This is a genomic window from Rhizobium sp. BK049, from assembly GCF_014193135.1.
In the GTDB taxonomy this organism is placed as follows: domain Bacteria; phylum Pseudomonadota; class Alphaproteobacteria; order Rhizobiales; family Rhizobiaceae; genus Rhizobium.
Genome location: NZ_JACHYV010000012.1, coordinates 1 through 111396, shown reverse-complemented (window position 1 = coordinate 111396; position 111396 = coordinate 1). Strand labels below are relative to the sequence as shown.

The following is a 111396-nucleotide window of genomic DNA, read 5'->3' as shown; positions in this document are numbered from 1 at the left end:
TCGCTGCCTGCATCCTGATATCGGTGCTGCTTGCTGCCGCCACCGTCTGGCGGTCGACCGGATGGCTGACGGTCGTGAACAGTGTGGCGGCCCTCCTCGCCTTCGCGGCAGTCAGTGCCGCCGGCATCCGGCTCACCCATGTTTTCGTTTCACCGCTCGGCCCGACCGTCGCCTATATCTCTGTCGTCTTCGGCCAGGCCGCCTTCGATTTCGCCGAGGAGCGCCGCAACAAGCGCCAGATCACTCGCGCCTTCGCCCAATACATCTCGCCTGATCTTGTCAAGCGCCTGTCGAGTGACCCGTCGCAGCTGAGGCTCGGCGGCGAGCGGCGCACGCTTTCGGTGCTGTTCTCGGACGTGCGCGGCTTCACCACGATCGCCGAGACGCTGAAGGACGATCCGGAGCAGCTAACCGGCCTAATCAACCGTCTGCTGACGCCGCTTTCAGACGTGGTGATGGATCACGGCGGCACGATCGACAAATATATGGGCGACTGCATCATGGCCTTCTGGAATGCGCCGCTCGACGACCCCGACCATGCGCTTCACGCCGTGCGCGCCTCGCTCGCCATGCAGGCGGCGATTTCGCGTCTGAACGGTCAGCTGGAGCGGGAGGCGGCCGCACTCGGCCGCAAGCCGCATGTCTTGAAGATGGGCGTCGGCATCAACACCGGCGAGTGCATCGTCGGCAACATGGGCTCGACCCGCCGCTTCGATTATTCCTGCCTTGGCGACAGCGTCAACCTCGCCTCCCGCCTCGAAGGCGCCTCGAAGAATTACGGCGTGGCGCTGCTGCTCGGCGAGGAAACCGCAAGGCTGGTCGCTGACACCTATATCGTCGTCGAACTCGACCGCATCATCGTCAAGGGCCGCACCGCCCCCTCACCCGTCTTCACCGTCGTGCACAAGGCCGACGCCAAAGCGCTGGCCGCCCACCAGGCATTCATCGACGCCAAATATGCCGCCACGCTCGCCCCGTCGGACCCGGTCTTCGACAAGCTGGCTGCCGATATTCCCGAGCTTGCCGGCTATTACGCAATCGTGCGGGATGGGCTGGCCGCCGATGGCAAAGAATGACCTGAGGGACTAGATTTCACCAGCAGGCGGTTTCGGACTAGGGGTTAATCCTAGCGATCCGCTGACCGCAGCCTCGCAAACTCAGGGGCAACGACTGCGATGAACACCCCGGCATTGCCGAAAGCCCTCGCCGACAGCATCGCCCCATGGACCGATGCCATCAGCATTTGCGCCTGCTCCTCCGGCCGCTTGTCCAGCTGAAACAGGCCTTGCTCGACCCCAGCCTCCAGCACCGAGGTTAGCCAGCCCGCGAGATTCTGGAAATGCGCGCGGACGCGGGATGCGACCTCGTCCGGCAGCATTTGCATTTCACTCGCCAGCATTGCGCAGACGCAGAACGGCTGCGAGGCATCCCGAATGCATGTGTGCCAATAGTCGATATAGAACTGCAGCTGATCGGCCGGGCTTGCGGCCTGCTCGCGCAGAGACTGCAGACCCGCCTGCGCCTGCTTGATGTAGCGATCCACCAGCGCCGAGACGAGATCGGCCTTCGTGGGAAAATGATGGTGGATGCTCGCTTTCCTGATGCCGATGGCAGCCGAGATATCGGCATAGCTGAAGCCGTTATAGCCTCCCGCAACAATGAGAGACTGTGCGATGTCGAGGATTTTATCGGAAGTCGAAGCCATTGATTTCATAGCGTCGCCTACCTTTTGGTAGGCATATTGTCAAGCCTGTTGCTATCCTCATCCCCTCACAAGAAGGTGTCCGGCCATGGCGTTGACTCGATATAATAGACTTCCTACTAGTAGGTAGGCAAACAATAAGGAACCCGCCGATGCAAAGCTTTTCCTCAAGCCAGTCCAACTGGCTGCCATCCTATTATTTCACACGTGCCGCATTCTCCGTCACTTGGATTGCCACCGCCATTCTGTTGGGGCGTCAGTCTGGCCCCGCCGCCTTTCTGCTGGTGATCTACCCTCTATGGGATGCGCTGGCCAATCTGGTCGACGCCCGGGTCAACGGCGGCCTGAAGGCCAACCCGTCCCAGGCGCTGAATGTCGTGGTCAGCACGATCATGACGCTCACCGTCATCATCGCCGTCAGCAGCAGCACCTATGCGGTTCTTGCCGCGTTCGGCGTTTGGGCGATCTTCTCCGGCCTGTTGCAACTCTATACTGGCGTCAGGCGCTGGCGCCTCTACGGCGCCCAATGGGTGATGATCCTGAGCGGCGCCCAATCGGCCCTTGCCGGCGGCTTCATGATCAGCCAGTCCCTCGGCACCACGGCGCCGACGATCGTGGATATCGTCCCCTATGCGGCATTCGGAGCATTCTACTTCCTGCTTTCGGCAATCTGGCTCGTCGTCGCATCCTATCGCAAGGCGCAAGCATAGACGCTGTCGGTCCTGCGGCGGCAAGCACGAAGCCGCTTGCCGCCGTTGAAAGGCCGACCGCCAGTGTGGCCTGCGATTTGCGGAAGACGATCAAGCTCTTTCGCGCTATGAAGAGTGACCGCATATCCCGCCCACAGACCCTGAGGTCACTCCATGGCTTTGAAAGTCCTCTTCATTGGCGGCACCGGCCAGATCTCCCATCCATGCGTCGAACGCTCCGTTGCCGAAGGCCATCATGTCAGCGTCTTCAATCGCGGCCTGAGAAGCGCCGCCTTGCCTGAGGGGGTAACTTTGATCGTCGGCGAACTTGGATCGGCCGCCTATGTCGATCTCGCCAGGGCGAACTACGACGTCGTCTGCCAGTTCATCGCCTTCACGCCGGATCAAGTGGCACGTGACATCGAGGTCTTCGCCGGAAATTGCGGCCAATACATCTTCATCTCATCGGCCTCGGTCTACGAAAAACCGCCGCGTCATTACGTGATCTCCGAGAAGACACCGGCGATCAATCCTTACTGGCCCTACAGCCAGGCCAAGATCGCCTGCGAGGAACTGCTCAGGAAATCCGGCGATCTTGCATGGACGATCGTCCGCCCCAGCCACACCGTCCGCACCGGCCTGCCGATCATGATGGGCGACAGCGATATCATGGCGAGGCGCATGCTCGACGGCGACCCCATCATCGTGGCCGGGGACGGCCACACGCCCTGGACGCTCACCCGCTCAGTCGACTTCGCCGTGCCCTTCGTCGGGCTTTTCGGTAAAAAGGCCGCGCTGAATGAGATTTTCCACATCACCTCGGACAGAGCCCACATCTGGGACGATATTCAAAAGACGATCGCAAGATTGCTCGGCGTGGAGGCGAAGATCGTCCATGTGCCGACGGACACGTTGATCAAGTACAATCCGGAATGGATCGGCTCCCTCCTCGGCGACAAGGCATGGACGGCCATTTTCGACAATTCCAAGGTCAAGCGTGTGGCGGGCGACTTCACCTGTGCCGAGAGCCTCGATGAAATCCTCGCCGAACCGATCATGCACCTCAAGCAGCGGCTGGCCAAAAGCCGCCCGCCGAGAGGTGAACTCGATGCACTGATCGACAGGATTTGCGCGGAGCAAGGGGCTCTTGGTTAGTTTGGTCCTTTGCGGGGGCGCGGTGTCCGCGGCTGGTACAAAATTGCCGTGACGCGTTGACCACTATCGGCCCTTTGCTGCCGATCGAGGTCGGTCCGAGCAAGGTGCGGTATGTGCTAGAATGCTGCCCTTAGGCGGAATGCGACAGACGCACTGCGAGGAGCGATGTGATCGAGGGAATTCGCGCAATGGAGAGCCGACGTTGTGCTCTTGGAAGGGGAGACGAGGACGATGCCGACACCACAGCAACCCAGTCTGATAGTTCGACAGAAGTCCCCACCAAACATCGAGTTTCCGTTTGCGTCGCTCTCCGATGGGCTAATCCCAACCGAGCTGTTCTTCGTGCGAAACCATTTTCCGTCACCGGAGCTCGATGCGCGAGACTGGAGATTGCGTATTGACGGGGCGGTGGAGCGGCCGATCGAACTTGACCTCGACAGCATCAAGGCGATGCGGAGCACGACATTCACCGCGGTCGTCGAATGCGCGGGGAACGGGCGCGTCTACTATGTGCCGCCGAGGGAGGGGCTGCAGTGGCAGAACGGCGCCGTCGGCAATGCCGCGTGGACAGGTGTTCTTCTGCGCGAGATTTTGGAACTGGCCGGTATTAAGCGAACCGCACGTGAGGTTCTGCTCATTGGCGCCGACAGCGGCGTCGTCGACACGAACAAGAAAACGGCTTCTCCCGGCCCCATCGCTTTTGCACGCAGTTTACCGCTTGAGAAAGCCATCGCTGACAGCACGATCCTTGCCTATTCGATGAACGAGGAGCCGTTGACGCGCGATCACGGCCATCCGCTACGCGCGGTCGTGGGTGGCTGGTTCGGCATGGCTTGGGTCAAGTGGATCACGCATATCTCGGTCGTGGAGCAACCCTTCCTTGGCTATTGGCAAGCGCGCGACTATTTCCGTTGGGAGCGCAGCCTCGGGGAACCCACGCTGGTCCCCCTTGCGGAGGCAAGGCTCCTCGAAACAGAACGCCCCTTTGCATGGCGCTTGTGGGAGTACATGTGGACCCCTGAAGAAGTGGGGCGATATACGCTACGATGTCGCGCGGTCGATGCGGCGGGGTGCGTGCAGCCCGACCTCCAGCGTTCCGACTGCGAGAGCTACGTGGCCAATTGGATCATTCCGGTGGAGGTTACGGTCGTCCCTGAGCCACAGGCGTACCAAGAGGAATTCGTGATCTAATCACGCGCATGAGGCGGAACGGCGGCTTACGGCGCGAAGCGGCCGAGGCTCGTCGGCGATCGGTCCCAAGCGCCTAGTGATCGGGAAATGCTGCGTTTTCATCGTAGCCGGCCCGCAGACGCTGAACGTCGTCCTCGCGCAACAGGAGAAGTGCCGCCGCCTTCATCTGTGCAGCCCCCCGGGAATTGTGGCATAACTGGGCCATGGTGATACATGTCTTGGCGGTCCATCGCGACACGGTCGAGACGGAACAGGCGGCGAGCGGTTCGCCTGCAGGCGCCTATTCCGTGGGGGTTTTCTGCTGGCTGCTGTCGGTCGGCGTCTATATCGCCGCCGCCAACGACCAGAGTCGAGGCGACCAAGGGCTGAGGACGAGCGAAATGGCTTTCATAGTGACCGCTTCTGGTGCCAAGCAGAGATCGTCCTGGGCCTGCGCACTGTTACTGTGGGCGTCTGGACGACCTCGCGAACATGTACATGTTGGTGGGCGCGCCGTGCAGGATCACCTCGCGCTCGAAACAGAAGCCGCATTTCTCAAGAATGCGTCTCGAAGCGGCATTGGCGGTTCGAACCAATCCGATCACCTTCTCCGCCTGCAGATCGTCGAAGGCAAAGGTCAGCGTTTCCCTGACCAATTCCGTGGCATATCCGCGTCCCCAGCTATCAGGTTGCAGATGATAGGAAAGATTGACGCCCTCGAATTCCTTGGAAACGGTTACGCCGCCAAATCCTATAAGGGCATTGTCTGACTCGACCGCCCAACGCCCGAACCCATGATCTTTCCAATGGCCGATGTCACGCGCAAGCCGTGCTGCACTTTCCTCCGGCGTATCGGGCCGTGGCACGGGTCGATGCGCGACCACTTCCGGCCGCGAAAAAAGTCGAGTGAGGAAATCGAGATCCCGTTGCGTGGGAATTCTGAGCAGCAATCTGGCGGTACGCCTCACTCGCGGCTGAGAGGCATTCTTGAATTCGGTCGCAAACATCTTCCATTCAATCTCGAACAGTCGCCAATGTTACAGATACTCTTCCGACCGCCGCGCCGCCACCGGAGCCTCCTGCTTGAAGCCATTGAAACAGCGCCCGCCGTGTAAGTCGAGCTCCCTGTCGGCCAAGGCGAGGAACCGGGTGCTGTTACCCTGCACCGCAAGCCTGAACGCCGTATCGAATTCGGCCGCCAATTGCGGCTCGAGCTTCCTGATGAGGCGCGGCGCCCACTTGCCGCGGCCGGTCCATGCGCCGCGCCCGAGCAGGATAAGGTCGGCTAGCTTCTGGTAGAGAAGTGCTGAGATAGCGGCGATCTCTTCGGGCGGGCGGGCGCCGCGCAGATCGTCGGCGAGATCCGTGACCTGATAGCGCAGCATATCGTAGCTTGGGCCGTCGAGAGGTTTCGGCCCTGCCGCCAGCACTTTCGCCGCCTTTGCCTGGATAGCGCGGGCGCGCTCGATATTCGGCCCTACGATGCTGCCCGTCGCAACCATATTGACCATGATCGGACAGCCGCTCTCTGCATCTGCATGGAGATAATGCGCCAGCGTCTGCGGATCATGGACGAAGGCCTCGACCGGAAAACCGTCTTCGGTGAACGATTCCCGCCAGGCTGTTTGGAGCGACGGAAACACCACGACGAGATCGATGTCCGAAAACGTGGTCCCCTCACCGCGCATGATGGAGCCGGCGACATATGCAAAGGCAGCCCCCGCATAGCGGCTGGCGAGACAACAGCCGGCAGCGGCAAGCGCCCGCTCGGCAAGACTCTGTTTCTGGAGTTCGTCCACGATCTCGTCCTCGAATGCGGGAGACGAGCGGCAACAAAAAAACCCGCTCGTTTCCGGCAGGTTGGTGTCTTCTGCAATGAACGGATCAGTTCACGCGTCTGCCACCCACCGCCAAACGGTGGTCGTAGACGTCGTGGAGACTGCGAAAATCCGGCTCATGGCAGAAACGATATCGCCCTGCGGCGGCAGCGTCAATCTGCCGGGAACGCTTCCCCGCCGTGCGGTTTTCCGTCTAAGATGAGCTAAAGACTCGATAAGCACTGGAAAGGCCCGCTATGCCCCATCCCGCCACCGTCATCCCGCGTCCCGCACCGGTTCTACTGCCGGTTGAAGGCAGCGACGAGCGCTTTCCGGTGCGCCGCGTCTATTGCGTCGGGCGCAATTATGCCGACCATGCGATCGAGATGGGTCACGATCCCTCTCGCGAGCCGCCCTTCTTCTTCCAAAAGAACCCCGACAACCTGCTGCCGGCTGGCAATGCTTTCCCTTACCCGCCGCTTTCGAACGACGTGCATTACGAGGTCGAATGTGTGCTGGCGCTGAAATTGGGCGGGGCGAACATTCAGGCCGCCGATGCGCTCGGCTGCATCTATGGCTATGCCGTCGGCATTGATTTCACCCGCCGCGACCTGCAGGGCGAGGCCAAGAAGCTCGGCCGTCCCTGGGAGCTTGCCAAGGCCTTCGAGCAATCCGCCCCGGTCTCCGCAATCGTCCCGGCAAGCCGCCTCGGCCATCCCACTGAAGGCCGGATCTGGCTGGAGCAGAACGGCCGACGTGTCCAGGACGGCAACCTCAACCAGATGATCTGGAAGGTGCCGGAAATCATCGCCGAACTCTCGAAGCTCTTCGTGCTGGCGCCCGGCGACGTGATCATGACCGGCACGCCGGCCGGTGTCGGCGCGGTTGCGAGGGGCGACCGCATCACCTGCGGCATCGACGGTGTTGCGACGCTCTCGGTCGACATTATCTAAGGAGAGACCGATGCCCGTCTATGCGCTTGGCGGATTGACCCCCAAACTGCCGCCCTCCGGCCTCCACTGGATCGCGCCGGATGCGCATGTGATCGGCGATATCGAACTCGGCGAAAATGTCGGCATCTGGTTCGGCTCGGTGCTGCGCGGCGACAATGAGAGGATCACCATCGGCGCCGGCACCAACATCCAGGAAGGCGTCATGGCCCATACCGACATGGGCTTTCCGCTGACGACGGGAAAGGGCTGTACCATCGGCCACCACGCCATTCTCCATGGCTGCACGCTCGGCGACAACGTGCTGATCGGCATGGGAGCGACCATTCTCAACAGCGCAAAGATCGGCAACAACTGCCTCGTCGGCGCCAATGCGCTGGTGACGGAGGGCAAGGAATTCCCTGACAACTCGTTAATCGTCGGCGCACCCGCCCGTGTGGTGCGGGTGCTTGACGAAGCGGCTGTCGAGGGTATTCGCCGCTCGGCGGAAAATTATGTGGCGAATTGGCAGCGGTTTGCGCGGGATCTCAGGGTGATTGGGTGATTGAGAGGACGCCTCTTCCAGGAAAATATGCCTCATTTGCCTTTCGCTTACGCTCAAGGCGTGCGTCGCTTCCGCTCCTCACCCCCTCATCTGCCTGACGGGCATCCCCAACGGGGAGAAGATGCCGGCAGGCAGATGAGGGGGTGAACGACGACAGGAGCGATTGCACGGAGCGCAAGTGAAGGGCAAGTAATCGGATTTTACGGTCCCCTCACCAAACACCCGGGATCCAGCGCCAGCGTACCCGTTCCACATACTCCGCATATCCTTCAAGCCCCTTGCGCAACTCCGCCTCCTCTCCGAGCGTCCGGCCAAAGAGCACCACGACGAGCAGCCCCACGGGGATCAACGCATAGAGCGACCCGAGTGACAGCGCCGCTCCGGCGGCGAGCAAAATGGCGGTTGCATAGCCGGGGTGGCGGATCACGGCGTAGGGCCCGCTGTCGATCACCTTGTGGTCGCGATCGGTTTGAATGCGCACCGTCGGCTCGAAATGCCGGTTGACCGATTGCGCCCAGGTGAGGCCGAGATAGCCCGCGCTCATCAGGAGATAGCCGAGGACAACGACCCACCAGGGTTGCGGCGACCAGTGGAAACGGCCGTCGTCGAACGCGCCGACCGGAAGAATGGCAGCAAAGAGAATGATCGTCAGCGTCGCGACCACGGCGTCCCAGCGCTTGGTTCCCTTCTGATATCGGCTACGCGCCGCAAACAATTCCGGATTCGTCCGCCAGATCCAGACGAGCGCGATTGCAGTCAGCGCCAGGAAAAGGCCGAGAAAGATCCAGCCGCGTGGCCAGGCGAACGTGCCGGCGGGCCAGAACAGTGCGACAACCATCACTGCGACGGTTATCGCGAGCGATCTGGCCGATGGCGCCGCCGCAAACGAGCGACGCGGCTGGCTGTGGTCCTGCGTCATGACGGTTTTTCCGTTCCACCGGGGCGAGCGCCTTCTGCTGTCGGCAGCGGCCGCAAAAGTCTGACAGTCTTATGCCTGACTTAGGAGGTGATACGCCCGCAACAACCCGTGGCAAGACGCAAACGGACCCGCCCCCTGATAACAGACGTCATTGTTTCCGAAGTTGCGTGGCCGCAGACTGTCGTTGCGGCAATATTGGATATTGTTGAAAAACGCCTATTCGGCCGCTTCCAGAAACTGGTTCTCTCCCGACGAAGCGGCAAGCGCCCGAACTTTGGCTTCCGTCTTGGCGATCAGCTGATAGAATTCGTCCTGCGCTTCGACATCCAGCTGAATGACGGCATTGACGTCATCGGGGGTATCGCAAACACAGGCGACCGCCGAAATGGGACAGATACCGCCGGGATAACGCTTACCGCTCCCGGTATAGGCACGACGACCCCAGCGCTCGGAATACACCGTTTCCTCCCGATCGAGATGGAGGATCGTGCCTTTACAGGCGGTCACGATGGCCGCCTTGCCGTAAGCGAACCAATGATAATTCAGCTTCCGGAGAATATATTTGCCAGTGATGTCTTCGCCAGCCAGTTCGGCAGGGTCTTCTATCATTCGGATCATGAGAGCGTCCTCAACATGTGAGCAATATCCGTCATCTCTACTTGCCCCGCAAGTCGAAAAGCGCAGCTTTTGTAGTAGCTTAGTCACAAAGTGTTTCTGATTCTTACATCTTGCACGCACCAGGCAGCTTGCCGGCCATGCAATCCATCGTCGAATTTCCCGCCTTTGCACCTGATTCCGCCCTTTCCCGGAGTAGCCATGCCGTCTTGCGTTTTCCCGCTGAGGCCCAATATTGAATCCCGGATCGGCCAATCAGCGGTCGGATGACGGCTCAACTGGTCCGCCGGTTCACACCCGCAGGAGTGCCCCATGGTCGAAGCCGTCAACCGCATCTCCTCCACCGCCGAGACCGAGCCCACCAAGGTCGGCATCAGCACCTCGATCGGCTCGGAACCCGACAATGCCTGGGTTGCCGCCCGCCAGTCGCGTATCACCGCCGACCAGCAGGCATCGAAGGGAGTTGCGGACACGAATGGTGCGGGCAATCTTGTTCCGCATGCGGATCTGCTCGTCGACAAAGACGAACATCCAGGAAAGCGGCGTGGGCACGCCCCATCCGGCGAAGGGGAAGAAAGCGGCGAAGACGCGACGGAACAGCGGCTATTGTCCGGTGAAAGCGATCGGATCGGCACCGGCAATTTCGACGCGGACACGCCCTTCGGCGAGCGCGTCGCCATCATCTGACGAAGTCCCGCTCCGCTCGGTCAAAGCCCGTCCCCAAGTTGGGCCTCGATCGTCGGCTTGTCGATGACCGACCAAACCTCGATGATCTTCCCACCGCGAAACTCGTAGATCACGTTCTCGGCGAAGGAAAGGCGCCTCCCGTTCACATCAAGCCCGAGAAACTTTCCTTTCGGCGAACAGTCGAAGGCCAGCCGGCAAGCAACGTAAGGCGGATCGCTAAGAAGCATCCGCACGCTGAAAGAAAGATCGGGAATCTCATCGAAATCCCGCTCCAACATGGCGATGTAGCCCGCAAGTCCAAGCCGCCGGCCGTTATGAACCGCACTGTCATCGACAAACTGGCCGAGATTGAGCCAGTCCTGCCGGTTAAGGCAGGCGATGTAGCCGCGATAGAGATCGGCAAGTTCTGTTTTGGTCACGGGCCTGCTCCTGGCTCGGCTGAGCTTTCGGCAAAGATAGCGCGCGCGCCGCCTTGCGGCTTGCAGATCACGAGAACTCGCCGGCGCGCGGACCGGCAAGCGTCACGCGCCAGCCGGTGCGCGACTGGAAATCCTGGGTGGCCAGAAACGTATAACCCGTCGTGCGCCAAGGCTTAACGGCGCTGGAGAGATTGTCGAGCACATAATCGCCCTGAGCCGTGCGGGCAATCAGAACGACATGGTTTTGATCGTGTGGTCCAATCACCACGGAAAGTGCCAGCCTGTTCGATGGAAAACCGGCGTCGACCAGGTCCTTCATTTTCTGAAGGGCGTAGTCCTCACAGTCGCCACGGCCGGCCACCGGCAGAGACCAAACATCCCCGTTTCCGGAGGGAGAGCGATCTTCTGCCGAAACGATACGCCGATTTACGGCACGATTGATCTTTTGAAGAAGCCCAATCCCAGCCTGCTCGTCGAACTGTTGTGACGCCATCCTGCCGCAAAGCCACCTGTACTTGGCACAGGCGGCAGCGAATCCCACCGGCGCGCCGATGCTTCGCGTCACAGGCAGTGACGATCCGGCAACTGCATGAAAATGCGATAAAATCACCCAAAAGAAGGCAAGAGAAAGGAGACGCTTCATAGCCGATTCCCTCAGTTCGTCTTCAGAAAATAGCACAGCCAGTATAAAAATTTATTAAAATTTTATACTTGCGAATTTAACCGTATTATATGAAAGGAACAGATTAATCCTGGTTTGTTCTTCATATTAATTCCTTGTTAGTATAAATATTCTCCCAATTAACGGTTAGTTAACCTTGGGAGACCAGTGAAATGATCAGCAGAGCAGCAAAATTCAGCCTCGCTGTGGCGTCCCTTCTGGCAAGCAGCAGCTTGGCAACGGCAGCCCCCACAGTCGTTAATTGCAAAGCCGCAGTCCGCGGCACCCTCGAATACAGGCTGTGCATGCCCACGCGGGCAATACAGACCGACAGCAAGTTCGGTCCGAACGATAAGGATCGCAGCAGCCGTGACGTCGGTGGCAAGAAGACATCCAACACCAACTCGCACGTCAGCAATGGCAACGGTGGCGATGACGGTGACAGCAAAGACGTCGGCCAAAGTGGCGGCAGCGGCGACCAAGGCGGTAGCGGTGATCAGGGCGGCAGTGGTGACCAGGGCGGCAGCGGCGACCAGGGCGGCGGCGGCGACGAGGGCGGCAGCGGCGACCAGGGCGGCAGTGGCGACCAGGGCGGCAGTGGCGACCAGGGCGGCAGCGGTGACCAGGGCGGCAGCGGCGACGAGGGCGGCAGCGGCGACCAGGGCGGCAGCGGCGACCAGGGCGGCAGTGGCGACCAGGGCGGCAGTGGCGACCAGGGCGGCAGTGGCGACCAGGGCGGCAGCGGTGACCAGGGCGACAAGGGCGATAAGGGCGATAAGGGCGACAAGGGCGGCAAGGGCGACAAGGGCGGCAAGGACGGCAAGGGCGGCAAGGGCGACAAGGGCGGCAAGGGCGACAAGGGCGGCAAGGGCGGCAAGGGCGACAAGGGCGACAAGGGCGGCAAGGGCGACAAGGGCGACAAGGGCGGCAAGGGCGACAAGGGCGACAAGGGCGACAAGGGCGACAAGGGCGGCAAGGGCGGCAAGGACCACGATCATCACGGCCGCGACAAAGGCGGAAAGGATCACGACCACGCCAAGGATGAACCCGGTAAGGGTGGAAAAGACCATCACAGCGGCAGCAAGGACGGGGGAGATCACGGCCATGGCAAGGGCGGCAACGGCAGTTCCGACAAAGGCGGCAACGACGGCGCGGGCAGCGGAGGCAACGGTGATGCCGGCAAGGGCGGCAATGACGGTGCAGGCAGCGGCGGTAACGGCGGTGCCGGCAAGGGCGGCAATGACGGCGCGGGCAGCGGCGGCAATAGCGATGCCGGCAAGAGCGGCAACGACGGCACGGGCAGCGGCGGCAACGGCGGTGCCGGCAAGGGCGGCAACGACGGCGCGGGCAGCGGAGGCAATGACGGTGCCGGCAAGAGCGGCAACGACAGCGCAGGCAGCGCAGGCAATGACGGTGCTGGCAAAGGCGGTCAGGACGGCGCGGACAGCGGAGGCAACAACGGTGCCGGCAGCGGCAGCAACGGCGATGCCGGCAGGGGCGGCAACAACGGCGCGGGCAACGCAGGCAGCGATGGGGCCGGAAAGGGCGGCAATGACGGTGCCGGCAAGGGTGATTCCGGCAAAAACTGATCGGAACGGTTAAGGCGGCTTGGCCCCGCCACTCAGCTGGCGGGCAGAGCGGGCGCCCCCCCTTTCCTGATGCTCGCGATTGTCGCGAGCATCTCCGTAGGGTCGACACGAAGCAGATCCTCCAAGCCAGCGCGAGGATGACCCGGACGGAAAAGGTTGTTAATAAACGGAGGGCCGGTTTGCGGCCCTATGTTATTGAATGCCGTGTCCTTTGTAGCGGGACGGAGCTCCCCGCCTCACGCAGCGCACGCCTCGCACAATCCGCGGATCTCGATCGTGGTCTTCTCGGGCTTGAACTTCTGCCCGCGCACCCAGCCCATCAGCCGGTGGTCGACTTCGTGGTCGTGGAATTCCATCACCTGGCCGCAGCTTTCGCAGATGGCGAAAGCGACGATACCGTGGCTATGGCAATTGTCGCCGGGATGGGCGCAGGCGACGAAGGAATTGATGCTTTCGAGCCGGTGCACGACGCCGTATTCGAGCAGCTTTTCCAGCGCCCGGTAGACCTGTAGCGGCGCGCGAAAACCATGGTCGCGCAACTTGTCGAGGATGGTATAGGCGCTGAGCGGCCCCTCGGCCTTCTCGAGCACTTCGAAAACCAGCGCCTGGTTCTTGGTGAGTTGCGGTGTTGTCATGAGCCTTGTCCTTGCGCGAGCGCGCGGCGCCTGACGGGAAGCAGGCTGAGAATGAAGAGGATCAGCGCCGCGACCACGATCGAGGGGCCGGACGGCGTGTCGTAGGTCAGTGAGCCGAACAGCCCGCCGACGACGGCGGCCGCCCCGATCAGCGCGGCGAGCACTGCCATGATCTCCGGCGTGACCGAGAAGCGGCGCGCTGCAGCCGCCGGAATGATCAGCAGTGAGGTGATCAGCATGATGCCGACGATCTTCATGGCTATTGCGATGACGACGGCCATCAGCAGCATGAAGAAGAGCCGCGCCCGCTCGGGCCGCAGCCCCTCGGCCTCGGCAAGCTCGGCATTGACGGTGGCCGCGAGCAGCGGCCGCCAGAGCCAGGCGATCGCCGCCAGCACGAAGAGCCCGCCACCCCAGATCAGCGCGATGTCCGATGTGGAGACGGCAAGGATATCGCCGAACAGGAAGGCGATGAGATCGATCCGGACCCAGCTCATGAAGGCGACCATGACGAGGCCGATCGCCAGCGTGGCATGAGAGAGGATGCCGAGCAGCGCATCGGCCGAGAGCGCCTGGCGCTTCTGCAGGAAGAGCAGCAACACCGATACGAGCGCGGCGACGGCGAAGACGGCCAGCGTCAGGTTGAGTTCGAACAACAGCGACAGCGCGACGCCGAGAAGCGCCGAATGGGCGATTGTATCGCCGAAATAGGCCATGCGACGCCAGATGATGAAGCAGCCGAGCGGCCCCGTCGTCAGCGCCAACCCGACGCCGGCAAGGATGGCGCGCACGAAGAAATCGTCAAGCATGGCGGCCCTCCCCGCTGCGGGAATGGGCGTGTTCATGCGCGTGATCGTGCCCACGATGATCTTCGTGAGCGTGGTCATGCCCGTGCTCATGGGAGCCATGTGCGTGCTCATGCCCGTGGTCATGCGCGTGTTCATGGCCCCCATGAGCATGATGCCCATCCTCGGGATAGCAATGATCCGTCACAGTGCCGTCGGCATGACGCACTCGGCCATCCGGCAGGTGGGTATGATCGTGGTGATGGCTGTAGACCGCAAGCGTCTGGGCTGCCCGGCTGCCGAACAGGCGCACATATTCCGGGCTGCGGCTGACGGTCTCGGGCGTTCCGCGGCAGCAGACATGGCCGTTGAGGCAGATCACCGTATCGGTCTCGGCCATCACGACGTGGAGATCGTGGGAAATCAGCAGGATGCCGCAGCCGCTGGCGTTGCGGATCGATTTGATGAGGTCGTAAAGCGCTATCTCACCGGAGAAATCCACTCCCTGCACCGGCTCGTCGAGCACCAGCAGGTCGGGCTTGCGGGCAATCGCCCGGGCCATCAGCGCCCGCTGGAACTCGCCGCCGGAGAGATGCTGAACCTCGGCGCCTATCATATGGGCGACGCCGGCGGCTTCGAGCGCTGCCTGGATGTCGCGCTCCGGCAGTGGCCCCGTCAGCGTCATCAGCCGGCGCACCGTCAGCGGCAGCGTCCAGTCGATCGAAAGCTTCTGCGGGACATAGCCGACCTTGAGGCCCGGGCGTCGCTCCACCCTGCCCTCGTCGGGCTTCAGCACGCCGATGGCGGCCTTGGCGCTCGTCGACTTGCCCGAGCCGTTCGGCCCGATCAACGTGACAATCTCGCCGCGCGAAACGGAAAATTCGACGCCGCGCACCAGCCAGCGGCCGCCGCGCAGAACGCCGACATTTTCGAGCGAAACCAGCCGTTCGCCCTTGGTATTTGCGGGAGAGAGCATCAAATTTTCCGACAGCGCTGTTGCATCCTGCTATTGCACACGTTATAGCATAACGCAATTGATGTAATAACATAACATTTGCAATTCAACGGAGCATATGATGAAACGCGCCTTGGGGCCTGCCCTGGACAGCCTGGCCCTCAGAATACCGGCTGTCCTCGCCATCCCGGCCCTTGCGATCCCCGCCCTGCTCTTTGCCGGCACGATGCGGGCCGCCGATGCTCCCGTCGTCGTCACCTCGATCAAGCCGATTCATTCGCTCGTTGCGGCGATCATGGAGGGCGTGGGTGAGCCGGAGCTGATCGTCGATGGCGCCTCCTCCCCGCACACCTACAGCATGAAGCCTTCGAACGCGCGCTCGCTACAGGAGGCCAAGGTCATCTTCTGGGTCGGCCCGAACCTGGAGGCTTTCCTGGAAAAGCCGCTCGACGCGCTGGGCTCGAACGCCAGTGTCGTCGAACTCGACAATGCGCCTGGTTTGACCAAGCTGCCCTTCCGCGAAGGCGGCGCCTTCGAGGCGCATGACGACGGGAACCATGAAAGCGCTCCCGAGCATGCGGATGCCGCCGGAAATGACCATGGTCACGACCATGCGGCTGAGCCCGGACATGACGATGGCCAAGCGCATCATGATGATCATGAAGAGCATGAGCACGGGCACGGCGCCTTCGATACGCATCTCTGGCTCGATCCGATGAATGCGAAGGCGATGGCCACTGTCATCACCACCACGCTGGTCGCCGCCGACCCCGCCAATGCACTGACCTATCAGGCCAATGCCAAGGCGCTTGATGACAAGCTGACGGCGCTGGACACGGAGATCGCCGCCACCGTCGCCCCCGTCAAGGACAAGCCCTTCGTCGTCTTCCACGACGCCTACCAGTATTTCGAGCACCGTTACGGCATCCGCGTCGCCGGCTCGATCACAGTCAGCCCGGAAACCATTCCCGGCGCCGAGCGCGTTTCGGAAATCCACCGTAAGGTCGGCGAACTCGGCGCAACCTGCGTCTTTGCCGAACCGCAATTCGAGCCACGCCTGGTCAAGGTCGTCATCGAGGGCACGAGCGCCAAATCGGGTGTGCTCGACCCGGAAGCAGCGACGCTCAAGGCCGGCCCCGATCTCTACTTCACCCTCATACGCGGCATCGCCGACAGCATGAAGGCTTGCCTCTCCAGCGCATGATCCTTTGGAATCTGAGTGATCTCGGAGAGTCATGTGCCATTCCAGAAGTGCGGAGCATCCTCGTCCCGGCGGAGGGCGCTATGGGGAGAGCTGAGACGGAAAGAGGCGGATGACCCCGATCCGCCTTTTTTCGTCGGCATACAACGAGGTCCCCATGGACAATAGACTTCCGATTGCAACGCTCTCCGGCTTTCTCGGTGCCGGCAAGACGAATCATATTTAGTTTCATCTTATACACTCCAGTGAACTGCCGCTTTTCCCGATGATACGCATCGCCGCACAGGCACGAAGATCGGATTCGATTTTCTGCGGAATTGGGCGCAGATTCAAATGACGGAGCGTTGCTCCGCGCCTTCGCTCGAGCGCGGGCGCCGTTGGACCCGCCGCATGGGATCGCTCGACTTAAGAGATGATGGAGGAAATCATGCCTGGCATCAGCATGCGTTATATCGTTGACGACGTCGACGCCGCGTTGGAATTCTACACTCGGCATCTCGGCTTCTCGGTCGCGCTTCACCCGGCCCCAGGCTTCGCCATTCTGACGAGGGACGGTTTTCGTCTGCTCGTCAGCGGCACGACCGGACCGGGCGGCGCCTCCCAGGCAATGCCCGACGGACGAAAACCGGAGCCCGGCGGATGGAACCGCATCCAGATCGAAGTCGCCGACCTCCAAGCCGAAGTCACCAAGCTGCGCCAGGCGGGCGCGCATTTTCGCAACGACATAGTCCAGGGCATCGGCGGCAAGCAGATCCTGCTGGAAGACCCGGCCGGAAACCCTGTCGAGCTCTTCGAAGCGCCGAAGCGATAAGCGCCGCGGCATCGCAAGAATGGCGGCCGCGCCTTGCCAGCTCTGTGCGAGCGTGTAGTTTCGGACTCGCATCAATTCAGGGGTAAGCAAAATATGTCCGAATCCGCGGGCGGGCTCTTCGACTTTGTCGGGATACTAGCCGTGTTCTTTCTCGTCGCTGCCAATGGCTTCTTCGTCGCCGCCGAATTCGCACTGGTTTCGATGAGGCGCAGCCGTGTTGCCGAGCTCGTCGCGGCCGGTCGCATGAATGCCTCCGCTCTCCAGCGCGCCATCGACAATCTCGACGCCAATCTCGCCGCCACCCAGCTCGGCATCACCATCTCGTCGCTGGCTCTGGGCTGGGTCGGCGAGCCGGCACTCGCCCACCTGATCGAACCGCTGCTCTCCTGGCTGCCTGAGCCATGGGTAACGACCGGCGCCCATACCGTCGCCATCGTCATCGCTTTCGTCATCATCACGGCGCTGCATATCGTGCTCGGCGAGCTCGCGCCCAAAAGTCTGGCGCTGCAGCGCAGCGAGGCCACCTCGCTTGCGGTCGTGCGGCCCCTCGGCCTCTTCCTGCTATTGTTCAAGCCGGCGATCTTCACCTTGAACGGCATGGGCAACCTTGTGCTGCGAGCCGTCGGCCTTCGCGCCGGAACCGGAGAATCCTCGTTCCACTCACCGCAGGAGTTGAAGCTGTTGGTCGCCGAGAGCCAGGAGGCGGGTCTTCTGAACCAGGTGCAGCAGCAACTCGTCGAGCGGGTATTCAACATCGGCGACCGGCCGATCTCCGACATCATGACACCGCGTCTCGACATCGAATGGTTCGATGCCGACGACAGCGAGGCGGAGATTCTGAAGACGATCCGAGAGTGCAGCCATGAGCAGTTGCTGGTCGCCCGCGGCTCGATCGACGAACCGATCGGCATGGTATTGAAGAAGGATCTTCTCGATCAGGTCCTCGACGGCGGCAAGGTCAGGCCGCTGGAGGTGATCAAGCAGCCACTGGTGCTGCATGAGGGTACCAAGGTCGTACGCGTCATCGACAGCTTCAAGGCATCGCCCGTACGCCTCGCCATCGTCGTCGACGAATACGGCAGTCTCGAGGGTATCGTCACCCAGACCGACCTGCTCGAGGCCATCGCCGGCGATCTGCCGGGCGCCGACGAGGAGCCCGACATCGTCGTGCGGGAAGACGGTTCGCTGCTGATCGACGCAATGATGCCGGCCTTCGATGCCTTCGAACGGCTCGGCCTCAAGGATCGCCCCGACGCCGATTTCCATACGCTGGCGGGCTTCGCGCTGCATCAGCTTCAACATATCCCGGAAGCCGGCGAAACCTTCCTCTTCGAAGACTGGCGCTTCGAGGTACTCGACATGGACGGCATGCGCATCGACAAGATGCTCGCGACCCGCATTCCCGTCGAGGGAGCAGAGGCCTGATCAATTCATCGCCAGTGTCCATAGCATGCCGGCGATCGCACAGCCGAAGAGCGTCGTGATAACCGAGGTCTTGAAGCGGAAGAGCGCGATGGCGGCGGCGGCGGAAAGCGCGATTGCCGCCGGTACGGCAGATTGCAGCTCTGGAATATCGAGCCGCAGGTTGCCGAAACTGACCTGCGCGACTTCGGCAAACAGCGTATGCAGCCCGAACCAGATGGCGAGGTTGAGAATGACTCCGACCACCGCTGCCGTGATCGCCGACATTGCCCCGGCAAGCGCCACATTGCCGCGCAGCTTTTCGATGAAGGGCGCGCCGAGGAATATCCAGAGGAAACAGGGCACGAAGGTCACCCATGTCGTCAGTATCGCGGCAAGGGTGGCGGCAAGCATCGGATCGAGCGAGCCGGGATTGCGAAAGGCGGCCATGAAGCCGACGAACTGGAGCACCATGATCAGCGGCCCCGGCGTGGTCTCGGCCATTCCGAGACCGTCCAGCATCTCGCCGGGTTTCAGCCAGCCGAAATGCTGCACGGCCTGCTGCGCGACATAGGCGAGCGCGGCATAGGCGCCGCCGAAGGTGACGACCGCCATCTTGCTGAAGAACAGGCCGATCTGGCTGAAGACGTCACCTTGTCCGAAGAACGCGTAAAGGGCGGCGACCGGCACCAGCCAGAGGGCGAGCAGTATGGCCGATATGCGCAGCGACCAGGCGAGGTTGGCGCGCGCATGCGCGGGAATACCCTCGCCCAGCGCCGATTCGGCATCCGACAGCACCGCGTCGCTTGCGGCCTTGTGGCCGCCGCCCGGACTAAAGGCAGCAAGCCCGAACTGGCCGCCGAGGAAACCCCCGATGCCGGCGGCCAGCACGATCAGCGGGAACGGCACGTGGAAGAAGAAGATGGCGACGAAGGCCACGGCCGCGATGGCAAGCATGACGCGGTTCCTCAGCGCGCGGCTGCCGATGCGGATGACTGCCTGCACGACGACGGCAAGGACGGCCGCCTTCAGGCCGAAGAACAGGCCGGCGACGATGCCGATGCTGCCGTAAGCCGCGTAGATATAGCTGAGGCCAAGGATCGACAGGAAGCCCGGCAGCACGAAGAGCGCGCCGGCGACGAGCCCCCCCAATGTGCGGTGCATCAGCCAGCCGATATAGACGGCGAGCTGCTGGGCCTCCGGCCCAGGAAGCAGCATGCAATAATTCAGGGCATGCAGGAAGCGGTGCTCGCCGATCCATCGCTTTTCGTCGACGATGATCCGGTGCATGACGGCGATCTGGCCGGCCGGGCCGCCGAAGCTCAAGGCGGCGACGCGCAGCCACACCCGGAAGGCCTCCCCGAACGAAACGCCGTGGTGATGCCCCTCGCCCGCATCCTTCTTGCCCGCCTGTCCGGCGGGCGCGTTCTCCGTCATATCGACCATCTCATGCCCTCTTTTTCGGCGCGGGCCAGTTGTGGGTCTCGTCGGTCGCATCACGGCACCAGCGGAAGAAGGCATCGTAGAGAAGCATTCCGGCCTCGAGTTGCTCCAGATCGTCGGAATACATTCTGGAGAGGCCGAGCGAGGCGGCAAGCAGACCGGACGCCTCGGGTGCCAGATCGAGCCTGGCCGTATCCGCCGCCCTGACGATCCGTGCCAGGCGCAAGAGCGGTTCGGACGCCAACCCGAATTCCTCGACCATCACGTCGAATGTGCAGAGCTCGCCGCGATGGCTCCAGAACACGTCCTCGATATCGAAGGGCGCAGCTCCGAAGCGCTCGCCGACGGCGACAACCTCAGGGGCCGGCACGAACAGGAAGACAGCGCTCGGATCGACGAAGCGCCGGATCAGCCAAGGACAGGCGATGCGGTCGATTTTCGGCCGCGCCCTGGTCACCCACACGGTGCGCCCCAGCCCGTCGCGGCGCGGCAGCTTCGCCTCGGGTACCGCTGGTCCGGCCGCGGCCCAGGCTTCGAAACCGCCTTCGAGGCTTTCCGCCTCAATCCCCGCATGCCTGAGATAGGCGGCGACGCCATGGCTGAGTTTGGCTCCCCTGTGGCAGACCACGACGACGGCATCGGCATCGATGCCATCAGCCCACGACGCAACCTCGGCGTGGTCGCGCCGGATCGAGCCCGGCACCAGGCGCGGATCGAGCGCGAAATCCTCGTCCGTGCGGACGTCGATGATGCAGGGCGCACCGGGTGTTCCGATGAGGCGGCTGAGCTTGTCGGGAGATATCTCGAGAAATGACGGCATCACGCGTCCCTCCGTTGATCGGTTGTACCGGACGCGATTCTTCAGCATGTCGCCTCGTGGGGTGATCGCAACCCCAGAACCAAAGCATTGGCAAAGACACCCCGTCCTGTCAAGGACGACGCTTCCGCTGCGGTTAGGTCCGTCTATACGGCGGCTGTGCCGTACATATGACAGCCAGCGATCTCCTCAGGTGTCATCCCCCGCAATTGCCTTTCGCTGCCGCTCGAGAAGCCGCTCCAACCCCAAAAACCCCGGCAATACAAACGCTTCGCCCCCAGAATGGAACAAAAGTCCCGCTCGTCCATTTCTCACACACCGAAAGAGGAGAAAGTACCATGACGTACGACCCCAATAATGCCAACGATCCGAACCGCCCGCTGAACCCGAACCTGGACCTGCGCACGACGCCGCCGGCGCGCAGCAGCAATACGTGGGTTGTTTGGGTTGCTGCATTGGCCGTGATCGCTGTTGCTGCATTCGCCTATTCGCAGTGGAGCAGCACATCTCCCGGCACTTCGCCGGATACGACAGCCTCCACGACCCAGTCCGAGCCGGCCCCGGCTAAGCCGATCGCTCCGACCGATAACAGCGCAACGCCTGCTCCGGCACCTGCACCGGCCACCCCGCCGGCCGCTCCTGCCCAGCAGTAATCGCTGCCCGGTCGTAAGGAGTCGCGCTAGATGCCTCCTTGGCGTATCCGGCAGGACACGCCAAGGAGGATCTATGCAATGGTCCCGGGGAACTGGTGACGCGCCGGCACGGCTTCTTATCTACGGCCGGCCCTTGAATAACCGCAAATCGGCACTTATTTAGAGATTATTAAATTTGTCTCTGACGGCTGACCACGGATGTACTGGCAGCCGTCATTGAGACAGATCGAGGAAGGTCGGTGCGAGTTTCGCCCGGCCTTTTTTCTTGGCCTGTCGGGGAAGACCGGGCGATTTCACGCTCGCCGCGTGAAGCGCCCCTGCAGCCCGATGTTAGTTGGGAATCCTGTTGTAGAAGGATTGCGGATCGTACACGCACTCGTAGTCGAGAACGCACATCTTCCCGTCTCTATCCCTCACCGTTGCAGTGTCGTACTTGTCACCCAGATTGCATCGGGCCGGCGGATAACGGAAGCTGCGACCGCCGATGCCCATGCGCACGAAAACGGCTTTGTCCTTACGGATGATTTGCGCAAGCTCCTTGCAGCTGTGATCCCTGGCATTGACCTCTACCGCCTCGGCGGCGAGGGCTGCGGACGGAAACAACAGGGCGAAGGCCAAAAAGAGGCTTTTCATGGGAACTCCTGGAGGCGAGAGCGTGATGAACGACAAAAAACGTGAGCGGTTTTGGATGATATCCCACGCAACTGAGAACGAATTCTTCAGGGGAAATTATAGGGCGACGCCGGGTCGAACACGCAGGCATAGTCCAGAACGCAAGTCCTCCCTTCGGCATCGCCAACGCTTGTCGTGCTGCGCTTGTCGCCCATGTCGCACTGCGCCGGCGGGTAGCGGAAGCTGCGGCCGCCGAGGCCGACACGGACAAAGACCTTCTTGTTCTGCCGGATGATCTGCGCAAGCTCGCTGCAGCTGTGGTCCCCCGCTTTGACCTCCACTGCGCTCGCTGCAAAGGCCGGCAGCGGCAAGGATAAAGCCACGATGAATATGACGGTTCTCATGACCCCTCCCGTTAATAGGGGAGAGATAGGGTGCGCAGGTCGACACGGCCAGTCATGCCGAAACATGCGGTCGGCCTAGAAACAAGACCATGCGCTGACGCTATTCAATCAATCTTATCAAGAGATTTGGTGGGTGATGTAGGGCTCGAACCTACGACCCGCTGATTAAGAGTCAGCTGCTCTACCAACTGAGCTAATCACCCGTTCGCGCTTGGCTGCGCGGTGTGACGGGGCGTATAAACAGGATCGGCAGGCTTGTCCAGCGCATCAGCGAAAATTCTTTGGTTAATCTCAAAGATTTTTCCGCAGCGCCGAAATGCGGCACACACTCCTAGAACTCGGAATCGATCTTCGAGAAGGATGATGCGCCAATTCAAGGTGATAGAGCGTCCCGGCTGACGGAGCGCGGCGCTCTCGCAAACTCAAAGCTCAAGTGTGCCGCTCGCCAGCCGCACCGCCTGGCCGCCGATCCGCGCGTTGGAAATCGTCCCGCCTTCGACATCGATATGCAGGTGGATGAAGGACGGACGACCCATCTCGACGCCCTGCTCAATCATGATCGGGTGGTGCCCGTCCGTTAGCCGGTCAAAATGGCGGATTGCTCCGGAGAGCGCCGCCGCCGCCGCGCCGGTGGCCGGATCCTCGACGATGCCCATGCCGCTGGCGAACATGCGCGCATGGAACTTCGCAACGTGGTTGACGCCGCCGCGGCAATAGACATAGGCCGAGGCAAGCGCGCCATCGGCGAAGGGCACGATCTTCTCCCAAAGCTGCGGATCGAATTCCACCCGCTGAGCCGTGCCGACATCGTGCACCGGAATGAGCAGAAACGGAACGCCGGCGCTCCAGACCGAGGGGACGTGATTTTCAAAGCCGATATCGGTGACCTTCAGCGACAGCGCATCGGCGATGCCGAGCTTGTCGAGCGGCATGACGGCCTGCTGCGATTTGCGCGGCAGGTCAAATTCGGCAAAGCTCGCCTCACCCTGCCTCAGCCGCACGGCGCAACGCACCGGCCCGACGTTTTCCTCGAGCACCATGACGAGATCGAGCGCCGCTGCGCCATGAGCCCGCTCGGCCAGCGCCACCGCAGTGCCGACCGTGGGATGGCCGGCAAAGGGCAGCTCCCGGCCCGGCGTGAAGATTCTGAGCTTCGCCGCGTAGGCGGGATTGGTCGAAGGCTGCACGAAAACCGTTTCGGAGAGATTAATCTCCCGGGTGATCGCCTGCATCGCCTCGTCGCTGAGATTGTCGCCGTCGAAAACCACTGCGAGTGGGTTGCCCGCAAGCTTTCGATCGGTGAACACGTCATAGACGCTGTAGCTTCGCGCCACATCGGCCTCCTTGAATCGATCGTCGGGCCGTCAACCTGCCCGACCGTGCGACCGAGCGCAAGGCGCTAACTCGGGTAAGAACAACCCGTCGCCGGCCGGAGACGTCTGCACTCGGCAATTTGCGCGGGATCGTTAATGAAAATCGATTTTTCTCGGAAGCGCTTGACGAGTGTGGTACCCCCCGAAAGGGGTCTCGAAGGACGAGGTCGGCCTCTGATTGCCGCGCCCTATGCGCCCCTCTTCCCGAAATACCAGTCAATCACCGGCAGCATCGCGATGTTATACGGATAAGCGTTCCGATCAGCCGAACGGATCGCCACCGCACCCGCGATCTCCTTGTCTTCGGCGACCAGCATGTGGGCCTCGATCCGCTCGACCATCTCGTCGGCCGTCAGGTCGAAACGGAAGAGCCTCAGCAACGTCACCGTACGCCTGGCGTGGCTGGCAAAGAGCCCCTGCCCCGCCACCGAATCGGAAAGATTGAGGCCGGTTTCCTCGAGCACCTCGCGGCGCATGTTGGCCTCGATGTCGCAGCGCCCGTCGAAGATATCCTCGGGTTCCAGAGAGCCGGCGGCGAAATAGACCTGGCCGGGATTGGCGGTGTGCGCACCCATGCGGATCGCAACCAGCGCGCCGTCGGAGCTTTCGAGCACGGGATAGGCGAAGATGTGCAGCCCGCCTTGGCGCTGCGGCTGGCGGCGCCAGTACATGAAGGCGGAAAAAGGCGTGACGTAGCCCTCACCCGAAATTCCCTCCTCGCCGAGCGACAGCCGCTGCTGGAAGATCAGGCGCCCGTCGAAGAGCGCCGGGTTGGCGGCGATCTCCCTCAGCCAATTCTCGCGGATCGCCGTTTCCTCGGCGGCGACGAAAGGATGAGTGCCGGGCAGGACGCGGAGATCGACGGCTGCGATGGGGAAGACCGTAGCTTCCGGCGGCCAGCCGGCGAAATCATCAGGAAAATCAGTGTTTGCAAAATTTATCTTCAAATTCGTTTTCATGGGAGATCCAGTGTCATGACGACGGGGCAATGGTCGGAGGCCTTCGGCCGGTCCCAGCCGGTACGAGGATAACGCTCCACCTCCTGCCCCGGCGGGAAGATGGTGCGGTAGGGTTGGCCGCTGCGGATGATCTCAGGCAGGAGTCCTGCATTAAGGGCGGCAAGTGCGGGCGAAAGCCAGATATAATCGAGCTGGCAGAGGTGCTGCTCCTGCGGCCCGCGCGCATGATAAAGCGTCCAGCGGTCGAGGGGCTGACGACGGCGGACGACATTTTCAGCAAAGCTGTCATGGCTGAAGACGTCGAGCGCGCTTTCGGTCTCCACCTGATGCTCGAAACGATAGCCGGCGCCACGCCGCCCAATGACGTCGACGCGCTCCTGATAGTCATTCATGTCGCCGCATATGGCAAAGCTCTTCGAGGCTGTGTGGCCGGCGCCGAAGCGGTCCTCGATGACGCGGCGCACGGCGCGCGCCTCGGCGCGACGGAGCGGCAGTGTCGATTGCCGCCCGTCCAGGCCGTCGCGCGCACTGCCCATCGACTTGAAATGCACGACATAGAGCGAGAAAGGCCTGCCGCCGATCAGGAGGTCGAGTTCCAGGCAGTCGCGCTTGAATATCTTGTCGTCGATACGATTGGTAAGCGCCAGTTCCTCGTCGAAGAGATCGAAGTCGCGATAGGTCGTCATCGCATGGCTTCTGATATCTCTAAGCTCGATCTTCTGGCCATCGCGCGTTTCCTCGCGCATCAGCACGGCGACATCGATGCCGCGGCTGTCATTGCCCTCGACCAGGAATTTCTGCCGATACCCATTTCCGACCATGCGGAAGAGATAACCGTATTCGAACGCCTGAAGGGCGGCCATATTGTCGATTTCCTGCAGGCAGAGAATATCGGCGTCGGCATCCGCGATCGCCAGCGCCGTCATCTGCCTCGTATCATCGGTGGCGGCGATCACGCGCGCTTGCTCGAGCTGCTGGTAGACGCCCTCGCTGTTCACCTCGAAAAGCTTGATGACGCGATCCTGGCGCAGCTGGTTGCGAAAACCCGTGAAATCGAAACGGGTCAGCAGGTTTTCGACGTTGAAGGTGGCGAGGCGGAGCGACATGAGAAAGGTCCGGTTGCGCGCAGTACCTTATCCGGCAATCGCCGCAGGAAAAGATGGCAGAGCCAAGAAAATTGCGGATAAGCTTGGCTTCCAGGACCGAAACAAGCCGCGTCGGCATCCGGTTCCGCACGGCTGCGGGTCTGGTAGGCTACAAGCCCCGACAGCCCGCAAATATCCGAACTAAAATAATGCATGCCCGGCGAACAGATCGCCTCAACGCGTTTTTCCACGGCGCTTAAATACCGCTGGTGGGCTTGAGGTGGCGTTATCGTGAGGTTGGCTGTGTCCGCCGTCAGGACTGCTGGACGAGCTGCTGTTGCTCGACCCTTCGCGATTCGGAACGAGGCACCGGCGACTTTCAACATTATCGTCAAGCTTCAACGACCGTGAGGTCACTCGCCTCCGTCAAAGCCGCCACCCGGAGCGGATGACGACGCGTATCGTCTCGCCGGCCCCGACAACGGCGCGGCTGAAGGCGCGCAACGTCTGGCCGTTTCCGAGCGTCAGTTTGACGGCGTAACGCTCGCCTTCGAAAAGTGACGAGTCGACGGTCGCGGGAGCCCCCTCTCCTCCGATGATCACATCCTCCGGCCGCACCAGAATATCGGCGCCATCGGTATTGGCCGCCTGCAGCGCATCCTTCAGCTCGTCCCATTCCAGATGGCGTTCGCCGCCCATGACAGACAAGGTCAGGATAGCGCCGCGCCCGATCAGCCCGCCGACGATTCGTCCTTCCGGGCGGGCATAGATCTCGGCTGGCGGCGCGACCTGCAGCAGGCGCCCTTCGGACATGACGGCGACGTCGGTCGCCAGCGCCATCGCCTCGCTCTGGTCATGGGTAACGTAGATCATCGTCGCGCCCGAGCGCTGATGGAATTCGCGAAAAGTCTCTTCCATCTCCTGCTTGAGGTGCCGGTCGAGATTGGCGAGCGGCTCGTCGAGTAGCACGACGTTGGGCGACGTCACCAGGCAGCGGGCGAGCGCCACACGCTGGCGCTGGCCGCCGGAGAGATCGGCCGGCCGGCGCCCGGCATGATCGGCAAGCCGCACGGTGGAAAGCGCCTCGCCGACCTTCGCCCGGTATGCCTCGCCCGAGACGCCGCGCACCTTCAGGGGATAGCCGACATTGTCGGCGACGCTCATATGCGGCCAGAGCGCATAGGACTGGAAGACCATCGCCATGTTGCGCTTCTCAGGCGGCAGCGACTGGGCGGCATCTGCCAGCAGCCGCTCACCGAGATGAATCGAGCCGTCGGAGGGGGTCTCGAAACCAGCGATCATCCGCAGCACCGTCGTCTTGCCGCAGCCGGAAGGCCCGAGCAGCGCCAGGAAGCCGCCATCGCGCACATCGAGCGAAAAGCCGCTGACGGCCGCCCGCCCGGTGCCGAAATCCTTGGCCACCTGGTTGAGGATCAGTTGCGCCACGGGACCACCCCTTTCGGCAGGCGTTTGGCCAGGAGTTCCAAGAGCAGCATCAGGACGATCACCATCAGCACGACGAGTACTGACAGTGCCGAGGCAAGGTCGGAACTGCCGCTGTCGTCGAGATTGTAGATCGCGACGCCAAGCGTCTGGGTGCCGGCCGACCAGAGCAGCGCCGAGATCGTCAGCTCGTTGCAGGCGATGAGAAAGACGAGGATGACGGAAGCGCCGGCGGCCGGCGCGATCAGCGGCACGATGATATCGGAAAGCCTGCGGAAGAAGCCGGCGCCGGAAAGCCGTGCGGCCTCCTCCAGCGCCGGATCGAGCTGATGGAAGGCGCTGACGACGGGCTTTAGGCTGATGGCGAAGAAGGAGGAAAAATAGGCAATAAGGATGATCCAGATCGTGCCGTACAGCGAGACGTGCAGGACGGGGATCGGTGCCGCGAAGACGAGAATGAAGGAGACCGCCATGACGATGCCTGGCAGCGAATAGGGTATCTCGATCAGGCTGGAAACGATCCGCGACGCCATGTCTCTGCGTCGCGTCAGTGCATAGGCCGCAAGCACTGTCACCACAAGCAGACCAAGTGCGGTCGCGCCGGCAAGCGACAGCGAATTGATAAAGGCCGTGCGTGTCACCGCCTGCCGGAATAGGATCTCCTGAAAGGCATGCAGCGACATAGTCTTGAAGGTGAGTGGTACGCCATAAGCCGGCACCAGCGCACAGGCAAGAAGCGCGAAGAAGGGGGCGGCCAGCATGAAGAACAGGATCGCCCAGAGGAGCGGCGGGAAGGCGAAGCGCCAGGGGCCGAACTCGAAGACGGCACTTGCCCCCGACAGGCCGATGACGCGATAGTCGCGGCCTCTGAGCGCCCGGTCCTGGATCATCAAGCCTGCGACCGAGATCATGGCGATGATGCCGGAGAGCACGGCGACATCGCCGAAGGTGCGGCTGGTGAAGGCAGAGAATTTGGTGAAGATGAGCGTCGGCAGCGTGTAGATCGAGGCCGGGATGCCGAGAATGGCGGGAATGCCGAAATTGCCGGTGCAGGAGACGAAGGAGATCGCCGCGCCGGCGATGATGCCGGGCAGAGACAGCGGCAGGATGATGTCGCGGAACACCCTGAGGCTTGAGGCGCCGGAAAGCCGCGCGGCCTCGACGCCGTCGCGCGGCAGCGTCATCAGCCCGGCGCGCAGCGCCAGATAGACCAGCGGCGCATGCTGCACGCCATAGAGCAGCGCAATGCCGCCCACCGAATAGAGCGGCTGCGGCGAACCCAGCGGCGGCGCAAGCGAGAGCGCCTTCAACAGCGGGCTCGACGGTCCCGACATCTGCACCCAGGCAAGTGCCGTCACCTGCGGCGGGATCATCATCGGCAGCACGAAGAAGAAGCTGAGCAACCCCTTGCCGCTGATATCGGTCAGCGTCAGCACGAAGGCGAAGAGGCAGCCGATGGCAAGGGAAATGATCGTGCCCAGAACCGCAGTGACGATGGTGTAATAGGTGGCCTGCCAGAGTGACGGTTCGCTCAGCACATCGATGACGCCGCCGCTGGCGAAGGCCATGATCCCGACCATGGCGAGGCGGGCGAGCGGCAGCACGCTGAAGATCAGGACTGATATGACGATAAAAGGAAACAGCCAGGCGGGCTGGCTGTTTCCCGGTCTCACATATCCTTGCATGGCTGGATCAGTTCGAGCCGTAAATACCGGAGAAGGTCTTCAGATCCTGATCGGTATTTTTCAACGCTTCCGCTGCCTTGATCGGCAGGACCTTAATGGTATCGCGCGCCGGGAAACCTTCCGGCAGCTTCATGCCGTTGCGGGCCGGGATATAGCCGAGCTTCAGGAAGCCTTCCTGGCCCTTTTCCGAGAGCACGTAATCGACGAACTTCTTGGCAGCCTCTGCATTCTTGGTGCTGGCAAGGATGCCGACCGGCTCGGTGACGGCCGAAACGCCTTCGCTCGGGAAGACAAATTCGACGGGTGCGCCCTTGGCCTTCTCGCGGATCGGCAGATAGTCGACGACCATGCCGTAGGCCTTCTCGCCGGAGGCGACCGACTTCAGGACGGCGCCGTTGCCGCCGGCAGCGATCGCGCCGTTTTCGGCGAGCGCCTTGTAATAATCCCAGCCGAGGCCGGGAACTGCGGCCAGCGTCTGGGCGTGGATCAGCGCAGCACCCGAAGCGAGCGGGCTCGGCATGGTGACGAAGCCCTTGGCCTCAGGCTTCGTCAGGTCCTTCCAGCTCGTCGGCTTCATCGCGGCCGAGGTGTTGTACATGATGCCTGTCGTGATCAGCTTGGTCGAGTAATAATAGCCGTCGGCGTCATAGAGGCTGGCGTCGTATCCTGCGGCTTCCGGCGACTTGTAAGCGAGCAGCTTGCCGTCTTCCTTGAGGCGCTCCAGCGTCACCATGTCGGCGATGAGGAGGACGTCGGCGACCGGATTGCCGGCCTGAATCTCGGCCTGAAGCTTGGCGATGATCTTCGGCGTGCCGTCGCGCACCCAGTCGACCTTGATGTCGGGATTGGCGGCCATGAAGCCGTCGACCGTCGCCTGCGCGTCTTCGTTCGGCTGGCTGGTGTAGAGAACGAGGTCTGCGGCTGAAGCCGGCACGGCAAGGAGGCTCGCGGCGAGCAGTGCTGCGGCGGAAACGATCATTTTCATGGGAGGGGTCCTCGGGAATTGCGTCACCCCTCCCTTATTAGGGGTCGTTGACAGAGATGTGACAGGACGCAGCGGCTGCGCTGCGCCCTGAAACCACTGCGTTGCCGTCGCCTCTCCGATAGACGCTACTTCGCGGCCTCTTCGACGAGTTCCGCCACCTTCTGCGGCTGCGAAACCATAACGACGTGGGACGCGCCCTCGACCACGACGGTCCGCTTGGACCCCGCCCTCTCGGCCATGAAGGCAAGGGCTGCGGCCGGGATATTCTTGTCGCCGGTGCCGTAGACAAACCATGACGGCAGCTTCTTCCAGGCAGGCTCACCGGATTTTTCGGTCAGGGCCGCTTCGGTGATTGGCCGCTGGGCCGCCGCCATCAGGGCCACCTGTTCGGCCGGCACGTCGCTGGCGAACTGATCATGGAATTTGGCCTGGTCGATAGAGAGGTCGACGCCACCTGCGCTGAGCTTCACCGGGGCCGCCAGCGCTCCGCTCAGCGTGCCGCCGGGAAACTTGCCGGCGAGATCCGCAACCGATTCCCCGGCATCCGGCGCGAAGGCGGCGACATAGACCAGGGACTTGACGTTGTCATGGCCGTTTGCGGCGGTCGAGATTACCTGCCCGCCATAGGAATGGCCGACGAGGACGACAGGGCCGGCAATGCTGCCGACGACATCGGACACATAGGCGGCGTCGCCCGATACGCTGCGCAGCGGATTAGCGGCAGCCACGACCGGGAAGCCGTCCTTGCGCAGGATCTCGATCACGCCGTTCCAGCTGGATGAATCGGCAAAGGCGCCGTGAACGAGGACGACGGTCGGCTTGGCCGGCTGAGCGACGGCAGCACCGGAAAGAAGAGCGCCCGCCAGGGCGACGGCTGCAGCAAACTTGAACATGGGTCATATCCTTTCGTCGTTGAGTTTCAATGGGAGCCGAACCGGGAGCCACAAGCTGCACTCCCTTCGGCTTGTTATTTGCAAGCGATTTATTTGTACACAATCTAAATAGAGGACGGCATGCCGGACGTCAATAGCTTGCAAATAGATCGTGCACAAATTACATTGAAATCAGAGGAGAGCGTGATGAAAAACACCCGAACGAATGATCTCGCCGACGTGCCGAAAATCGATGAAATGCTTTGCTTTTCAATCTATTCGGCAGGCCATGCCTTCAACCAGCTTTACCGCCCGCTGCTCGATGAGCTGGACCTGACCTATCCACAATTCCTTGTCATGACCGCCCTGTGGGCGCGTGATGACCGCACGGTGAAGGATCTCGGCGAGACACTTTTCCTTGACTCCAGCACCCTCACCCCGCTCTTGAAGCGGCTGGAAAATGTCGGCCTCGTCACCCGCAATCGCAACCCCGCCGACGAGCGCCAGGTGCTTCTCCGCCTGACGCAGAAGGGACAGGCCCTCAAGAGCCGCGCCACCCATGTGTTCGACTGCATCGCCAAAGCCGTCGGTCTCGACGTCGAAACCGTCGGCAGGATTCGCGATACGATCGCTTCGCTTCGCGACAACATTCAGAGGAAAAACAAGGACGAGACCTGACGCGGGCCTGGACCCGCCGCCTGATCGCTCCGTTCAGGATGATTCCCGTCGACAAGCCGATCACATATTGTACGATCTGTCGCGCGGCTCACGCCCCCACGAACGATCGCAGTCTCTGGGCGGCAATCTCGCCGGCCCCCACCAGGCGTGAACGTGCCGCCATTGCCATTCTACCGCGTTGAAGTACGTCAATCGCGTTTGATGAAGGAGGAGTTTCGATGGAATATCGTCTGCTCGGCCGTTCCGGCCTGAAGGTTTCGACTTTGACTATGGGCACCATGACCTTCGGCGGCGTCGGCTGGGCGAAGATGGTCGGCGATCTCGGCGTCTCCGAGGCGAAAAAGATGATCTATATGTGCATCGATGCCGGCATCAATCTGATCGATACCGCCAACGTCTATTCGTCAGGCGAATGCGAAAACATCATCGGCGAGGCGCTCGCCGGCAAGCGGCCGCAGGGCGTACTGCTCGCTACCAAGGCGCGCTTCGGCATGGGCGACGGTCCGAACGACCGCGGCCTGTCGCGCTACCACCTGATCCGCGAATGCGAGGCGAGCCTCAAGCGCCTGAAGACCGACGTCATCGACCTCTACCAGGTGCATGAATGGGACGGCCAGACGCCGCTCGAAGAGACGATGGAAGCGCTCCACACGCTGATCAAGCAGGGAAAGGTGCGCTATGTCGGCTGCTCGAACTACTCCGGCTGGCACATTATGAAGGCGCTGGGCATCGCCAATGAGCATCGCTATCAGCGCTTCGTCAGCCAGCAGATCCATTACACGCTCGAAGCGCGCGATGCCGAATACGAGCTGCTGCCGATTTCGATCGACCAGGGCCTCGGCGTGCTGGTCTGGAGCCCGCTTGCCGGCGGCCTGCTTTCCGGCAAACACCGCCGCAACCAGGCCGCTCCCGAGGGAACGCGCCAGTTCGCCGGCTGGACCGAGCCGCCGATCCGCGACGAAAACCGCCTCTGGAACATCGTCGAGACGCTGGTGGCAATCGGCGAAGAGCGCGGCGTCTCGGCGGCCCAGGTGGCTCTTGCCTGGTTGATCGGCCGCAAGGCGGTCACCTCGGTCATCATCGGCGGGCGCACCGAAGCCCAGTTCCGTGACAACATCGCCGCTGCCGAGCTGAAACTCACGGATGAGGAGCGCAAGCGTCTCGACGCCGTCAGCCTGCCGCCGGTGATCTATCCCTATTGGCACCAGCTGAATACGGCGAGCGACCGGCTCGGCGAAGCCGACCTCGAGCTTTTCGGCCCGCACTTGCAGTAATAGCGAGAGAAGATCAGGCATGACACGGTGAAAGACAGGTCCTTTCCTCAGAGAAGAAGGCGGAAGCAGTTCCCTCCCCTCCCTCATTCCTGTGCTCGTCACGGGAGTCCAGCGTGCCCAAGTCCTTGGGCACGAGAGAGTCTTTCACGAATAGGAGTTCAATCACGGCGCGGACGCGCCGTGGCTGGATTCCTGTGACGAGCACAGGAATGAGGGATGAGAGGGCGTGCCATGCAGCCCCTCATCTGCCTTCCGGCATCTTCTCCCCGACGGGGAGAAGCGGAATCGTCTCGTTTCCTAGAAGCGTCTGCAGTGGAAAGAGAAGCGAGCGGCTTGCTCCATCTTCTCCCCAGCGGGGGTCCGAAGGACGGGTTGAGACCCGTGGCTCAACCCCGGTCGATGGCCCGAGGGGTCGGATAGGGCCATACGGCACAACAGTTTTGTTGCACCCCACTCCCAACACTCACCCACCAATCTCCGCTGAAATCAGCTTCCCCAGCCGGCTGATCCCATCCTCGATCATCTGCTCATTCGCGCAGGAGAAGCTGACGCGGAAGGTGTTGGCGCCGGAGCCGTCGGCGAAGAAGGCTTTGCCGGGCACGAAGGCGACCTTGGCGGTCTCGAGCGATTTCGCCAGCAGCTTGGCGCCGTCCATGCCTTCCGGCAGCGTGATCCAGATGAACATGCCGCCTTCCGGCTTCGTCCAGCTCGTGCCCTTGGGCATGTACTTCTCGAGCGCCGCCAGCATGCAGTCGCGGCGATGGCTGTAGGCCGCTTTAATCTTGGCAACCTGCTTGTCGAAACCGCGCACGGCGACATCGGATATCGCTATCTGATTGATCGTTGAGGAATGCAGGTCGGCCGCCTGCTTCATCAGCACCAGCTTGCGGATGACAGGCGCATTGGCGACGATGAAGCCGACGCGAAGGCCGGGCGCCAGCGTCTTGGAAAAGCTGCCGCAATAGATCGTTCGCGTGTCGTTGATATGGCCCTTCTCGGCGATCTCCAGCGCCAGGATCGGCGGGATCGGCTCACCGTCGTAACGCAGCGACTGGTAGGCGGCATCCTCGATGACGGCAATGTCGAGCTCTTCGGCGAGCGCCAGCACCCGCTTGCGGCCGGCGAGATCGACGGTTTCGCCGGTCGGATTGGAGAAATCTGCGGAGAGATAGGCGAATTTCACCTTGCCGCCGGCAGCCGCAGCCGCCACGCGGTAGGACTCGGGCGTCCGGTTGCCGCTCGGCGTCAGTTGGTCATAGGCCGGCTCATAGGCATTGAAGGCCTGCAGCGCGCCAAGATAGGTCGGCCAGGTCACGAGCGCGGTATCATTGGGCGAAAGAAAGAGCTTGCCGAGATAATCGAGCCCCTGCTGTGAGCCGGAGACAATGAAGACATTGTCGAGCTCGCAGGGAATGCCGAGGGCGGCCATCTGCTTGACCAGCCATTCGCGCAGCGGCTTGTAGCCTTCGCTGACCGAATATTGCAGCGCCGAATTGACGGCGGCACCTGCGAAGATATCGGCATAGGCCCGCTGGAATTCGTCGGCCGGAAACAGCGCCGGATCCGGAATGCCGCCGGCAAAGGAAATAATGTCGGGCTGGTCGAGAAGCTTCAGGAGCTCGCGGATTTCGGATGCGCGCATGCGCGATGAGCGCGACGCAAACATGGTGTCCCAGTTCAGCATGGAGGTTTCCTCGTATTTTCTGTACCGCCGACAAATCATGCGGCGGAAATTATGTCAATAATGCTGACCTATTTTCTTGTCATAGCGATAAGTTGGAGATCACATATTCCAAAGCCTGGGTATGAAATTCGCGAACGTCATTCCCGATAAGAATGAAGTTCCCGAATCGACCGATGGTGACGCCATCCTCGATCGCAGGCGCTCGATTCCGAATTTGTTGCTCGACGTCAGCCACCTCAAGCGATTATTCCTCTCATCAAGCCGAAACCGGCTGCTTCAGACCTTTCCAAAACCGGCTCGGCGGCGGTAGTGTCGCCGCCACTATTCAATTTACTATCAAGGTGCCAGCAATGACCGTGATGTCGGCCTCTCCTGAAATCAAAATCGAACTCCACAAGACCCCCGTCTCGGACGCCGACCGCATCCATGCACTGGAGACGCCCGGCTTCGGCAAGATCTTCACGGATCACATGGTCCTGGCGCGATGGACGGCCGACAAGGGCTGGCATGATACGAAGGTTACGCCCAGGCGACCCCTGGAGCTCGATCCTGCGAGCGCCGTGCTGCATTACGCTCAGGAAATCTTCGAAGGCATGAAAGCCTACAAGGCAGACGATGGCCGGATTCTGCTCTTTCGGCCTGAAGAGAACGCACGCCGCTTCGCGCAATCGGCAACCCGCATGGCGATGCCTCCCGTGCCCGAAGAGCTCTTTTTGAAGGCGGTCGAAGCACTGGTCCGCGTCGACAAGGCCTGGATTCCGGCTGGCGACGCCAGCCTCTACCTTCGCCCCTTCATGTTCGCCAACGAGGCGTTTCTCGGCGTTCGTCCGGCTCAGGAATATATCTTCTGCATCATCGCCTCACCGGTCGGCGCATACTTCAAGGGCGGCGCGAAGGCCGTCTCTCTTTGGGTCGAAACCGAATACACCCGTGCAGCCAGCGGCGGCACCGGCGCTGCAAAATGCGGCGGAAACTACGCAGCCAGCCTCGTGGCGCAAGCGGAAGCCGCGAAGAGGGGTTGCGATCAGGTCGTCTTCCTGGATGCCGCGGAGCATCGCTGGGTCGAAGAACTCGGCGGCATGAACGTCTTCTTCGTGATGAATGATGGATCGATGGTGACCCCGCCCCTTGGCGGCACGATCCTGCCGGGCATCACTCGGGCTTCCGTCATCGTGCTCGCAGAAGAAAGGGGCTTGCGCGTGGAGCAGCGTCCCTATTCCTTCGCGGAATGGCAGGAGGATGCCGCCAGCGGCAGGCTTGTCGAAGCGTTCGCTTGCGGCACTGCCGCAGTCCTGGCGGGCATCGGCCTCGTTCGACATGCCGGCGGCGAGTTTCTGGTCGGAGACGGACAGACTGGCAAGCTGACCAGCGAACTGCGACAGCAGCTCGTCAGTCTGCAGAAGGGCGTAACGAACGATGAGCACGGCTGGACGCGCCTGATCCCGGCCTGACCTTCAGACCTTTCACGCGAACGGCGGCGCCAGCACTGACATGGTGGGCGCCGCTCTCGGCCTCGCCTTCAAAGCAGCCGGGCTGACGACAGTTCTCGAACTCGCCGACGCGATGCAATCATTAAAGAAGACTGACCCTCATGTGACCCAAGCGCTCGACGGCGGGCGGCAACGCTTCTATCACGGGGTGGGGAATCGTAACAGGCATCAGGGACAGCTGAACCGGCACGCACGGACGGCAGGAAATTCAATGGCGAAAATGACGATCTCGCTTCCGGATAATCTGGCGGATTACATCTCGCGCCGTGTCGCAAGCGGCAGATACGACAGCGCCGACGCATTCCTGGCGGAGCTGATCGCGAAGGACCAGGACCATCGTAAGCTTGAGGACGACGAACTGCGCGAGATCCTGAGGCAGGCCGAGGAGAGCGGTATCAGCGACCGGCGCATTCCCGACATTTTGTTGGAAACGAAGGTGAAGCTGCGTGACATCAACCTATAGGCTGACCCGAACGGCCGACGCCGTACTGTCAGGCATCGACGAATATGCCAATCTACATTTCGGCGAGGCGCAGGCAGATGCCTATCTTCTTGACTGGGATCGGATTTTAATACTTCTCTCGCGCGTGCCCTCCATGGGCGATGAGTGCGACGCACTTGGCGCCGGCCTGCGCCGCCTCCTCCACATGCGTCATGTCGCCTTCTACCGGCAAATACCCGACGGCATCCTCGTCATCGACATCATCGGCGCCGACCGGCTTGCCGAAAGGCATCTCCAATCCAACCGACGATCCGGACCGGCCGCTCCCCATGCCCCATGACAGCACCTCCGCCTTCTACGACAATAACGCAGCGATATACGCCAATCGCGCGCGCAGCCTGCCGAAACAGAAGCTCGACACTTTTCTTGCCCGACTTGCGCCGGGGGCCGCGATCCTCGAACTTGGCTGCGGCGGCGGACAGGACAGTGCCTACATGCTCTCTCAAGGCTTCGACGTGACGCCGACCGACGGTTCACCCGAACTCGCGGCACAAGCCGAGGCGCGAATCGGCAGGGAGGTCAGGGTCATGCTCTTTGAGGATCTCAACGCCGAGGCCGCGTTCGACGGCATCTGGGCCGAAGCGAGCCTCCTTCATGTCCCGAGAACGACCCTGGCCGACGTCTTCGCCCACATTCACCGCGCGCTCAGAACCGGCGGCATCCTCCACGCAAGCTTCAAGTCGGGAGAAGCCGAAGGGCATGATGGCTTCGGGCGCTATTACAACTATCCATCCGCCCATTGGCTGTCGGCGCTTCTGACGGCAGGCGGCTGGCGCAACCTCGCCGTCGAGGAAAGCGATGGCGGCGGATATGACGGCATGCCGACCCGCTGGCTCATCGTGAGTGCGCAACGATAAAGGTCGGAGCTTCGCCCCGTGTTTGGCGGCAGTCTTGGCGCCCGCCGCGCGTTCAGGCGACAACATCGTACTCCTCCCGCGCATGTCACGGGAATGACGGACGGAATTTAACTGCCTCCCTGCATTGTCACTCCGGCGGTACGCGCGAAAGGCAGCAGCCGCTATTGGTCGAGGAGGCGGTTCGTAAGCCAGTGCCGCTGCAACGGAACCATCCGCTGCCTCCACGGTTGAATCGTATATCTGCGCACTTGCCTCTCGGAGCATGCCATGGCTGTACTTTCACCCGACGATAGAGACGCGGCCGCCTATCCGATACAGTCACTCTTCGTCCCGTTCCCTTTCGTCTGCTTCACGCTTGCGCTCGCGACCGATATCGCCTTCTGGCAGAGCAACAACCTCATGTGGCAAAACTTCTCCGCCTGGCTGTTGTGCGCCGGCCTCGTGTTCGGTGTGATTGCGATCGTGGCTGGTTTGATTGACCTCGCGCGGCCCCGGACCCGTCCGTTGCGGTCGGCTTTCCCGTCTGTGCTTCTCTACCTGATCATCCTCGCCCTTGCCTTCCTGAACAGCCTTGTCCATGCCGGCGACGGATGGACTGCCGTCGTGCCTTATGGACTGGCGCTCTCGGCCGTTACTTCAGCGCTTTGCCTGGTGGCAGCCGCTGTTTCCGCCCGCAAATATGCCAGATTGGCCTGGAGGGTATGATGATGAGATCCCTCATTCTCGCCACCTCGGTTCTATCGCTTTTCCTCGGATTCGGTACGTCGGCGCGGGAGGCCGAATTCGATCTGTCGCAGCAGATCGGCCCGGATCCGGTTCTGCCTGAGCCATCTTCCTCCCTGATATCTGATGTGAAGGTCGCGGAAGTGGTCGGCTGGAAGGAAGGAGAGACTCCTGCCGTTCCCGACGGCTTGAAGATCAGTGCCTATGCGAAGGGCCTTGCCAATCCACGCACGGTCCATACCCTGCCAAACGGCGACGTGCTCGTCGTCCAGTCCCGCGGCCCGACCGGCGAACCGACCTCGCGGCCGAAGGATCTCATCCGCGGCTGGATCATGTCGATCGCCCACGGTGGCAGCGGTGAACAGAAAGAGAGCAATATCATTACGCTGCTGCGTGACACCAATCGCGACGGCACCGTCGATGAACGCCATGACCTGCTGAAGAAGCTCGATTCTCCCTTCGGCCTTGCCTGGATAGACAATACGCTTTACGTCGCCACGACGAGCGCCATCCTGGCCTACCCTTACGAACTCGGACGGAACGAGGTCGCCGCGCAGCCGAAAATCCTGACGCCGCTTCCCGGCGGCCCGATTAATCATCATTGGACAAAGGATCTGGCCCTCAGCCCCGACGGCCGGACGCTCTATGTCTCGGTCGGATCGAATTCCAATATCGTTGAGAACGGGCTCGAAGCAGAAAAAGGTCGTGCAGCGGTCTGGCAGGTCGACCGGCAGACCGGCGCGGCCCGCGTTTTCGCCTCCGGTCTGCGCAACCCGAACGGCCTTGCCTTCAACCCCGAAACGGGTGCGCTCTGGGTTGTCGTCAATGAGCGTGACGAGCTCGGCCCAAACCTCGTTCCCGACTATATGACCTCTGTGGAGGACGGCGGCTTCTACGGCTGGCCTTGGAGCTACTACGGCAACCACGTCGACGCTCGCGTTCATCCGCCACGAACCGACATGGTCGAAAAGGCAATCCGACCGGACTACGCCCTGTCCAGCCATGTTGCCGCGCTCGGATTGACCTTCTCGATGAATTCCGCGCTTCCAGCCGCATACGCCAACGGCGCCTTCATCGGCGAGCACGGCAGCTGGAACCGGAATAGCTTCAATGGTTACAAAGTTGTCTTCGTACCGTTCCAGAATGGCAAGCCATCTGGCAAGGCGCAGGACGTCGTCACAGGCTTTATCCAGGGCGATCAGGCAAAAGGGCGACCGGTCGGAGTGGGGATCGATGGGACGGGAGCGTTGCTTGTTGCCGATGATGCCGGCAATACCGTTTGGCGCGTCGCTTCATCCGACGGCAAAGTTACGCCGCAGCCAATTGGCACCGACCAGCTTTCCGGGAATCCGCAAAGCTCGACGAATTCGAACACGGCGCGGACTTTCGATTCGAACCCCGGCATCGGAACGGAAACGACGAATTCCACCACCCAAACCCAGGGACATCGAGCCTCGGCCGACGAGCGCTTGACGGGCCAGAAACCACTTTCCGGACTGCCGGACAAGTTTCAGCCTGTGCAGATGCAGATTGCCCCTGCGGCCGGCCCCTAAGGACTTGGTGGAGGCCCAATTCGGAAGAAGGACTGAAATGACATCCGGATAAACGCCAACGGAGGTTTGGCATGCCGACCACATCCCGGAAGTTCAAACGACTCCTAAGCGCGCTATCGCTCACCGTGGCGATCCTCCCCCTATCGCTCCAGGCGAACGCACAGGCGCCGCCTGACAAATGCGTCGCCCCGTCACAGTCAAACCAGGATCGCGATTCAGCGGATGACCATCAAGATCTCTCCAAGAAACTGGATGACTGCAACGGCGAACTCAGGCCTCCTCCCATCGGCGACACCGAAATGGTGGAACCGGCGCCCGACACCGGTAATTCGCGCATCATCCGTCCGGGAGATATGCCGCCCAACACCAATCCGTCGCACAATTCTGATGACTAAATTCACCGTCCAGAGATCTGTGTGTCGGCCGAGAAGGGCCATCTCGCACACAATTGGCGGGTTTTTCTTCTTCAGCGGGAACCGAAAACCATCAAGAGGGTTCGACCACATCTGACGAAGCCGGCTCAAGCTGAACATGCCGCAGGTATCTCAAAAGCGGACGAAGACTGGAGGGGGAGATACCGAAGATCCCTTATTGACCACCTGTCTCCCTGGATGGATCGCCCGTTCGCTCGCCAGAAGCGGAATTCACCGAATGAGCCAATTGGCAGATATGAAGAATGCCGAACTCCTCAAGCTCGCAGGGATCGGCCCCCGGTCCGTCGAGCAGATACGGTCGGCGATCAGAAAATTCAAACGTAACCGGACACACGTCTCGGCGGCGCGGTCGAAGCAATGATTGACGCTGCGGATCGGAGTACGGAATGAACGAGAAGGCTCGACTGGAAAGGGACATCGCAGCCCTGAGGCCATGGTTTCACAACCTGCGAATTAGCGGCGTACAGACCGCGCCTGATCATTTTCTTGGTGACTACCCGTCATTCAAATGGGCCCACTTTCAGCAGGTTGTGCCTGAAGATCTCCGGGGGTGCAGCGTTCTCGACATCGGCTGCAACGCCGGATTCTATTCACTTGAAATGAAAAGAAGAAATGCCGGACGGGTCGTCGGAATCGACTCCGACCCGCATTATCTCAGGCAAGCCGAGTTCGTAGCCAGACAGACAGGTGAGGATATCGAGTTCAAGCTGATGTCGGTGTACGAGGTGGAAAAACTGAAGGAGAGATTTGACCTGGTCCTTTTCATGGGTGTCCTTTATCACCTGCGGCATCCGCTGCTGGCACTCGACCTTCTGCATGAGCATGTCGTCGGCGGCCAGATGCTGTTTCAATGCATGCAGCGGGGGGAAGAGGAAGTCGCGGCACTCAGCGAAAATTACGACTTCTTCAACACGACAATATTTGAGCAGCGCGGCTTTCCCAAAGTGTATTTCTTGGAAGAACGTTACGCTGGCGACCCCACAAATTGGTTCATTCCGAACAAGGCGGCGGTCGAAGCGATGCTGAGAAGCGCCGGGTTTGTCATTCGTGCCAATCCGGAACGGGAGGTTTATCTGGTGGAACATGGAAGCCGCCACCCGATGGCGGAACCGCCTCCGTCACTTTGCTGAAAAACTTCGGATCCAGACCGCTTCCGCAGTCAGGCTCCGATCAACTGCGGCAGGCGGTCCAGGTAGCGTTTGATGGTGCTTTCAATCCGCTCCCTCTCGGCGCCATCGACGCTCGCCCTCGCCTGCGACCACAAACCTATCTGGAAACCGAGATAACATGCCTCGAAAAGCTTGAGCACATCATAGCGCAAATCGCAGTCCGCTTCCTGAGCGACGAGATCGGCAAGACGATCACGCTCCTTACTCGAGAGTTCGAATTCCACGCAGGCGCCCACGACGTCCCAGGCAATGTCCTGACACCCGATCAGATCGTGGGCCGCGTTGTGATCGAGCGCATCCGTCTTCACGATGCGCCCGTTGGTGGTCGTCAGCCATTCCCATGGGTGAAGCCGGTTGTCCGTATCGACCCGTCGCAATCGTCCGGCTAGCCGCTCGGGCGTGCTTATCACGCATCCCAATTTTTCTGCCGTGTCCGATCCTGCCGCTTTCGCAATATTGAAAATCGCCATCTCACACAGTTTCTGAATCGACGCGCCGCCGTTTCGCGCCGGGAGGTGACGGGCACGAAAACCGAGATAACGTCCGAGGTGATCCGCGATGTCGCGCCTGCTGACAGCGCTATGGTCGAAGGGCGTTCCATCCAGCCATTCTTCGATGATAAATCCGTAACAGGTGCCGGCGATCCTAGGGATAAAGCCGGCTTCGCTCAGCAAAGAGCCTCTTCTGGCCTTGTCCACGTCGCTCCCACCAAGCCCGGCAAACTTGACAAGCCACGCCCCTCCTTCGGCTTCCATCAGGAATTTGCGTTTTTCCATTTGCATATAGCTCGGCGGCCAATGTGAAGGATCGCGATACCGAACCGCGCGCCATGCGCCACCGGACAGGTCCCGCCACGACGAACGCGCACCGCCGACAACATCGGCCGCCCATGTCTGCAGACGATGTTTCGGATCTTGGGCCTTGAGGGCGAGATCGTCGACGCTGACGACATGGCGTGGCCGATCTCGCCACCGGGTCCGATGCTGCTCGCTAGCCTGCGGGCCTAGTTCACCCGTGTGGCTCGGGAAAAAATGAAGCCGATCAGACGCCACGCCGTTCTCCTGCAACCAGTCCGCAACGCAGCCGAACGAGCTCCCCGATAGCCCTGGCCCTTCATCGACGATGGCGAAATCGGTTTCAGGGTCGGCAAGAATGCGCTTGGAAAGAGCCGGTGTGACGCGTACGTACCGCTCGAAGGGGTGGCCAGTCGGGCGCAGCGAACAGGCCGGCTCGGCATCCAAGGCTGCGGAAACCAGAGCCGCGAGTCCGGTCCCGATGCTTCGGATCCCGATGACGACTGTTTTAGATGTCAAGTTTGAGATCGAAGCCGCCTCGATATAGCTCTCGGGATACAAAGCATAGAAGGCGTAGCCCTCTGCGCGCTTCATCCGCACCGGATCGGCGCTAGCGAGAAATTCGAGTTTGGCTGTCCAATCCTCTGGAAAGGACAAACTGCCGGAAAACCTGTTTCGCCACGATTGCATGATCTCCCGCGCCTGCATGCGCAGAAGTTTCGCGCCTGCATCCTGCAGCTCGGAGATATCGTCCGCGCCTTTTCTCCCGAATTCCTGATCGGCCAGTCCCTGAACCAGTTCTCCAGTCAGGATGAATGCTCGAACCAGGGTTTCGTGGCGCTGCCGGCTCGGCTGCATTTCGATGCTCGCCATCATCATTCTTGAAATCGATGCGCGTACTGCTGCTGCGTTCTCGATGTGCTCGACATCGCCATAGACCAGCATCCGGTCCTCCTTCCTTGCAGCAATGCCTGCCCGAGCTGGTTGGATCATCGTCAGACGCGATCGAAAAAAACGGGAAGGTCGGGAACCGGCGCAGTTCCCGCTTGTTAGCTTTGTAGATGCCTCAGCAAGCAGCCCTTGGAGGGAACCATGCGTTCGAAATCCATTCGCGTTGGATTGGTGGGAGTTGGCAATTGCGCCTCGTCATTGGTTCAAGGACTTACCTACTATGATAACGCCCGGGAAAACGAGCCGGTTCCAGGTCTCATGCACATTGATCTCGGCGGATATCATGTGCACGATATTGAGATATCTGCGGCCTTCGACGTCGCCGCTTCAAAAGTAGGGCGCGATGTCGCGGAGGCGATATACGCCGAACCAAACAACACGCAGCGTTTCGCAGATGTCGCTCCGCTTGGCGTCGAGGTGAAACGCGGCAGGACGATGGATGGGATAGGGAAGTATCTCCAGGATCGGATCGAGGAATCGGCGGAGCCGCCGGCGGACGTGGCGGAAATCCTCAGGCAAACCGGGACGGAGGTGCTAGTTTCCTATCTTCCCGTTGGCTCGGAAGAAGCAACCAAGTGGTATGCCGAACAGGCGCTGGCGGCAGGTTGCGCTTTTATCAATTGCATTCCGGTCTTCATAGCCTCCAAACCGGAATGGCAGCAGAAGTTCGCAGCCCGGAAGCTGCCGATCATCGGCGACGATATCAAGAGCCAGGTGGGGGCAACGATCGTCCACCGAATGCTCGTCAATCTCTTCCGCGAACGGGGCGTCCGTGTGGATCGCACCTATCAGCTCAATTTCGGCGGAAACACTGATTTTCTCAATATGTTGGAGCGCGAGCGGCTGGAATCAAAGAAGATCTCAAAGACCCAGTCGGTCACCAGCCAATTGGATATTCCGCTTCCTGCCGACGATGTACATGTCGGACCAAGTGACCACGTCCCCTGGCTCACCGATCGTAAATGGGCTTATATCAGGCTCGAGGGCACCACTTTCGGGGGCGTGCCGCTCAATGCGGAGCTCAAGCTTGAAGTGTGGGACTCGCCCAATTCAGCCGGCGTTGTCATCGATGCAGTACGCTGCGCGAAACTCGCCCTCGACCGAGGCCTGGGCGGAGCTCTGACAGGGCCGTCGAGCTATTTCATGAAATCGCCGCCGCAGCAGTTCACCGATTACGAGGCCCGCCGCCGGACGCAGAATTTCATCGACGATGAGGAGGATGTTCTGCGCGGAGCCGCGGAATGACGGCAACTTTCTTCCTGGTTCGTCACGCAGCGCACGACAATGTCGGGAATTTCCTGGCGGGCCGTACAGCCGGTATTTCGCTTGGCGAATCCGGACGCTCGCAAGTTCAGCGTCTCGGGGAGAGGCTGCGCCGAGAGGACATCAATGAGATCTACACCAGCCCGCGCGAACGAACACGGGAGACTGCAGTAGGTATCGCATCAACCTGTGGCCTGTCTCTGCCGCAAACAGACGATGCTTTGGACGAAGTGAATTTTGGCAACTGGTCCGGAAAAACCTTCGAAGTTCTCAATGATGATCCCCTTTGGCGCCGATGGAATACCACACGCAGCCTCGTCCGCACGCCAGGAGGCGAGACGATGCTGGACGTCCAAACTCGGATTTTCGGGCTCATAGAGACATTGGCCCGTCGCGGCAACGATAGGCGCTTAGCGCTGGTGTCTCATGCCGATGTCATCAAGGCGGCTGTCAGCCATGTTCTGGGACTGCCAATCGACGCTTGGCCCAGATTTGATATTGCACCGGCCTCCGTCACCACCGTTGTGGTCGGCGACTGGGGTGCAAAAGTGATGACGCTCAACGAAGTGACCTTATAACCCGTTCGTTAAATCCTGCCCGGGGAAGTCAAATGATCGAAGCCACGATGATCTGGAACGAGCCGAACAACAAATCGCACTGGGATCCGGAGATCGATCCTGAATGGAGCCTGTTTGCGCAAATGGCAATCCTGGCGGCCGATGCAATCGCAGCCAAGAATCCGGAACTGACGAAGGTGCTCGGCGGAATATCTCCAATCGACCCCTTCTTCATTAGCCGCATGAAGAATTACGGCGTGCTCGATCACCTCGATGCCGTCGCGCTGCATGGTTTTCCCCTCGACTGGAATCTCTGGCAAATTCATGAGTGGCCGGAGAAAATCAACGAAATACGCGCTGTCACCGATCTGCCGATCTGGGTCAGCGAAGTGGGCGTCTCGACCTTCGGTGCGGAGGAAGTGCAATTGTGGGGCCTGCAACGAACTGCCGAGTTGCTCAAGGGCAAAGTCGAGCGCTGCCAATGGTACAGCCTCTACGACCTCCCTCGATCATGGGAGGCAACAACGCGTCATCGCGAAGCCGAAGGCTCCTCCTACTATCGGCACTACTATATGGGCATTCTGCGCGAAGACGGAACGCCCAAACCGGCGCTTGAGGAGTTTGCCAAACACACGCCTGATTTAGGGCTGGTGCAATGGTTCCACTTCGAAGACCCGCGGCTGGATGAGGCTGCTGCCTGGATGAGGCGGTTAGGCGTGAAATCTGTGCGCACCGGACTTTCCTGGGCGGACCGATTCCGGCCCAACGCCCTCGATTGGTTCGACCGGCAGATGCAGGCCCTCGAAGATTTCGACGTAACGGTGACGTTCTGCTTCACGCCGGAGCATAGAGGTATCGCGCCGCACCATACCAGTGCGCCCCTGGTGCCCGAAGAATTCGCCGGCTTCTGCGAAGAAATGGTCGAACGTTACGCACCACACAGAGATAGCGGATATGTGTCGCGCGTTGCCAAGTCAGCAGCCCGACTGCTGGGGGCTTGAATCACGTGCGTCCTTCGGAGCCGGCTAAACCCAGGCTCTGGGCTATCCTGCCGATCGGTCCTCGGGAATAGGCGACCCCCTGATAGCATGCCAAGGCAGCACGAGCCCACAGAATGTAAAGTCTGGGGCTTTGCAAAAAAACGGCGATCGAAAAGACGCGATGACTCCAGAAGCTGATCCAATAGCGCATGATGTAAACCGCCATGCGCTGTCGGGATAAGCCATGTCTGCCGGGACGGACGCGTTTTCGCGGGCGCATGCCCAAACGAGGCCAGGTCAGCCGGAATGCGAGACCCTCGCGACGCTGGCGGAATCCGGCGGCCTGGGTGGCTACGACAAAGTCGGAATCGACGTAAGACAGTGCGATCCTCTTCTCAGCAATCCCCGCATGGATCACATCTAGAAGTGCTGTTGAGCGGACGATCACCACGTTGGTTCCTCTTCCATCAGAGGAGTAGGGCTCCTTCCAGGCATCCCCGAAAGCGATGTCGGCCGTTTCTGCCACGACGTCGTCGCAGAAATTGCAGGCGGAGTTCTGAAAGAAACCCGCACCCCAGTCCCCATCGACCAGATGCCACCAGTCCTGGGCGCACGTCTCGCCGTTTTCGAGTGTCAGCTGAGCCCGATACCAATTCGCAGGCCGATCCTGGGTTTTCTTCCTGTAGTCGAGCCGTTTAACCTTCCCGATGTCCTGCCCCATCTGCCATGCGAAGCTCTCGGCCATTCGCGCGCTTTTCATGTGGCCGCAAAACAGCCCAAGCGTGAAGGCAATTCGCTCCTTCAATACTGGGTCATCGTCACAGGCCAGTCGCACCGCCTTGATGAAACAAGGAATCCCAACCACGGCATACCGGCCCGGCGCCTCGCGAATGGACTGAAGTACTCCGGAAAGCTCGACTGGATAATATCGAGATTTAGCGCCCGCCTGAAGTTCCTGCAGATCACGTGACAGCGAATAATGAAACAGGCGCCGTTCCGATTGCGGATCATCGCTCTCCTTGACGTGAGCAACACCGTCAACAAGCCCCAGGCGCAGCAATTCCGCTGCCACCCAGGTGACCATGCCGCCGGAGCTGCCGTTCGAACGGTATTCCCCTTCCTCGACATGGCCGACAAAGGCAGCCTCGTAACGACCCAGCAGAGCGTCTCGGTTTTTCGCACCGGCAAAACATTCGGCCGCCAATTCATCCTCGTCCCGGGCCACCGGTGAAAACGGGCAAATTCGCGCAAAATCTTCATCACGGGCCTGCAACCACGTCTTCGGGCCTGCCGGCTTCATCTGCCCGTACCGGTCGAGTTCCATGTGAACATCAGGTCGCGCTGAACTTGCGACACAGGAGCCGCAGCCGATGCAGCAGCCGGAGCCTGCAATATCCTTGGGAGCCATGCCTGGCGCGAGCCGATTCTTTTGACCGGAGCTATTGCAAGGCATGGCTGAGATAGGCGTTGGATGTGTCGCGCAGCGAAGATATCCGCTGCGAAATGCCCATAGGAAGGGGATTACCGAGGATGCCATCCAGATGCGTGGAAGTCGTATCTTCGGTCAGAACATGATCATCAGCTCGGACGAGCCGCGTTAGATCGCGAATCTTGTTGGAACGGTAATCGGAGAGGACGCATGCAAACGGCTTCTCGTTGACAAGCGAGAACACGCATCCATGAAAGAAGTTCGTCACGACAGCCTTTGCTTCGGAAATAAAGCTGGCGAAGTCCTCCGGGCCGGCGTCAATCCATTGCTCATCGGCCCAATCGTTCCGATAGCCGATGCTGACGAGCGGATATTCCCGGTCTCCTGCCCACCGGCGCACGGTATCCTGAAACCATGTGGGAAAACTGTGGCCGTAGACGGCTATATAGCCTGCCGCCTCCCCGTCATGCCGGCTCGCCTTCATCGTCTGCGGAAATTGCAGGCAGGGGTCGAGAACGAGTTCGGGCTCTATTCCCAATGTCTCGCGGATGATCCGCTCCGAATGGAGGTCCCGGACAGAAATATGAGAGAACTTTCGCAGCTTTTCCGCCCACCCCTCCAGTCGCTCCGACGATGTCAGACTTCCAAACGTCGCGGCATAGGAGACAAGACGCCCGCATCGCAGGCCTTCTCCATAAAACACCGGATACCCACCATACCAGGGATGGCGAAGGTTCCACACCTCGTCGCTGCCGACGACGATGAGCGAATAGTCGTCCATCGCGGCTGGGTTCTCCAAGGGAAACGGCGATGAAAGAGGCAAGCTGGCAAACGATTGAAAGAATTTCCGGATCTTCGCTTTGTAGAGCGGGTAGTCTTCCTTCGGCGTTGCGGCAGGAAGCAGCGGTTGCAGCGCGCATTGCCATTCCGCGCGGTTCACGCGATCAGACATGTGTTCCAGAAGAACGGCTTCTACTCCCATGGACGCGAGGCCCTCGGCCAGACAGCGTGCCTGCCAGTAGGAGCCATAATTTATGCAGCGATGAAAGGTAAGAATTCCGGCCTTAGACATCTGGTCCCTGAAGCAGATCGAATAGATTCCACTAACCGACCAACTCCAGTTCCGTTCCCAACAAACCGCAGCTCGCCTCTTGGTTCGGGAGCAGCTTTCTTCAGTATGTCGCAATGAATCAGATAACCCCCAGCTCAGCCGGGGGTTATCTGCAGTCTGGAGGCTGGAGCTTTTACTCCGGCCTTTCCGTTTTGCTTCGCTGAACCAGCTTAGTTGACCGATTTGTCGACCAGCTTGTTCTTGCCGATCCAGGGCATCATGCCGCGCAGCTTGGCGCCGACTTCCTCGATCTGATGGCTGTCGTTGTTGCGGCGGATGCCCTTGAAGCGGGCCGCACCCGACCGGTATTCCTGCATCCATTCGGAGGTGAACTTGCCGGTCTGGATGTCCTTGAGCACGCGCTTCATCTCAGCCTTGGTTTCTTCGGTGATGATGCGCGGGCCGGTGACGTATTCGCCCCACTCGGCCGTGTTGGAGATCGAGTAGTTCATGTTGGCGATGCCGCCTTCATAGATCAAGTCGACGATCAGCTTCACTTCGTGCAGGCACTCGAAATAGGCCATTTCAGGCGCATAGCCAGCCTCAACCAGCGTTTCGAAACCGGCGCGGATGAGCTCGACGAGACCGCCGCAGAGAACGACCTGTTCGCCGAAAAGGTCGGTTTCGCATTCTTCGCGGAAGTTAGTTTCGATGATGCCGGAACGGCCGCCGCCAACGCCGCAGGCGTAGGAGAGAGCGAGTTCAAGGGCGTTGCCGGAGGCGTTCTGATGAACGGCAACGAGGCAGGGAACGCCGCCGCCCTTTTGGTATTCGCCGCGAACCGTGTGGCCCGGGCCCTTCGGGGCGATCATGACGACGTCGACGGAAGCTTTCGGCTCGATCAGGCCGAAATGGACGTTGAGACCGTGGGCGAAAGCGATGGCAGCGCCGTCGCGGATGTTCGGAGCGATGTCCGACTTGTAGATGTCGGCCTGGAGTTCGTCCGGCGTCGCCATCATCATCAGGTCGGCCCATCCGGCGGCTTCGGCGACGGTCATGACCTTGAAGCCATCGGCCTCGGCCTTCTTGATCGTGGGCGAACCGGCCTTGAGCGCGATGGCGACGTTCTGGGCGCCGCTGTCCTTCAGGTTCAGCGCATGGGCGCGGCCCTGCGAGCCGTAGCCGATGACGGCGACCTTCTTGGCCTTGATGAGGTTGAGATCGGCATCACGATCGTAATAGACGCGCATTTGAAGTTCCTTCCCTTGTGCTTGTCCTGTTGACTGTCATTAAGGCGAAATCAGCCGAGAGCCGGCATCTCCGCCAGAACCTTCTCCGTGCCGTAAAGCCGGAGGAAGGCGGTCACCGCCCTCTCCGCCTGGCGTGCGGTATCCTTGAGGCCCGGTTCGCCGAGCAGCATGCGCACATGCAGGTCGGAAACAACAAGGCCGTAAAGCGTGTGATAGGCTTCGTCGGCATCGGCAAAGCGCAGAAGCCCTGCCCTCTTGCCGGCATCGATCAGCGCCATGGCGCGCCGGTCAATCTGGCGGCGGCCGCGTTCGAGCAGGAGCTTGCCGAGCTTCGAGCCGTCGCGGTGGGATTGGCCGATCGCCAGCCGGTTCAGCGCCAGCGAGACGTCGCCGGCAAGCACTTCCAGCAGGTCGCGGGCGAAGATGACGACATGGTCGTGCAGGCTCGTCGCCGTAAGCCGTTCGCCATTGCGCTCGAAGGTGCGCACCTTGCTCGCCTGATAGGCGATCATCGCCGACAATAAGCCGTCGCGATCGCCGAACCACTTGTAGAGGCTTTCCTTCGAGCAATTGGCGGCGCGCGCAACACCGGAGGTCGTCAGCGCCTTCTCGCCGCCATCAACGAGCAGCCGCAGCGCCTGCTCCAGAACGGCGTTCTGGCGCGACGAAAATTCGCTCGGCTCAGCAATATCGACGGACACGGTCAGGGCTCCCATATACGTACCGTACGGTACGGTTCGCGACCTTTATGCGGCAATCCGATGAGGCCGTCAAGCAGGCCCGGCAGATTTTTATACGGGAAAGGCCGGTGGCTCACCAGAATTGGATAGGCGGACAGCGGATTGAGATTCCATAATGCTTCATAATGTCATTTGCCGGGAGCTTTCTATGTCGCGTCTACCTGCTGCCCTTCTCCTAGCCGGAGCGATGCTCCTGGCAACGACGCCCTTCACCGATCGCGCCGCCGCGCAGTCGGATAGTGAAGTCTATAACCGCATCGAGGAATTGCACGGTGATGCCGCCGGCTTCGACCGGCCGCTGCGCCAGCTCGTCCAGGCGATGCGCAGCGGCGATGCCGAGACCATCGCAGGCCTTGCCGAATATCCCCTGAGCGTAAAGGCAGATGGCGAAACCTATGATGTCGAAAACGCCGAGGATTTCATCCAGAATTTCGACGATCTGGTGACGCCGGAGACCCGTCGCGCTGTCGGCGGCCAGCAATATGAGGATCTCTTCGTCAGCAGCGAAGGAGTCATGCTTGCAAATGGCGCTGTCTGGATGGGTGCAGTCTGCGACGACAACGCCTGCGAGGAAAGCCATTGGGCGATCATCGCCATCAATAACTAGTTCGCGGCATTTGTCGCGCAGCGCTGTCAGCCATCGCTGCGAAGCTTGCGCGCCAAAGTCTGAAGCTCCTTGAACGCTTCGTAACGCCTGCGGTGAAGATCTGAAATCTCGCCTTCTGACGGCTGAAAACGCTTTTCCACCTTGGTGAGATCGCTCATTGCCTCGCCAACATCGGCAAATTGCCGGCCGGCGACAGCGCCGAGAATGGCCGCTCCCAGCAATACCGGCTCCTCGGCCTTCGTCGCCACCACTGGCTTGCCGCTCGCATCGGCGAGCACCTGGCGGACGAGATCGTGCTGACCGGCCCCGCCGCTGATGACGATGTTATCGACGGTCACGCCCGCCTCGGCCTGCGTGTCGATGATCTGCCTGAGGCCGTAGCCGATGCCGCAAAGCCCGGCGATGTAGAGCGCGACCATGTTGTCGACGTCCCGTTCCATGCCGAGACCGGCAATGACCGCGCGGGCGTGCGGATCGGCAAAGGGTGCACGGTTGCCGAGGAATTCGGGAACGACATGCAGCCCGGCCACCAGCCTGACGGCGTCGGAAGAACGGCCCGTCTTGCGGGTGGCCATGTCGGCAAGCAGGACCGGCAGCGCAACGCCGGCGCTCTTCGCAAGCTCCCTCGCCTCGCCGGCCGCTGGATGGAAGGAGAGAAGGTAATCGATCGCCGCGCCGGCGGCGCTCTGGCCGCCCTCGTTCAGCCAGAGGCCCGGCACCATCGCCGAATAATAGGGCCCCCAGACTCCGGGCACGAAAGACGGTTCTGTCGTCGATGTCATCGTGCAGGAAGAGGTCCCGAAGACATAGGCAAGGTTGGCTCGCGGATCGGCGCCGACGGTTCCGACACCGCCCGCATGAGCATCGATCAGCCCGGCTGCCACGGCAGTTCCGGGCGTCAGCCCGAGTTCCTCCGCCGCAGCCGCGCTCAGCCCCTGGCCGAGCGCCGAACCGGGCTCGACAATGACTTTGCCGATGCGGGCAAACCCTTCCTCCGCCAGCACGCCGAGACCGATCTGATGGAAATAACCGCTGTCCCACCGCTTCTCATGAGCGAGATAGGTCCATTTGCAGGTGACCGTGCAGGTCGAGCGCGAGAGGTCGCCGGTCGCTCGCCAGGTGAGGAAATCCGCAAGATCGAAGAATTGCCAGGCGGCATCGAATACCTCGGGGCGGTTTTCCCTGAGCCAGAGAAGCTTGGGCGTCTCCATCTCGGGCGAGATGCGGCCGCCGACATAGCGCAGCACGTCATGCCCGACGGCGTTGATGCGCTCCGCCTGCGGGACGGCGCGGTGGTCCATCCAGACGATGATGTCCCGGTCCGGATCTTCCGAAGGCCCGACTGGAAGCGGCTTGCCCCCTTCGCCGAGGACGACGAGCGAGCAGGTGGCGTCAAAACCGAGCCCGACCACTGAAGCCGGATCGACGCCGGCAGCGGCGACGGCCTCTCGCACAGCCGCGCAAACGGCGCTCCAGATTTCGCTGCTCGATTGTTCAACGATGGAACCGGCTTCATGAAACAGGCTGATATTCCGCTTGGCGGAGGCAAGCATGCTGCCGGCCATATCGAACAGGCCGGCCCGGGCGCTGCCGGTGCCGACATCGACGCCGATGACATATTTGGCGCCGGCTTCTGCGGTGTGAGATGTGTCGCTCATGATCTCTCGTTTCGGATCGGCAAGGATCGGGTTGATTAGCAGCTGCAGTCGATCTTCAATGTCTGTTGTCTGGAAAAATCCCCGCCTCCAGGGACATTACGCGGTCACGGCGACATGGCAAGGAGGCTGGCGCTGAATGCGCCCTCCGCCCGGGGCGCCATCACAGCCTCCCTCCGACTTTTTCCAGAATGGCGGGGAGCTCCCCCGCCCCAGTCGCAACGGCGGCGGCTCCGGCGGCATCAAGCACGGCGCGGCGGCCCGGCCTCGGATCGGCCGGATCGACGAATCCGATGGCCGCCATGCCTGCGGCGATTGCTGCCGCCACACCATGAACGCTGTCGTCGATCATGATGCATCTGGCCGGCCGGGCCCGGAAACGCTCGGCGCAATGCAGCAGCAGATCGGGGGCCGGCTTCGGCCGGGAGACGAATTCGGCGCTGAAGACGCCTTCCCCGAAGGCGCTCCAGAGATCGAGTTTGCCCAAGCTGTTGCGCAGCCGCCGCATCGTGCTGTTCGATGCGACGCATTTAGGGCGGTCGAGACTGTTGACGACCTCGGCAATGCCGGCAATGGGCGTCAGCGAGCGCGCGAATTCCTCGAATAGATGAAGATGCCACTTTTCGAACAACGTAGCGATATCGATGATCCCGTATTCGTGCCGGCACATCTCGGCGATGATGCTTTCCGAATTGCCGGTGAACTTGACATGAGCCTGCGCTGCGGTGATCGCAATGCCTGCGCCTTGGAGCGTTTCCGCCAGGGTACGGCTGGCAATCGGTTCGCTGTCGATCAGCACGCCGTCGCAATCGAAGATCACGAGATCGACGCTGTCCATGGTGCCTGACATGCCGGGATAATCGATGCGGCTATTGAGCATGCCTCACCCCCGCGCCTGCAAGGCGAGGTCCGGACGGTCCGTGGTTATCTGTCTGATCGGTTTGGCAAGCCAATATTCGAGATCGCTCATTTCGTTCGGAACCCAGGCCCCGAGCCGGTCGAGCGGCACGATCCTGGTGATCTCCTCCCACTTCGCCTGAAGCAGCGACTTTTCGACGGCGACGATATCCGAATATTGCATCATCAGGCTGAGGCCGCTCGCAAGGCCGAGACGCTCGGCAGACTTGGCGTCGAAGGACGACAAGGTGCGAATTCCAGGGGCGGCCTTGCGAATATCGGCAAGCACGTCGGGATGAAAACTCGTCAGGATCGAGCGCTCCATAAGACCAAGCCGCTCGACGGCGGCAAATGCCTCGGCGGCGAGCCCCTCGTAAGGCGTCCCATCGGCGTGGGTCTTCAGTTCGATATGAAGCTCGAGGGGCGTATTCTTGAAGACGGCGAGGACCTCTTCCAGGGTGGGGATTGCTTCCCCGTCACTGTCCTTGAGGCTGATTTCACGATGTTTTCCCGAGCCGAGATCGGCGACCGGCCCACGCGCATCCGTTGTGCGCTCCAGCGTCGGGTCGTGAATGGCGAGCATTTCGCCCGAACGCGTCAGGTGGATGTCGAACTCCACGCCGTCGACAGGCATCTGCGCGAGTTTGCGGAATCCCGAGAGACTGTTCTCGGGCCAGAGATTGCGGCCGCCACGGTGGCCGATGATATGCACCATCGTCTGAATATCCTTGAGATGTCGCGTGTTACTTTCCGGAGTCCACCATTCCCTTTGTGAACCAGCGTTGCATGAAGAGAATGACAGCCGCCGGCGGCAGCATGACGAGCAGCGCAGCGCTCATCGCAATGTTCCAGGCGGGCGCGGAGTCGGAGACCGGGACGAGCTGCTTCAGCCCGAGGACGGCCGTTCCCATCTCCTTGTCGGTGGTGAAGAGCAGCGGCCACAAATACTGGTTCCAGCCATAGAGAAACAGGATGATCGATAGCGCAGCGATATTGGCGCTCGACAGCGGCAGCAGGATATCCTTGAAGAACTTTAGAGGGCCGGCGCCGTCGAGCTTGGCCGCCTCGCAAAGTTCGTCGGGAACGGTCAGGAAAAACTGCCGGAACAGGAAGGTCGCCGAGGCGGAGGCGATCAGCGGCAGGATGAGGCCAGCATAGCTGTTGACCATGTTCCATTTCAACGAGGCTTCGATGCTGTATCCGGTCAGGTTTTCGACGATACCTGACAGGCCGATCGTGCCAGCCAGCCAGCGGATCGGCCCGGCCGCATCTGCGACCGCTTCATAGGTCGGAATGATGCGGACCTCGACCGGAAGCATCAGCGACACGAAGATCAGCCAGAACGCCGTCATGCGGAACGGGAAGCGGAAATAGGTGACGCCGAACGCGGCGATCAGCGAGATCGCCAGCTTGCCGACGACGATGCCGGCGGTGACGATGATCGAATTCAGGAACAGCTGGGAGAACTCGCCCTGTTGCCAGGCGGCGGCCAGGTTTTCGAAGAAATGCGAGCCCGGCACCACCGGGAACGGCGCCTGCTGAACCTCCGGCAAGGTCAGCGAGCCGGCGACGAAGGCGAAGTAGAGCGGCAGGCAGACAAAAACCGCGCCGATCAGCAATATGGCGTGGCAGAAGATCGAAAGACCGAGATGGCGTTCGGGCATGGCTACACCTGGTAATTGACCTTGCGCTCGAGCGCGCGGAATTGAACGATGGTGAAGAGGATGGCGATCAGCATCAAAAGCACGGATTGCGCGGCCGACGAGCCAAGGTCTAGCTGCACGAAACCATCCTGATACACCTTGTAGACCAGGCTGTTCGTCGCCCCGGCCGGGCCGCCGCGGGTGACCGCGTCGATAATGCCGAAGGTTTCAAACAGGCCGTAGACGAAGTTCATCACCACGAGGAAGAAGATCGTCGGCGAGATCAGCGGAAGTGAAATCGTGAAGAAGCGCCGGACGGGTCTTGCGCCGTCGAGCTTTGCCGCTTCCAGAAGCGAGACAGGCACGGCAAGCAATGCGGCGACGAGAAAGATGTAGTCGTAGCAGACATTCTTCCAGACAGAAGCGATAGTCACCAGCAGCTGCGCATCGAAAGGCCGCCGGTTCGGATCCCATTCGAAGCCGAACCCGTGCAGAAGCTGCGCGATCGGCCCAATCGCCGGATTGAACAGGAAGGCCCAGATCACGCCCGATATGACAGGCGCGATCGCATATGGAAGGAGGATGATGCTCTTGTAGATCCCCCTGCCCCTGATCACAAAATCGGTCGCGAAGGCAAACAGCCCGGCAAGCAGAAGCGTCGCGCAGTTCTGTGCAACGGTGAACCAGAGCGTGAACAGCGCGCTGCCGCGATATTCTGGGCTGGCGAAGAGATTGTAGAAATTTGTCAGTCCGACGAAAATCTCGGTGCCGCCGAAGGGATCGACCTGAACGAAGGCCAGCGATAGCGCCTTGTAAGAGGGAATGAAAAAGAAGAACAGCAGGATCAGCAGCTGCGGCGCGACAAGGCCGAAGGCAAGCCACGGTCTGTTGAAGTGGGCGGACTTCAACCCGGCCTCCGACGGCTGCGCGACCGAGCGGCCCGTCGACAGAAGATCGGGGATGCGAAGGCGCCGCGCGGCGCCTTCCATCCTTCCCAAGGTTCTACTTTGCTGCATGAAGCTGCTCATACTGGCGAAGGATCTGGTTTCCGCGGGTCGCCGCCGCATCCAGCGCCTGTTGCGGGGTCTTCTGGCCGGTCCAGACACCCTGGATCTCTTCCACCAGAAGCGCCATCGACTGGTTATGATTGCCGAAGCGGAAGCCGCGCGAATTGTCTGTCGGGGTACCGCGCGTGAGCTGGAGAATGGCGATCTCGCGGGTCGGGTGGTCCTTGAAGTAGCCCTCGGACTTGGCCTGCTCATAGGCTGTGTTCGTCACCGGGACATAGCCTGTCTGCTTGCTCCACCAGACCTGCGTCTTCGGTGAGGCGACGAAGTTCAGGAAGGCCGCCGCGCCGGCATATTCTTCTTCGGACTTGCCTTTGAGAACCCAGAGGGCCCCGCCGCCAATGGTGCTGTTTTTCGGCTCGATGCCTTCCTCATGCGACAGAAACGTTGCGCTCCAATTGAATTTCGCTCCGCTCTCGACGGCGGCGTGCGCCGCGGTGGAGGCCACATAAGTCGAGCAGGTTCCAGAGGTGAACAGCTGGTCTGGCGAGAGCCCCTGCCCGGCGATCTGCAGTATGCCGGCGTCCATCCACGTCTTGAGGCGTGTCACCTGACCGACCACCAATGGGCTCTTGTTGAAGATGAATTCGGTGTCGAGGCCGCCGAAGCCATTCGCCTTGGTGCCGTAAGGCTGGTCCTGGATCGCCGCGTAGTTCTCGATCAGGCTCCAGTAGAAGTCGTTCGCAAGCGCCATCTGGCACTTCGAGACACCTTTCTCCTTGATAGCGCGCAGTTGCTTGTCGAGCTCCTGCCAGGTCTCGCCCGGCTTGTCGAAGCCGGCTGCCTTGAAGTGATCGGCATTGTACCAGAAGATCGGCGTTGAGCTGTTGAAGGGCATCGCCGCCGGCTTGCCGTCGACCAGATAGAAGCCGGCGACCGGCGCGACGAAATCATTCCAGTCGACCTTGTAGCCTTCCTTCTCCATCAGCTGCGGCACTGGAATGATGGCGCCGGAATTGTACATGGTGAGGAACCCGCGCTCGGCGGCCTGGATCAGCACCGGCTGCTGATGGACGCGGTAGGCGGCCACCATCGCCGCCATGGTTTCCTCGTAATTGCCTTTGCCGATGCCGACGACCTCGTATTTGTCCTGCGAGGCGTTGAAGTCCTTAATCAGCTGGGTGGTAATTTCGGCCAGGCGGCCGCCTGCCGCATTCCACCATTCGATCTTGACGCGATCGGCGGCGCTGGCGTGGCCTGCATTCGTCAACCCGAGCGCCACCAATGCAGCGCCCGCCGCGATTGACCGGATTGTCCGTCCGAAACGGGATCCTATCAAAGACATTGCCGTCATTTCGTTTTCCTCTCCATTGCCTTTGTTCGCCGACCGGTGCGTGGAGCGCCGGTCAACCCCTCCCAGAGCGGCGATAAAACAAGGTTGGGGTCACTTGTTACAAATGTCAATAGCGTGTTACAAATGTATGACGACCTCGGAGGAAGGATGCCATGGCGGCTATCGAACTGATCGACCTGAAGAAGAACTACGGACCGGTTCCCGCGGTGAAAGGCATCAATCTGACTGTCGCGGACGGCGAAATGATTGTGCTGGTCGGCCCATCAGGATGCGGAAAATCGACCTTGCTGCGGATGATTGCGGGCCTCGAAGCCATAAGCTCCGGGCACCTTAGGATATCAGGCAACGACGTTGGCCATGTCGATCCGGCCGACCGCAACATCGCGATGGTCTTCCAGAACTACGCGCTCTATCCTCACATGACCGTTCGGCAGAATCTCGAATACGGACTCAAGAACCGCCGCGTTCCTCGCCACGAGATCGACCGGCGGATCGCTGACGCCGCCGACATTCTGGAAATTGGCGAATTTCTCGAGCGACGCCCCCGTCAGCTCTCAGGCGGACAGCGCCAACGCGTCGCCATGGGCCGCGCTATCGTCCGCGATCCCGCCGCCTTCCTCTTCGACGAACCCTTGTCCAATCTGGATGCGAAGCTTCGCGTGCAAATGCGCGTCGAAATTCGGAGGTTGCAGCGGCAGCTCAAGACGACCAGCCTCTATGTGACGCACGACCAGCTCGAGGCGATGACGCTCGCCGACAGGCTTGTCGTCATGAACGGCGGCCGAATTGAGCAGATCGGGACACCGATCGAGGTGTATCGCCGTCCCGAAACCGTCTTCGTCGCCGGCTTCATCGGTTCTCCGCCGATGAACCTGATCGAACTGGATGAACTCGGCCCCAGCGACCTCGCGCTTCCGAGAGATACGGATCTCGTCGGCATCAGACCCGGTTCGATCAACCTCGGCGCCGGATCGGCGCATGAGCTCCGGTTCGATGCCCATGTCGAATTGATCGAAACCGTCGGCGATGAGAACAACGTGCATCTGCGCATCGACGACAGCCGGACGCGCATCGTCGCGAGCGTGCCTACCGATCGACATCTGCGGGAAAACGACCGCATTTCGTGTCATGTAGGCATGAAAGGTTTGCATCCATTCAACAAGTCGACCGGCCGGAGAACCGACTAACGGGTGAAGCGGCTGACGACGGGCGCCTGTGATTGACAAGCTCCCGGGATTTGAGATCCATGGCGTCGAAGCGGAGGCGCAGATTATCGCATGTCACAGAACCGAAGTGCTTCTTCCGCGCCCGTAGCGCTCTCGGACGAGCAGATGCAGGTGCGCGTGGTCTGGCTCTATTACATGGAGGGACGCACGCAGGGCGAAATCGCAGAAGCGCTTTCGACCAACAGGCTTCGCGTCAACAAGATCATCGCCGAGGCACGCCGATCCGGCCTTGTGACGATCACCCTCAATTCCCGGCTGACCTCCTGCGTCGCCCTGGAGCAGCAGCTGGCGGCGGAATTCTCTCTAAATCGCGCGATCATCGTACCGACACCGGAGGACGAGGAGCTCATTCCCGTCCTGCTCGGCCAAGCGGCCGCCGATTATCTCGTCCAGTTGCTGAACGCCGGCAATATCCGCGGCGTTGGCGTCGGGTGGGGAGCGACCCTCCGCGAAATGGTGCGGCATATGCCTTCGCTCAGACGGCCTGATATCTGCGTCAATTCGGTCATGGGCGGGCTGACGCACGGCATCGAAATCAATACCTTTGACATTGCAAGCGACCTTGCCCGCCAGCTCAATGCGGAATGCTCCTATCTTGCTGCACCGATCTATGCCGGCAGCCCGGAATCGCGGACGGCAATCATCCGGCAGGATGTTTTTGAATCGGCCTTTCGACAGATCGAGACCAATGACGTCATCGTGCTCAGCATCGGCGACATGACCGAGCGTTCGCTGCTGATGCGCTACGGCTTGCCACGCAACATCAACATTGAGGAATTGCTCGCAGCCGGTGCCTGTGGTGACGTGCTCGGCCAGTTCGTCGATAAGAATGGGCAGCCGATCGACCATGCGATCAACAGGTGCGCGATCGCTCCCGAGCTGGAAGCCCTGCGCGCCATTCCCAATGTCGTCTTCGCGTCAGGCGGCCTGAACAAGGCGCAGGCGATCGCGGCCGTATTGCTGTCCGGCCTCGGCAACGTGCTGATCTGCGACGAAGACACGGCCAGGCAAGCGCGAGAGCTTGCGCTCGATCTCAGGGGAGGCAGCGGGTCATAGAGCCGCCGCGCAGCCGTCGGGAATCGAAAGCAGTTCTGCCGGCGCCGCCTTGTCGATCGCGTAGAGCTTGGCGAAACCGGCATCCTCAATCAGCGTCAGACCAGCCGGCATCTCGGTGCCGACATAGCGGTCTGGAATATCGGCATTGGCGACGAGGATGAAATCGAAACGTCCGCGCCAGTCCGACAGATAGGGTGTGAAGTTTTCATAGACCTGCATCATCGCCGGGCACGAAAGCACGCCGATCGACAGCAGATTGCCTTCGGGGACCGCGATCTCAGACCATGGTGTCAGAACCGATAGCGGCTGCTTGCCGTTCGCGGTGAAGAGCGTCGGCACGAACGCATGCGCGAAAGGCGTGGCAAGCGTCGGCAGGTGCCAGAAAGTCTCCTCTCTGAAGAAAAAATACCGGCTGGAGTGCGCAAGGCCGCTCACCATCCTGGGGTCATGCCCCAGGGGCAGAACGGCCGCGCCGACCGGCACCTTTTTGAGTACGGTCTCTACGGCAGCGACGTCCTTTTGTGCAAGCCACCAGTTCCAACCGATCCAGCCCGACCGGCCGAAAACCGCGAGATTGACGACAAGCGCCAGCAACAGCGCCTTGCGGCGCGTCAGACTGGCGAAAGGACACACCATCGCCATGGCGACGAGCGCCGTCATGATCGGAAAGCGCCAACTGATCCATCCGGTTCCGAGCATATGGCGAGGCGAAACACAAGAGAGCAGCAGCAGTCCGCTGGCGGCCACGGCAAGCCCCGCATGCACGCGGATATCGCCCGCGCGTGAAGCACGTGTGCAGATGAGGATCAATGGCAGAACCATCACCACGTCTACCACCGGAATGTATGTGGTGATCGCGGAGAGCACATTCATGACAATCAGGACGACGCTGTCATTCCAGGCAAGGGCAAGGCCGTTATCACCGGCGTTGGGCAAAGCTGGCGAACGGAGATAGAGTGCGATCGGCGGCAAAACGCAGGCGCCCAGCGCCTGTGTTAACCGACTGGCGAGCCTCACCAGGCGGGACTTCGATCGCAAGATGTCGAAACGCCAGGAAAATTCGAGGCCGCAGATGATCGCCATATAGAAGCCGAGCGAGAAGATGTGCATCACCGTCAGCAGCAGCGCGGCGGCAAGCCGCCAGGCAAACAGCAGGGCGAAGTTGCGGCGCTGCAGCCGAAGATCGGCGCATGCGAAGAACAAGGCCATGCCGAGACCGATCTGGAAATTGATGAAGCCACCAATCACGGTGGCGCACCAACCAAGCGACAGCATGGCGATCTGCCAGTAGGACCGGCTGCCGAAAAGCGTTCGGTGCAGCGCGATCGCGCCAAGCGGCGGCAGCACGATCGCCAGGAAAAGCAAGGCGCGCGCCAGCCTGTCCGCGCCGACAAGAGGCCCTATCCAGATCGCCAGAAGATCGATGCCGACATTGGTGAAGGTGCGGTTCCAATCGACCGCATAGATCTCGGGAAACGGCTGCTCGCCGATGCCTCCGGATAGAAGCCAGATACGGGCATAGTGATTGGCGTAATCAAGAACTGGCGGAAAGCGGAACAACACGACCAGGATGGCGACAAACGCTACGAAAACGGCGATCGCAATGGTGGAATCCTGCCGGGCTGCCAATTCATCAAAACCGGCTGCGGCTACAGCAGGTGTGGAAATCTGGTCCATTATCCGATCCGATTACTCTTTTGCGACGATGCCAACTCTTCGAATCCGAAGGCCGCATCCAGGGCGGCGCGCTTGTCGCCGGCTCCCATCTCCGAAAAGACCGTCGGCAGCTCGGCGTGTTCGCTGCCCCGCAGGATCGTTTCGATCATGAACATCGGCCGCTTCTTGCTCTCCTGCACGAGACGGCCGAGATATTCGCCGATGATGCCGATGCAGATCAGCTGGATGGCGCTGAACGCGCTCACGGCGGCCATGATGGACGACCAGCCGGTGACCGTCTCGCCCTGCAGCCAGCGAACGAAAGTATAGACGAGCAGTGCCATCGCGATGCCGGCGCTGATCATGCCGAGCCATGTGGCGATGCGTAGCGGCGTCGTCGAAAAGCTGGTGATCGCATCCAGCGCGAAATTGATCATCTTGCGCAGCGGATATTTCGTCGAGCCGGCAAAGCGCGCGTCCCGCTCATAAGGCAGAGCCACCTGCCGGCCGCCGATCCAGCTCACCATGCCGCGAATAAAGCGATCGCGCTCCGGCATCGCCAGCAGGATATCGATGACGCGCCGGCGCATCAGCCGGAAATCACCGGTGTCGCGCGGAATGGTCACGGAAGCGAGCCTGGCAAGCGCGCGATAGAACAGCGAAGCAGTCGCGAGCTTGAACCAGGTTTCGCCTTCGCGGCGCGTGCGCTGGCCGTAGACGACGTCGGCGCCGCGCTCCATGATCGGCATCATCATCAAAAGCAGCTCGGGCGGATCCTGAAGATCGGCGTCGATCAGGAGAACGCGCTCGCCCCGCGAAGCGGAGAGGCCCGCCGTCGACGCCAGCTGGTGGCCGTGGTTGCGCAGGAGGCGAACGCCGAGCACCTGCGGAACTTTTGCCGCGAGATCCGAAATGATCTCCCAGGTGCCGTCGGACGAGCCGTCATCGACGAGGATAATCTCGAATGCATCGCCGGCGACGCTCCGAGCAGCAGCGGCCGCACGGCGGCAGAATTCACGCAGGCCCTCTTCCTCGTTGTGACAAGGCGCGACGATGGAAAGAAACGGTGCTTGCGTCATGCGAACGGCGGTGCCTGCTTGATTGATGGCGCCAGCCTAGCCGGGAAACGTCAAGCATCCTTTAATACCGCGCTTTGCAGCCACCGGCGTCTATTCCGCTGCCACCATTTCGCGCACGCCGTCGATATCGCGGGCCGGCGAAGCGCCGTAGAGGCGGCTGTATTCGCGGCTGAATTGCGAGGGACTTTGATAGCCGACGCGATGGCCGGCCGTGCCAGCGTCGAGCCGCTCGATAAGCATTAGCCGGCGCGCCTCGTGCAGGCGAAGTTGCTTTTGATACTGCACCGGTGTCATCGCCGTCACCGACTTGAAGTGGTGATGGAAGGACGACACGCTCATATTGACGCGTTCGGCCAGATCCTCGATGCGCAGCGGCCGCGCGAAATTCTCCTTCAGCCATGCGACGGCGCGCGCAATCCGGTTGCTGTGGCTGTCTGCCGTGGCGATGTTGATCAGCCGGGCTCCATGCGGCCCGGTCAGCACCCGGTAGAGAATTTCCTGCTCGATCAGCGGCGCCATGGCGGGAATGTCGCCTGGACGATCGAGCAAGCGCAGCAGGCGGACGGCGGCATCCATGAGTTCCGGCGGCGCGACGCTCACCACCATTCCGCGCTGCCCGTCGGTATGGGAGGCCGGGCGCGGAACATCGATGCGGCTGAGCAGCTCCAGCAGCTTTTCGGAATCAATCGCCATCCCGAGGCAGAGATGCGGCACCTCGGGACTTGCCTCCGTAACCCGCCAGGCGACCGGCAGATCGAGCGAGGTCAAGAGATAATCGCCGGTGCCGTAGCTGATCATTTCCGTGCCGAGCTGCAGGCTTTTGGCCCCCTGCAGCACGAAGGCGAAGCAGGGTCGGTAGCTGCTGTGCAAGGGATCGCTGGGCTTCGACCTGCGGCTGATATGAAGATTGCCGATAGCGGTCGAGAACTCGCCGTCGCTGGGCGCAAATCGCATCGCGAGGTCGACGATCTCCTGATAGGGGCTGAAAGGCAAGGTCATGCGGCAACTCTTTCTGTCAACTATTCGACGCCGTCGTTACTGCCGTCATTTAGAGTGTCTGGAACATTTCTCAAACAGGCAGGCACCCCACTTTTGCAGGATCGTGCAAAAAGCTGAGAGGATCACTCTAACGCCCTCGCAGCGTTCCGGGCAATAGTGCGCCATCCCGCTCAACCCCGCCCCACAACCGAAAAAGGATGGTTCCCATGCCTATTGCAAGAGGCTATGCCGCGACCGATGCTTCCAAACCGCTGACCCCTTTTACCTTCGAACGCCGCGACCCCAGGCCGGACGATGTCGTCATCGACATCAAGTTTGCCGGCATCTGCCATTCTGATATCCACACCGTCCGCAACGAGTGGAAGAACGCAGTCTATCCGATCGTACCGGGCCATGAGATCGCCGGCATTGTCTCGGCCGTCGGCTCCGCCGTCACCAAGTTCAAGGTCGGCGACCGTGTCGGCGTCGGCTGCTTCGTCGATTCCTGCGTCGGCTGCGCCGAGCGCGATCTCGACCGCGAACAATATATGGCGGGCCTCTGCGGCACCTACAACGACTTCGAAGCCGACGGCAAGACGCGCACCCAGGGCGGCTATTCCGACTCGATCGTCGTCAAGGAAGGCTACGTCATGTCCATCCCGGACAACCTTCCGCTCGACGCCTCCGCACCGCTGCTCTGCGCCGGCATCACACTCTATTCGCCGCTGCGCCACTGGAACGCCGGCCCCGGCAAGAAGGTCGCGATCGTCGGCATGGGCGGACTTGGGCACATGGGCGTCAAGCTGGGTTCGGCGATGGGCGCCGACATCACCGTTCTCTCCCAGACCCTTTCCAAGAAGGAAGACGGTCTGAAGCTCGGCGCCAAGGAATATTACGCCACCAACGACCCGGAAACCTTCACCAAGCTCGCCGGTACCTTCGACCTGATCATCTGCACTGTCAGCGCCGAGATCGACTGGAACGCCTATCTCGGCCTTCTGAAGGTGGACGGCTCCTTCGTCGTCGTCGGCGCGCCGGAGAACCCGATCCCGGTGCATGCCTTCTCGATCATTCCCGGCCGCAAGAGCATTTCCGGCTCGATGATCGGCTCGATCAAGGAAACCCAGGAAATGCTCGATTTCTGCGGCAAGCACAACATCGTCTCCGAAATCGAGAAGATCGACATCGACCAGGTCAACGAAGCCTATGAACGCGTCCTGAAGAGCGACGTCCGCTACCGCTTCGTCATCGACATCGCCTCGCTGGCGGCGTGAGGAAATGGAAGGCGGCTCCTTCGGGGGCCGCCTGTCTAACCGGCGCGGACCACCTGTGACCGGCCGTCTCGAAGTGTAACATCAAGTCTGGACGGCTAGATAGGCCTCCAACGAAGCCACAATTTTCGGCCTGGGGACTGTATCGAGATGGCGATCAAGTGCGCCATCAGTAATGACAGCGGCAAAAGGAATACGACCAAGGAAACTGCGTCTCGGTGGCATTCGCCGCCCCAGGAGGTATTTCCGAGCCCCAGATAATTGCGCAAAGCATAACAATCGCCCACCCCGTAAGTTGCGAGAAGAATAAGCAGCGGGACGTGCACAAGGTAGAGCGGGTAGGATATCTCGCCCATCCAGGTGGCTATGCGATCGAATAGGATGTTTCTTTCGAGACCCAAGCCAAACCAGATGATGACCGGGTGAGCGACGAATGTCAGGAGCAGATAGTATTTTCGCTCGGTGAGGATGAATCCCGAATAAAGCACCATAAGAGCGGCCACCAAAATCCAGCCGGGCCAGGCAGGAAGCCTGATGCGGAAGCCTTGCCGCCACAAACGACTGATAAGCACTCCGCCATAGAAAGATGCCAGCACGCGGGGAAAGCCTCCGACAATATCGCCCCAAACGGAGCCCGGCGGGTACCGAAAGTGCCACAAAGCCACAATAAATGCCGGCGTCGATAGCACAACAGCTGAAACGGCCACCCGGAAGCGAGCCCCGGTGAACAGGAAGACTGCGTTGGCCACGACTTCGAAGAACAACGACCACGCCGGGCCGTTGAAGGGCAGAATGCCGAGAACGGTGTCCGACGGAGCTGGGAGGATCAGCAGGCTGGTGACGGATGAAGCGACAAAAGCGCTGACGCTCCAGCTTTCCAGATGACCAATCAATGGGAAAACCGAAATAGCGCCTAACAATGTGCATACCAGATAGACGGGATACAATCGCGCGATACGGTGATGAATGAAGTCTCGGCGGCCACCTGTCTGCAACAGGCTCTCGCCGTATCTTTCAGCCAAGACGAAGCCGCTTAACATGAAGAAAAGATCGACGGCAGCATAAGCGACGGGAAACTTGTTGCTGGAATGATAGATGAGCACGAGTACTGCGGATGCTCCCCGCAAAAGATCGAGCATCCAGAAACGGTGTTTTCCTTGGGCAATCACGTCGCTCGTCAAGCAGAGATCTCCACGCTTTCTTCCGGACCACTGATCTATAACTATTCGAAGCAAAGGCCTTTGGCGAGCAGATTGCTTTACATCTGCTCACACCATACGACGCCAACCATGTCCAAACGGGGATTGTTCTTAGATAGGCACGGCCCGCAAACGCAGCAGACACTCCACCCCATTGAACGGATCTGACCCCGAACATCGGCGCAGGCGCGGCGGCCCGGCCATCGGGGCGTAGTGATCGAAAGCGGTTTCCATGGTCCCCGTCCCGCTGGTCAGCCCCGGCAATTGCTGCCGGACGCTCCGCACCATCTGAGATGCGATAGTGCCTTCCAGCCGAGCCACGCCATCGGCAATCACCGAATCCGTCGCCATGGCAGCAGATTTCGCAAGCAAGGTGAGCACACCGCTCAAGCTCTCCGCCGGCGTCTCGAGATGAAAGCGGTCGACCGGCTCGCAGAGCACGGTTTGCGCCGCCGATAGCGCCGTTGCCAGCACCCAGGGTGTCAGCTGCCGGAAATCGGCGGCGGTGCTTGCCGGCGAACTATGCCGGGCGGCCGTCATCGCCACATGGCAATCGATGACCTGCCAGCCGAAAGCTCCCTGCTTCAACGTCTCGAACACGGTTTCCTCGACTGCCCGATAGAAGGCTGCTGGCATCTGGCCGACATCCACTTCCAGTGCAAAGCTGTTGCCCGCCCCAGGAGGACGCGGTTCGACGCGCAGTCCGACGGTCGCGAGAAACGGGTTGGGTTCCTTGAAGAGGATCTGCAGGCCGGTTCCGATTCCCACAGGCCTCTCGGTCAGCATAACCGTGCTTTCCTCGAAGCTGGCATCGAGACCGAAATCCGTGAGCAGCGTCGATTGGATCACCTCCTTCTGCACTTCGCCATAAAGTGAGACGAATACCTCGTCCGTCTCTTCGTTGCAGCGCAGATTGATCAACGGGTCCTGTTCGGCCATCTGGTTCAGCGCCAGCCAGAGCGCCGCCTTGTCGGACGGGCGGCGGGCAAGCACGCGGGTTTCGAGTGTCGGCGGCGCAAAGTGAGCCTGCCCGCCGGAAAACCGATCGCCGCCCACTGCGTCGCCGATCCGCGCTCCGGCCAGGCCGCTGACTCGTGCGATCTGCCCGGCGCGGAGGCTCTCGGCGCCATGGATCCGGCCATCCTCGAACAGCTGGATCGCCGTCACCCGCCCCGGGCCTTTCGGCAGATCCAGATATTGCCGCAGCCATATCGTGCCCGAAGTCAGGGAGAGATAGCACAGCTTTTCCCCGCCCCAGCCGCGCTCGATCTTGAAAATCTTGCCGGCAACCGGACCATCCGGATCGGGGCGCCGCTCGGGCAGGATCGTCCCAATGGCCGATGCCAGAGCTGATATGCCGACACCGCTCATCGCCGCGCCCGCAAAGACGGGGTGCACCAGGCCGCGCTCCACCTGCTCGGCGAGAGAGCGCCCGAGCCTTTCCTCGGTCAGCCGATCGGGAGCGAGCACATAGTCATCGAGTAGCGCCTCGTCATTTTCCCCAAGCGCCTCGCAGAGCGTCGAGAAAAGCGGCTCATCTCTTGGAGCGAGCGCCTCCACCCGGGCAAGCTTGCTGCCGGGATCGATAATCGTGGACATGGCGATCGGCCGGACCGAGAGCTGCGCGGCAAGCGCCTCCATCACCTCCTGATACCGGGCGCCGAGCCGGTCGACCTTGTTGACGAAGAAGATGAAGGGAACGCCGAGCCGCCGCAGCGCCCGCACCAGCACGCGCGTCTGCGCTTGCACACCTTCGACCGCGGAAACAACGACGACCGCGGCATCCAGCAATCCCAGCACCCGTTCGACCTCGGCGATGAAATCCGGGTGGCTGGGCGTGTCGATCAGATTGACAATCCTGTCGCCGATCTTAAACGACACCACCGCGGCCCGGATCGTGATACCGCGCCGCCGCTCGAGTTCGAGATTGTCCGTCTGCGTATCGCCGGTATCGACGCTGCCGAGTTTGTCGATGACGCCGGCGTTGAAAAGCAGTCTTTCGGTAAGGCTAGTCTTGCCTGCATCCACATGGGCGAGGATGCCCAGATTCAAAGTTCGCATGAACCACCAACTTCTCAGAAATTCGGATGTGATTTTCGTGAGAAGTGACTCGGCGCATTGGAACCTCTGTCCGTTGTTACGGCTGGATGCGACACCCAGGTGGTGGAAAGACGCGGGCGGGATGCTAAGGCTGGGTGCAGAGATATGTCAAGCTTGGGTGTATTGCATTTACGCTGCGGGTGCGCCGGGTGGTTTGCTGTGTCGGCGTGCCGTCCTTCAGCTGACGAAAAGAAGAAAACCTACGCCTCCTCTCGCATCGTCTCCCGCTGCGTGATCAGCCGGGCGCTGTGCTGACCGCTCAGATAAATCCACAGCCAGCTCCAGGCGACGGAGAAGCGCGAGCGGGTGCCGATCAGGAAGTAGATATGGGCGAGGCCCCAAATCCACCAAGCGATCCAGCCTTTCAGCTTGATCCGGCCGAAATCGATGATCGCCGCACTCTGGCCGATCGTCGCGAGACTCCCCTGGTGCCGGTAACGGAAGGGCGCCGGCGCCGGCTTGCCCGAAAGACGCGCGCGGATGACCTTGGCGACATAAGCGCCCTGCTGCTTTGCTGCGGGTGCGATACCCGGCACCGGCTTGCCGTCCTCGCGCATCACCGAGGCGGTGTCGCCGATGACGAAGACATCGGGCAGGCCGGGCGCGCTCAGATCCTCTTCGACGACCACACGCCCTGCCCGGTCGGCCGGCACGCCGAGCCAGCGAGCTGCCGGCGAAGCTGTGACGCCGGCGGCCCAGACGATCGTCCGGCTCGGGATGAAGGTCTCGCCAATCTGCACGCCGTCGGCGCCGCACTCCGTCACCGGCTTGGCGAGGAGGACCTCGACCCCCAGTTTCTCCAGCGCCTTCTGGGCATAGGCCGAAAGCTCCTGGGCGAAAGTCGGCAGCACCCGCGGGCCGGCCTCGACCAGCACGACACGGGTCTTGCGCGTATCGATGTTGCGGAATTCATTCGGCAGCGTGAAATGCGCGAGTTCGGCTATGATGCCGGCAAGCTCGACGCCGGTCGGCCCAGCGCCGACAATGGCGAAGGTGAGCAGCGCGTCGCGCACGAGCGGATCGGCCTCCAACTCCGCCTTCTCGAACGCAAGCAGCACCCGCCGGCGGATCGTCGTCGCGTCCTCCAGGGTCTTCAGGCCGGGCGCTACCGGCTCCCATTCGTCATGACCGAAATAGGCATGTGTCGCGCCGGTCGCCAGCACCAGCGTGTCGTATCCGAGAGTCATGCCGTTGCGTAACGAAACCGTCTTCGCGCCGCTGTCGACATCGGCGACTTCGCCGAGCAGCACGGTCACGTCGGGCCGGTCGGCATAGAGGCGGCGGATCGGCCAGGCGATTTCCGAGGTGGAGAGAATGGTCGTCGCCACCTGATAGAGCAGCGGCTGGAAGAGATGATGGTTGCGCCGGTCGACGAGCGTGATCCTCACCCCTGCGCCCTTCAACCCGTTGACGAGCTGCAGTCCGCCGAAACCGCCGCCGACAACAACCACATGATGATCGCCCATGACCTGCCCTTCTGCGTCATTTCGCTTAGAGCCAATGTGGCCTTCGCCGCGAAGGTTGCAACCGCCGTTTCGGCATGTCTCCCCTGCGCCGATCGCAGTCGAAGAAGGCCGCCCAACGGATCGGAAGAAGTTGGGCGGCCTGAAAACAGTTCATAATGCGGACGGCGTCAGTGCCAATCAATAGGGACCGACGCACTGACGTCGGGGGCCATAATAGGGCTGGTAGGTATTGTCATACGCCCGGTACGAACGATACCGGGCGTAGCACCAGCTCACGTGACTGCTGCCCCCTCCATATGCATAGGCCCGATAGGGCCGGCCATAATAGCCGCCATAGCGGTACGGCGAGCCGTAATAGCCGTAGGGCGAGCCGTAATAGCGGTAGGGCGAGCCGTAATAGCCGTAGGGTGAACCGTAGTACGAGCCGTAATAGGGCTGCGCCAAGGCGCCGCCGATGATGGTGCCGACGGCCAGACCGCCTAAGGCCCAGCCCCAATCCGATCCATGGTGATGATGGCCGTGATAGCCGCCTCCGTAATAGCCGCCACCCCAGTGGCCGCCGTGGCCGCGCCATCGCACATGCTCGATTTGCTGCTGCGCTTCGATCCTGGGTGGATTGATAGCCGGAAACGCCTGTGCCGGCGTGATGCCGGGGGCACCCATGATCAAGCATAACGTAACGACAGTCAGCTTTCTCATGATTGTTCTCCTCCTCCTTCAAGAGGAGGAAATATCCTCCCCTCCTCCTGAACCAAAGGTGAACATAATACATCGAAAAATGTTCCGTATCGAGAAAAATCAATTCCTATCGATGGAAGTCAGGGTAACGGCTCCTCGGGCGACCCAACCCTGCTTTTCAGCATACCGCTGTTCACCGAGCGTAACCCACGGGTATCGCCATCCCATGCTTCAACTTTTCCATCGAAATCGAAGCCGACACGTCGAAAAGTTCCAGCCTACGGACGATCTGCTTATAGATGACATCGTAATGCTCGACGCGCGGCAGCACGATCTTGAGGATGTAATCGTGATTGCCGGTCAACCGGTGCGCCTCGACGATCTCGGGAATATCTCTGATGATTCTGCGAAAACTCTCCGTCCATTCGTCCGAATGATGCGCCGTCTTGACCAGCGCGAAGACCGTGGTCGGCACGCCCATCCTTTCGCGGTCGAGCACGACGATGCGCCTGGCGATATAGCCGGTCTCCTCCAGCCGCTGAATGCGCCGCGAACAAGCCGAGACGGAAAGCGCCACGCGCTCCGCGAGGTCGGTGACGGATATGCCTGCATCCGTCTGCAGCATGTCTAGAATACGTCTGTCGCGATCGTCCAGCATGTGTGTGAAGTCAACCTTGCGCCTTCGTTTTGCGCGATTCTTCAAAATCGCGCAATTTTATAGCACACATTAAGCGTGAAGGACAAATAACGCAAACACGCCGCGCCGAGATTGCGGCATGATTTTGGAAGTTGAAGCATGGGAGCGTAAAGTGATGGAAACGATCGGCCTGATCGGCGGCATGAGTTTCGAAAGTTCGGCGGTCTATTATCGTCTCATCAACGAGATGGTGCGCGCCCGCAAAGGCGGCCTCGCTTCGGCGGAGCTCATCCTGCATTCGGTCAATTTCGAGGAAATCGTCGCGCTTCAGAAGGCCGGCGACTGGGACATGGCCGCCCGCCGCCTCGCCGATGTGGCTCTGCGCCTGCAGGTAGGCGGCGCCGGCTGCGTCCTCATCTGCACCAACACCATGCATTTGATCGCTGACGAGGTTGCGAAGAAGATCTCCGTGCCGCTGATCCATATTATCGACGAGACGGCGAAATCGCTGCATGCCGCCGGCCGCAAACGCCCGCTGCTGCTCGCCACCCGCTACACGATGGAGCACGGTTTTTACGCCGACCGCATGAAGAGCCTCGGTCTCGACATTATGGTGCCGGATGCTGCCGACCGCACCACCGTGCACGACATCATCTTCAACGAGCTCTGCGCCGGCAGGGTGCGCAATAGTTCACGCGAAAAGCTGATCGCGATCATCGACCGCGCCATGGAAAGAGGTGCCGACAGCATCATCCTCGGCTGCACCGAGATCTGCCTGATCCTCGATCCTGACCGCCTGCCGCTGCCGGGCTTCGACACGACGACGATCCATGCGCGCGCGGCAGTCGAGTTCGCTTTTGGGGCTGAGGAAAAAACGGAAGAAGAAGCCGCCTGAACCGCAGCGACAATTTAGTTGACTCAGTCCACTAAATGCGTGACAAAAGTCTTCATACGGAGACTTTTGTCAGTTGTTGACGCGCCTCATCTCACCCGGCGTCATCTCGGCCTTGTGCCGAGGATCTGCTGCCTATCGACTGACGGCAGATGCTCGGGGATGCCAGAGCATGTCGAAAGAGAAGTCGCGGGTCTTGTCGGCAACCGCGGTGTCTCCACCTGGAGACCTTCGCCATGTCCGATATCCCGCTCATCGAAACCGCCCGCGAATTCAATCGCTTCTACACGAACTTCCTCGGCCTCTTGAACAAGGCCTATCTCGACTCGCCGTTTACGCTGACCGATGCCCGCATCCTGTTTGAGATCGGCTCGCATGACGGCGTGAGCGCCGCCGGCCTCGTGCGCGACCTGCATCTCGACCCGGCCTATCTCAGCCGCATCCTCAAGCGTTTCCGCGACGAGGGGCTGATCGAGACCAGCCCCGACCCGGCCGATCTACGCAGCCAGGTCATCACTGTCACCGATCAGGGACGAGAGCAGTTCGAGGAACTCGGCCGGCGCGCCAATGCGCAGATTGCAGCCCGTTTCGACACGCTGGCCGACGGCGAACCGCAGGCTGTCGTCTCGGCGATGGGCACGATCCGCGCTCTGCTCGATCCGGCCGTCAAACCGGCGCCGGCCATCCTCCGCTCCCACCGCGCCGGTGATATTGGCTGGATCGTTCAGAGCCAGGGCCGCTTTTACGCCGAGGAATATGGCTGGGATCTGCGCTTCGAGGCGCTGGTCGCCGAGGTCGCCGGAAAATTCCTCGCCAATTTCGATCCAGCGCTCGAATATTGCTGGATCGCCGAACGCGGCGGCATCAATGTCGGCTCCGTCCTCGTCACCAATGGCGGCGACGGCGTCGCCAAGCTACGCCTGCTCTATGTCGACAAATCAGCTCGCGGTCTTGGGCTCGGCAAGCTGCTGGCCGACGAATGCATCCGTTTCGCCAGGCAGAAGGGCTATCGCGAGCTTTCCCTCTGGACCAACGACATGCTGGAAACCGCCCGCGCCATCTACGTCAAAGCAGGCTTCCGACTTGTCTCCGAGGAGAGACATCGCATGTTCGGCCCTGAGGCGAACGGCCAGAACTGGGTTCTTACCCTCTGATGTCGCCCCCGAATGTTGCGTCGCAAAAATTTCGCTTGATTTGGAAACAATCATTCCCTAATTAGGGATCATGACCGTTGACAACCTCACCTCAGATGGAAAAGCTCGCAGTCGTGGCCGTCCGCGCGAGTTCGATATGGACGCCGCTCTGGATGCCGCCCTGCGGGTCTTTTCCGAACGCGGCTACCACGCCACCTCGATCAGCGATCTGACCGAGGCGATGGATCTCGCTTCGGGCAGCATCTACAAGGCGTTCAAGGATAAGCGCGGCGTCTTTCTTGCCGCCTTTGCGCGCTACCGCCAGCTCGGCCGCCGGCGTCTGGAAGCGATGATCGCGTCTGTGCAGACGGGCCGCGAAAAAATCTTCCAGATGGTGATGTATTATACCGAGCTCTCCTATGGCGATGCCGGCCGCAAAGGCTGCCTCGTCGTCGGCGGTGCCAACGATTTCTCCCTGCTCGACGGGGAAGCCGCCGCCAACGTCGCGAACGCCTTTGCCGCCGACGAGAAGCTGATGGCCGATCTCATCCGCCTCGGCCAGGCCGACGGCACCATTCCGCAGACCGTGGACCCCGATGCCGCCGCCCTCGCCTTTCTTTGCTTCACCAAGGGCTTGCGCGTCATCGGCAAAACAGGACGCGGCAGGCAGGAGATGCTCGCCGCGGCTGAAGCGTCGATGAAGCTCGTGACCTGAGGTCGGGCCCGAGACGCTCGAAAATAACGGCATCCGATCAAGGATCGGGTGGCCGCAGCCAGCATTTTTGCATTCAATCCTCGCAAATCCTTGGATACCGGAGTTTCCGATGAGCATTTCAGCCACAACGCCTGAGAAGGCCATTCCACGAACGCTGTCACCCTGGCTCACCTTCCTTTTCGCCGCCGCCTGCGGGCTGGTGGCCGCCAATCTCTATTACGGCCAGCCGCTTGCCGGCCCGATCAGCGCCGATCTCGGTTTCACGCCCGCCGCCACCGGCCTGATCGTCACGCTGACGCAGATCGGCTACGGACTCGGCCTGCTGCTGATCGTGCCGCTTGGCGACCTCACGGAAAACCGCCGCCTGGTGCTGCTGCTGATATCAGTCTCTGCCGCGGCACTCATGGGCGCCGCACTGTCGACGACGCCTGCGATGTTCCTCACCGCCTCGCTCTCCATCGGCCTCGCCTCGGTCGCCGTCCAGGTACTCGTACCCTTTGCCGCAAACATGGCGCCCGATGCCACACGCGGCCAGGTCGTCGGCAATATCATGAGCGGTCTGCTCTGCGGCATCATGCTGGCGCGGCCCTTCGCAAGTTTCGTCGCCGAAGCTTCCTCCTGGCACGTCGTCTATTACCTCACCGCCGGGCTGATGATCGCACTCGCCATCGTCCTGCGCGCCAACCTGCCAGTGCGCCTTCCGAAGACGAAGCTGCGTTATGGCGAACTGCTCGCCTCCATGGCCCATCTGGCGATGACCTCGCGCGTGCTGCAGCGCCGCGCCCTCTATCAGGCCGGCATGTTCGGCGCCTTCAGCCTGTTCTGGACGACGACGCCGCTACTGCTGGCAAGCCCGGCCTTCGGCCTGACGCAGAACGGCATTGCCCTCTTCGCGCTCGCCGGTGCCGCCGGCGCCATCGCCTCGCCGATCGCCGGCCGGCTTGCCGACCGCGGCATGACGAAGATCGCCACGACGATCGCCATGCTGCTCGGCATGGTTTCCTTCGTGATCAGTCATTTCGCAGGCGACGGCTCGCTCACCGCCCTGATCCTTCTGACGGCGGCGGCGATCATGCTCGATTTCGGGGTAACGACCAATCTCGTCTGCGGCCAGCGCGCCATCTACGGGCTGAACCCGGAACATCGCAGCCGGCTGAACGGCCTCTTCATGGCCACCTTCTTTGCCGGCGGCGCGGTGGGCTCGGCGCTCGGCGGCTGGGCCTATGCCACCGGCGGTTGGACGATGACGGCCTGGATCGGTTTCGCCTTCCCGGCACTGGCCTTCCTGCTGTTCCTGACGGAAGGCCGCCATGGCAAAGCTTAGCTCTCTGCGGAATCGAAACGCGAACGGGCGGCGCGAACGGCATCGTGATTCGCTTCCGCCCAGTTCAGAAGCTGCGACAGCGGCTGATAGAGCGAGCGGCCGAGATCGGTCATAGAATATTCGACGCTCGGCGGCTTGGTCGGGAAGACCTCGCGGGCGATGTAACCATCCCTCTGCAGATCGCGCAGCGTCTGCGTCAGCATACGCTGCGAGATGTCGGGCAGCATCCGCCTGAGTTCGCCGAACCGACGGGGCTCGGCCGCCAGCACCTCGAGCAGCAGCGTCGACCATTTGCCGCCGATCTGCTGCATCATGTCCCGAACCGGGCAATTGGAAAAATCGAGGTCGGCAAGGTCGATCTCGCGCCGCGCCCCCGCCATTTTGTTCTTCAGACTGAGGACCGCGCCGCTCATCTGCTGGTTCCCTTTTGGTAACGTAGAGCCGAAAAACTGCCTCCTTTACACCGCGAAGTCAATTCCTATTCTAGAGTTAGTCTCTTTTTGAGACCACCTCGCCCAAACGCAAAAGGAAACGACCCATGAGCGAAACCATCCTGGTCACCGGCGCCGCCGGACAGCTCGGCCAGCGTGTCATCCACCACCTCATCGAAACCTACAGGGTTGCCCCCGGCAACATCGTCGCGGCAACGCGCAGCCCCGAGAAGCTCGCCGAGCTCGCAAATAAGGGCGTCGTCACCCGCAAGGCCGATTTCGATGACGCGGCAGGGTTGGAAAAGGCTTTCGCCGGCGTCGACCGGCTGCTGATCATCAGCACCGACGCGCTCGACACCCCAGGCAAGCGTCTGGCCCAGCACAAGGCCGCCGTCGCTGCCGCCGCCAAGGCAGGAGTCAAGCACATTGCCTACACCTCGATGCCGGCCCCCGACGATTCGCTCGTCACTTTCGCGCCCGACCATCTCGGCACCGAAAATGCTATCAAGGCGAGCGGCCTCGCCTACACAATCATCCGCGACGCCTGGTATCACGACAACTATCTGCATGGCATGCCCCACAATCTACAGGGCGGCAAATGGTTCAGCGCCACGGGCGATGGCAAAATCTCGACGATATCGCGCGACGACTGCGCTCTGGCGATCGCCGCAGCCCTTGCCTCCGGCACCGCCGAAAGCGCCACCTACACGCTGACCGGCACTGAACTGCTGACCAATCGGCAGGTCGCCGCCACCGTCTCCGAAGCCGCCGGCAAGCCGCTCGATGTGGTCGACGTCACGGACGAACAGCTCGGCCAGGGCATCCGCGGCGCCGGCCTCCCCGGCTTCATCGCCGACATGCTGGTCTCCGCCGACGCCAACATCCGCGCCGGCAAATTCGAGATCGTGACCGGAGACTTCACCAAACTAACGGGTAGACAGCCGCTGCCGCTGAAGGATTTCTTCGTGGCGCATAAGGCTGCACTGACGGCGGCTGGCAGCGCCGGGGGGCATTGAGCCGATATGCATCCCTGCGCAACGTCGCAGGGATGCAGCGCGAGTGAGAAAGCTTCACGTCGAATGAATTACGCACGGCGCGGACGCGCCGTGCGTGAATTCCTGTAACATCGCGCAGTAAAGCCCTGAGGACACGAATGACCGAGGAGGAGGGAGTGCCGTGTGACACCCCCTCTGCCCTTCGGCATCTCCCCCACAAGTGGGGAGAGTGGCAGGAGGCTAGACCATCGCTCCCTCGCTACCGTAGCGCGGCAGCTATAGGGTAGTAGTTTGGAGAAGCCATCTCGCCCAGCCGATCTCCCCACTTGTGGGGGAGATGTCCGGCAGGACAGAGGCGGTAACCCCAGGGCGCTACCGATGCGACGGCAAAACCAATTGATACCGCCGTGTCGTCGCTGGACGCCATCGTCAAACCTTCTGCCCACAAGCCCTGCAAAACCGCCGCACCGTTTCCGCCATGCCATATTCCAGCGCATCGGCGGTCAGCCCATGGCCGATGGAAACTTCGGCAAGATCAGGAATGCGCTTCACCAGATCAGGCAGGTTTGCGACCGTCAGATCATGCCCGGCATTGACGGCAAGGCCGATCGCCAGTGCCGCGTCTGCAGTCTTTCCCAGCGCTTCGAGGATGGGAGCCGCCCGTTCGGGCGCATCGTAGCAACCGCCATACGGTCCGGTGTAAAGTTCGATCCGGTCGGCGCCGACCGCCTTGGCGATCTTGACCGCTTCCGCATCGCCATCGCCGTCGGCAAAGAGCGAGACCCGGCATCCCATCTTCTTCAGCCGCGCCACGACATCGGTGAGGAACGCCTGGTGTTTGCGGAAGTCCCAGCCGTGATCGGAGGTCGCCTGCGACGGGTCGTCGGGCACCAGCGTCACCTGCTCGGGTGCAGCGCCGGCGCAGAGTTCGAGGAATTCCTCTGTGGGATAACCCTCGATGTTGAACTCGGCCTTCGGGAATTCGTCGTCGATCAGGTTGCGGATGACGGGTAAGTCGGAAAATCTTATATGGCGCTGGTCGGGGCGCGGATGCACCGTCAGACCGCTGGCGCCTGATGCAAGGGCTATGCGCCCGAGGGCTTCGACGCTCGGCCAGGGCAGATCGCGCCGGTTGCGCAGCATGGCGATGGCGTTGAGGTTCACGGAGAGCTTGGCTGGCATGGCGGATTATCCATCGGTCTCGGAAACGGGAAGCCACGCTTTTTAAGCCAAGTGCCCGGCGATGGCCAACGAGAATCGCAGATGAATGCGACGCCGATATTGATGGATCGGCATTACAACAGTGAGGGGCGTACCAGGAATAGCGGTTCCCGCCGGCTGCGAAGATGCGGCGGGCGCAGCGCGTGTTTTGCTGGAACCTTCGCGCAAAACCTGTAGAGCGCCCCGTCGCGTTGCTATCCCATTTAAAAGAGATTATTTTTAGCACTTATAAAAAAGATCGTTCACGCATAACGTGGACATTGTGTCGCGTAAACGTAGGCCGCGTACTGCTTCTTTCCCATAGAAGACGCTCAGAGGAAACCCCACTCGCCGCGACCGGGAAGCAACTGGCAAAACCGCATGAGGTGCAACAAGATGCCCTAGGAGGGTTCATGCCAGACGGTTCCAAACGCCTGTTTGCTGCCGCCGGTGTCGCCTCGGAGGCCCGGTCGAAATACCGGTTCCTGCCTTTGGCCGCGCTGCCGCCGGATCTGCCGGAAGGTCCGGTGCCTATCGCCGATATGGCCAACGCATTCGGCGTTACGCACAGGACACTGCATTTCTACGAAGAAAAGGGATTGATCTCGGCCAATCGCATCGGCCTGATGCGCGTTTATGGCCAGGACGACGTGATGCGCATGGCCGTCATCACCGTCTGCCGCGAGACAGGCATGCCGATTGCAGTCATCCAGGAACTGATGGACGAGCTTCGCAACGCCGATTCGCAGGAATCGGCCGAGGCGATGTTCCGCGAGGTCTTGCAGGTGCGCAAGCGCGAGTTGACGGCCGAAATGTCGACGCTGCACCGCCAGCTCCAGCAGGTCGGCGATCTCCTGGATTTCGACGACGGCATGGAGACGCAGCCGCTCAACGACAATCAGGACAGTTCCAGCCTGACCGCGCAGGAACTGCGTTGCCTGGAACTGATGGCAGAGGGCTATTCCACCCAGCGCATCGCCCGGGCACTCGATCTGAAGCATGATGAGACCAGGGATCTCGAGGCCGGAATCATCCTGAAATTCCGCGCCAACAACCGCTTTCAGGCGATCGCCAAGGCCGTGCTGCTGGGCATCGTGCAGGCTTAATTCCCCTGACGAGCGCCACTGTCTCCTTCCCCTTTAAACCATAACTGTCCGGTTCACAGCGATGAACGCAGATGAGGGGCCGGCCCCGATCGGGATCAGCGAACGATCGTCAGCGTCTCCGCCGCGCGTGTGATCGCGGTGTAGAGCCAGCGTTCCCGCGTGTCGCGAAAGGCCCAGCTCTCGTCGAAGAGCACGACGTCGTTCCATTGCGAGCCCTGGGCCTTGTGGACGGTCAGGGCATAACCATAGTCGAACTCGTCGTAACGCTTGCGGGTGTTCCAGGGGATCTCGCCTTCGACATCCTCGAAGGCCTGCTTGAGCAGCTTGATCTTGGCCGCCCCGCGATCCATGTCGTCGTCCTCGGGACGGACGAGGAGATTGATGCCGGGCTTCGTCGTTTCCTTGGACGAAGTCATCACCTGCCACAGCGAGCCGTTGAGCAGGCCCTTGGCCGGATCGTTCCGAAGACAGACCAGCTTGTCGCCGGTCTGCGGATAATCGGCGCTGAAACCCTTCAGTTCGCGCAGGCGTTGATTATAGCGCCGCCGCGTCCTGTTGGTGCCGACGAGCACCTGATCGGCATCGAGCACGAGCTGCTGCGTCACCTCGTTCTTCGAGATCACCTTGGCCGTGCCGTAGTCGCCATACATGATCTCGTTGCCTTCGCGCACCTGCATGGCGAGCTTGATGATCGGATTGTCGCGCGCCTGCCGGTGGATATCGGTGAGGAGATAATCCGGCTCCTGGTTGGTGAAGTAGCCGCCGCCCGAAACCGGCGGCAGCTGGCCGGGATCGCCGAGCACCAGGATCGGCGTGCCGAAACTCATCAGGTCCTTGCCGAGCGCCTCGTCCACCATCGAGCATTCGTCGACGATGATCAGCGCCGCTTTCGCCACCGGGCTCTGCCGGTTGATCGCAAACATTGGCGCAATCGAGGTCTTGCCGGTTTCCTCGTCCTCCACCGCTTCCTCGCCGCGCGGGCGGTAGATCAACGAATGAATGGTCTTGGCGTTGGAGGCGCCGCGCGAACGCAGCACCTGCGCGGCTTTGCCGGTAAAAGCGGCAAACAGCACATCGCCATCGACATTCTCGGCAAAATGCCGGGCAAGCGTCGTCTTGCCCGTTCCGGCGTAGCCGAATAGGCGAAAGAGCGGCGAGCGCCCTTCGTTCAGCCATTTCGAAACAGCCTTCAGGGCTTCGTCTTGTTGCGGCGCAAATTGCATGATCAGACGACTTGGCAGGATTCGCCTGACTTAGGCAAGGCGGAAACTGACGCGGCGTGGCCGATGACGGCAGATCCCTGCACTCACCCGTCCCAGCCCCGGTCTACGCCGCTTGAACACATCGACGGGTCCTGCGCCACCGCCTCCATCAGAAAATCCAGAACGGTCTTGACGCGCAGCGGCATGTTGCGTCGCGAGGGATAGACGACGGTGACCGGCAGCCGGCTCGGCTGGAAATCCTTCATCACCGGGATCAATCGGCCGGCGGCGATATCGGGTTTGGCGATGATGTGGGAGAGCACGGCAAGGCCCGCGCCGGCAAGGGCTGCCCTGTGAATGGCGACGGCGTTACAGGCCGTCAGCCGCGGCGAGATCCTGACCGATATATCTTCCGAGCCGTTCGAAAAGGACCATGTATTGGCCTCGCCTGCCCTCGCGTAGCACAGGCATTCATGATCCTTGATGTCCTTCGGGGCGTGTGGAGCCGCCCTGCGCGAGAGATAGGCGGGAGACGCGACGAGGAAGGCCGTCGTCCAGCCGATCCGCCGGCAGACGAGGCTGCTGTCGGCGACCGGGCCAAGGCGCACTTCGAGATCGAGGCGCTCCTCGATCATATCGGAGCTCTGCTCCCTGAAAAGCAGTTCGACCGATAGTTTGGGATAAGCGGCGAGAAGATCGCCCAGCCGCTCGCTGAGATAGAGGCCGAGCGGCGCGGGGACACTGAGCCTGACCTTCCCCGAAGCGATCGCTCCATCCGATCCCGCCGCATCGCCGAGCTCTTCCACCGCATCGAGAATCCTCAGTGCCATCGGCAGCATTCTCTCCCCCTCCGCCGTCAGCGACAGGCCGCTCGTCGTGCGATGCAGCAGGCGCGTGTTGAAATGGCCTTCGAGTGCCGCGACCTGCCGGGAGACCGCGGGCTGGGTCACATTGAGATCATGCGCCGCGGCTGAAAACGAGCCCGTCTCCACGACGCGCTGAAAGGTCCGTAATGCCGAAACGATATCCATCCCCTCCTCCTCATACTTTTGCGCATAGGCTTTATGCCGCCAGACTAAGCGAGAATGGCTTTACAGTCCGGCAATTAAGGATATCATTTATCCATAAGGACATTAAATATCCTTAATTAGAGGAGAAAGACATGACCCAGCGATTGAACTACGCCCAGCAGTCACCCGAGCTCTTCAAGAAGTTCATGGAATTCAGCATGGCGCTCCGCAGCAGCGTGATCGACGAGAAGCTGCAGGCCCTGGTCGAAATCCGCGCTTCGCAGATGAACGGATGCGGCTTCTGCCTCGACATGCATGTGAAGCAGGCTAAAATCCTCGGCGAGAGTGAGCTCAGGATCTATCACGTCGCTATTTGGCGGGAATCGAATCTGTTCATTCCCCGCGAGCGCGCCGCGCTGGCCTGGACCGAAGCCCTGACGAAACTGCCGGAGGGCGGCGTTCCCGACGAGATCTATGAGCGGGTTCGCGGCCAGCTTTCCGAAAAGGAAATCTCCGACCTGACCTTCGTGGTCATGGCAATCAATGCCTGGAACCGCGTCAATGTCGGCTTCAAGACTGTGCCCGGCACGGCCGACAAGGCCTACGGCCTCGATAAGGCAGGCCTGAACTAACCCTCGCAATTCATTGAGAAGATTCATTTTGACGCTGCCGCACCCCGGCAGCGAAAGGAGATCCGTTATGAAAATCGTTGTCATTGGCGGAACCGGTCTCATCGGTTCGAAAACCGTCGAGCGCCTGCGCAAGCGCGGCCATGAGGTGATTGCCGCCTCGCCGAACTCAGGCGTCAACACGATCACCGGAGAAGGCCTGGCGGAAGCGCTTGCGGGCGCTCAGGTCGTGCTCGATCTTGCCAATTCACCTTCCTTCGAGGACAAGGCCGTGCTCGAATTCTTCGAGACCTCGGGACGCAATCTTCTCGCCGCCGAAAAGGTCGCTGGCGTCAAGCATCATGTCGCGCTTTCGGTCGTCGGCACTGAGCGCCTGCAGGAAAGCGGCTATTTCCGCGGTAAGCTGGCTCAGGAAAAGCTGATCAGGGCCTCGGGTATTCCCTATACCATCGTGCATTCGACGCAGTTCATGGAATTCCTGAACGGCATCGCCCAGTCCGGCACCGTCGGCCAGACGGTCCGCCTGTCGCCGGCCTATGTGCAGCCGATCGCCTCCGATGACGTTGCCGACGCCATGGCCGACGTGGCGCTCTCCGCCCCCGCCAACAAGACAATCGAGATATCGGGTCCCGAACGCGCTCGCCTCAGCGATCTCGTCGCCAGCTATCTAAAGGCGATGAAGGACCCGAGGACTGTCGAAGCCGATGCAGAGGCAAGATATTTCGGCGCCAGGCTGAACGATCAGTCGCTCGTCTCCGACGACAATCCGCGGCTCGGTACGATCACCTTCGAAGAGTGGTTCGCGAAATCAGCCAGTCGAAGTGATTGACTTGCCTCAGGACGCGGTCGCTTGGGCGCGTCCTCTCCATCCCAGCAACACAGGAGATTCCCATGATGAGGACATCAATCCTCGCCGCCGCACTCGCCTTTCTCACAGCGAGCGTTGGCGCCGCCCACGACAGCAGCAAATCCGCGAAGGTGACGCTCGTCTATGAGCACGAACTGCCGAACGTGCCTGGCAAGAGCATCAAGGGCGTGCTGGTCGAATACGGCCCGGGCGGCTTCTCCGAGGGCCATACCCATCCGGACTCGGCCTTCATCTACGCCACCGTGCTCGAAGGATCGATCCGCAGCCAGGTCAATGACGGCCCGGTCAAGGTCTATCAGGCCGGAGAGAGCTTTTCCGAAATGCCGGGCGACCGCCATGGCGTGAGCGCCAATGGCAGCGAGACCGAGCCCGCCCGCCTGCTCGCCGTCTTCGTCGTCGACACCGATCAGAAAGAACTGACTTTCCCGCTGAAAAAGTGAGTATCGCTGACGGCCACCCGCGGAGAGCCGGCCGCTTTCGCGGGTGGCCGACACGCTGAATCATGTGCCGCCGCCCCTTCCGGAGACAGACAGAGATGAACTACGACGCGCTCTTCGGTAGGCCGCTGATGTCCCTGATCGTGGTCGGCTTTGCCGGCATCATTGTCTGGTATTTCCTCTCCAGTCAGCGGCCGACGACGCGGCTGGTGGTGCAGATCCTCTTCTTTGCGGTGATGACGCTGATCCTCGTCGGCAGCGGCATCGAACCGCATCGTTTCGGGGGGTATCAATCCGAGGACCCGCGAGCCCTACTCGTCATCCTGGCGAAATCGCTCTGGTGGGTCCATCTGGCATGGGCAGTCATCGGCTTCATCAGGCTCTATCTGGTGCTGGAGGGCAGCCCGCGTGAGGCCCGCCTGCTCCAGGATCTCGTCGTCGGCATCGTCTATATCGGCATCGCGCTCTCGATCCTCGCCTACGTCTTCGGCGTGCCGATCGGCACCCTCGTCGCGACATCAGGCGTGGTCGCCATCATTCTCGGTCTGGCGCTTCAGAACACGCTTGCCGACGTCTTTTCCGGCATCGCGCTGACGCTCGGCCGGCCTTATGTCATCGGCGACTGGATTCTGTTAAGCGACGGCACGGAAGGGCGCGTCGTCGAAAGCAACTGGCGCGCGACACACATCCTGACCGGCGCCAACAATGTCGTCGTCCTGCCCAACAGCTTCCTGGCGAAACTCGGCCTGACCAATGTCAGCCGGCCGGACGAGACCCATCTGCTGATCCTCACCGTCCGCATCGCCCCGACCCGGATGCCGGCATCGATCCGCCAGATCATGCTCGCCGCGCTCACGAGCTGCAATTCGATTGTCCGGGAGCCTGCGCCGGTCGTCGCGCTGAAAGGGCTGGATGCCACCGCACTCGAGGTCGAGCTGCTGTTTCGGGTGACGAGCCCCAGCCTGCGTGTGACGGCGCGAAACGAGGTGCTCGATCTCGTCTATCGTCATTGCAAATCCGCCGGCCTGCTTCTGGCGGTTCCGCCCGCCGCCCATGTGCTGACCGCCGATCTGCCGACGGAAGAAAACGCCAGGCCGCCGACAGTCACGCCGCTTGCACTGATCGAAGCCATTCCGGTCTTTGCGACACTGACATCTGATGAAAAGCAGAAACTTGCTGAAACCACGACTGTCCGGCAGTTCCGCAAGGGCGATGCGATCGTGCGGGAGCGCGAAATGCTGTCCTCGCTGATGATGGTGCGCGCCGGCATCATCGTGGCGCGGCGCGAAGGCGAAGAGCGCGGGCGCTTCGCACCGGGCGATTTTTTCGGCGAGACAGGATTGCTCGTCGGCATGCAGGAAGTCTGCACCTTGGAGGCCTTGACCCCGGCGACGGTCTATGAAATCGACCAGGAAGCCTTTGCGCCGCTGCTCACCCGACGACCCGGTTTGGCCGAAGAAATCGCCGAAGCCCTCGCCGGCCGCGCCGAACGCTTCCGCGACAGCGCTGGCCTGCCTGCGGAACAGGTCCGCAACGCGCATGCCATCCTGAACACCATCAGAACCATCTTCAGGGCATGATCAGCCGGCGCGCTGGAGCACCCATTGGAACGTGTCTTGCCAGATGTCCGCCGGCACCTCCTCGGATAAGGTGCCGACAAGATCGGAGAGCCGGACGGCTCTCAACGTATTTCGCCAAGCCTCGTCGGCTTCCCACATGACGCGCGCAACCGGGCAAGGCTTACTGTCGCAATAGCCTGCCGGCCGGCACGGATTGTTCTCGCGGATATTCGTGCAGGTGAAGCTGCGCGCCTTTCCCTCCACCGCCTCGACAATATCAAGGAAGTTGATCTCGGATGGGGATCTCGCAAGCCTGTAGCCCCCGCTCGGGCCGAGCGTGGTATCGACCAGGCAGGCCTGCGAAAGGCTTTGCAGCGCCTTGGAGAGATATTCCTTCGGCAGACCGTGCAGCTCGGCGAGCGCCTTGGTGGAGAGATACCTGCCCTCGGGCAGGCCCGCGAGAATGGCGCAGCAATGCAGGGCCCACTCGACCTGGCTTTTCAGGATCATTCAGCAACTCATAATGGCTGGTTCTGCGAACCAAATTAAGGATACAGGATATCCGCAAATCGGCATGATGTAAATGACCGGCAGCGACAGCGAGATGTCCACCTTCGCCGAGCAGATCGTCCCTCGCTTGTATCGTGCTCTCCGCGGCCTCTCTCCAGCCTCATCCTGAGCCCGCGAAAAACTTTCGCTCAGCCGGGAATAAAACCGCCTCGCCCCGTGTCTCATATCAGGTATCGCAGCATTGCGTGCCCAACCTGAGGAGAGACATCATGACACCCGTGAAATTCCTGTCCGTCGCGGCGGCAGCCGCGCTTGCCGCGACAGCTGCTTTCGCAGCCCCTCCCGTCAAGGAAGTCGAAACCGCCAAGGGCAAGGTGCTTGCCGGCGAAAATGGCATGACCCTCTACACCTTCAAGAAAGACGCCAAGGGCGTTTCCAACTGCAACGGCGATTGCGCCAAGAACTGGCCGCCGCTGATGGCCGCTTCCGATGCCAAGGCCGATGGTGCATATTCGATCATTGAACGCAAGGATGGTAAGAAGCAATGGGCCAAGGACGGCATGCCGCTTTATTACTGGGTCAAGGACAAGAAGGCCGGCGACATCACCGGCGACGGTGTCGGCGGCAACTGGGACCTCGCAAAACCTTGACGCCAAGGGAACCGGCGTGAAGATACCCGCACCCGAAACGTTCGAGGGCCAGATCCTGGCCCTCCTGCCCTCGCTCAGGCGCTATTCGCGCAGCCTGACGCGCTCGGATGCCGATGGCGAGGACCTGCTCCAGGACTGTGTCGAGAAGGTCCTGGCGCGCCGCGGCCAATGGCGCGGCCTCAACCTGCGCGGCTGGGTCCTGACCATCATGACCAATCTCTATCGCAACGGCCGGCGCGGCAAGGCGCGCGACGGCCTAGTCGAGCTCAATGCTGCGGAGGATATGGCAGCGCCCGAACCGCCGGCCGATCCGCTGGAGCGCGCCCGGCTCAACGATGCGCTGAACAGCCTTTCGGAGGAGCACCGCGCCGTGCTGATGCTCGTCGTCATCGAGGGCTACAGCTACAGCGAGGTCGCCGCCGCTCTCGATATCCCGATCGGCACCGTCATGTCGCGCCTGTCGCGCGCGCGCCGGCGCGTCGCCGAGCATCTGAAGGCCGATAACGTCATTACGCTTCGGAGACCGAAATGAACGAGACCAACCCGATCGTCACCGAAGCCGATCTCCACGCCTATGCCGACGGCCAGTTGCCGCAAAGCTCGCGCGCCCGCATCGAGACCTACCTCGCGGACAACCCGGACGAAGCGGCGATGATCGCCGAATGGCAGGCGCAGAACGCAGGCATCCGTTCCCTCTTTGCCGGGTACGAGAAGGCCAGGGACACTGATCCTCTGCTCGTTGCGCCCTCACGCGCGGTCGCGCCCGCGCGGAAGCGCTGGGCACTCGCCGCCGCGGCCCTCCTCGTCTTTGCGCTCGGCGCCGTCAGCGGGCATTATGGCCCGGCTCTTCTGGAAAAGCCGGAGCTGCAGCTTACCGGCTCAGAAACCTTCCCGAAACAGGCCGAGACCGCCTTTACCGTCTATGCCGCCGAGGTCCGTCATCCCGTCGAGGTCTTCGCCGACGAGGAAGCCCATCTCGCCACCTGGCTCGGCAAGCGCCTGGCGATCGAGAACCTCAAGATCCCGAACCTGCAGCCGCTCGGCCTCAAGCTGGTCGGCGGCCGCCTGCTGCCGGTCGACGGCCGGCCGGGCGCGATGTTCATGTACGAGAACCAGGCCGGCGAGCGCCTGACCGTCATGGTCGGCCGCAACAGGGAAAACCGCACGACGAGCTTCCGCTTCGCCTCATCGGGCAATCTTGAAACCTTCTACTGGATCGACGGCGAACTCGGTTATGCCGTCACCGGCGAAATCTCGCGCGAAGCGCTGCGCGCGGTGGCCGAGGAGTGCTATCGGCAGTTCCCGTCATGACGTTTAGCGCAGCGGATCGTTGGCAAGCTCGATCGGCTTGCCATGCGGCGTCGCTTCGGCCGCCCGCTGCCAGCTCTTCTGCAGGTCGAGGAGTAGGGATGCATCCGCCACGCCGCGACTGACCAGCAGGTCCGAGAGCGCCGCCACCCAGCAGTCGAAATAATCGCTGCCGTCCTCGGCTCGGCCTGGCTGATGCAATTCCCGCGAAAGGGTTTCGGCCCACTCGCTCCAGGAAAACAGCCCCTTCTCATGCAGATGCACGGTTATGGCGAAGGCTTCAGCCGCCCAAGGTTCAGGGAAAACAGGATCACCCTCCGGCGACTTCGGTAAACCCGGCGACTGCGAGAGCTGAGAGGGTATTTCACACACGCTCAAGATAGCTCTCCCATGCATCGATCGAGACCGTCAGCGACGGGTCGGCACCCTCACCCCAGAGCTCCGTGCCATCAAAGATGACGGTATAGAGCCATTGCGGGTTCTCGCCCTTGCCATGCGCATTGTCATCGGGAAAGACGAAGGAACCCTGCACCGCTTCGACGATGCCGGTCTTGGCCCTGGCATAACGCGGCAAGCGCGTATGGGTGGCCGGATTGAAATTCCTCGTCCGCACTGTCTCGCCGACCGCAAATATCGGCGCGGCCTCGACAGGACGATCGCATGGCCCGCCTTTCGCGAGAACCGCCTGTACCATCTCGGCCTTCAGCACCCGTTTCGGCGTCGCGCCCTCCTGCAGCTTGCGCCCAGACAGCAACTCTTCGCGCGTCGCAAAACTGTGCCGTTCGAGCAGCGTTTCGACGCCGCGGATCCAGATTTCGTAATAGCTGGCGGCAAGATAATCGGCCGGCGGAATATTTTCGCGGGCATGCCGGCTCTCATCGATCGTCCAGGCGCCGAAAGCGCCGCAGGAAAGCGTGATGCCGAGAGCCCGCTTCTCCCAGTCGGCATGGAAAGAGGGCTCATCCTTTTCAGGGGCAATAGGCCCGAAACCCATCTGCCCGCCGAGATCGTGGGGTCCGTTCATGGCAGAGCCTCCGGACTGCCGGCAGCTGAAATTTTCGAGCTGCCCGCGATCGCCGTCCCGATCATCGCATCGCGGCTGACGAGATCGGCCAATGAGGTCTCATCCAACCCTTCCGTGCCCGCCGGCCGCTCGGGGATTACGAGATAACGCAGCTCCGCCGTCGAATCCCAGACGCGGACCTTTTTCTGCGCAGGCAGCACCAGCCCAAATTCGGCCAGTACGCCGCGCGGATCGATTACGGCGCGCGAGCGATAGGCCGGAGCCTTGTACCAGACCGGCGGCAGGCCGAGCACCGACCAGGGATAACAGGAGCAGAGCGTGCAGACGATCAGGTTATGAGTGTCGGGCGTATTGAAGACGGCGCGCATATGCTCGCCCTGCCGGCCGGTAAACCCAAGGCTCGCAATCGCCGCCGTCGCATCGCGTTTCAGCCAGTCCGCGAATTCGGGATTGCTCCATGCTTTCGCCACGACACGCGCACCGTTGCGCGGCCCCACCTTCCTCTCATAAGTCTCGACGATCGCATCGATTGCCCCCGGATCGATCAACCCCTTCTCCGTCAGCAGCGTCTCCAGCGCTTTGACGCGCGCCTGCATGTCGGAGTAGCGGTTGTCGTGGTGATGGTCGTAGTTGTGATGGTCGTCGTGATCATGGTCGTGCAATGCGATGTTCTCCCAAACGACAGATAGGTAGTGTCCGCTTCTTCTCTCGGCGGCGGCCCGGACACCCCTTCTACCCCACGGGGAGAAGGTGGCCCGAAGGGTCGGATGAGGGGGCCATACGGCGACCCGTCATTGCGCTTCGCTTACGCTTCGCGCACCCGCGGCTTCGCCGCTCGCCCCCTCATCTGCCTGCCGGCATCTTCTCCCCGCTGGGGAGAAGGGGAATCGTTGCAAGGCCCCGCCCTTCTCAAAGTTATCGCCCGTGGGAAGCAACGCAAACATCCCCTTTTCTATCACACCCTACGCACCCGCCAACCCCTCCTATCCCCCTCAAACTTTTCCGCTAATCTCCAGCCATGAACATCCTGATTCTCGGCGCAACCGGCTTCATAGGCTCCGTCGTCGCGGCCCGGCTCGCGGCCGATGGGCATGCCGTGACCGGGCTCGGCCGCGATCCCGCGCGGGCGCGTTTGAAGCAGCCTGCGATAAATTGGCGGCGGGCCGATCTATCCCGCATGACGAAGGCCGAGGACTGGGAGAAGCTCCTGAACGACCAGCATGCCGTCGTCAATTGCGCCGGCGCGCTGCAGGACGGCCTGTCGGATGATCTGGCGGCCACACAGGAAGATGCGATGCTGGCGCTCTATGCCGCAGCGAAACGCTCTCAGCCTTTGATCATCCAGATATCGGCAAGGACGGCGGGCGCCGCCAGCGATCGGCCTTTCCTCGCCACCAAGCGGCGGGCCGATGAGGCGCTGGCGGCAAGCGGCCTGCCCCACCTCATCCTGCGCCCTGCCCTCGTTCTCGGCCGCAATGCCCATGGCGGCTCGTCGCTCATCCGGGCGCTTGCCGCCTTCCCCTTGGCGCTGCCGCTCATCCACGCCGAAAGCGGTGTCGAAACCCTGTCGGTGGACGACGTGGCGGAAGCCGTGTCGCGGGCGGTTTCAGGCGATCTGCGCGGGGATATCGTTCTTGCCGCCGACGAGGTGCTGACGCTTGCCGATCTCGTCCACCTCCACCGGCAATGGCTGGGCCTGGCGCCGGTCCGCGTCTTTTCCCTTGCGCCTTGGCTTGCACGACCCGTGACCTGGCTCGCCGATGTCGCGGGCCTGCTCGGCTGGCGTTCACCGCTGCGCTCGACGGCAATGACCGTCATGTCGGAAGGCATAAAAAGCGCGAAGGCGGAGAGCGGCCTTGCCGCGACATCAGCCGCGGCAACGCTCGCTGCCAATCCATCCGGCGTGCAGGATCTCTGGTTCGCCAGGCTCTATCTGTTGAAACCGATCGTCATATCAGGCCTGTCGGCCTTCTGGCTGCTCTCCGGCCTGATCCCGCTGCTGGCGGTGCAGAAGGCCTCCGCCCACTTCCTGCCCTTCATGCCGGACGCGGCCGCAACGGCGCTGACGCTTCTCACCTGCCTGATCGACATCGCGCTCGGCGCCGCAGTCCTTGTCCGCCCGCTCGCCAGACGCGCCCTTCTCGGCATGCTGGCCGTCTCATTGGCCTATCTCACCGGCGGCACACTTCTCGAACCCGCCCTCTGGCTCGATCCGCTCGGCCCCCTTGTCAAGGTGCTGCCATTGATCCTGCTGACGCTCACGGCGCTTGCCACCCTGGATGAACGCTGATGCTCGAGCAATGGCTGCTGCTTGCCCATGTCATCGGCGCGACCGTGCTCTTCGGCACCGGCGCCGGCATCGCATTTTTCATGGTGATGGCGCACCGCACGCGCGATCCCGTGCTGATCGCCCATGTCGCCGCGACCGTCGTCATCGCCGACACCGTCTTCACGGCGACCGCGGCCCTTTTCCAGCCGGTGAGCGGCTATCTCCTGGCGCGGTCGATCGGCTGGGACCTGTCGGAGGGCTGGATTGCGCTGTCGCTGCTGCTTTATGTCGTGACCGGCCTGTTCTGGCTGCCGGTCGTCTGGATCCAGATCCGACTGCGCGACCTCGCCCGCGCCGCGGCACGCTCGGGAAGCAGCACCCTGCCGCCGAGCTATGACCGCCTCTACCGCATCTGGTTCGCTTTCGGCTTTCCGGCCTTCGCGGCCGTTCTCGGCATTTTCTGGCTGATGCTGACGAAACCGTCGATCGCTCTATTTTAGCATCGGCCAGAGGCTCGCCACCAGAAGCACGGCCATGCTGATATTGAACCACTTCAGCCGCACCGGATCGGAAAGCCATTCCCTGAGCGCCGAGCCGAAGCCTGCCCAACTCGAGACGCTCGGCACGTTCACCACCGCGAAAGCCAGACCGACGATCAACACGCTGACGAGATAAAGCTCCGGATTCGTATAGGTCGCCATTGCGGTGACCGCCATCACCCAGGCTTTCGGATTGATCCACTGGAAAGCCGCCGCCGAGACAAAGGACATTGGCGCCGCACCGCTCTTGCCTTCGCTGAGCGAACGCGACGAAGCGATTTTCCAGGCGATCCAGAGGAGATAGGCGCCGCCGGCGAATTTCAGCACGGTATAGAGCATGGGCATCGTGTGCAGCAGCGCGCCGAGCCCGAGACCAACGGCAATGAGTAGCGAGAAGAAGCCGGCGCCGATGCCGAACATATGCGGGACAGTCCTGCGGAAGCCGAAATTCACGCCCGAAGCAAAAAGCATCATATTGTTCGGCCCCGGCGTGATCGACGTCGTAAAGGCGAAGAGAACGAGAGCGAGAAACGTATCCAGTGGCATGAAACCTCCCGAAGCCGGGTTTTCCAGCAGCCCGTTTTATTTAGGTCAGCATAACTGTCCTAAATCACCGATACCAATACATCATTGTCATGGTGACAGGATTACTTGAAAGATAGCGGCGCAGCCCAATCTCCTGACCAGGATCAAGACCATGCAGGACGACCCTATCCCATCGATCACAATCCCGAACGGCGCGGAAGTGCCGGTGCTCGGCCAGGGAACCTGGGCCATGGGCGAGGATGCCGGCCATGCCAAGGCCGAGATCGAAAGCCTCAGAGCCGGTATCGATCTCGGCATGACGCTGATCGATACCGCCGAAATGTATGGCGATGGTGGCGCCGAGGAAATCGTCGGCCAGGCGGTCAGGGGACGGCGCGACGAGGTCTTCATCGTCAGCAAGGTCTATCCTTGGAATGCCAGCCTGAAAGGCACGATCGAGGCTTGCGAACACAGCCTCGAACGCCTCGGCACGGACCGCATCGATCTCTATCTCCTGCATTGGCGCGGCAACTATCCGCTCGCCGAGACCGTCGCCGCCTTCGAGATGCTGAAGGCGTCCGGCAAGATCGGCGCCTGGGGCGTCTCCAACTTCGATACCGACGACATGGAGGAACTGCTTGGCGTGCCGGATGGCGTCAATGTCGCCGCCAACCAGGTGCTCTACAATCTCTCTCGCCGCGGCATCGAATTCGACCTCCTGCCGTGGTGCCGAAGCCGCGGCATTCCCGTCATGGCCTATTCGCCGATCGAGCAGGGCCATATCCTCCATCATCCGGAACTGATCCACATCGCCAAGGCCTACCAGGCGACACCCGCCCAACTGGCGCTCGCCTTCCTGCTGAAACACGACGGCGTCATCGCCATCCCGAAGACCTCGAATGCCGAACGTGTTCGCGAAAACCGCGACTGTGTCTCGCTCGATATCACCGACGACGATTGGGAAGCGCTCGACGCTGCCTTCCCGCCGCCAGCCGGGAAAAAGCCGCTGGAGATGCTGTGATCTACAGCGGCTGCCAGTCGGCTTCATCCACCTCGACGTTGCGTTTCGCACGTCCCCTCGCCGCGTTTACGGGAGAAGTAGGGTGAGGGGCAGCTAATCGGCACGGACTAACAGCGGTAGCAGGCTCACATCCCCTGCGCGCCACGGTTCATGGCAGCAATGCCGGTACGGCAGACTTCGATCAGGCCGAGCGGCTTCATGATCGCGATGAACTGGTCGATCTTGGAGGATTTGCCGGTTATCTCCAGAATGAAGTGATCGATCGTCGCGTCCACCACCTTGGCGTGGAAGGCATCGGCAAGCCGTAGCGTCTCGGCTCGCGTTTCGCCCTCGCCGATCACCTTGACCAACGCCACTTCACGCTCGATCGGCCGGTCCTGTCCGAGTTCGCGGGCCCGCACCGTCAGATCGACGACGCGGTGAACAGGGACGATGCGTTCGAGCTGCGCCTTGATCTGCTCCAGCACATGAGGCGTGCCGCGCGTTACGATGGTGATGCGGGACAGATGCGCCTGGTGCTCGGTCTCGGAGACCGTCAAGCTCTCGATATTATAGCCACGGCCGGAGAACAGGCCGATGACGCGGGCAAGGACGCCGGGCTCGTTGTCGACGAGAACCGAAAGTGTATGGCTCTCGACTGCGGTCGTTTCCGGAGAGATGAAATAGGCAGAGCCCGTGGGCTGAAGATGTGCGTTCATGGTCCTGGGTTCCTACCTTATCGTTATACGAGCTGACGGCCCTTGGCGTCGATCGCGTTGGCGACGGCTTCGTCGGTGGCTTCGTCGGGCAGCAGCATTTCATTATGCGCCTTGCCGGAGGGGATCATCGGGAAGCAGTTGGCGAGATTGGCGACGCGGCAATCGAAGATGACCGGCTTCTTGACCTCGATCATCTCTATAATGGCGTCGTCGAGCTCGTCCGGCTTTTCGCAGCGCAGTCCGACCGCACCATAGGCTTCCGCAAGCTTGACGAAATCGGGCATCGCTTCCGTATAGGAGTGCGACAGGCGGTTGCCGTGCAGCAGTTGCTGCCACTGTCGCACCATGCCCATATACTGGTTGTTCATGATGAAGATCTTGATCGGCGCGTCGTACTGGATCGCCGTCGACATTTCCTGAATGCACATCTGGATCGAGGCATCGCCGGCGATATCGATGACGAGGCTTTCGGGATGGGCGATCTGCACGCCGAGGGCCGCCGGCAGGCCGTAGCCCATCGTGCCTAGGCCTCCCGAGGTCATCCAGCGGTTCGGCTGTTCGAAGCCGAAGAACTGCGCCGCCCACATCTGGTGCTGGCCGACTTCCGTCGTGATGTAGGTGTCGCGGTCCTTGGTATGCGCATAGAGCCGCTCCAGCGCATATTGCGGCATGATCACATCATTGCTCTTGGTATAAGCAAAGGAATTGCGCGCCCGCCAGCGGGCGATATCGCTCCACCAATCCTCGAGGCGGCCCTTCTCCGGCCTCTTCGGCAGCGCCCGCCACAGGCGGACCATGTCTTCGAGGACATGGCCGACATCTCCGCGGATGCCGATGTCGACGCGGACGTTCTTGTTGATCGAGGACGGATCGATATCGATATGGATCTTCTTCGAATTAGGCGAGAAGGCGTTGAGACGGCCGGTGATGCGGTCGTCGAAGCGGGCGCCGATGCAGACCATGACATCGCAATCATGCATCGCCATGTTTGCTTCGTAGGAGCCGTGCATGCCGAGCATCTTCAGCCAGTTCTTGCCCGAAGCCGGATAGGCGCCGAGGCCCATCAGCGTCGAAGTGAGCGGGAAATCGGTGAGTTCGACCAGCTCGCGCAGCAGCTTGGAGGCCTCGGGACCGGAATTGACGACGCCGCCGCCCGAATAGATGATCGGACGGCGCGCATTCGCCATCATCTCGATCGCCGCATGGATCTGGTTGAGGTCGCCCTGGATCTTCGGCTGGTAGCTCTTCTGGATCGCGTAATCGGCGGGCGGCGTGTAGGTGCCGGTCGCAAACTGCACGTCCTTCGGAATGTCGACGACGACGGGGCCTGGACGGCCGGACTGGGCGATGCGGAAGGCCTCATGAATGATGGCGGCGAGCTGGTTGACATCCTTGACCAGCCAGTTGTGCTTGGTGCAGGGCCGGGTGATGCCGACCGTGTCGCATTCCTGGAAGGCGTCGGAGCCGATCAGTGGGGTCGGAACCTGGCCGGTCAGGCAGACGAGCGGGATCGAATCCATCAGCGCATCCTGCAGCGGCGTGACCGCATTGGTGGCGCCAGGACCAGAGGTCACCAGCATGACGCCGACCTTGCCTGTGGAGCGGGCGTAGCCTTCGGCCGCATGGCCGGCCCCCTGCTCGTGGCGAACGAGAATGTGCTTGATCTCGTCCTGCTGGAAGATCTCGTCATAGATCGGCAGGACCGCGCCGCCGGGATAGCCGAAGATATGTTCGACGCCGTTATCCTTCAGCGCCTTGAGAACGATCTCCGCTCCCGTCATCCGATTGCCTGCCGCCTGATTGTCCGTGCTCATCTGTGTCTGTTCCGTTTGATGCTGGATTTGCGATTGTGGCCGGGAGCCCGATTTCGGGCACAAAAAAAGGCCCCGGAGGAGCCTGTCATCTAGCGCATGGGTGGCTGTCGCCGGATGGTTACACCATCCTGCCCATGCGCCTTCCCACCACGATAAGAGCCGTTGCGATTTTCATGGCCGGCAGTGATAGACAGAAAATTTCGCAGCGTCAACGCATGCCGCAATAAAAAACTGCCCTGGGCCCCTGCCTCCCAAAATCGATAGGATGAAGGATTTGTTAAAGGATCGACTTTATCCTTTAACGCTACCGCAGGGAGTAGCCTTTGCTCAACAACGACTTGCGCATGTCTGGCAAGGCAGGCGAGCACGATCGACGCGACGGCCATACGCCGGGAAATCGCTTTCTCGGCCGCGTCGTTGCATGCAGCGGCTCCAGGGCCACGATTGCCGCTGTCGCCGTTGAGGGCGGCACCGATCTTACAGAACTCTGGTCCGTCGGCCGGCTGATTTCGATCAGCGTCGGCCGCAACCGTGTCGTCGCCCTGGTCTATCAAATGAACACCGGCAGCCATGCCTGGGGCGAAGGCGAGGACAATAAGTTCAAGATCGAGACCGAGCTTCTCGGCGAAGTCCGCGTCGATGAGGACGGGCGCGAGGAATTTTCGACCGGCATCTCACGTTATCCCTATCTCGGCGCCATCGCCCATCGCATCCGCGCCGCCGACCTTATGCGCATCTACGATGCCGGAACGGGGACGACCGCCATCATCGGCAAGCTGACGCAGGATGAAAGCATCGATGCGGCGATCCACATCCCGTCAATGCTCTCCAAGCATTTCGCCGTCGTCGGCTCGACCGGCGTCGGCAAGTCGACCGCCGTATCGCTACTTTTGCACAAGGCGATCGCGGCCGATCCGAAGCTGCGCGTGCTGATCCTCGATCCGCACAATGAATTCGCCGCCGCCTTTCCCAAGCACGCCGTCACCATCGATACGGATACGCTCGACCTGCCCTTCTGGCTGATGCGGCTGGAGGAATTTGCCGAAGTCGTCTTTCGCGGCCGCCCGCCCGTACCCGAAGAGCTCGACATGCTGCGCGACATCATGCCGGAGGCCAAACGCGCCTTCCGCGGCAGCGACAACTCGCTGGTGCGCCGCACGACGGAAAAGAGCTCGATCACCGCCGATACGCCGGTTCCCTACCGCATGGCCGATCTGCTGGCGCTGATCGACGAGCGCATCGGCCGCCTGGAAGGCCGGGCGGAAAAGCCCTCCCTGCGGTCGCTCAAGATGCGCCTCATCGCCGCGATCAACGATCCGCGCTATCACTTCATGTTCTCCAACAACACGATCAGCGACACGATCACCGATACCATCGCGCAGATCTTCCGCATCCCCGGAGATAACAGACCAATCTGCACTTTCCAGCTTGCCGGCATTCCCTCCGAAGTCGTTAATTCGGTCGCCTCCGTGCTTTGCCGCATGGCTTTCGAAGTGGCGTTGTGGAGTGACGGCGCCATCCACATGCTCGTCGTCTGCGAGGAAGCCCACCGCTACATCCCGTCCGATCCGAACCTCGGCTTCATCCCTACGCGCCAGGCGATCGCCCGCATCGCCAAGGAGGGCCGTAAATACGGTGTCTCGCTGGGCATCATCACTCAGCGGCCAGGCGAGCTCGACCAGACGATCCTGTCACAGTGCTCGACGCTCTTTGCCATGCGCCTTGCCAATGACCGTGACCAGGAAATCATTCGTTCAGCCATCCCGAATTCATCGATCTCGACGACGAGCTTCATCTCCTCGATCGGCAACGGTGAGGCGATCGCCTTCGGCGAGGCGATCAGCGTGCCGATGCGGATGCGCTTCTCCCGTGTTGAAGAGAACCTCCTGCCGAAGGCCGCCAGCGCCAACAGCAAGCATAGCGAGGAAGATCCCGATACGGTCGATTTGCGCAAGATCGTCACCCGCATGCGGGCGGTGACCGTCGGGCCTGACATTTCGAATTTTCAGCAGAGCGTTGCGGCATCCATGCCAGATTTCGACGAGGCGCAGGAAACCGACGACGCTTTCGATGCCAAACCCGTTACCCCGTCGGCACCGGCTTCGGCGCCACTCCAATCCTACCGGCGCGAATTGCTGCCGCAGGCGCCGCGGCTGGACCCGGCCGAACCGGCCCCGATCGATCCGCGGCTGGACGCGCTGCGCCGCGAACTGCGTCGCGAGGAGCCGGTGTTTCCTCGGCCAGCGCCGCCGACCGACCAGCCGCAGATCACCCGCCGGGAACCCGGCCCGTCTCTGCGTGAAAGCATCCTAAAAAAGCCGCTGAGCAGCCTTTACAACAAGGATTGATGCTCCAGCGCGATCAACGGCCGGGCAGCATCGAGCACACGCTGGCGATCCGCCGGCCCAAGCGGCAGCAGCGGCCGGGGAAGTTCCGACCGAACGCCAAGGAGATGCTCGGCCAGCATATAGACCACGCGAATGCTTCCATACGCCTTGAACACGTCCCAGAGCGGCTGCAGAAGATCATCGAGCCGGCGCGCCTCGCCGCCGTTGCCGGCGATCGCGGCCTTGGTCAGAGCGAGCGCTACGCGGGGAAGAAGCCCGCCGATAACGCTGTACCAAGCGTCTGCGCCTGCAAGCAGTGCCTCCGCCGCACCCCAATCGCCGCTGTAGCCGATCGCGAGATCGGTCTTTTCCCGCAACGTCGCAAGCTCCCCAAGCAAATCGCCGTCTGCCGGCAGCGGCATTTTTACCGCCTTGATCGTCTCGACATCGGAGAGGCGCTGCAGAAGCTCGCGGCTGAAGATGAAGTGCGTCGTGCCGGGATTGTTGTAGATGCAGAGCGGCAGTCTGGTTGCCTTGGCCACAGCGAGGAAGTGCTGGTAGACCTCTTCCTGGGTCAGCGGCGTGTAGGAAACAGGCGCAAGCAGAAGCGCATCCGCGCCGGCAGCCTCGGCGTCCCTGGCGAGATCCACGGCATGATCCGTCCTCAGGGCGCCGGCGCCGACGAGGAGTGGAACACGGCCGTTGACGCATCCGACCGCCGCCTTGACGGCCCGCAGCCGCTCCTCGCGCGTGAGATAGGCGTATATCCCGGTGCTGCCGAGAAGGCCGATGGAGGCCACACCTGACTCGCACAGGGGGGCCAGCAAGCGGCAGAGCCCCTCAACGTCCACCCGGCAATCGGGATCGGCAGGCGTCGGCGGAAAGGCCGAGAGGCCATGGAACGTAGAAATGGCAGGCATCATGCGATCCTGAAAGACAGTTGATTGGCAACGAGCCAGACGATATCGCCTCATGCTAAAGCGTCAATCGCTCCCAGCTTTCGTCCATCTGATTGCGGAACCAGGTCATTTGCCGCTTGGCATATTGCCGTGTCGCCGCAGCCCCCTTCTCCAGCACCTCATCGCGCGTCATCTCGCCCTTCAGCATCGCCGCGATCTGCGACACACCGATGGCCTTCATGACGGGCGCCTCGGCCGGCAGGTCGAGCGCAAGCAGCGCCTTCACCTCGTCTTCCGCACCCTGTTGCAGCATCTTCTCGAAACGGCCATTGATGCGAGCATGCAGCACCGCCCGGTCCGGCAGAACAACTATCTTGCGGGCCTCGTCGGCATCGATCACCACAGGCCCGGACCGGACCTGGAAATCGGCGATCGAGCGTCCCGCTGCTTTGATTACCTCCAGCGCCCGGACGATGCGCTGGCCGTCCTGGCGGTTGAGGCTGGCCGCCATGGCGGGATCGGCGTCGCAAAGCTCAAGGTAGAGCGCACCCGGCCCCTCCTCCACGAGTCGCGTGCGCAAGTCTTCCCGCAGTACCTCCGGTATATCAGGCATCTCGGAGAGACCGCCGGTCAGCGCCTTGAAGTAAAGCCCGGTGCCGCCGACGAAAACCGGTAGCTGCCCGGCGGCCCTGAGCGCCGGCAAAAGCGCCGAGACATCGCGCAGCCAGGCGCCTGTGGAATAGCCGGCCCCCGCCGGCACGTGACCGTAGAGATGATGCGGCACGCCTTGCATCTCCTCTTCCGACGGACGCGCGGTCAGCACCCGCAGCGTATCGTAGACCTGCATGCTGTCGGCATTGACGACCGCGCCGTCATGGCGCTTGGCCAATTCCACGGCAAGGGCGGACTTGCCGCTGGCGGTCGGCCCGGTTATCAGGATCGCGTTCTCTACGCTCAGAAGGTTTTCCATCATGGCCCTCGTTGCCACGCTTGTTGCCAATCCGTCAAATCCTGTGCTTACTCCCGGCATTGCCGAACAAGCGGCCGAGGCAGTAACCGCTTCCGGCCTCTACTGGCTGGCCGACGGCCTTGCCTGCGACATCGCACTGCGCGACGGCGCGGATGCGCAAGCAGCCGAGGCCAATCTTCTCGCCGTCATATCGAGCGCCCCCATCGACCTCGTCATCCAGGAGCAGGACAGCCGCCGCAAGAAGCTGCTGATCGCCGACATGGATTCGACGATGATCGGCCAGGAATGCATCGACGAACTCGCCGCCGAAGTGGGCCTGAAGGAGAAGGTCGCCGACATCACCGCCCGCGCCATGAATGGCGAGATCGCCTTTGAGCCCGCCCTGCGTGAGCGCGTCGCCCTCTTGAAAGGACTGCCGATCTCGGTTGTCGACGAGGTCATCGCCAAGCGCATCACGCTGACGCCGGGAGGGCCGGAGCTGATCGCCACGATGAAATCGAAAGGTCATTACACCGCCCTCGTCTCCGGCGGCTTCACCGTCTTTACCAGCCGCATCGCCGCCACTCTTGGCTTCGACGAAAACCGCGCCAATACGCTGCTGGACGAGGATGGCATTCTGTCCGGCTTCGTCGCCGAACCTATCCTCGGCAAGCAGGCAAAGGTGGATGCGCTGAACGAGATTTCAGCAAGCCTCGGCATTTCGCCACAGGAGGCAATCGCCGTCGGCGACGGCGCCAATGATCTCGGCATGCTGCAGCTCGCCGGCTCCGGCGTCGCCCTCCACGCCAAGCCCACTGTCGCCGCTCAGGCGCAGATGCGCATCAATCACGCCGACCTGACGGCACTTCTTTATATCCAGGGTTATCGGAAGACCGATTTCGTGATGGGCTAAGAAGGCCGAAACGCGCCCCTCCTCCCGCATTCCTGCGCTCGTCACAGGAATGCGGGAGGAGTTGAGCGAGAACAGGAAGGCGGCACCTGGTCGCCACCGCCGCAGTACTCCTATTCCATCGGCACCGCGACGAACCGCAGATCGCCGTTTGCCGATGCGATCATCAGCTGGGCGTTGCGCCGGCCTTCCTGTTTCAGCGATTTCACCTTGGCCGCGACCGCATCCGGGGATTTCATGAACTCCTGTGCCACCTCGACGATAACATCCCCTGGCTTCAGCCCCTTTTCGGCCGAGGCGGAGCCGGGCTCCACCTCCGTCACGACGACGCCGTCGACGCTTTCGGCGATGCCGAAAGCCTTGCGTGTTTCGGGACTGAGGAGCGACAGCGACAATCCGAGCACGTTCTTCGGCATGGCCGCATCCGGCGATACCTGGCCCTGTTGGTGCTGGTCCGGCGCCGGTGTGCCCGGTGCGGGCGCTGCCTGATCGCCGGTATCCGGCTGATCCATATCGTCGTTTTCGTCGGGATCAGGGGTGATCACGCCATCCGGCGCTGCATCGCCGGATGCCGCCTGATCGCTGTCTTCGAGCCGGCCGAGCTTCACCTTGACGGTCTGCTCCTTGCCGTCGCGCAGCACCACGACGTCGACTTCTTTTCCGACCGTGCTTTCCGCCACGACGCGCGGCAGGTCGCGCATTTCATTGACCGCCTTGCCGTCGAATTTCAGAATGACGTCGCCCGCCTTGATCGAGCCGTCGTCGACGGGACCGCCCTTGATGACGCCGGCGACCAGCGCGCCCTTGGCGGTGTCGAGCCCGAGACTGTCGGCGATGTCGTCGGTCACCGGCTGGATGCGCACGCCGAGCCAGCCGCGCCGCGTCTCGCCATACTGGCGCAACTGCTCGACGACGCCGGAAGCAAGTTCGGACGGTACCGAGAAGCCGATGCCGATCGAGCCGCCGCTCGGCGAGATGATCGCCGTGTTGATGCCGATCACTTCACCCTTCATGTTGAAGAGCGGGCCGCCGGAATTGCCCTTGTTGATCGCCGCATCCGTCTGGATGAAGTTGTCGTAGGGGCCGGCATTGATGTTGCGGCCGCGCCCGGAAATGATGCCGACCGTCACCGAACCGCCGAAGCCGAACGGATTGCCGATCGCCATGACCCAGTCGCCGATGCGCATCTCGCTGGAGTCGCCGAATTTCACCGATTTCAGCGGTGTCTTCGGCTCGACCTTCAACACGGAAAGATCGGTCTTCGTATCCGTGCCGATCAGCTTCGCCTTGAGCTTCGAGCCGTTGGCGAAATTGACCTCGATGTCGTCGGCGCCCTCGATCACATGGTTGTTGGTCACGAGATAGCCGGCCGGATCGATGACGAAACCGGACCCAAGCGAGCTGACATTATGGTTGGGGCCCTTGTTGCCCTGCTGTTTGTTGAAGAAGTCGTTGAAGAACTCCTGGAATGGTGACCCGTCAGGGGCGCGCGGCGCCGGACCGACCCCTTCGTCATCCTTCACATTCTGCGAGGTCGAGATATTGACCACAGCATCGAGCAACCCTTCCGCCAGGTCGGCAACGGAAGCCGGACCGTTGGTCGGCACGACGGTCTGAACCGGTGGCGTCTGCTGCGGCGTGGTAGATGCAGGTGGCGTGGGAGCAGCCGGAACAGGCGCGGCAACCCCGGGCGCTGCTGTTTCAGGCGTGGTTTGCGCAAAAGCAACCCCGCTCACGCCGGCTTGCGCCAGGATGGTGGCGCTGGCCAGAAGCGCGAGCGTTCGTCTGAAGGGCAAGCGAATCGTCGGGGCCATCAAGCTTCCTCATAAGGCGTAAATGCGCATATTCAGCACCAGCATAAGGCGGAATGATGGAGGGTGAAATCACCTTTTCGCGAAATCCCCGTGCAATCTGACGGACCATCACAAAAGCCCGGCCTTACCTCTTGAAATCGAAAGGGCCGGCGCTGGGCCGACCCTTTCTCGATCTTGGAGGGAAACAGATCCCGGTGTTTCAGTTCGCCGGCTGGCCTGGCGCCGGAGCGGTTGTTCCGGGCCTTGCGGGAGCCGACGCAGCCGGGTTCGCCGGCGCGGCGCCGGCGGCGTTGTTGAAATAGCGGAAAAATTCCGAATCCGGCGACAGGACCAGCGTTGTGTCCTGCGACGAAAGCGTCGCCGCATAGGCCGCCATCGAGCGATAGAACTCGAAGAAACCCGGGTCCCTTGAGAATGCCTCGGCGAAGACGCGGTTGCGTTCGGCATCGCCCTGGCCACGCAGGATCTCGGAGTCGCGTTGTGCGCCGGCAGTCAGCTCAACGACCTGGCGGTCGGCGATGGCGCGGCGGCGCTGGCCTTCTTCAGTGCCCTGCGCCCGCAGCAGTTCGGCCTCCGCCAGTCGCTCGGCCCGCATGCGGTTGTAGGTGCGCTCGGAAACGTCCTGAGTGAGGTCCGTCCGGCTGATGCGCACGTCGTCGAGCGTGATTCCGAGCGTCTCCGCATCGGCTTGCAGTTCGTTGCGAACCTCGAGCATCATCGCCACGCGTTCCCGGGAGAGCGCGGCTTCGATGCTGCGCACGCCGTAGACCCTGCGCAAAGCGGAATCGAGGCGGGTACGAAGCCGCGCTTCTGCCGCCTCCCTGTCGCCCGAAACGGTTTCGCGAAAGCGGCGCGCGTCGTTGATACGGTAGATGAGGAAGGCATTTACCTCATAAAACGCGCCGCCGGAAACCTGGACACGGATATTGTCAAGATCGAAGCGCAGTTCCTGCTTCGGCACGTATTGCACCCTGTCGGCATCGGCAAAAGCGAAAGGCAGCTTGAAATAGATGCCAGGGTCAGTCTTGACCGACTGGATTTCACCGAAGCGAACGACGATGGCCTGTTCGCGGGCACTCACCACGAAGACCGAGGAATAGACCCCGACCAGCACGACCGCCAGGAGGATCAGAATTACCGGAAGTCTGTTCGACATGGGTCTCAGCCTCCCTGCTGCTGTTGTTGCTGCGTCGGCCTGCCGACCTCATTGAGAGGCAGATAAGGCACGGCGCCCGCCTTTTGGTCTATGATCACTTTCTTGGAACCCTTCAGCACCTGTTCCATCGTTTCCAGGAACAGCCGCTCCCGCGTCACGTCAGGAGCCTTGGAATATTCGTCGTAGATCGAAACGAAGCGTTGCGCTTCACCTTCAGCCTCCTTGACGATCCGGTCCTTATAGGCCGCTGCTGCTTCGCGGATGCGGGCCGCGTCACCGCGGGCCTGGCCGAGCTTCTGGTTGGCGTACTGGTTCGCCTCCTCCACGAGGCGCTGCTTGTCCTGATCGGCACGCTGCACTTCCTCGAAGGCATCGGCCACGTCGCGCGGCGGTGCGACGTCCTCGATCGTCACGCGGTTGATCGCAATGCCGGCGCCATAGCGATCCATCGTATCCTGGATGATGTTGCGCACTTCGGTTTCGATCGGTCCGCGATTGTCACGGAAGGCATCTTGTGCCGGGCGCCGGCCGACGATTTCGCGCATGGCGCTTTCGGAAACCTGCTGCAGCGTTTCAGCCGGATTTTCGAGACGGAAAAGATAGGATTTCGGGTCATTGATCGTGTAGAGCACGGAGAACTGCACGTTGACGATGTTCTGGTCGCCGGAAAGCATCAGTCCAGCCGTCGAATTGCTGTTGTTGCGTCCGCCGATATTCTGCTGCTGCTCGGTCACCTTCACGATCTCGACCGCGTCCATCGGCCAGATGCGGAAATGCAGGCCGGGCATGGAAATTTCTTCTCTCGGCTTGCCGAAGCGCAGCTCGACGCCGCGTTCGTCCGGCTGGACGGTGTAGACGCACTGGATCAGCCAGAAAACAGCGACGATCGCCACGACGATCGCCGCCACGCCACCATTGAAACCGCCGGGAACGATATTGCGCAGCTGATCCTGACCGCGCCGGATGATGTCTTCCAGATCGGGCGGTCCGCCCTTGCCGCCACGTGGGCGGTTCGGCCCTTGGCCCCATGGTCCCTGATTGTTACCGCCGCCGCCCCAAGGGCCGCCGCCGCCATTCTGATTGCTCCAGGGCATCAAAACCTCGTTGTTCGTTAAGTCTTCCCCGCATTCGGGACCGTGGGGGCTGACCGGCCGATGCGTTGGTGACCGTTATAGGTATCGCCGCACCGGCTTTCAACGCAGCGTGAGAAACTTGGTCAATTTAATTGGAAAATAGTCCGTTTTCAGGCGCGACGGCGTTCATAGACGACGTAGCGCGTGGGGTAGCTGTCCTTCTCGCCAGCGGGCACGGCGACTACCTCCCCCGCCTGCCAGACGCCCGGATCGATCGCCGGAAAAAACGCGTCGCCGTCAAGATCGGCCTCGACATGCGTAATGCACAGCCGATCGGCAAGATCGATGGCCTGAGCATAGATCTGCCCGCCGCCGATGATGCAGATTTCGCCGGCCCCGGTTTTCAGCGCCAATCTGTCGGCAGAGTCCATCGCCTCGGTCAGCGAATGGGCCATGCTGACATCGGAGTGTTCGATCGCTGCTCGTCGCGAAATGACCACGTTCGGCCGCCCCGGCAGCGGCTTGCCGATCGAGTCATAAGTCTTGCGGCCCATCACGACAGGCTTGCCGAGCGTCAGCGCCTTAAAGCGCTTGAGATCGCTCGATAGCCGCCACGGCATGTCGCCTTCCCGGCCGATGGTCCCGTTGCGTGCGACGGCGGCGATGATGGTCCTGCGGATTTCGGCCATGAAAAGTCCCGGCTCAGACGGCGATCGGCGCCTTAATATTGGCATCGGCCTCATAGCCGATCAGCTCGAAATCCTCGAACCTGAACCCGAAGATATCCTTCACTTCAGGATTGATCCGCATGAAGGGCAGCGGCTTTGGCCGACGCGTCAGCTGCAGCTTCGCCTGGTCGAAATGATTGTGATAGAGATGCGCGTCGCCGAGGGTGTGGACGAAATCGCCCCCTTTGAGCCCCGTCACCTGGGCCACCATCATCGTCAAAAGCGCATAGGAGGCGATGTTGAAGGGTTTTCCGACGTCGCGTTTCTTGTCAGTAATTTTCGGTATCATTGAGAATCTCTCTGCTCTTTGTTGCGATGTTGAGCCACCCCCTTCCGATGGTCAACCATTCCGCCTTTATCTACGATAGAAATCGCCCCTTGCTCCAATGGTAGTCCGCCCGTGCCGTGGAGACCCACATATCGCAGCGGCGCGGGCGGACGGACTACCAGACTCCCTTCGGCTTTAGCTTTGAGAGTGGCTAGAAATGCCTTCGCGTGTGAGCCCAGCCCTCTGCCTAAGCTGGGTTACCTCGGGCGTAACTGCTCTGCACGTGTCACCGGTGTTTCGGCCAAGCTCGCCATCGGATCGATGTACAGAACCACCCCGAAACAGACCAATATTGTTGACACGAACATTACAATTTGCTCACCTTGTGAGCGCAATGATCATGAGTCGCAAAAAGGGGGTAATCAGCATGCTCCGATATGGCGAGATTGAATCGAATTCTTCCCTACGATCGATAACTAGAGAAGCTAACGTTTGGCGACGGCTCGCGATCGACCTTCGCAGAATTGCGAACAAGCGGACCCTGCCAAGTTTGGATCCACATATGACGCCGATCGTTGAACAATGGTTCGTCGAGAAGTGGATAGTACCAACGCTTGTTGGATACATCTCCTATCCGGAGAATTCGTTCCGCACACATGGGAATTATCAAGCGATGAGCTTCACTGCTCCGCTTCACCTGTTCTCACTTCAGGGCGGAATGGCGCGTTCGTCGCAACGTTGGTACCGGCTCGGCTGTCCATCGCCAATCGCGCAAGATTCGCTTCGGGGTTGGGATAATAAGGGCGGGTATTAAGAGATGGAGAAGAGCGCTGCATTGGGAAGGCTCGAGGCGGTTCAGTTTCGAAAGATACGTCAGTCATCGGCACTTTTCCTAGCATATTGCTGCGTCGGCAAAGCGTTACGCACGCAGCATCTGCTCAAACGGGGGTGTCCCACCATCGTCGTCCTGATCGCAGAGGCCGTAATGGATCTTGGCATATACGAGAAGGCCGCAGAGCTTTTCGTAATCGGCCGTTCCCCGGAATTTACTGAGACGCGTAGGGCGAAGGCGCTCGTGCATGCCATCGAGCCTGAGTCACGCCACAGGCTTCAAATGCCGGGAAAAAGTGACCTCATACGATCTTATGGCAAATATCCGTCGATCGTCGTCCTCGCAAAACACAGAAAAGATCTTCCGATTGAACTGGCGGCGGGAGCCGACGCGGTCATCGACCTGCCGAGACCGACCGCAGCGCACGTCCTAGCGGCGCGATCGCTGCTCGGTCGTAGCCCGATCGATGCTGATACCGCGGAACTCCTCTCCGGAAACGACGTCGTAATGCTGGCTCCAATCATCACGAAGTTCAAACTGACATCAGCAGACGCACGGATCCTGCGCTCCTCGGTGCCAGACGTCGCAGTGGAAAACGGACCCAGCTTAGAAGAACTGCCGGGATACAGAGATATGAAGCCTTGGGCACGTTCTTTCGCCAACGATTTGAAGCGTGCGCGGAACGGCGAGATCGCCTGGACCGATCTCGATCGCGGAATCCTTCTCCACGGTCCGCCCGGAACCGGCAAGACTCTATTTGCCCGTGCTCTCGCGAAGATGTGCGGCATCCCTCTGATAAAGGCGTCATTGGGGAGATGGCAGGCCAAAGGGCATCTCGGTGATCTTCTTGCGGCAATGAGTTCGACGTTTGAAAGGGCCAAGGAACTGCAGCCCGCGATTGTGTTCCTGGACGAGCTAGATTCGATTGGCGACAGAACGAAGTTCTCGGGCGATCACGTCGGCTATCAGACCCAAGTTGTGAATTCGCTCCTGGAACACATAGATGGCATCGACGGAAGGCAAGGGATCGTTGTGGTCGCGGCCACCAACTTTCCCGAAGCAGTCGACCGCGCCCTCCTCCGAAGCGGCAGGATCGAACGGCATGTCAGGATGGATTTGCCGGACGCGGAAGAGCGCTCGGAGATATTGCGTTTCCACCTGAGCACCTCGGTTGACGACGTTGAACTGCGGAAGATAGCCACCGACCTCAAGGGATGGAGCGGCTCTGATCTTGAGAAGCTGGCAAGGGAGGCAAGACGATTTGCCAGAGCGGCCGGGCAGCCTGCCGGATATACCCACGTCGCTGAAGCCTTGCCGCCGCTTCAGACGCTTCCTGCGGAGACCGCCCGCCGCGTGGCAGTTCACGAGAGCGGGCATGCCGTCGTTGCGCTCGCCCTCCAGCCAGGCTGTCGAGTCACCGTCTCAATGCGCAAGCAATTTAGGACGTTCTTATCCGACGTGCCCGTCCAGGGGATGACCCGATATCTGGACGAACCGACGGACTTGGAAACTCGAGCCTCAATGGAAGCGCATGTATGCAGGATACTCGGGGGGGCCGCAGCGGAAGAAGTGCTTATCGGCGCCCGGTCAGCCGGCGCGGGAGGCGGCCGTGGCAGCGACCTTCACAAGGCAACCACAATCGCCGCGCGGATGGTGTGCTCCTACGGCATGGGAAGGAATCTTTCGTTCCTCCTGGAGGATGACCATCCCAACATCAATCGGAGCAGCAACGTTCCTACGACTGTGAGAAGAGAAATCGACGGCATTCTCGCGGAGCAGTTATCGAGAGCGAGGACCATGGTCACGGCGCATAGAAAGGCGGCGGAGATCCTGGCGGAGCAACTGCTGGAACGGGAACTTCTCGAGCCGGAGGACGTGCAGGCGATCATGCAGAGGCAAGCATTGGATGAACCGCGGAGAATGATCTCGCGCTAGCCATCGCCGAATCATTGAGGAGCCAAGTCTGGCGAGACCGGGCGTCGTAGCATGGCTACGCCCGGACCGTGCTCCCGCGTCGCGTCGATGAATGCCACTCCCCTGGATTCGAGCGCCATTCGCACTTTCTCTATGGCCTCCACGAGAACGTTGCTCTCGCCCTTCTCGATTCTTACGACAATCTGCCGGCTGATGCCGGCTAGCTCCGCCAATTCCTCCTGACTGAGGCCCAGCAGTGCGCGGCCCGCCCTGAGCGCGCGCATGATTTCAGAGGTCGAATCCATGGATTCGAGCAGGCTGCAAATCTGCCAATTTGTCAACAATTGAAGGATTCAATCGGGCTCCCCGAGCGGAGCATCCCTCACCGCAGCCCGCCGCCTATAGCGCAGAATCCGACGGCTCGCCGTCCTCGCCCTTCACGTATCTCGCCTTAAGCGCGGAAATCCGCTGCTCGATTTCCTCGTCTTTGACTTCAATGCGTAGAGCGTCCTGGATAAAATGCAGACGGGCTTCAGCGTCCCGGATGATCTCCCCCCAGGTCTTGATCCAAACCTTGTGGTTTTCGCCTTCGAGAAAGAGCCCAACCGGTCGGCCCTTCTGCGTTACTCGAGGCTTCACCGCATCGTCATATTCCGTCGTGATCAGGAAGAAGTTCCAACTGTTGGACGTCGTCGTGAACTCAGGTTGCGACAACATGGCGGTCACATAGTCTTCAAGCTGGTCCATCTCCTTCCGCCCCACAGTCAGCGACGGACGCTTCAGTTCGATGAGAAGGAATTCACGATGCTCCCGGAAAGGATGGGGCACGATGCGGCCGAGGAAAGAATCTATTCGCCCGGTCTTCCCGTCTGGCTTCCTGGCCTTCGCTCCCTTGGACCTCCTCGCCTGCAGGTCCACCGCAACCCGGTTCATGATGCGCGTAAGACCGGCCTCCGACATGGTGATATGGAAGTTCTCACCGAACAGCCATGTATTGTCACGGACGAGGACGTCCAATTCACCTCGCTCCTTGGCGGCCTTTCTCGTCGCCGGTTCGAATACGATCTCGCTCAGCACCTTCAAGGCGACGACACGATCGGCAATAAGATTCGACGCCTGTATGATGTTCGCCAGCTCCGTCTTGTCGAGAAGCGTCGAGAACTCGTCCTGCCGATTCTTGGGGAGATTGAAAACGGCGCGAAGGATTCGCGATATGGATTCAGGATTGTGCGCTAAGGCCTCCTTCAGGAGGCCGAGCGTGATCTTTTTCAGTGAATTGTCCGCCCGCTTGAAGTCCTTGGAATAGTTGGAGACCGCGTGCGTGGCGATGTCGAAGACCTGCCGTTCGCGCCGTTCGACGTCGTCCTTCGGGTCTCCTTCGTAAGGATAGAGGCCCGCGTCCTTCAGGTCCTGGATGAGTTCTCCGGATTTCTCCGCTTCGCGCTGCCGAAAATAGTCGCCGACCTCGGATCTGATGTGATCAAGGACGACGCTGAAATCTGGATCGTTCAACCCGTCGAACTCCAGAAGGTTGGCGTTCGCGAGCTCCTGGAAGAACGGAGCATAAGCATAAACCGAGAAGTCGAAGCCGGGCGCCGTGACATTCGCCGACTGCGAACCGAGTACGACTCCTTGCTCGTCGCCGAAGTAAATCTTCCGGCTCGCCGTCTTGGCCCTCCATTCAATGACCTCCAGTTTCAGGTCCCTGATCACGCGGCCACTGGGGCATACGATCGGCTTGGGCGGAAACTGCTCCGATCTCTCTATCGTCGCGGCCGGGTCGACCTCGTGACCGTCGTAAAGGATTCTCGTCCCAGGATACTGGAGCACGTATGGTGCGAATATGGCATCGAACTCCGAACGGGCCTCTGCGCCAACCAGCCAGTCAAATGAATCTTTGAGTGGATACAGGTCGACGATAGCACCGGTGATGGATTCGGCCGCCACGGCTACGGGATCGGAAACCTCGCTTTGGTGAAGCTTGCTCGCATCGATCTTGATCGTCAGGGAAAGGACAGCATCTCCCTCCTTGTAGACGGACGACCACTTCGCCGACTGCGCAATCGAATAGAATCGCAGGCGACCGCGGCCCTCCTTGCCGTGTATCGCACGGCGCCGTCCGACGGTCCGTCGCTGCCCCAACTTCCAGGAGTCACCGATGTTTTCGAAATCATGCTCGGCCCGCTCCCGCGATATGCCGTTTCCATTGTCGGCGATCTCGATCCTTTCGATGCCGCCCAGGACATTCCGGGGAAATGAGACGGACACTTCGGTCGCGTCCGCATCGAGACTGTTCCAAACGAACTCGGAGAGAGCCTTCACGTAGTCGCGGGTGCTCGCCACTTTCTGAAGATGATCATGACCTGCTTTCAATATGTGGATGGACATGCAAGGAACCCAAGCTTTTGCGCCACTCAAGACAGCGCGAGAACCATGTGTCAACACGGCGACGGAACCACGCTTTGGATTTCGAATAGCGAACTCCAAAGCAACCACTGCTCTAGGCGAAGTTAAGAATCGCTCAATTGTCGCGATAGTATAGTCGTGTTTACAATCACGGAAATCCTATGGCGTCCCATGGCCAAACGAAGCATCACCGATCAGGAAATCGCACTCATCAAGACGATGCTGTTCTCGCGCCGGATGAAGAACCGGGACATCCAGTTCTACTTCAATCGGCCGGACCGGCCCGTCAATTCCGGTCGCATTACTCAGATCCGGAGCGGAACCTATGGTCCGACGATCCCGCAGGCATCGGAGGAGGAACTCGACGCCTTCCTCGCCCTAGGCGCGCCGTCCTCCGTAGGCGTCGTCGCAAGCGCCGGAGAGCCCAAGGTACAGACCGTCCAGGAGCGTGCTGCCGCTCTCTTCGAACAGCGCGGAAGGGCGGGCTGGTTTCTGAAGACGCACGAAAACGACCGCACCGAATGCAAGGAGAACTTTTCGCTGAAGCCGGAACATCGGTTTGCAGACCCGTTGCGCTCGATCGCCGGCCTGGCGAACAACGAAGGCGGCTTTGTCTTCTTTGGCGTGAAGGAACTTCCGGACGGATCCTTAAGCGTCGTCGGTATGGGCGACGAAGCTTTCTCGAAAGCGGATCCCGCCGACATCAACCGCTGTCTCGCGGGAGCCCTCGACCCGGTACCGGTGTTCTCGGCGTTCCAAATTGAGCTCGATGGTAGATCAGTCGGGGTGATCCACATCGAGAAGCACGAACACCCGCCGGTGGTAGCCACAAAGAACGTCAACAACGAATTCCGCGAGGGCGCCATCTATTTCCGCTATGTCGGCGAAACACGGGTGATCAAGCCCGGAGAACTGCACAGGATCATCGCCTACCGCGAACAGATGGCGGTCGCCGAGTTCGCCCGGCGCATGTCGAGGATCGCGGTCGGAGCGGCAGCGACGCTGGATCTCGACAATGGAAAGGTCGAGGGCAAGTCCGCCAGCTTCCTGATTGATGAGGATCTGCTGCCAAAGATTCAGTTCCTCCGCCACGGAGAATTCAAGGAGGAGACCGGCGCTCCTGCACTCCGACTAATCGGCGATGTCTCGGCCATGGCAGCGGCCGGCACTCGGACGGTCCGAAGAAACGTTACCGACGAAGCTACGCTTCTCAACTTCCTGAAGGGCGAGCCGGTTGCGGATCTGACCTTGCCCCGTTGAAATAATCCATTTTGAAGTAAGCTCTGGCCCGTTGAGAGGACCAGGGAATGAAGCGCAAGCGTTTTACAGACGAACAG

Annotated in this window: 110 protein-coding genes, 1 tRNA gene and 2 pseudogenes (1 of these 113 only partly in view); 51 read left to right on the top strand and 62 right to left on the bottom strand. The window is 61.3% G+C overall.

Annotated features, from left to right (window positions below; all coding sequences use genetic code 11):
- Positions 1 to 1076, top strand: partial view of an adenylate/guanylate cyclase domain-containing protein gene (locus FHT70_RS14780; RefSeq protein WP_183702468.1) — the 3' portion only. Its footprint begins 895 nt before the window's first position; only the last 1076 of its 1971 coding nucleotides appear in the window; its start codon lies beyond the left edge, outside the window; it ends in the stop codon at positions 1074 to 1076.
- Positions 1077 to 1126: 50 nt separating this feature from the next.
- Here FHT70_RS14780 and FHT70_RS14775 read toward each other — a convergent pair whose 3' ends face one another.
- The gene (locus FHT70_RS14775) at positions 1127 to 1714 is read right to left on the bottom strand and encodes a TetR/AcrR family transcriptional regulator (RefSeq protein WP_183702465.1); all 588 of its coding nucleotides are present in this window, start codon (positions 1712 to 1714) and stop codon (positions 1127 to 1129) included.
- Between the two features lie 140 nt (positions 1715 to 1854).
- Between FHT70_RS14775 and FHT70_RS14770 the strand changes: the two genes are divergently transcribed.
- From FHT70_RS14770 to FHT70_RS14755, 4 genes and pseudogenes are all read left to right on the top strand, one after another.
- A complete protein-coding gene (locus FHT70_RS14770) occupies positions 1855 to 2412 on the top strand; it encodes a DUF308 domain-containing protein (RefSeq protein ID WP_183702462.1) in 558 nt (185 codons plus the stop codon).
- Positions 2413 to 2565: 153 nt separating this feature from the next.
- On the top strand, positions 2566 to 3546 hold the full coding sequence (locus tag FHT70_RS14765; RefSeq protein ID WP_183702459.1) for an SDR family oxidoreductase: 981 nt from the start codon (positions 2566 to 2568) through the stop codon (positions 3544 to 3546).
- Between the two features lie 231 nt (positions 3547 to 3777).
- Positions 3778 to 4737, top strand: coding sequence for a molybdopterin-dependent oxidoreductase (locus tag FHT70_RS14760; protein WP_183702457.1), 960 nt, complete (start codon positions 3778 to 3780; stop codon positions 4735 to 4737).
- A 203-nt stretch (positions 4738 to 4940) separates the two neighbouring features.
- Positions 4941 to 5072, top strand: a pseudogene (locus FHT70_RS14755) (EamA family transporter); the annotation flags it as partial.
- Between the two features lie 105 nt (positions 5073 to 5177).
- Here FHT70_RS14755 and FHT70_RS14750 read toward each other — a convergent pair.
- Positions 5178 to 5723, bottom strand: a complete 546-nt coding sequence (locus FHT70_RS14750) for a GNAT family N-acetyltransferase (protein WP_183702454.1) — start codon at positions 5721 to 5723, stop codon at positions 5178 to 5180.
- A gap of 30 nt (positions 5724 to 5753) precedes the next feature.
- Positions 5754 to 6515, bottom strand: a complete 762-nt coding sequence (locus FHT70_RS14745; protein ID WP_183702451.1) for a nucleotidyltransferase domain-containing protein — start codon at positions 6513 to 6515, stop codon at positions 5754 to 5756.
- A gap of 275 nt (positions 6516 to 6790) precedes the next feature.
- On the opposite strand from FHT70_RS14745, the gene FHT70_RS14740 reads away from it, so the two are divergent.
- Positions 6791 to 7486 carry a fumarylacetoacetate hydrolase family protein gene (locus tag FHT70_RS14740; protein ID WP_085778646.1) on the top strand — a complete coding sequence of 232 codons (696 nt, stop codon included), beginning with the start codon at positions 6791 to 6793 and terminating at the stop codon, positions 7484 to 7486.
- Positions 7487 to 7496: 10 nt separating this feature from the next.
- Positions 7497 to 8027: a gamma carbonic anhydrase family protein gene (locus tag FHT70_RS14735; RefSeq protein ID WP_183702448.1), complete on the top strand. Its 531-nt coding sequence runs from the start codon at positions 7497 to 7499 to the stop codon at positions 8025 to 8027.
- A gap of 211 nt (positions 8028 to 8238) precedes the next feature.
- Here FHT70_RS14735 and FHT70_RS14730 read toward each other — a convergent pair whose 3' ends face one another.
- Complete coding sequence (locus FHT70_RS14730) at positions 8239 to 8946, bottom strand: isoprenylcysteine carboxylmethyltransferase family protein (protein ID WP_183702445.1); 708 nt, start codon at positions 8944 to 8946, stop codon at positions 8239 to 8241.
- Between the two features lie 216 nt (positions 8947 to 9162).
- Positions 9163 to 9564 (bottom strand): hypothetical protein, encoded by a 402-nt coding sequence (locus tag FHT70_RS14725; protein ID WP_183702442.1) that lies wholly within the window; start codon positions 9562 to 9564, stop codon positions 9163 to 9165.
- Positions 9565 to 9873: 309 nt separating this feature from the next.
- Here FHT70_RS14725 and FHT70_RS14720 point away from each other — a divergent pair, with 309 nt between their 5' ends.
- On the top strand, positions 9874 to 10248 hold the full coding sequence (locus tag FHT70_RS14720; protein WP_183702439.1) for a hypothetical protein: 375 nt from the start codon (positions 9874 to 9876) through the stop codon (positions 10246 to 10248).
- 20 nt (positions 10249 to 10268) lie between these two features.
- On the opposite strand, the gene FHT70_RS14715 is transcribed toward FHT70_RS14720, so the two are convergent.
- Both FHT70_RS14715 and FHT70_RS14710 read right to left on the bottom strand, forming a co-directional pair.
- Complete coding sequence (locus FHT70_RS14715; RefSeq protein WP_183702436.1) at positions 10269 to 10667, bottom strand: ester cyclase; 399 nt, start codon at positions 10665 to 10667, stop codon at positions 10269 to 10271.
- 67 nt (positions 10668 to 10734) lie between these two features.
- Positions 10735 to 11310 (bottom strand): transglutaminase-like cysteine peptidase, encoded by a 576-nt coding sequence (locus tag FHT70_RS14710; protein ID WP_183702433.1) that lies wholly within the window; start codon positions 11308 to 11310, stop codon positions 10735 to 10737.
- A 323-nt stretch (positions 11311 to 11633) separates the two neighbouring features.
- On the opposite strand from FHT70_RS14710, the gene FHT70_RS30315 reads away from it, so the two are divergent.
- Positions 11634 to 12917, top strand: a complete 1284-nt coding sequence (locus tag FHT70_RS30315; RefSeq protein ID WP_348649539.1) for a hypothetical protein — start codon at positions 11634 to 11636, stop codon at positions 12915 to 12917.
- 236 nt (positions 12918 to 13153) lie between these two features.
- Here the strand turns inward: FHT70_RS30315 and FHT70_RS14700 are convergent, their stop codons facing one another.
- The 3 genes from FHT70_RS14700 to FHT70_RS14690 are packed head-to-tail and all read right to left on the bottom strand — an operon-like array spanning position 13154 to position 15313.
- Entirely contained in the window at positions 13154 to 13552 is a 399-nt protein-coding gene (locus FHT70_RS14700) for a Fur family transcriptional regulator (protein ID WP_183702430.1), read from the bottom strand.
- Positions 13549 to 14361 (bottom strand): zinc ABC transporter permease subunit ZnuB, encoded by an 813-nt coding sequence (gene znuB, locus FHT70_RS14695; RefSeq protein WP_183702427.1) that lies wholly within the window; start codon positions 14359 to 14361, stop codon positions 13549 to 13551. The genes FHT70_RS14700 and znuB overlap by 4 nt, the downstream gene beginning before the upstream one ends.
- Entirely contained in the window at positions 14354 to 15313 is a 960-nt protein-coding gene (locus FHT70_RS14690) for a metal ABC transporter ATP-binding protein (RefSeq protein ID WP_183702424.1), read from the bottom strand. The genes znuB and FHT70_RS14690 overlap by 8 nt, the downstream gene beginning before the upstream one ends.
- Before the next feature lie 100 nt (positions 15314 to 15413).
- Between FHT70_RS14690 and FHT70_RS14685 the strand changes: the two genes are divergently transcribed.
- The 3 genes from FHT70_RS14685 (at position 15414) to FHT70_RS14675 (ending at position 18729) form a co-directional block, all read left to right on the top strand.
- On the top strand, positions 15414 to 16496 hold the full coding sequence (locus FHT70_RS14685; protein WP_183702421.1) for a zinc ABC transporter substrate-binding protein: 1083 nt from the start codon (positions 15414 to 15416) through the stop codon (positions 16494 to 16496).
- Between the two features lie 424 nt (positions 16497 to 16920).
- A complete protein-coding gene (locus FHT70_RS14680; RefSeq protein ID WP_097598056.1) occupies positions 16921 to 17304 on the top strand; it encodes a VOC family protein in 384 nt (127 codons plus the stop codon).
- Between the two features lie 93 nt (positions 17305 to 17397).
- The gene (locus FHT70_RS14675) at positions 17398 to 18729 is read left to right on the top strand and encodes a hemolysin family protein (protein ID WP_097598055.1); all 1332 of its coding nucleotides are present in this window, start codon (positions 17398 to 17400) and stop codon (positions 18727 to 18729) included.
- Here FHT70_RS14675 and chrA read toward each other — a convergent pair whose 3' ends face one another.
- Together chrA and FHT70_RS14665 are read right to left on the bottom strand one after the other, a co-directional pair.
- On the bottom strand, positions 18730 to 20151 hold the full coding sequence (chrA, locus tag FHT70_RS14670; RefSeq protein ID WP_097598054.1) for a chromate efflux transporter: 1422 nt from the start codon (positions 20149 to 20151) through the stop codon (positions 18730 to 18732).
- Between the two features lies 1 nt (position 20152).
- Entirely contained in the window at positions 20153 to 20968 is an 816-nt protein-coding gene (locus FHT70_RS14665) for a sulfurtransferase/chromate resistance protein (protein ID WP_097598053.1), read from the bottom strand.
- Between the two features lie 335 nt (positions 20969 to 21303).
- On the opposite strand from FHT70_RS14665, the gene FHT70_RS14660 reads away from it, so the two are divergent.
- Positions 21304 to 21618, top strand: coding sequence for a hypothetical protein (locus FHT70_RS14660; RefSeq protein ID WP_085778663.1), 315 nt, complete (start codon positions 21304 to 21306; stop codon positions 21616 to 21618).
- A gap of 330 nt (positions 21619 to 21948) precedes the next feature.
- Here the strand turns inward: FHT70_RS14660 and FHT70_RS14655 are convergent, their stop codons facing one another.
- The 10 genes from FHT70_RS14655 to FHT70_RS14610 all read right to left on the bottom strand — a co-directional run bounded on the left by FHT70_RS14655 (position 21949) and on the right by FHT70_RS14610 (position 31057).
- Positions 21949 to 22251: a hypothetical protein gene (locus FHT70_RS14655; RefSeq protein ID WP_085778664.1), complete on the bottom strand. Its 303-nt coding sequence runs from the start codon at positions 22249 to 22251 to the stop codon at positions 21949 to 21951.
- 86 nt (positions 22252 to 22337) lie between these two features.
- On the bottom strand, positions 22338 to 22634 hold the full coding sequence (locus tag FHT70_RS14650) for a hypothetical protein (RefSeq protein WP_085778665.1): 297 nt from the start codon (positions 22632 to 22634) through the stop codon (positions 22338 to 22340).
- 127 nt (positions 22635 to 22761) lie between these two features.
- Positions 22762 to 22837 (bottom strand) — tRNA-Lys (locus tag FHT70_RS14645).
- Between the two features lie 219 nt (positions 22838 to 23056).
- Positions 23057 to 23968, bottom strand: a complete 912-nt coding sequence (locus tag FHT70_RS14640; RefSeq protein ID WP_183702418.1) for a PhzF family phenazine biosynthesis protein — start codon at positions 23966 to 23968, stop codon at positions 23057 to 23059.
- A 227-nt stretch (positions 23969 to 24195) separates the two neighbouring features.
- Positions 24196 to 24966, bottom strand: coding sequence for an NUDIX hydrolase (locus tag FHT70_RS14635; RefSeq protein WP_097598051.1), 771 nt, complete (start codon positions 24964 to 24966; stop codon positions 24196 to 24198).
- Complete coding sequence (locus FHT70_RS14630; protein ID WP_183702415.1) at positions 24963 to 26072, bottom strand: endonuclease/exonuclease/phosphatase family protein; 1110 nt, start codon at positions 26070 to 26072, stop codon at positions 24963 to 24965. Before FHT70_RS14630 ends, FHT70_RS14635 begins: the two co-directional genes overlap by 4 nt.
- 405 nt (positions 26073 to 26477) lie before the next feature.
- On the bottom strand, positions 26478 to 27497 hold the full coding sequence (locus FHT70_RS14625; protein ID WP_097598049.1) for an ABC transporter ATP-binding protein: 1020 nt from the start codon (positions 27495 to 27497) through the stop codon (positions 26478 to 26480).
- Positions 27485 to 29179, bottom strand: a complete 1695-nt coding sequence (locus tag FHT70_RS14620) for an iron ABC transporter permease (protein WP_183702413.1) — start codon at positions 29177 to 29179, stop codon at positions 27485 to 27487. The genes FHT70_RS14625 and FHT70_RS14620 overlap by 13 nt, the downstream gene beginning before the upstream one ends.
- A 7-nt stretch (positions 29180 to 29186) precedes the next feature.
- Complete coding sequence (locus FHT70_RS14615; protein WP_183702409.1) at positions 29187 to 30164, bottom strand: ABC transporter substrate-binding protein; 978 nt, start codon at positions 30162 to 30164, stop codon at positions 29187 to 29189.
- Between the two features lie 125 nt (positions 30165 to 30289).
- Positions 30290 to 31057, bottom strand: a complete 768-nt coding sequence (locus FHT70_RS14610; protein WP_183702406.1) for an alpha/beta hydrolase — start codon at positions 31055 to 31057, stop codon at positions 30290 to 30292.
- A gap of 186 nt (positions 31058 to 31243) precedes the next feature.
- Between FHT70_RS14610 and FHT70_RS14605 the strand changes: the two genes are divergently transcribed.
- Positions 31244 to 31714, top strand: coding sequence for a MarR family transcriptional regulator (locus tag FHT70_RS14605; RefSeq protein WP_085778673.1), 471 nt, complete (start codon positions 31244 to 31246; stop codon positions 31712 to 31714).
- A 218-nt stretch (positions 31715 to 31932) separates the two neighbouring features.
- A complete protein-coding gene (locus tag FHT70_RS14600; protein ID WP_183702403.1) occupies positions 31933 to 32988 on the top strand; it encodes an aldo/keto reductase in 1056 nt (351 codons plus the stop codon).
- A gap of 463 nt (positions 32989 to 33451) precedes the next feature.
- On the opposite strand, the gene FHT70_RS14595 is transcribed toward FHT70_RS14600, so the two are convergent.
- The gene (locus tag FHT70_RS14595; protein ID WP_183702400.1) at positions 33452 to 34672 is read right to left on the bottom strand and encodes a PLP-dependent aminotransferase family protein; all 1221 of its coding nucleotides are present in this window, start codon (positions 34670 to 34672) and stop codon (positions 33452 to 33454) included.
- Between the two features lie 350 nt (positions 34673 to 35022).
- Here FHT70_RS14595 and FHT70_RS14590 point away from each other — a divergent pair, with 350 nt between their 5' ends.
- From FHT70_RS14590 to FHT70_RS14550, 8 genes are all read left to right on the top strand, one after another.
- On the top strand, positions 35023 to 36123 hold the full coding sequence (locus tag FHT70_RS14590; RefSeq protein WP_183702397.1) for a branched-chain amino acid aminotransferase: 1101 nt from the start codon (positions 35023 to 35025) through the stop codon (positions 36121 to 36123).
- Between the two features lie 250 nt (positions 36124 to 36373).
- Positions 36374 to 36625, top strand: a complete 252-nt coding sequence (locus FHT70_RS14585) for a transcriptional regulator (RefSeq protein WP_183702550.1) — start codon at positions 36374 to 36376, stop codon at positions 36623 to 36625.
- On the top strand, positions 36609 to 36944 hold the full coding sequence (locus FHT70_RS14580) for a type II toxin-antitoxin system RelE/ParE family toxin (protein ID WP_085778679.1): 336 nt from the start codon (positions 36609 to 36611) through the stop codon (positions 36942 to 36944). Before FHT70_RS14585 ends, FHT70_RS14580 begins: the two co-directional genes overlap by 17 nt.
- A complete protein-coding gene (locus tag FHT70_RS14575) occupies positions 36934 to 37521 on the top strand; it encodes a class I SAM-dependent methyltransferase (RefSeq protein ID WP_183702394.1) in 588 nt (195 codons plus the stop codon). The genes FHT70_RS14580 and FHT70_RS14575 overlap by 11 nt, the downstream gene beginning before the upstream one ends.
- Positions 37522 to 37788: 267 nt before the next feature.
- Positions 37789 to 38226, top strand: a complete 438-nt coding sequence (locus FHT70_RS14570; RefSeq protein WP_183702391.1) for a DUF2231 domain-containing protein — start codon at positions 37789 to 37791, stop codon at positions 38224 to 38226.
- Positions 38226 to 39797, top strand: a complete 1572-nt coding sequence (locus FHT70_RS14565; protein WP_183702388.1) for a sorbosone dehydrogenase family protein — start codon at positions 38226 to 38228, stop codon at positions 39795 to 39797. Before FHT70_RS14570 ends, FHT70_RS14565 begins: the two co-directional genes overlap by 1 nt.
- Positions 39798 to 39868: 71 nt before the next feature.
- A complete protein-coding gene (locus FHT70_RS14560) occupies positions 39869 to 40192 on the top strand; it encodes a hypothetical protein (protein WP_085778683.1) in 324 nt (107 codons plus the stop codon).
- Between the two features lie 425 nt (positions 40193 to 40617).
- Entirely contained in the window at positions 40618 to 41361 is a 744-nt protein-coding gene (locus FHT70_RS14550; RefSeq protein ID WP_183702383.1) for a TIGR04290 family methyltransferase, read from the top strand.
- 29 nt (positions 41362 to 41390) lie between these two features.
- On the opposite strand, the gene FHT70_RS14545 is transcribed toward FHT70_RS14550, so the two are convergent.
- Positions 41391 to 43139 carry a hypothetical protein gene (locus FHT70_RS14545; RefSeq protein ID WP_183702379.1) on the bottom strand — a complete coding sequence of 583 codons (1749 nt, stop codon included), beginning with the start codon at positions 43137 to 43139 and terminating at the stop codon, positions 41391 to 41393.
- Between the two features lie 147 nt (positions 43140 to 43286).
- On the opposite strand from FHT70_RS14545, the gene FHT70_RS14540 reads away from it, so the two are divergent.
- From FHT70_RS14540 to FHT70_RS14530, 3 genes are read left to right on the top strand one after another with little or no spacing between them, the layout of a single operon-like run.
- On the top strand, positions 43287 to 44390 hold the full coding sequence (locus FHT70_RS14540; protein ID WP_183702376.1) for an inositol-3-phosphate synthase: 1104 nt from the start codon (positions 43287 to 43289) through the stop codon (positions 44388 to 44390).
- The gene (locus FHT70_RS14535; protein ID WP_183702373.1) at positions 44387 to 44986 is read left to right on the top strand and encodes a histidine phosphatase family protein; all 600 of its coding nucleotides are present in this window, start codon (positions 44387 to 44389) and stop codon (positions 44984 to 44986) included. Before FHT70_RS14540 ends, FHT70_RS14535 begins: the two co-directional genes overlap by 4 nt.
- A gap of 32 nt (positions 44987 to 45018) precedes the next feature.
- Positions 45019 to 45966 carry a beta-xylosidase gene (locus FHT70_RS14530; protein WP_183702371.1) on the top strand — a complete coding sequence of 316 codons (948 nt, stop codon included), beginning with the start codon at positions 45019 to 45021 and terminating at the stop codon, positions 45964 to 45966.
- 1 nt (position 45967) lies between these two features.
- Here the strand turns inward: FHT70_RS14530 and FHT70_RS14525 are convergent, their stop codons facing one another.
- The 4 genes from FHT70_RS14525 to FHT70_RS14510 form a co-directional block, all read right to left on the bottom strand.
- Positions 45968 to 47269, bottom strand: a complete 1302-nt coding sequence (locus FHT70_RS14525; protein WP_183702368.1) for a Coenzyme F420 hydrogenase/dehydrogenase, beta subunit C-terminal domain — start codon at positions 47267 to 47269, stop codon at positions 45968 to 45970.
- A 115-nt stretch (positions 47270 to 47384) separates the two neighbouring features.
- Positions 47385 to 48446 carry a polysaccharide pyruvyl transferase family protein gene (locus tag FHT70_RS14520; RefSeq protein WP_097598034.1) on the bottom strand — a complete coding sequence of 354 codons (1062 nt, stop codon included), beginning with the start codon at positions 48444 to 48446 and terminating at the stop codon, positions 47385 to 47387.
- Positions 48447 to 48655: 209 nt separating this feature from the next.
- Positions 48656 to 49675 (bottom strand): ketol-acid reductoisomerase, encoded by a 1020-nt coding sequence (gene ilvC / locus FHT70_RS14515; protein ID WP_064705499.1) that lies wholly within the window; start codon positions 49673 to 49675, stop codon positions 48656 to 48658.
- A 50-nt stretch (positions 49676 to 49725) separates the two neighbouring features.
- Positions 49726 to 50391 carry a TetR/AcrR family transcriptional regulator C-terminal domain-containing protein gene (locus FHT70_RS14510; protein WP_183702365.1) on the bottom strand — a complete coding sequence of 222 codons (666 nt, stop codon included), beginning with the start codon at positions 50389 to 50391 and terminating at the stop codon, positions 49726 to 49728.
- 172 nt (positions 50392 to 50563) lie between these two features.
- On the opposite strand from FHT70_RS14510, the gene FHT70_RS14505 reads away from it, so the two are divergent.
- On the top strand, positions 50564 to 51022 hold the full coding sequence (locus FHT70_RS14505; protein ID WP_183702361.1) for a hypothetical protein: 459 nt from the start codon (positions 50564 to 50566) through the stop codon (positions 51020 to 51022).
- A 26-nt stretch (positions 51023 to 51048) separates the two neighbouring features.
- Here the strand turns inward: FHT70_RS14505 and FHT70_RS14500 are convergent, their stop codons facing one another.
- The 6 genes from FHT70_RS14500 to FHT70_RS14475 form a co-directional block, all read right to left on the bottom strand.
- A complete protein-coding gene (locus FHT70_RS14500) occupies positions 51049 to 52680 on the bottom strand; it encodes an FGGY-family carbohydrate kinase (RefSeq protein WP_183702358.1) in 1632 nt (543 codons plus the stop codon).
- A 160-nt stretch (positions 52681 to 52840) separates the two neighbouring features.
- A complete protein-coding gene (locus FHT70_RS14495; RefSeq protein WP_183702355.1) occupies positions 52841 to 53557 on the bottom strand; it encodes an HAD-IA family hydrolase in 717 nt (238 codons plus the stop codon).
- A gap of 3 nt (positions 53558 to 53560) precedes the next feature.
- The gene (locus tag FHT70_RS14490) at positions 53561 to 54289 is read right to left on the bottom strand and encodes a glycerophosphodiester phosphodiesterase family protein (protein ID WP_183702353.1); all 729 of its coding nucleotides are present in this window, start codon (positions 54287 to 54289) and stop codon (positions 53561 to 53563) included.
- A gap of 28 nt (positions 54290 to 54317) precedes the next feature.
- Positions 54318 to 55238, bottom strand: a complete 921-nt coding sequence (locus FHT70_RS14485; protein ID WP_183702350.1) for an ABC transporter permease subunit — start codon at positions 55236 to 55238, stop codon at positions 54318 to 54320.
- 2 nt (positions 55239 to 55240) lie between these two features.
- Positions 55241 to 56206: an ABC transporter permease subunit gene (locus tag FHT70_RS14480; protein WP_183702547.1), complete on the bottom strand. Its 966-nt coding sequence runs from the start codon at positions 56204 to 56206 to the stop codon at positions 55241 to 55243.
- A gap of 13 nt (positions 56207 to 56219) precedes the next feature.
- Positions 56220 to 57578 carry an extracellular solute-binding protein gene (locus FHT70_RS14475; RefSeq protein ID WP_183702347.1) on the bottom strand — a complete coding sequence of 453 codons (1359 nt, stop codon included), beginning with the start codon at positions 57576 to 57578 and terminating at the stop codon, positions 56220 to 56222.
- Between the two features lie 152 nt (positions 57579 to 57730).
- Here FHT70_RS14475 and FHT70_RS14470 point away from each other — a divergent pair, with 152 nt between their 5' ends.
- Positions 57731 to 58765, top strand: a complete 1035-nt coding sequence (locus FHT70_RS14470; protein ID WP_183702345.1) for a sn-glycerol-3-phosphate import ATP-binding protein UgpC — start codon at positions 57731 to 57733, stop codon at positions 58763 to 58765.
- A gap of 90 nt (positions 58766 to 58855) precedes the next feature.
- Positions 58856 to 59860, top strand: coding sequence for a sugar-binding transcriptional regulator (locus FHT70_RS14465; RefSeq protein ID WP_183702343.1), 1005 nt, complete (start codon positions 58856 to 58858; stop codon positions 59858 to 59860).
- Here the strand turns inward: FHT70_RS14465 and FHT70_RS14460 are convergent.
- The 3 genes from FHT70_RS14460 to FHT70_RS14450 form a co-directional block, all read right to left on the bottom strand.
- Positions 59855 to 61537: a hypothetical protein gene (locus FHT70_RS14460; RefSeq protein WP_183702341.1), complete on the bottom strand. Its 1683-nt coding sequence runs from the start codon at positions 61535 to 61537 to the stop codon at positions 59855 to 59857. The genes FHT70_RS14465 and FHT70_RS14460 overlap by 6 nt on opposite strands.
- Complete coding sequence (locus tag FHT70_RS14455) at positions 61537 to 62595, bottom strand: glycosyltransferase family 2 protein (RefSeq protein ID WP_183702338.1); 1059 nt, start codon at positions 62593 to 62595, stop codon at positions 61537 to 61539. Before FHT70_RS14455 ends, FHT70_RS14460 begins: the two co-directional genes overlap by 1 nt.
- Positions 62596 to 62685: 90 nt before the next feature.
- On the bottom strand, positions 62686 to 63594 hold the full coding sequence (locus FHT70_RS14450; protein WP_183702336.1) for an AraC family transcriptional regulator: 909 nt from the start codon (positions 63592 to 63594) through the stop codon (positions 62686 to 62688).
- Between the two features lie 206 nt (positions 63595 to 63800).
- Between FHT70_RS14450 and FHT70_RS14445 the strand changes: the two genes are divergently transcribed.
- Entirely contained in the window at positions 63801 to 64847 is a 1047-nt protein-coding gene (locus FHT70_RS14445; protein WP_183702333.1) for an NAD(P)-dependent alcohol dehydrogenase, read from the top strand.
- Positions 64848 to 64942: 95 nt separating this feature from the next.
- Here FHT70_RS14445 and FHT70_RS14440 read toward each other — a convergent pair whose 3' ends face one another.
- From FHT70_RS14440 to FHT70_RS14420, 5 genes are all read right to left on the bottom strand, one after another.
- Positions 64943 to 66025, bottom strand: a complete 1083-nt coding sequence (locus FHT70_RS14440) for an acyltransferase (RefSeq protein ID WP_183702330.1) — start codon at positions 66023 to 66025, stop codon at positions 64943 to 64945.
- Positions 66026 to 66154: 129 nt separating this feature from the next.
- Positions 66155 to 68104 (bottom strand): TetM/TetW/TetO/TetS family tetracycline resistance ribosomal protection protein, encoded by a 1950-nt coding sequence (locus FHT70_RS14435; protein ID WP_183702327.1) that lies wholly within the window; start codon positions 68102 to 68104, stop codon positions 66155 to 66157.
- A 239-nt stretch (positions 68105 to 68343) separates the two neighbouring features.
- Positions 68344 to 69609: an NAD(P)/FAD-dependent oxidoreductase gene (locus FHT70_RS14430; RefSeq protein WP_183702324.1), complete on the bottom strand. Its 1266-nt coding sequence runs from the start codon at positions 69607 to 69609 to the stop codon at positions 68344 to 68346.
- A 177-nt stretch (positions 69610 to 69786) separates the two neighbouring features.
- Complete coding sequence (locus FHT70_RS14425) at positions 69787 to 70308, bottom strand: BA14K family protein (protein ID WP_097598019.1); 522 nt, start codon at positions 70306 to 70308, stop codon at positions 69787 to 69789.
- Between the two features lie 172 nt (positions 70309 to 70480).
- A complete protein-coding gene (locus tag FHT70_RS14420) occupies positions 70481 to 70945 on the bottom strand; it encodes an Lrp/AsnC family transcriptional regulator (RefSeq protein ID WP_097598018.1) in 465 nt (154 codons plus the stop codon).
- A gap of 154 nt (positions 70946 to 71099) precedes the next feature.
- Here FHT70_RS14420 and FHT70_RS14415 point away from each other — a divergent pair, with 154 nt between their 5' ends.
- From FHT70_RS14415 to FHT70_RS14400, 4 genes are all read left to right on the top strand, one after another.
- Positions 71100 to 71819, top strand: a complete 720-nt coding sequence (locus tag FHT70_RS14415; RefSeq protein WP_097598122.1) for an aspartate/glutamate racemase family protein — start codon at positions 71100 to 71102, stop codon at positions 71817 to 71819.
- A 233-nt stretch (positions 71820 to 72052) separates the two neighbouring features.
- Positions 72053 to 72970: a helix-turn-helix domain-containing GNAT family N-acetyltransferase gene (locus FHT70_RS14410; RefSeq protein ID WP_183702322.1), complete on the top strand. Its 918-nt coding sequence runs from the start codon at positions 72053 to 72055 to the stop codon at positions 72968 to 72970.
- Between the two features lie 70 nt (positions 72971 to 73040).
- Entirely contained in the window at positions 73041 to 73664 is a 624-nt protein-coding gene (locus FHT70_RS14405; RefSeq protein ID WP_183702319.1) for a TetR/AcrR family transcriptional regulator, read from the top strand.
- 109 nt (positions 73665 to 73773) lie between these two features.
- Positions 73774 to 74988: an MFS transporter gene (locus FHT70_RS14400; RefSeq protein ID WP_183702316.1), complete on the top strand. Its 1215-nt coding sequence runs from the start codon at positions 73774 to 73776 to the stop codon at positions 74986 to 74988.
- Here the strand turns inward: FHT70_RS14400 and FHT70_RS14395 are convergent.
- Entirely contained in the window at positions 74985 to 75401 is a 417-nt protein-coding gene (locus FHT70_RS14395; protein ID WP_085778712.1) for a helix-turn-helix domain-containing protein, read from the bottom strand. The two genes, FHT70_RS14400 and FHT70_RS14395, sit on opposite strands and share 4 nt — an antisense overlap.
- A 125-nt stretch (positions 75402 to 75526) precedes the next feature.
- On the opposite strand from FHT70_RS14395, the gene FHT70_RS14390 reads away from it, so the two are divergent.
- Positions 75527 to 76435 (top strand): SDR family oxidoreductase, encoded by a 909-nt coding sequence (locus FHT70_RS14390; RefSeq protein ID WP_097598014.1) that lies wholly within the window; start codon positions 75527 to 75529, stop codon positions 76433 to 76435.
- A gap of 408 nt (positions 76436 to 76843) precedes the next feature.
- On the opposite strand, the gene FHT70_RS14385 is transcribed toward FHT70_RS14390, so the two are convergent.
- Positions 76844 to 77596, bottom strand: coding sequence for a pyridoxine 5'-phosphate synthase (locus FHT70_RS14385; protein ID WP_183702314.1), 753 nt, complete (start codon positions 77594 to 77596; stop codon positions 76844 to 76846).
- Positions 77597 to 78027: 431 nt separating this feature from the next.
- On the opposite strand from FHT70_RS14385, the gene FHT70_RS14380 reads away from it, so the two are divergent.
- On the top strand, positions 78028 to 78720 hold the full coding sequence (locus FHT70_RS14380; RefSeq protein ID WP_085778715.1) for a MerR family transcriptional regulator: 693 nt from the start codon (positions 78028 to 78030) through the stop codon (positions 78718 to 78720).
- A gap of 95 nt (positions 78721 to 78815) precedes the next feature.
- Here FHT70_RS14380 and FHT70_RS14375 read toward each other — a convergent pair whose 3' ends face one another.
- The gene (locus tag FHT70_RS14375) at positions 78816 to 79943 is read right to left on the bottom strand and encodes an ATP-dependent RecD-like DNA helicase (RefSeq protein WP_183702311.1); all 1128 of its coding nucleotides are present in this window, start codon (positions 79941 to 79943) and stop codon (positions 78816 to 78818) included.
- Between the two features lie 83 nt (positions 79944 to 80026).
- Positions 80027 to 80953 (bottom strand): LysR family transcriptional regulator, encoded by a 927-nt coding sequence (locus FHT70_RS14370; protein ID WP_183702309.1) that lies wholly within the window; start codon positions 80951 to 80953, stop codon positions 80027 to 80029.
- 131 nt (positions 80954 to 81084) lie between these two features.
- Here FHT70_RS14370 and FHT70_RS14365 point away from each other — a divergent pair, with 131 nt between their 5' ends.
- The 4 genes from FHT70_RS14365 to FHT70_RS14350 all read left to right on the top strand — a co-directional run bounded on the left by FHT70_RS14365 (position 81085) and on the right by FHT70_RS14350 (position 84446).
- Entirely contained in the window at positions 81085 to 81564 is a 480-nt protein-coding gene (locus tag FHT70_RS14365) for a carboxymuconolactone decarboxylase family protein (protein ID WP_097598010.1), read from the top strand.
- Between the two features lie 67 nt (positions 81565 to 81631).
- Complete coding sequence (locus tag FHT70_RS14360) at positions 81632 to 82390, top strand: SDR family oxidoreductase (RefSeq protein ID WP_183702307.1); 759 nt, start codon at positions 81632 to 81634, stop codon at positions 82388 to 82390.
- A gap of 62 nt (positions 82391 to 82452) precedes the next feature.
- A complete protein-coding gene (locus FHT70_RS14355; protein WP_183702305.1) occupies positions 82453 to 82869 on the top strand; it encodes a cupin domain-containing protein in 417 nt (138 codons plus the stop codon).
- A gap of 95 nt (positions 82870 to 82964) precedes the next feature.
- Positions 82965 to 84446: a cyclic nucleotide-binding domain-containing protein gene (locus FHT70_RS14350; RefSeq protein WP_183702303.1), complete on the top strand. Its 1482-nt coding sequence runs from the start codon at positions 82965 to 82967 to the stop codon at positions 84444 to 84446.
- Here the strand turns inward: FHT70_RS14350 and FHT70_RS14345 are convergent, their stop codons facing one another.
- Positions 84447 to 84935, bottom strand: coding sequence for an Rrf2 family transcriptional regulator (locus FHT70_RS14345; RefSeq protein ID WP_183702301.1), 489 nt, complete (start codon positions 84933 to 84935; stop codon positions 84447 to 84449).
- A gap of 269 nt (positions 84936 to 85204) precedes the next feature.
- Here FHT70_RS14345 and FHT70_RS14340 point away from each other — a divergent pair, with 269 nt between their 5' ends.
- The 3 genes from FHT70_RS14340 to FHT70_RS14330 are packed head-to-tail and all read left to right on the top strand — an operon-like array spanning position 85205 to position 86896.
- Positions 85205 to 85585: a hypothetical protein gene (locus FHT70_RS14340; protein ID WP_183702298.1), complete on the top strand. Its 381-nt coding sequence runs from the start codon at positions 85205 to 85207 to the stop codon at positions 85583 to 85585.
- A gap of 16 nt (positions 85586 to 85601) precedes the next feature.
- A complete protein-coding gene (locus tag FHT70_RS14335) occupies positions 85602 to 86117 on the top strand; it encodes an RNA polymerase sigma factor (protein WP_085778724.1) in 516 nt (171 codons plus the stop codon).
- Entirely contained in the window at positions 86114 to 86896 is a 783-nt protein-coding gene (locus tag FHT70_RS14330; RefSeq protein ID WP_183702295.1) for an anti-sigma factor, read from the top strand. Before FHT70_RS14335 ends, FHT70_RS14330 begins: the two co-directional genes overlap by 4 nt.
- 3 nt (positions 86897 to 86899) lie before the next feature.
- On the opposite strand, the gene FHT70_RS14325 is transcribed toward FHT70_RS14330, so the two are convergent.
- Genes FHT70_RS14325 through nthA form a run of 3 tightly spaced genes read right to left on the bottom strand, consistent with a single transcriptional unit; the run spans position 86900 to position 88579 of the window.
- Entirely contained in the window at positions 86900 to 87271 is a 372-nt protein-coding gene (locus tag FHT70_RS14325) for a nitrile hydratase accessory protein (protein WP_183702293.1), read from the bottom strand.
- Positions 87258 to 87917 carry a nitrile hydratase subunit beta gene (gene nthB, locus FHT70_RS14320; protein ID WP_183702290.1) on the bottom strand — a complete coding sequence of 220 codons (660 nt, stop codon included), beginning with the start codon at positions 87915 to 87917 and terminating at the stop codon, positions 87258 to 87260. The genes FHT70_RS14325 and nthB overlap by 14 nt, the downstream gene beginning before the upstream one ends.
- Positions 87914 to 88579 (bottom strand): nitrile hydratase subunit alpha, encoded by a 666-nt coding sequence (nthA, locus tag FHT70_RS14315; RefSeq protein WP_097598002.1) that lies wholly within the window; start codon positions 88577 to 88579, stop codon positions 87914 to 87916. Before nthA ends, nthB begins: the two co-directional genes overlap by 4 nt.
- Positions 88580 to 88935: 356 nt before the next feature.
- Between nthA and FHT70_RS14310 the strand changes: the two genes are divergently transcribed.
- Together FHT70_RS14310 and FHT70_RS14305 are read left to right on the top strand one after the other, a co-directional pair.
- Complete coding sequence (locus FHT70_RS14310) at positions 88936 to 90207, top strand: SDR family oxidoreductase (RefSeq protein WP_183702287.1); 1272 nt, start codon at positions 88936 to 88938, stop codon at positions 90205 to 90207.
- Positions 90207 to 90686, top strand: a complete 480-nt coding sequence (locus FHT70_RS14305) for a DUF2269 domain-containing protein (protein WP_183702283.1) — start codon at positions 90207 to 90209, stop codon at positions 90684 to 90686. The genes FHT70_RS14310 and FHT70_RS14305 overlap by 1 nt, the downstream gene beginning before the upstream one ends.
- Here FHT70_RS14305 and FHT70_RS14300 read toward each other — a convergent pair.
- On the bottom strand, positions 90678 to 91271 hold the full coding sequence (locus FHT70_RS14300; protein ID WP_183702280.1) for a LysE family translocator: 594 nt from the start codon (positions 91269 to 91271) through the stop codon (positions 90678 to 90680). The two genes, FHT70_RS14305 and FHT70_RS14300, sit on opposite strands and share 9 nt — an antisense overlap.
- Before the next feature lie 151 nt (positions 91272 to 91422).
- On the opposite strand from FHT70_RS14300, the gene FHT70_RS14295 reads away from it, so the two are divergent.
- Positions 91423 to 92271: an aldo/keto reductase gene (locus FHT70_RS14295; RefSeq protein ID WP_183702277.1), complete on the top strand. Its 849-nt coding sequence runs from the start codon at positions 91423 to 91425 to the stop codon at positions 92269 to 92271.
- Positions 92272 to 92396: 125 nt separating this feature from the next.
- Here the strand turns inward: FHT70_RS14295 and ilvN are convergent, their stop codons facing one another.
- Positions 92397 to 92969, bottom strand: a complete 573-nt coding sequence (gene ilvN / locus FHT70_RS14290) for an acetolactate synthase small subunit (RefSeq protein ID WP_011426035.1) — start codon at positions 92967 to 92969, stop codon at positions 92397 to 92399.
- 23 nt (positions 92970 to 92992) lie between these two features.
- Positions 92993 to 94783: an acetolactate synthase 3 large subunit gene (locus tag FHT70_RS14285; protein WP_183702274.1), complete on the bottom strand. Its 1791-nt coding sequence runs from the start codon at positions 94781 to 94783 to the stop codon at positions 92993 to 92995.
- Between the two features lie 323 nt (positions 94784 to 95106).
- Between FHT70_RS14285 and FHT70_RS14280 the strand changes: the two genes are divergently transcribed.
- Positions 95107 to 97131 (top strand): DUF87 domain-containing protein, encoded by a 2025-nt coding sequence (locus FHT70_RS14280; protein ID WP_183702270.1) that lies wholly within the window; start codon positions 95107 to 95109, stop codon positions 97129 to 97131.
- On the opposite strand, the gene FHT70_RS14275 is transcribed toward FHT70_RS14280, so the two are convergent.
- Together FHT70_RS14275 and miaA are read right to left on the bottom strand one after the other, a co-directional pair.
- The gene (locus FHT70_RS14275; protein WP_183702267.1) at positions 97116 to 98030 is read right to left on the bottom strand and encodes a dihydrodipicolinate synthase family protein; all 915 of its coding nucleotides are present in this window, start codon (positions 98028 to 98030) and stop codon (positions 97116 to 97118) included. The two genes, FHT70_RS14280 and FHT70_RS14275, sit on opposite strands and share 16 nt — an antisense overlap.
- A gap of 55 nt (positions 98031 to 98085) precedes the next feature.
- A complete protein-coding gene (miaA, locus tag FHT70_RS14270) occupies positions 98086 to 98982 on the bottom strand; it encodes a tRNA (adenosine(37)-N6)-dimethylallyltransferase MiaA (protein ID WP_183702264.1) in 897 nt (298 codons plus the stop codon).
- On the opposite strand from miaA, the gene serB reads away from it, so the two are divergent.
- Positions 98981 to 99871 carry a phosphoserine phosphatase SerB gene (gene serB / locus FHT70_RS14265; RefSeq protein WP_183702262.1) on the top strand — a complete coding sequence of 297 codons (891 nt, stop codon included), beginning with the start codon at positions 98981 to 98983 and terminating at the stop codon, positions 99869 to 99871. The genes miaA and serB overlap by 2 nt on opposite strands.
- Positions 99872 to 99981: 110 nt before the next feature.
- Here serB and FHT70_RS14260 read toward each other — a convergent pair whose 3' ends face one another.
- The 5 genes and pseudogenes from FHT70_RS14260 to thyA form a co-directional block, all read right to left on the bottom strand.
- The gene (locus FHT70_RS14260) at positions 99982 to 101682 is read right to left on the bottom strand and encodes a DegQ family serine endoprotease (protein WP_183702260.1); all 1701 of its coding nucleotides are present in this window, start codon (positions 101680 to 101682) and stop codon (positions 99982 to 99984) included.
- A 199-nt stretch (positions 101683 to 101881) separates the two neighbouring features.
- Positions 101882 to 102838 carry a protease modulator HflC gene (locus FHT70_RS14255; protein ID WP_183702258.1) on the bottom strand — a complete coding sequence of 319 codons (957 nt, stop codon included), beginning with the start codon at positions 102836 to 102838 and terminating at the stop codon, positions 101882 to 101884.
- Between the two features lie 5 nt (positions 102839 to 102843).
- The gene (hflK, locus tag FHT70_RS14250; protein WP_011426043.1) at positions 102844 to 103932 is read right to left on the bottom strand and encodes an FtsH protease activity modulator HflK; all 1089 of its coding nucleotides are present in this window, start codon (positions 103930 to 103932) and stop codon (positions 102844 to 102846) included.
- 149 nt (positions 103933 to 104081) lie between these two features.
- The gene (locus tag FHT70_RS14245; RefSeq protein ID WP_183702256.1) at positions 104082 to 104600 is read right to left on the bottom strand and encodes a dihydrofolate reductase; all 519 of its coding nucleotides are present in this window, start codon (positions 104598 to 104600) and stop codon (positions 104082 to 104084) included.
- 13 nt (positions 104601 to 104613) lie between these two features.
- Positions 104614 to 104895, bottom strand: a pseudogene (gene thyA / locus FHT70_RS14240) (thymidylate synthase); the annotation flags it as partial.
- 574 nt (positions 104896 to 105469) lie between these two features.
- Here thyA and FHT70_RS14235 point away from each other — a divergent pair.
- Together FHT70_RS14235 and FHT70_RS14230 are read left to right on the top strand one after the other, a co-directional pair.
- Complete coding sequence (locus FHT70_RS14235; protein ID WP_183702254.1) at positions 105470 to 105721, top strand: hypothetical protein; 252 nt, start codon at positions 105470 to 105472, stop codon at positions 105719 to 105721.
- A gap of 3 nt (positions 105722 to 105724) precedes the next feature.
- Positions 105725 to 107674, top strand: a complete 1950-nt coding sequence (locus FHT70_RS14230) for an AAA family ATPase (RefSeq protein WP_183702252.1) — start codon at positions 105725 to 105727, stop codon at positions 107672 to 107674.
- An 11-nt stretch (positions 107675 to 107685) separates the two neighbouring features.
- Here the strand turns inward: FHT70_RS14230 and FHT70_RS14225 are convergent, their stop codons facing one another.
- The gene (locus FHT70_RS14225; protein ID WP_246721845.1) at positions 107686 to 107997 is read right to left on the bottom strand and encodes a helix-turn-helix transcriptional regulator; all 312 of its coding nucleotides are present in this window, start codon (positions 107995 to 107997) and stop codon (positions 107686 to 107688) included.
- 55 nt (positions 107998 to 108052) lie between these two features.
- A complete protein-coding gene (locus tag FHT70_RS14220; protein WP_246721843.1) occupies positions 108053 to 110140 on the bottom strand; it encodes an ATP-binding protein in 2088 nt (695 codons plus the stop codon).
- A 90-nt stretch (positions 110141 to 110230) separates the two neighbouring features.
- On the opposite strand from FHT70_RS14220, the gene FHT70_RS14215 reads away from it, so the two are divergent.
- Positions 110231 to 111319: an ATP-binding protein gene (locus FHT70_RS14215; protein WP_183702249.1), complete on the top strand. Its 1089-nt coding sequence runs from the start codon at positions 110231 to 110233 to the stop codon at positions 111317 to 111319.
- The last annotated feature ends 77 nt before the right edge of the window (positions 111320 to 111396 follow it).

What these genes read in the sequence shown, in the direction of transcription:
- FHT70_RS14775 (WP_183702465.1), bottom strand. Translation starts at nt 1,714, where the DNA reads ATGAAATCAATGGCTTCGACTTCCGATAAAATCCTCGACATCGCACAG.
- FHT70_RS14770 (WP_183702462.1), top strand. Translation starts at nt 1,855, where the DNA reads ATGCAAAGCTTTTCCTCAAGCCAGTCCAACTGGCTGCCATCCTATTAT.
- FHT70_RS14765 (WP_183702459.1), top strand. Translation starts at nt 2,566, where the DNA reads ATGGCTTTGAAAGTCCTCTTCATTGGCGGCACCGGCCAGATCTCCCAT.
- FHT70_RS14760 (WP_183702457.1), top strand. Translation starts at nt 3,778, where the DNA reads ATGCCGACACCACAGCAACCCAGTCTGATAGTTCGACAGAAGTCCCCA.
- FHT70_RS14750 (WP_183702454.1), bottom strand. Translation starts at nt 5,723, where the DNA reads ATGTTTGCGACCGAATTCAAGAATGCCTCTCAGCCGCGAGTGAGGCGT.
- FHT70_RS14740 (WP_085778646.1), top strand. Translation starts at nt 6,791, where the DNA reads ATGCCCCATCCCGCCACCGTCATCCCGCGTCCCGCACCGGTTCTACTG.
- FHT70_RS14735 (WP_183702448.1), top strand. Translation starts at nt 7,497, where the DNA reads ATGCCCGTCTATGCGCTTGGCGGATTGACCCCCAAACTGCCGCCCTCC.
- FHT70_RS14730 (WP_183702445.1), bottom strand. Translation starts at nt 8,946, where the DNA reads ATGACGCAGGACCACAGCCAGCCGCGTCGCTCGTTTGCGGCGGCGCCA.
- FHT70_RS14725 (WP_183702442.1), bottom strand. Translation starts at nt 9,564, where the DNA reads ATGATCCGAATGATAGAAGACCCTGCCGAACTGGCTGGCGAAGACATC.
- FHT70_RS14720 (WP_183702439.1), top strand. Translation starts at nt 9,874, where the DNA reads ATGGTCGAAGCCGTCAACCGCATCTCCTCCACCGCCGAGACCGAGCCC.
- FHT70_RS14710 (WP_183702433.1), bottom strand. Translation starts at nt 11,310, where the DNA reads ATGAAGCGTCTCCTTTCTCTTGCCTTCTTTTGGGTGATTTTATCGCAT.
- FHT70_RS30315 (WP_348649539.1), top strand. Translation starts at nt 11,634, where the DNA reads ATGCCCACGCGGGCAATACAGACCGACAGCAAGTTCGGTCCGAACGAT.
- FHT70_RS14700 (WP_183702430.1), bottom strand. Translation starts at nt 13,552, where the DNA reads ATGACAACACCGCAACTCACCAAGAACCAGGCGCTGGTTTTCGAAGTG.
- znuB (WP_183702427.1), bottom strand. Translation starts at nt 14,361, where the DNA reads ATGCTTGACGATTTCTTCGTGCGCGCCATCCTTGCCGGCGTCGGGTTG.
- FHT70_RS14690 (WP_183702424.1), bottom strand. Translation starts at nt 15,313, where the DNA reads ATGCTCTCTCCCGCAAATACCAAGGGCGAACGGCTGGTTTCGCTCGAA.
- FHT70_RS14685 (WP_183702421.1), top strand. Translation starts at nt 15,414, where the DNA reads ATGAAACGCGCCTTGGGGCCTGCCCTGGACAGCCTGGCCCTCAGAATA.
- FHT70_RS14680 (WP_097598056.1), top strand. Translation starts at nt 16,921, where the DNA reads ATGCCTGGCATCAGCATGCGTTATATCGTTGACGACGTCGACGCCGCG.
- FHT70_RS14675 (WP_097598055.1), top strand. Translation starts at nt 17,398, where the DNA reads ATGTCCGAATCCGCGGGCGGGCTCTTCGACTTTGTCGGGATACTAGCC.
- chrA (WP_097598054.1), bottom strand. Translation starts at nt 20,151, where the DNA reads ATGGTCGATATGACGGAGAACGCGCCCGCCGGACAGGCGGGCAAGAAG.
- FHT70_RS14665 (WP_097598053.1), bottom strand. Translation starts at nt 20,968, where the DNA reads ATGCCGTCATTTCTCGAGATATCTCCCGACAAGCTCAGCCGCCTCATC.
- FHT70_RS14660 (WP_085778663.1), top strand. Translation starts at nt 21,304, where the DNA reads ATGACGTACGACCCCAATAATGCCAACGATCCGAACCGCCCGCTGAAC.
- FHT70_RS14655 (WP_085778664.1), bottom strand. Translation starts at nt 22,251, where the DNA reads ATGAAAAGCCTCTTTTTGGCCTTCGCCCTGTTGTTTCCGTCCGCAGCC.
- FHT70_RS14650 (WP_085778665.1), bottom strand. Translation starts at nt 22,634, where the DNA reads ATGAGAACCGTCATATTCATCGTGGCTTTATCCTTGCCGCTGCCGGCC.
- FHT70_RS14635 (WP_097598051.1), bottom strand. Translation starts at nt 24,966, where the DNA reads ATGAAAACGAATTTGAAGATAAATTTTGCAAACACTGATTTTCCTGAT.
- FHT70_RS14630 (WP_183702415.1), bottom strand. Translation starts at nt 26,072, where the DNA reads ATGTCGCTCCGCCTCGCCACCTTCAACGTCGAAAACCTGCTGACCCGT.
- FHT70_RS14620 (WP_183702413.1), bottom strand. Translation starts at nt 29,179, where the DNA reads ATGCAAGGATATGTGAGACCGGGAAACAGCCAGCCCGCCTGGCTGTTT.
- FHT70_RS14615 (WP_183702409.1), bottom strand. Translation starts at nt 30,164, where the DNA reads ATGAAAATGATCGTTTCCGCCGCAGCACTGCTCGCCGCGAGCCTCCTT.
- FHT70_RS14610 (WP_183702406.1), bottom strand. Translation starts at nt 31,057, where the DNA reads ATGTTCAAGTTTGCTGCAGCCGTCGCCCTGGCGGGCGCTCTTCTTTCC.
- FHT70_RS14605 (WP_085778673.1), top strand. Translation starts at nt 31,244, where the DNA reads ATGAAAAACACCCGAACGAATGATCTCGCCGACGTGCCGAAAATCGAT.
- FHT70_RS14600 (WP_183702403.1), top strand. Translation starts at nt 31,933, where the DNA reads ATGGAATATCGTCTGCTCGGCCGTTCCGGCCTGAAGGTTTCGACTTTG.
- FHT70_RS14595 (WP_183702400.1), bottom strand. Translation starts at nt 34,672, where the DNA reads ATGCTGAACTGGGACACCATGTTTGCGTCGCGCTCATCGCGCATGCGC.
- FHT70_RS14590 (WP_183702397.1), top strand. Translation starts at nt 35,023, where the DNA reads ATGACCGTGATGTCGGCCTCTCCTGAAATCAAAATCGAACTCCACAAG.
- FHT70_RS14585 (WP_183702550.1), top strand. Translation starts at nt 36,374, where the DNA reads ATGGCGAAAATGACGATCTCGCTTCCGGATAATCTGGCGGATTACATC.
- FHT70_RS14575 (WP_183702394.1), top strand. Translation starts at nt 36,934, where the DNA reads ATGCCCCATGACAGCACCTCCGCCTTCTACGACAATAACGCAGCGATA.
- FHT70_RS14570 (WP_183702391.1), top strand. Translation starts at nt 37,789, where the DNA reads ATGGCTGTACTTTCACCCGACGATAGAGACGCGGCCGCCTATCCGATA.
- FHT70_RS14565 (WP_183702388.1), top strand. Translation starts at nt 38,226, where the DNA reads ATGATGAGATCCCTCATTCTCGCCACCTCGGTTCTATCGCTTTTCCTC.
- FHT70_RS14560 (WP_085778683.1), top strand. Translation starts at nt 39,869, where the DNA reads ATGCCGACCACATCCCGGAAGTTCAAACGACTCCTAAGCGCGCTATCG.
- FHT70_RS14550 (WP_183702383.1), top strand. Translation starts at nt 40,618, where the DNA reads ATGAACGAGAAGGCTCGACTGGAAAGGGACATCGCAGCCCTGAGGCCA.
- FHT70_RS14545 (WP_183702379.1), bottom strand. Translation starts at nt 43,139, where the DNA reads ATGCTGGTCTATGGCGATGTCGAGCACATCGAGAACGCAGCAGCAGTA.
- FHT70_RS14540 (WP_183702376.1), top strand. Translation starts at nt 43,287, where the DNA reads ATGCGTTCGAAATCCATTCGCGTTGGATTGGTGGGAGTTGGCAATTGC.
- FHT70_RS14535 (WP_183702373.1), top strand. Translation starts at nt 44,387, where the DNA reads ATGACGGCAACTTTCTTCCTGGTTCGTCACGCAGCGCACGACAATGTC.
- FHT70_RS14530 (WP_183702371.1), top strand. Translation starts at nt 45,019, where the DNA reads ATGATCGAAGCCACGATGATCTGGAACGAGCCGAACAACAAATCGCAC.
- FHT70_RS14525 (WP_183702368.1), bottom strand. Translation starts at nt 47,269, where the DNA reads ATGGAACTCGACCGGTACGGGCAGATGAAGCCGGCAGGCCCGAAGACG.
- FHT70_RS14520 (WP_097598034.1), bottom strand. Translation starts at nt 48,446, where the DNA reads ATGTCTAAGGCCGGAATTCTTACCTTTCATCGCTGCATAAATTATGGC.
- ilvC (WP_064705499.1), bottom strand. Translation starts at nt 49,675, where the DNA reads ATGCGCGTCTATTACGATCGTGATGCCGATCTCAACCTCATCAAGGCC.
- FHT70_RS14510 (WP_183702365.1), bottom strand. Translation starts at nt 50,391, where the DNA reads ATGGGAGCCCTGACCGTGTCCGTCGATATTGCTGAGCCGAGCGAATTT.
- FHT70_RS14505 (WP_183702361.1), top strand. Translation starts at nt 50,564, where the DNA reads ATGTCGCGTCTACCTGCTGCCCTTCTCCTAGCCGGAGCGATGCTCCTG.
- FHT70_RS14500 (WP_183702358.1), bottom strand. Translation starts at nt 52,680, where the DNA reads ATGAGCGACACATCTCACACCGCAGAAGCCGGCGCCAAATATGTCATC.
- FHT70_RS14495 (WP_183702355.1), bottom strand. Translation starts at nt 53,557, where the DNA reads ATGCTCAATAGCCGCATCGATTATCCCGGCATGTCAGGCACCATGGAC.
- FHT70_RS14490 (WP_183702353.1), bottom strand. Translation starts at nt 54,289, where the DNA reads ATGGTGCATATCATCGGCCACCGTGGCGGCCGCAATCTCTGGCCCGAG.
- FHT70_RS14485 (WP_183702350.1), bottom strand. Translation starts at nt 55,238, where the DNA reads ATGCCCGAACGCCATCTCGGTCTTTCGATCTTCTGCCACGCCATATTG.
- FHT70_RS14480 (WP_183702547.1), bottom strand. Translation starts at nt 56,206, where the DNA reads ATGGAAGGCGCCGCGCGGCGCCTTCGCATCCCCGATCTTCTGTCGACG.
- FHT70_RS14475 (WP_183702347.1), bottom strand. Translation starts at nt 57,578, where the DNA reads ATGACGGCAATGTCTTTGATAGGATCCCGTTTCGGACGGACAATCCGG.
- FHT70_RS14470 (WP_183702345.1), top strand. Translation starts at nt 57,731, where the DNA reads ATGGCGGCTATCGAACTGATCGACCTGAAGAAGAACTACGGACCGGTT.
- FHT70_RS14465 (WP_183702343.1), top strand. Translation starts at nt 58,856, where the DNA reads ATGTCACAGAACCGAAGTGCTTCTTCCGCGCCCGTAGCGCTCTCGGAC.
- FHT70_RS14460 (WP_183702341.1), bottom strand. Translation starts at nt 61,537, where the DNA reads ATGGACCAGATTTCCACACCTGCTGTAGCCGCAGCCGGTTTTGATGAA.
- FHT70_RS14455 (WP_183702338.1), bottom strand. Translation starts at nt 62,595, where the DNA reads ATGACGCAAGCACCGTTTCTTTCCATCGTCGCGCCTTGTCACAACGAG.
- FHT70_RS14450 (WP_183702336.1), bottom strand. Translation starts at nt 63,594, where the DNA reads ATGACCTTGCCTTTCAGCCCCTATCAGGAGATCGTCGACCTCGCGATG.
- FHT70_RS14445 (WP_183702333.1), top strand. Translation starts at nt 63,801, where the DNA reads ATGCCTATTGCAAGAGGCTATGCCGCGACCGATGCTTCCAAACCGCTG.
- FHT70_RS14435 (WP_183702327.1), bottom strand. Translation starts at nt 68,104, where the DNA reads ATGCGAACTTTGAATCTGGGCATCCTCGCCCATGTGGATGCAGGCAAG.
- FHT70_RS14430 (WP_183702324.1), bottom strand. Translation starts at nt 69,609, where the DNA reads ATGGGCGATCATCATGTGGTTGTTGTCGGCGGCGGTTTCGGCGGACTG.
- FHT70_RS14425 (WP_097598019.1), bottom strand. Translation starts at nt 70,308, where the DNA reads ATGAGAAAGCTGACTGTCGTTACGTTATGCTTGATCATGGGTGCCCCC.
- FHT70_RS14420 (WP_097598018.1), bottom strand. Translation starts at nt 70,945, where the DNA reads ATGCTGGACGATCGCGACAGACGTATTCTAGACATGCTGCAGACGGAT.
- FHT70_RS14415 (WP_097598122.1), top strand. Translation starts at nt 71,100, where the DNA reads ATGGAAACGATCGGCCTGATCGGCGGCATGAGTTTCGAAAGTTCGGCG.
- FHT70_RS14410 (WP_183702322.1), top strand. Translation starts at nt 72,053, where the DNA reads ATGTCCGATATCCCGCTCATCGAAACCGCCCGCGAATTCAATCGCTTC.
- FHT70_RS14405 (WP_183702319.1), top strand. Translation starts at nt 73,041, where the DNA reads ATGACCGTTGACAACCTCACCTCAGATGGAAAAGCTCGCAGTCGTGGC.
- FHT70_RS14400 (WP_183702316.1), top strand. Translation starts at nt 73,774, where the DNA reads ATGAGCATTTCAGCCACAACGCCTGAGAAGGCCATTCCACGAACGCTG.
- FHT70_RS14395 (WP_085778712.1), bottom strand. Translation starts at nt 75,401, where the DNA reads ATGAGCGGCGCGGTCCTCAGTCTGAAGAACAAAATGGCGGGGGCGCGG.
- FHT70_RS14390 (WP_097598014.1), top strand. Translation starts at nt 75,527, where the DNA reads ATGAGCGAAACCATCCTGGTCACCGGCGCCGCCGGACAGCTCGGCCAG.
- FHT70_RS14385 (WP_183702314.1), bottom strand. Translation starts at nt 77,596, where the DNA reads ATGCCAGCCAAGCTCTCCGTGAACCTCAACGCCATCGCCATGCTGCGC.
- FHT70_RS14380 (WP_085778715.1), top strand. Translation starts at nt 78,028, where the DNA reads ATGCCAGACGGTTCCAAACGCCTGTTTGCTGCCGCCGGTGTCGCCTCG.
- FHT70_RS14375 (WP_183702311.1), bottom strand. Translation starts at nt 79,943, where the DNA reads ATGCAATTTGCGCCGCAACAAGACGAAGCCCTGAAGGCTGTTTCGAAA.
- FHT70_RS14370 (WP_183702309.1), bottom strand. Translation starts at nt 80,953, where the DNA reads ATGGATATCGTTTCGGCATTACGGACCTTTCAGCGCGTCGTGGAGACG.
- FHT70_RS14365 (WP_097598010.1), top strand. Translation starts at nt 81,085, where the DNA reads ATGACCCAGCGATTGAACTACGCCCAGCAGTCACCCGAGCTCTTCAAG.
- FHT70_RS14360 (WP_183702307.1), top strand. Translation starts at nt 81,632, where the DNA reads ATGAAAATCGTTGTCATTGGCGGAACCGGTCTCATCGGTTCGAAAACC.
- FHT70_RS14355 (WP_183702305.1), top strand. Translation starts at nt 82,453, where the DNA reads ATGATGAGGACATCAATCCTCGCCGCCGCACTCGCCTTTCTCACAGCG.
- FHT70_RS14350 (WP_183702303.1), top strand. Translation starts at nt 82,965, where the DNA reads ATGAACTACGACGCGCTCTTCGGTAGGCCGCTGATGTCCCTGATCGTG.
- FHT70_RS14345 (WP_183702301.1), bottom strand. Translation starts at nt 84,935, where the DNA reads ATGATCCTGAAAAGCCAGGTCGAGTGGGCCCTGCATTGCTGCGCCATT.
- FHT70_RS14340 (WP_183702298.1), top strand. Translation starts at nt 85,205, where the DNA reads ATGACACCCGTGAAATTCCTGTCCGTCGCGGCGGCAGCCGCGCTTGCC.
- FHT70_RS14330 (WP_183702295.1), top strand. Translation starts at nt 86,114, where the DNA reads ATGAACGAGACCAACCCGATCGTCACCGAAGCCGATCTCCACGCCTAT.
- nthB (WP_183702290.1), bottom strand. Translation starts at nt 87,917, where the DNA reads ATGAACGGACCCCACGATCTCGGCGGGCAGATGGGTTTCGGGCCTATT.
- FHT70_RS14310 (WP_183702287.1), top strand. Translation starts at nt 88,936, where the DNA reads ATGAACATCCTGATTCTCGGCGCAACCGGCTTCATAGGCTCCGTCGTC.
- FHT70_RS14305 (WP_183702283.1), top strand. Translation starts at nt 90,207, where the DNA reads ATGCTCGAGCAATGGCTGCTGCTTGCCCATGTCATCGGCGCGACCGTG.
- FHT70_RS14300 (WP_183702280.1), bottom strand. Translation starts at nt 91,271, where the DNA reads ATGCCACTGGATACGTTTCTCGCTCTCGTTCTCTTCGCCTTTACGACG.
- FHT70_RS14295 (WP_183702277.1), top strand. Translation starts at nt 91,423, where the DNA reads ATGCAGGACGACCCTATCCCATCGATCACAATCCCGAACGGCGCGGAA.
- ilvN (WP_011426035.1), bottom strand. Translation starts at nt 92,969, where the DNA reads ATGAACGCACATCTTCAGCCCACGGGCTCTGCCTATTTCATCTCTCCG.
- FHT70_RS14285 (WP_183702274.1), bottom strand. Translation starts at nt 94,783, where the DNA reads ATGAGCACGGACAATCAGGCGGCAGGCAATCGGATGACGGGAGCGGAG.
- FHT70_RS14275 (WP_183702267.1), bottom strand. Translation starts at nt 98,030, where the DNA reads ATGCCTGCCATTTCTACGTTCCATGGCCTCTCGGCCTTTCCGCCGACG.
- serB (WP_183702262.1), top strand. Translation starts at nt 98,981, where the DNA reads ATGGCCCTCGTTGCCACGCTTGTTGCCAATCCGTCAAATCCTGTGCTT.
- miaA (WP_183702264.1), bottom strand. Translation starts at nt 98,982, where the DNA reads ATGATGGAAAACCTTCTGAGCGTAGAGAACGCGATCCTGATAACCGGG.
- FHT70_RS14260 (WP_183702260.1), bottom strand. Translation starts at nt 101,682, where the DNA reads ATGGCCCCGACGATTCGCTTGCCCTTCAGACGAACGCTCGCGCTTCTG.
- FHT70_RS14255 (WP_183702258.1), bottom strand. Translation starts at nt 102,838, where the DNA reads ATGTCGAACAGACTTCCGGTAATTCTGATCCTCCTGGCGGTCGTGCTG.
- hflK (WP_011426043.1), bottom strand. Translation starts at nt 103,932, where the DNA reads ATGCCCTGGAGCAATCAGAATGGCGGCGGCGGCCCTTGGGGCGGCGGC.
- FHT70_RS14245 (WP_183702256.1), bottom strand. Translation starts at nt 104,600, where the DNA reads ATGGCCGAAATCCGCAGGACCATCATCGCCGCCGTCGCACGCAACGGG.
- FHT70_RS14235 (WP_183702254.1), top strand. Translation starts at nt 105,470, where the DNA reads ATGACGCCGATCGTTGAACAATGGTTCGTCGAGAAGTGGATAGTACCA.
- FHT70_RS14230 (WP_183702252.1), top strand. Translation starts at nt 105,725, where the DNA reads ATGGAGAAGAGCGCTGCATTGGGAAGGCTCGAGGCGGTTCAGTTTCGA.
- FHT70_RS14215 (WP_183702249.1), top strand. Translation starts at nt 110,231, where the DNA reads ATGGCCAAACGAAGCATCACCGATCAGGAAATCGCACTCATCAAGACG.